At 65.4% G+C, this 115343-nt stretch carries 97 protein-coding genes and 3 tRNA genes (2 of these 100 running past the window's edge); 55 read left to right on the plus strand and 45 right to left on the minus strand.

What is annotated here, in order from left to right:
- The 5 genes from dnaX to HF690_RS08445 all read left to right on the plus strand — a co-directional run.
- Nucleotides 1-745 carry the 3' end of a DNA polymerase III subunit gamma/tau gene (gene dnaX / locus HF690_RS08425; RefSeq protein ID WP_168609124.1) on the plus strand. Its footprint begins 947 nt before the window's first position, so the window shows 745 of its 1692 coding nt (coding positions 948-1692); its start codon lies beyond the left edge, outside the window; it ends in the stop codon at nt 743-745.
- A gap of 46 nt (nt 746-791) precedes the next feature.
- Nucleotides 792-1115: a YbaB/EbfC family nucleoid-associated protein gene (locus HF690_RS08430; protein ID WP_113064659.1), complete on the plus strand. Its 324-nt coding sequence runs from the start codon at nt 792-794 to the stop codon at nt 1113-1115.
- Nucleotides 1116-1203: 88 nt separating this feature from the next.
- Nucleotides 1204-1806 (plus strand): recombination mediator RecR, encoded by a 603-nt coding sequence (gene recR, locus HF690_RS08435; protein WP_113064660.1) that lies wholly within the window; start codon nt 1204-1206, stop codon nt 1804-1806.
- Between the two features lie 5 nt (nt 1807-1811).
- On the plus strand, nt 1812-2249 hold the full coding sequence (locus HF690_RS08440; RefSeq protein WP_168609125.1) for a GNAT family N-acetyltransferase: 438 nt from the start codon (nt 1812-1814) through the stop codon (nt 2247-2249).
- Complete coding sequence (locus HF690_RS08445) at nt 2246-2593, plus strand: histidine triad nucleotide-binding protein (protein WP_113064662.1); 348 nt, start codon at nt 2246-2248, stop codon at nt 2591-2593. The genes HF690_RS08440 and HF690_RS08445 overlap by 4 nt, the downstream gene beginning before the upstream one ends.
- Nucleotides 2594-2614: 21 nt before the next feature.
- On the opposite strand, the gene HF690_RS08450 is transcribed toward HF690_RS08445, so the two are convergent.
- Entirely contained in the window at nt 2615-3703 is a 1089-nt protein-coding gene (locus HF690_RS08450; RefSeq protein WP_168609126.1) for an alkane 1-monooxygenase, read from the minus strand.
- A 146-nt stretch (nt 3704-3849) separates the two neighbouring features.
- Between HF690_RS08450 and HF690_RS08455 the strand changes: the two genes are divergently transcribed.
- A complete protein-coding gene (locus tag HF690_RS08455; RefSeq protein WP_168609127.1) occupies nt 3850-4608 on the plus strand; it encodes a Bax inhibitor-1/YccA family protein in 759 nt (252 codons plus the stop codon).
- Nucleotides 4609-4630: 22 nt separating this feature from the next.
- Here the strand turns inward: HF690_RS08455 and HF690_RS08460 are convergent, their stop codons facing one another.
- The 14 genes from HF690_RS08460 to glk all read right to left on the minus strand — a co-directional run bounded on the left by HF690_RS08460 (nt 4631) and on the right by glk (nt 30715).
- Nucleotides 4631-6250, minus strand: coding sequence for a sensor domain-containing diguanylate cyclase (locus tag HF690_RS08460; RefSeq protein ID WP_168609128.1), 1620 nt, complete (start codon nt 6248-6250; stop codon nt 4631-4633).
- 522 nt (nt 6251-6772) lie between these two features.
- A complete protein-coding gene (locus HF690_RS08465; protein ID WP_168609129.1) occupies nt 6773-9472 on the minus strand; it encodes a M16 family metallopeptidase in 2700 nt (899 codons plus the stop codon).
- A gap of 208 nt (nt 9473-9680) precedes the next feature.
- On the minus strand, nt 9681-15233 hold the full coding sequence (locus HF690_RS08470; RefSeq protein ID WP_168609130.1) for a GLUG motif-containing protein: 5553 nt from the start codon (nt 15231-15233) through the stop codon (nt 9681-9683).
- A gap of 19 nt (nt 15234-15252) precedes the next feature.
- Nucleotides 15253-16917: a ShlB/FhaC/HecB family hemolysin secretion/activation protein gene (locus HF690_RS08475; protein ID WP_168609131.1), complete on the minus strand. Its 1665-nt coding sequence runs from the start codon at nt 16915-16917 to the stop codon at nt 15253-15255.
- A 263-nt stretch (nt 16918-17180) separates the two neighbouring features.
- Entirely contained in the window at nt 17181-18281 is a 1101-nt protein-coding gene (locus tag HF690_RS08480; protein ID WP_168609132.1) for a hypothetical protein, read from the minus strand.
- Nucleotides 18282-18405: 124 nt separating this feature from the next.
- Nucleotides 18406-19443 (minus strand): UDP-N-acetylmuramate dehydrogenase, encoded by a 1038-nt coding sequence (gene murB, locus HF690_RS08485; RefSeq protein WP_168609329.1) that lies wholly within the window; start codon nt 19441-19443, stop codon nt 18406-18408.
- 35 nt (nt 19444-19478) lie between these two features.
- The gene (locus HF690_RS08490) at nt 19479-20519 is read right to left on the minus strand and encodes a quinone-dependent dihydroorotate dehydrogenase (protein ID WP_168609133.1); all 1041 of its coding nucleotides are present in this window, start codon (nt 20517-20519) and stop codon (nt 19479-19481) included.
- A 52-nt stretch (nt 20520-20571) separates the two neighbouring features.
- Entirely contained in the window at nt 20572-21336 is a 765-nt protein-coding gene (locus HF690_RS08495) for an SDR family NAD(P)-dependent oxidoreductase (protein WP_168609134.1), read from the minus strand.
- A 121-nt stretch (nt 21337-21457) separates the two neighbouring features.
- Nucleotides 21458-22990, minus strand: coding sequence for an L-piperidine-6-carboxylate dehydrogenase (gene amaB, locus HF690_RS08500; RefSeq protein WP_168609135.1), 1533 nt, complete (start codon nt 22988-22990; stop codon nt 21458-21460).
- 88 nt (nt 22991-23078) lie between these two features.
- A tRNA-Arg gene (locus HF690_RS08505) sits at nt 23079-23155 on the minus strand.
- Nucleotides 23156-23257: 102 nt separating this feature from the next.
- Nucleotides 23258-25573, minus strand: coding sequence for a beta-N-acetylhexosaminidase (locus tag HF690_RS08510; RefSeq protein WP_168609136.1), 2316 nt, complete (start codon nt 25571-25573; stop codon nt 23258-23260).
- Nucleotides 25574-25651: 78 nt separating this feature from the next.
- Nucleotides 25652-26725, minus strand: a complete 1074-nt coding sequence (locus tag HF690_RS08515; protein ID WP_168609137.1) for an acyltransferase family protein — start codon at nt 26723-26725, stop codon at nt 25652-25654.
- A 143-nt stretch (nt 26726-26868) separates the two neighbouring features.
- Nucleotides 26869-29622 (minus strand): TonB-dependent receptor, encoded by a 2754-nt coding sequence (locus tag HF690_RS08520; RefSeq protein WP_168609138.1) that lies wholly within the window; start codon nt 29620-29622, stop codon nt 26869-26871.
- Nucleotides 29623-29716: 94 nt separating this feature from the next.
- Nucleotides 29717-30715 (minus strand): glucokinase, encoded by a 999-nt coding sequence (glk, locus tag HF690_RS08525; protein ID WP_168609330.1) that lies wholly within the window; start codon nt 30713-30715, stop codon nt 29717-29719.
- A 388-nt stretch (nt 30716-31103) separates the two neighbouring features.
- Between glk and HF690_RS08530 the strand changes: the two genes are divergently transcribed.
- Together HF690_RS08530 and HF690_RS08535 are read left to right on the plus strand one after the other, a co-directional pair.
- On the plus strand, nt 31104-32411 hold the full coding sequence (locus HF690_RS08530) for a sugar MFS transporter (protein ID WP_168609139.1): 1308 nt from the start codon (nt 31104-31106) through the stop codon (nt 32409-32411).
- Nucleotides 32412-32475: 64 nt separating this feature from the next.
- Complete coding sequence (locus HF690_RS08535; protein ID WP_113064675.1) at nt 32476-33504, plus strand: LacI family DNA-binding transcriptional regulator; 1029 nt, start codon at nt 32476-32478, stop codon at nt 33502-33504.
- A gap of 370 nt (nt 33505-33874) precedes the next feature.
- On the opposite strand, the gene HF690_RS08540 is transcribed toward HF690_RS08535, so the two are convergent.
- The 4 genes from HF690_RS08540 to zwf all read right to left on the minus strand — a co-directional run bounded on the left by HF690_RS08540 (nt 33875) and on the right by zwf (nt 38679).
- Nucleotides 33875-34510 (minus strand): bifunctional 4-hydroxy-2-oxoglutarate aldolase/2-dehydro-3-deoxy-phosphogluconate aldolase, encoded by a 636-nt coding sequence (locus tag HF690_RS08540; protein ID WP_168609331.1) that lies wholly within the window; start codon nt 34508-34510, stop codon nt 33875-33877.
- Nucleotides 34511-34548: 38 nt separating this feature from the next.
- The gene (gene edd, locus HF690_RS08545; RefSeq protein ID WP_168609140.1) at nt 34549-36393 is read right to left on the minus strand and encodes a phosphogluconate dehydratase; all 1845 of its coding nucleotides are present in this window, start codon (nt 36391-36393) and stop codon (nt 34549-34551) included.
- A gap of 63 nt (nt 36394-36456) precedes the next feature.
- Nucleotides 36457-37191 (minus strand): 6-phosphogluconolactonase, encoded by a 735-nt coding sequence (pgl, locus tag HF690_RS08550; protein WP_168609141.1) that lies wholly within the window; start codon nt 37189-37191, stop codon nt 36457-36459.
- 6 nt (nt 37192-37197) lie between these two features.
- Entirely contained in the window at nt 37198-38679 is a 1482-nt protein-coding gene (gene zwf / locus HF690_RS08555; RefSeq protein WP_113064679.1) for a glucose-6-phosphate dehydrogenase, read from the minus strand.
- 133 nt (nt 38680-38812) lie between these two features.
- On the opposite strand from zwf, the gene HF690_RS08560 reads away from it, so the two are divergent.
- The 3 genes from HF690_RS08560 (at nt 38813) to nagA (ending at nt 41886) form a co-directional block, all read left to right on the plus strand.
- The gene (locus HF690_RS08560) at nt 38813-39559 is read left to right on the plus strand and encodes a GntR family transcriptional regulator (RefSeq protein ID WP_168609142.1); all 747 of its coding nucleotides are present in this window, start codon (nt 38813-38815) and stop codon (nt 39557-39559) included.
- Nucleotides 39560-39659: 100 nt separating this feature from the next.
- Nucleotides 39660-40670, plus strand: coding sequence for an SIS domain-containing protein (locus HF690_RS08565; protein WP_113065078.1), 1011 nt, complete (start codon nt 39660-39662; stop codon nt 40668-40670).
- A 73-nt stretch (nt 40671-40743) separates the two neighbouring features.
- Nucleotides 40744-41886 (plus strand): N-acetylglucosamine-6-phosphate deacetylase, encoded by a 1143-nt coding sequence (gene nagA, locus HF690_RS08570; RefSeq protein ID WP_168609143.1) that lies wholly within the window; start codon nt 40744-40746, stop codon nt 41884-41886.
- Between the two features lie 34 nt (nt 41887-41920).
- Here nagA and HF690_RS08575 read toward each other — a convergent pair whose 3' ends face one another.
- Nucleotides 41921-42481: a VOC family protein gene (locus HF690_RS08575; protein WP_168609144.1), complete on the minus strand. Its 561-nt coding sequence runs from the start codon at nt 42479-42481 to the stop codon at nt 41921-41923.
- Nucleotides 42482-42663: 182 nt separating this feature from the next.
- Here HF690_RS08575 and HF690_RS08580 point away from each other — a divergent pair, with 182 nt between their 5' ends.
- The 31 genes from HF690_RS08580 to HF690_RS08730 all read left to right on the plus strand — a co-directional run bounded on the left by HF690_RS08580 (nt 42664) and on the right by HF690_RS08730 (nt 66368).
- The gene (locus HF690_RS08580) at nt 42664-43242 is read left to right on the plus strand and encodes a GNAT family N-acetyltransferase (protein WP_168609145.1); all 579 of its coding nucleotides are present in this window, start codon (nt 42664-42666) and stop codon (nt 43240-43242) included.
- Nucleotides 43243-43253: 11 nt separating this feature from the next.
- The gene (locus HF690_RS08585) at nt 43254-44138 is read left to right on the plus strand and encodes a universal stress protein (RefSeq protein WP_168609146.1); all 885 of its coding nucleotides are present in this window, start codon (nt 43254-43256) and stop codon (nt 44136-44138) included.
- 155 nt (nt 44139-44293) lie between these two features.
- Complete coding sequence (locus HF690_RS08590) at nt 44294-44677, plus strand: hypothetical protein (RefSeq protein WP_205300818.1); 384 nt, start codon at nt 44294-44296, stop codon at nt 44675-44677.
- 82 nt (nt 44678-44759) lie between these two features.
- A complete protein-coding gene (locus HF690_RS08595) occupies nt 44760-44975 on the plus strand; it encodes a hypothetical protein (protein ID WP_168609148.1) in 216 nt (71 codons plus the stop codon).
- 10 nt (nt 44976-44985) lie between these two features.
- Nucleotides 44986-46119, plus strand: a complete 1134-nt coding sequence (locus tag HF690_RS08600) for a tetratricopeptide repeat protein (protein WP_168609149.1) — start codon at nt 44986-44988, stop codon at nt 46117-46119.
- 11 nt (nt 46120-46130) lie between these two features.
- Nucleotides 46131-46394 carry a flagellar biosynthetic protein FliQ gene (locus tag HF690_RS08605; protein WP_168609150.1) on the plus strand — a complete coding sequence of 88 codons (264 nt, stop codon included), beginning with the start codon at nt 46131-46133 and terminating at the stop codon, nt 46392-46394.
- Between the two features lie 2 nt (nt 46395-46396).
- Nucleotides 46397-47164, plus strand: a complete 768-nt coding sequence (locus HF690_RS08610; protein WP_168609151.1) for a flagellar biosynthetic protein FliR — start codon at nt 46397-46399, stop codon at nt 47162-47164.
- 2 nt (nt 47165-47166) lie between these two features.
- On the plus strand, nt 47167-48237 hold the full coding sequence (locus tag HF690_RS08615) for an EscU/YscU/HrcU family type III secretion system export apparatus switch protein (RefSeq protein WP_168609152.1): 1071 nt from the start codon (nt 47167-47169) through the stop codon (nt 48235-48237).
- Complete coding sequence (locus tag HF690_RS08620) at nt 48237-50303, plus strand: flagellar biosynthesis protein FlhA (protein ID WP_168609153.1); 2067 nt, start codon at nt 48237-48239, stop codon at nt 50301-50303. The genes HF690_RS08615 and HF690_RS08620 overlap by 1 nt, the downstream gene beginning before the upstream one ends.
- A gap of 10 nt (nt 50304-50313) precedes the next feature.
- On the plus strand, nt 50314-50991 hold the full coding sequence (locus HF690_RS08625) for a flagellar hook-basal body protein (protein ID WP_168609154.1): 678 nt from the start codon (nt 50314-50316) through the stop codon (nt 50989-50991).
- A gap of 8 nt (nt 50992-50999) precedes the next feature.
- A complete protein-coding gene (gene flgG, locus HF690_RS08630; RefSeq protein WP_168609155.1) occupies nt 51000-51767 on the plus strand; it encodes a flagellar basal-body rod protein FlgG in 768 nt (255 codons plus the stop codon).
- Complete coding sequence (gene flgA / locus HF690_RS08635; RefSeq protein WP_168609156.1) at nt 51767-52468, plus strand: flagellar basal body P-ring formation chaperone FlgA; 702 nt, start codon at nt 51767-51769, stop codon at nt 52466-52468. The genes flgG and flgA overlap by 1 nt, the downstream gene beginning before the upstream one ends.
- Nucleotides 52413-53075 carry a flagellar basal body L-ring protein FlgH gene (locus tag HF690_RS08640; protein WP_338042892.1) on the plus strand — a complete coding sequence of 221 codons (663 nt, stop codon included), beginning with the start codon at nt 52413-52415 and terminating at the stop codon, nt 53073-53075. Before flgA ends, HF690_RS08640 begins: the two co-directional genes overlap by 56 nt.
- Nucleotides 53075-54196, plus strand: a complete 1122-nt coding sequence (locus HF690_RS08645) for a flagellar basal body P-ring protein FlgI (RefSeq protein ID WP_168609158.1) — start codon at nt 53075-53077, stop codon at nt 54194-54196. Before HF690_RS08640 ends, HF690_RS08645 begins: the two co-directional genes overlap by 1 nt.
- A gap of 10 nt (nt 54197-54206) precedes the next feature.
- On the plus strand, nt 54207-54575 hold the full coding sequence (locus tag HF690_RS08650; protein ID WP_168609159.1) for a hypothetical protein: 369 nt from the start codon (nt 54207-54209) through the stop codon (nt 54573-54575).
- A 4-nt stretch (nt 54576-54579) separates the two neighbouring features.
- Nucleotides 54580-54984 carry a flagellar basal body rod protein FlgC gene (locus HF690_RS08655; protein WP_168609160.1) on the plus strand — a complete coding sequence of 135 codons (405 nt, stop codon included), beginning with the start codon at nt 54580-54582 and terminating at the stop codon, nt 54982-54984.
- Nucleotides 54984-55283, plus strand: a complete 300-nt coding sequence (fliE, locus tag HF690_RS08660; protein ID WP_168609161.1) for a flagellar hook-basal body complex protein FliE — start codon at nt 54984-54986, stop codon at nt 55281-55283. The genes HF690_RS08655 and fliE overlap by 1 nt, the downstream gene beginning before the upstream one ends.
- A 17-nt stretch (nt 55284-55300) precedes the next feature.
- Nucleotides 55301-56716: a flagellar basal-body MS-ring/collar protein FliF gene (gene fliF, locus HF690_RS08665; RefSeq protein WP_168609162.1), complete on the plus strand. Its 1416-nt coding sequence runs from the start codon at nt 55301-55303 to the stop codon at nt 56714-56716.
- Nucleotides 56713-57177 carry a hypothetical protein gene (locus HF690_RS08670; protein WP_168609163.1) on the plus strand — a complete coding sequence of 155 codons (465 nt, stop codon included), beginning with the start codon at nt 56713-56715 and terminating at the stop codon, nt 57175-57177. Before fliF ends, HF690_RS08670 begins: the two co-directional genes overlap by 4 nt.
- The gene (locus HF690_RS08675) at nt 57174-57839 is read left to right on the plus strand and encodes a FliH/SctL family protein (protein ID WP_168609164.1); all 666 of its coding nucleotides are present in this window, start codon (nt 57174-57176) and stop codon (nt 57837-57839) included. Before HF690_RS08670 ends, HF690_RS08675 begins: the two co-directional genes overlap by 4 nt.
- Entirely contained in the window at nt 57836-59164 is a 1329-nt protein-coding gene (locus HF690_RS08680) for a FliI/YscN family ATPase (protein ID WP_240151690.1), read from the plus strand. The genes HF690_RS08675 and HF690_RS08680 overlap by 4 nt, the downstream gene beginning before the upstream one ends.
- Nucleotides 59161-59613 (plus strand): hypothetical protein, encoded by a 453-nt coding sequence (locus HF690_RS08685; protein WP_168609165.1) that lies wholly within the window; start codon nt 59161-59163, stop codon nt 59611-59613. Before HF690_RS08680 ends, HF690_RS08685 begins: the two co-directional genes overlap by 4 nt.
- A gap of 3 nt (nt 59614-59616) precedes the next feature.
- The gene (locus tag HF690_RS08690) at nt 59617-60426 is read left to right on the plus strand and encodes a hypothetical protein (RefSeq protein ID WP_168609166.1); all 810 of its coding nucleotides are present in this window, start codon (nt 59617-59619) and stop codon (nt 60424-60426) included.
- Nucleotides 60427-60439: 13 nt separating this feature from the next.
- A complete protein-coding gene (locus HF690_RS08695; RefSeq protein WP_168609167.1) occupies nt 60440-60859 on the plus strand; it encodes a flagellar hook assembly protein FlgD in 420 nt (139 codons plus the stop codon).
- An 8-nt stretch (nt 60860-60867) separates the two neighbouring features.
- On the plus strand, nt 60868-62034 hold the full coding sequence (flgF, locus tag HF690_RS08700) for a flagellar basal-body rod protein FlgF (RefSeq protein WP_168609168.1): 1167 nt from the start codon (nt 60868-60870) through the stop codon (nt 62032-62034).
- A gap of 1 nt (nt 62035) precedes the next feature.
- Entirely contained in the window at nt 62036-62815 is a 780-nt protein-coding gene (locus HF690_RS08705) for a FliM/FliN family flagellar motor C-terminal domain-containing protein (RefSeq protein ID WP_168609169.1), read from the plus strand.
- On the plus strand, nt 62812-63120 hold the full coding sequence (locus HF690_RS08710) for a FliM/FliN family flagellar motor switch protein (RefSeq protein ID WP_168609170.1): 309 nt from the start codon (nt 62812-62814) through the stop codon (nt 63118-63120). Before HF690_RS08705 ends, HF690_RS08710 begins: the two co-directional genes overlap by 4 nt.
- On the plus strand, nt 63117-63479 hold the full coding sequence (locus HF690_RS08715; protein ID WP_168609171.1) for a hypothetical protein: 363 nt from the start codon (nt 63117-63119) through the stop codon (nt 63477-63479). The genes HF690_RS08710 and HF690_RS08715 overlap by 4 nt, the downstream gene beginning before the upstream one ends.
- Nucleotides 63469-64218 (plus strand): flagellar type III secretion system pore protein FliP, encoded by a 750-nt coding sequence (fliP, locus tag HF690_RS08720; RefSeq protein WP_168609172.1) that lies wholly within the window; start codon nt 63469-63471, stop codon nt 64216-64218. Before HF690_RS08715 ends, fliP begins: the two co-directional genes overlap by 11 nt.
- A 10-nt stretch (nt 64219-64228) precedes the next feature.
- Entirely contained in the window at nt 64229-64930 is a 702-nt protein-coding gene (locus tag HF690_RS08725) for a sigma-70 family RNA polymerase sigma factor (protein WP_168609173.1), read from the plus strand.
- 28 nt (nt 64931-64958) lie between these two features.
- The gene (locus tag HF690_RS08730; protein WP_168609174.1) at nt 64959-66368 is read left to right on the plus strand and encodes an integrase core domain-containing protein; all 1410 of its coding nucleotides are present in this window, start codon (nt 64959-64961) and stop codon (nt 66366-66368) included.
- Between the two features lie 262 nt (nt 66369-66630).
- On the opposite strand, the gene HF690_RS08735 is transcribed toward HF690_RS08730, so the two are convergent.
- The 3 genes from HF690_RS08735 to HF690_RS08745 form a co-directional block, all read right to left on the minus strand.
- A complete protein-coding gene (locus HF690_RS08735) occupies nt 66631-66825 on the minus strand; it encodes a hypothetical protein (RefSeq protein WP_168609175.1) in 195 nt (64 codons plus the stop codon).
- A 1-nt stretch (nt 66826) separates the two neighbouring features.
- Nucleotides 66827-81262, minus strand: a complete 14436-nt coding sequence (locus HF690_RS08740) for a putative Ig domain-containing protein (RefSeq protein WP_168609176.1) — start codon at nt 81260-81262, stop codon at nt 66827-66829.
- A gap of 172 nt (nt 81263-81434) precedes the next feature.
- On the minus strand, nt 81435-82421 hold the full coding sequence (locus tag HF690_RS08745) for a zinc-dependent alcohol dehydrogenase family protein (RefSeq protein ID WP_168609177.1): 987 nt from the start codon (nt 82419-82421) through the stop codon (nt 81435-81437).
- Between the two features lie 384 nt (nt 82422-82805).
- Between HF690_RS08745 and HF690_RS08750 the strand changes: the two genes are divergently transcribed.
- The 4 genes from HF690_RS08750 (at nt 82806) to HF690_RS08765 (ending at nt 87183) form a co-directional block, all read left to right on the plus strand.
- Nucleotides 82806-84329: a thymidine phosphorylase family protein gene (locus HF690_RS08750; protein WP_240151691.1), complete on the plus strand. Its 1524-nt coding sequence runs from the start codon at nt 82806-82808 to the stop codon at nt 84327-84329.
- Entirely contained in the window at nt 84326-85237 is a 912-nt protein-coding gene (locus HF690_RS08755; RefSeq protein ID WP_113064687.1) for a ribose-phosphate diphosphokinase, read from the plus strand. The genes HF690_RS08750 and HF690_RS08755 overlap by 4 nt, the downstream gene beginning before the upstream one ends.
- The gene (locus HF690_RS08760) at nt 85234-86640 is read left to right on the plus strand and encodes an MBL fold metallo-hydrolase (protein ID WP_113064688.1); all 1407 of its coding nucleotides are present in this window, start codon (nt 85234-85236) and stop codon (nt 86638-86640) included. The genes HF690_RS08755 and HF690_RS08760 overlap by 4 nt, the downstream gene beginning before the upstream one ends.
- A 105-nt stretch (nt 86641-86745) precedes the next feature.
- Nucleotides 86746-87183: a universal stress protein gene (locus HF690_RS08765; protein ID WP_113064689.1), complete on the plus strand. Its 438-nt coding sequence runs from the start codon at nt 86746-86748 to the stop codon at nt 87181-87183.
- Nucleotides 87184-87242: 59 nt separating this feature from the next.
- Here the strand turns inward: HF690_RS08765 and HF690_RS08770 are convergent.
- Nucleotides 87243-87318, minus strand: a tRNA-Ala gene (locus HF690_RS08770).
- Nucleotides 87319-87378: 60 nt separating this feature from the next.
- The gene (locus HF690_RS08775) at nt 87379-88503 is read right to left on the minus strand and encodes a ribonuclease D (protein ID WP_338042893.1); all 1125 of its coding nucleotides are present in this window, start codon (nt 88501-88503) and stop codon (nt 87379-87381) included.
- A gap of 165 nt (nt 88504-88668) precedes the next feature.
- On the opposite strand from HF690_RS08775, the gene HF690_RS08780 reads away from it, so the two are divergent.
- From HF690_RS08780 to HF690_RS08790, 3 genes are all read left to right on the plus strand, one after another.
- Nucleotides 88669-90630: a formylglycine-generating enzyme family protein gene (locus HF690_RS08780; RefSeq protein ID WP_113064690.1), complete on the plus strand. Its 1962-nt coding sequence runs from the start codon at nt 88669-88671 to the stop codon at nt 90628-90630.
- Between the two features lie 97 nt (nt 90631-90727).
- Nucleotides 90728-91996, plus strand: coding sequence for an MFS transporter (locus tag HF690_RS08785; RefSeq protein WP_168609180.1), 1269 nt, complete (start codon nt 90728-90730; stop codon nt 91994-91996).
- Between the two features lie 58 nt (nt 91997-92054).
- A complete protein-coding gene (locus HF690_RS08790) occupies nt 92055-92540 on the plus strand; it encodes an FKBP-type peptidyl-prolyl cis-trans isomerase (RefSeq protein ID WP_113064692.1) in 486 nt (161 codons plus the stop codon).
- A gap of 7 nt (nt 92541-92547) precedes the next feature.
- Here HF690_RS08790 and HF690_RS08795 read toward each other — a convergent pair whose 3' ends face one another.
- Complete coding sequence (locus HF690_RS08795; protein ID WP_168609181.1) at nt 92548-93378, minus strand: fructosamine kinase family protein; 831 nt, start codon at nt 93376-93378, stop codon at nt 92548-92550.
- 144 nt (nt 93379-93522) lie between these two features.
- Between HF690_RS08795 and HF690_RS08800 the strand changes: the two genes are divergently transcribed.
- Both HF690_RS08800 and HF690_RS08805 read left to right on the plus strand, forming a co-directional pair.
- Entirely contained in the window at nt 93523-94401 is an 879-nt protein-coding gene (locus HF690_RS08800) for a PP2C family protein-serine/threonine phosphatase (protein WP_168609182.1), read from the plus strand.
- Between the two features lie 262 nt (nt 94402-94663).
- Nucleotides 94664-95380, plus strand: coding sequence for a LysM peptidoglycan-binding domain-containing protein (locus HF690_RS08805; protein WP_168609183.1), 717 nt, complete (start codon nt 94664-94666; stop codon nt 95378-95380).
- Nucleotides 95381-95399: 19 nt separating this feature from the next.
- Here HF690_RS08805 and HF690_RS08810 read toward each other — a convergent pair whose 3' ends face one another.
- The 4 genes from HF690_RS08810 to HF690_RS08825 all read right to left on the minus strand — a co-directional run bounded on the left by HF690_RS08810 (nt 95400) and on the right by HF690_RS08825 (nt 98565).
- Nucleotides 95400-97109 (minus strand): protein kinase domain-containing protein, encoded by a 1710-nt coding sequence (locus tag HF690_RS08810; protein ID WP_168609184.1) that lies wholly within the window; start codon nt 97107-97109, stop codon nt 95400-95402.
- Nucleotides 97110-97113: 4 nt separating this feature from the next.
- Nucleotides 97114-97647 (minus strand): FHA domain-containing protein, encoded by a 534-nt coding sequence (locus HF690_RS08815; RefSeq protein WP_168609185.1) that lies wholly within the window; start codon nt 97645-97647, stop codon nt 97114-97116.
- Nucleotides 97648-97876: 229 nt separating this feature from the next.
- Nucleotides 97877-97963 (minus strand) — tRNA-Leu (locus tag HF690_RS08820).
- 23 nt (nt 97964-97986) lie between these two features.
- Complete coding sequence (locus tag HF690_RS08825; RefSeq protein WP_113064697.1) at nt 97987-98565, minus strand: cysteine dioxygenase family protein; 579 nt, start codon at nt 98563-98565, stop codon at nt 97987-97989.
- A gap of 120 nt (nt 98566-98685) precedes the next feature.
- On the opposite strand from HF690_RS08825, the gene HF690_RS08830 reads away from it, so the two are divergent.
- The gene (locus HF690_RS08830) at nt 98686-100230 is read left to right on the plus strand and encodes a DHA2 family efflux MFS transporter permease subunit (protein WP_168609186.1); all 1545 of its coding nucleotides are present in this window, start codon (nt 98686-98688) and stop codon (nt 100228-100230) included.
- A 156-nt stretch (nt 100231-100386) separates the two neighbouring features.
- Here the strand turns inward: HF690_RS08830 and metX are convergent, their stop codons facing one another.
- The 11 genes from metX to HF690_RS08885 form a co-directional block, all read right to left on the minus strand.
- Nucleotides 100387-101493 carry a homoserine O-acetyltransferase MetX gene (gene metX, locus HF690_RS08835; RefSeq protein ID WP_113064699.1) on the minus strand — a complete coding sequence of 369 codons (1107 nt, stop codon included), beginning with the start codon at nt 101491-101493 and terminating at the stop codon, nt 100387-100389.
- 104 nt (nt 101494-101597) lie between these two features.
- On the minus strand, nt 101598-102680 hold the full coding sequence (locus HF690_RS08840; protein ID WP_168609187.1) for a c-type cytochrome biogenesis protein CcmI/CycH: 1083 nt from the start codon (nt 102678-102680) through the stop codon (nt 101598-101600).
- Between the two features lie 43 nt (nt 102681-102723).
- The gene (locus HF690_RS08845) at nt 102724-103158 is read right to left on the minus strand and encodes a cytochrome c-type biogenesis protein (RefSeq protein WP_168609188.1); all 435 of its coding nucleotides are present in this window, start codon (nt 103156-103158) and stop codon (nt 102724-102726) included.
- Nucleotides 103155-103712, minus strand: a complete 558-nt coding sequence (locus HF690_RS08850; protein WP_113064702.1) for a DsbE family thiol:disulfide interchange protein — start codon at nt 103710-103712, stop codon at nt 103155-103157. Before HF690_RS08850 ends, HF690_RS08845 begins: the two co-directional genes overlap by 4 nt.
- Nucleotides 103709-105694, minus strand: a complete 1986-nt coding sequence (locus HF690_RS08855; RefSeq protein WP_113064703.1) for a heme lyase CcmF/NrfE family subunit — start codon at nt 105692-105694, stop codon at nt 103709-103711. Before HF690_RS08855 ends, HF690_RS08850 begins: the two co-directional genes overlap by 4 nt.
- A complete protein-coding gene (gene ccmE / locus HF690_RS08860; RefSeq protein WP_113064704.1) occupies nt 105694-106167 on the minus strand; it encodes a cytochrome c maturation protein CcmE in 474 nt (157 codons plus the stop codon). The genes HF690_RS08855 and ccmE overlap by 1 nt, the downstream gene beginning before the upstream one ends.
- Nucleotides 106164-106394, minus strand: coding sequence for a heme exporter protein CcmD (gene ccmD, locus HF690_RS08865; RefSeq protein ID WP_168609189.1), 231 nt, complete (start codon nt 106392-106394; stop codon nt 106164-106166). The genes ccmE and ccmD overlap by 4 nt, the downstream gene beginning before the upstream one ends.
- A 1-nt stretch (nt 106395) precedes the next feature.
- On the minus strand, nt 106396-107148 hold the full coding sequence (locus tag HF690_RS08870; RefSeq protein WP_113064706.1) for a heme ABC transporter permease: 753 nt from the start codon (nt 107146-107148) through the stop codon (nt 106396-106398).
- Nucleotides 107149-107196: 48 nt separating this feature from the next.
- Complete coding sequence (gene ccmB / locus HF690_RS08875; RefSeq protein WP_168609190.1) at nt 107197-107883, minus strand: heme exporter protein CcmB; 687 nt, start codon at nt 107881-107883, stop codon at nt 107197-107199.
- A complete protein-coding gene (gene ccmA, locus HF690_RS08880) occupies nt 107880-108515 on the minus strand; it encodes a cytochrome c biogenesis heme-transporting ATPase CcmA (protein ID WP_113065081.1) in 636 nt (211 codons plus the stop codon). Before ccmA ends, ccmB begins: the two co-directional genes overlap by 4 nt.
- A 144-nt stretch (nt 108516-108659) precedes the next feature.
- Nucleotides 108660-109580: a LysR family transcriptional regulator gene (locus tag HF690_RS08885; RefSeq protein ID WP_168609191.1), complete on the minus strand. Its 921-nt coding sequence runs from the start codon at nt 109578-109580 to the stop codon at nt 108660-108662.
- Nucleotides 109581-109678: 98 nt separating this feature from the next.
- Here HF690_RS08885 and HF690_RS08890 point away from each other — a divergent pair, with 98 nt between their 5' ends.
- Genes HF690_RS08890 through HF690_RS08900 form a run of 3 tightly spaced genes read left to right on the plus strand, consistent with a single transcriptional unit; the run spans nt 109679 to nt 112278 of the window.
- Entirely contained in the window at nt 109679-110077 is a 399-nt protein-coding gene (locus tag HF690_RS08890; protein WP_205300819.1) for a VOC family protein, read from the plus strand.
- Nucleotides 110078-110128: 51 nt separating this feature from the next.
- Nucleotides 110129-111262, plus strand: a complete 1134-nt coding sequence (locus HF690_RS08895) for an alkene reductase (protein ID WP_193568437.1) — start codon at nt 110129-110131, stop codon at nt 111260-111262.
- Nucleotides 111259-112278, plus strand: a complete 1020-nt coding sequence (locus tag HF690_RS08900) for a zinc-binding alcohol dehydrogenase family protein (protein WP_168609192.1) — start codon at nt 111259-111261, stop codon at nt 112276-112278. The genes HF690_RS08895 and HF690_RS08900 overlap by 4 nt, the downstream gene beginning before the upstream one ends.
- 140 nt (nt 112279-112418) lie before the next feature.
- Here HF690_RS08900 and HF690_RS08905 read toward each other — a convergent pair whose 3' ends face one another.
- From HF690_RS08905 to gluQRS, 4 genes are all read right to left on the minus strand, one after another.
- Nucleotides 112419-112796: a DUF3293 domain-containing protein gene (locus tag HF690_RS08905; protein WP_240601765.1), complete on the minus strand. Its 378-nt coding sequence runs from the start codon at nt 112794-112796 to the stop codon at nt 112419-112421.
- A 78-nt stretch (nt 112797-112874) separates the two neighbouring features.
- On the minus strand, nt 112875-114281 hold the full coding sequence (locus HF690_RS08910; protein WP_113064712.1) for an FAD-dependent oxidoreductase: 1407 nt from the start codon (nt 114279-114281) through the stop codon (nt 112875-112877).
- 76 nt (nt 114282-114357) lie between these two features.
- A complete protein-coding gene (gene phaR / locus HF690_RS08915; RefSeq protein ID WP_113064713.1) occupies nt 114358-114840 on the minus strand; it encodes a polyhydroxyalkanoate synthesis repressor PhaR in 483 nt (160 codons plus the stop codon).
- 84 nt (nt 114841-114924) lie between these two features.
- Nucleotides 114925-115343, minus strand: the final stretch of a protein-coding gene (gluQRS, locus tag HF690_RS08920) for a tRNA glutamyl-Q(34) synthetase GluQRS (protein ID WP_168609193.1). It continues 454 nt past the right edge of the window; 419 of the gene's 873 nt are visible here — the last part of the coding sequence; its start codon lies off the right edge, out of view; the stop codon is at nt 114925-114927.

Genomic DNA, 115343 nt, shown 5'->3' on the forward strand with positions numbered 1-115343 from the left:
GTTGGCGCAGCAACTCGATCCGCAGGATGTGCAGCTCTATTACCAGTTCGCGACCCAGGGCGGGCGTGAACTGAATCTGGCCCCGGATGCGCGTACGGGGTTCGAGATGGCCCTGTTGCGCATGCTGGCCTTCGGTCCGTCTTCGGAGGGAAGTGCCGGACCCGAAGCCGGTGGGGCCGGGCGTCGCGCGGCATCGGCGGCACCGCGTTCCGCGCCGTCCACGCCATCTTCCGCTCCGAGGCAAGCCTCGGTCGCACCGTCCGCTGTCCCGGCGCCTGCGCCGCAAGCGCCGCCACCGGCCGTGCGCGAACCCGCGCCGCCGCCCGTCGCCGCTGCGCCGGTCTCGCTCGGTCAGGATGGACTTCCGGACTGGGAACAGCTGATCGAACGCGCCGAGCTGCGCGGTCCGATGCGGGCGCTGGCCATCAACGCGCGCATCCGCAGTTTCGAGAACGACACGCTGGAGCTGCTGCTCGATAGCAATCATGCCGAGCTGGCAGTGGAGCCGATGACCGGGCAGATGGCCGAGCGCATCAGCGATGCGATGGGTCGCCGTGTTCGTTTGCGCTTCGTCGGCAGCGCCGAAGGCGTCGGCGACACGCCGGCGACCCGCGCCGAAGCCCAGCGTCGCGAACAGCAGAGCGCCGCCGAGCAGTCCATGCAGGACGATCCGCTGGTGCAGACCCTGAAACGCGAATTCGGCGCCCGCGTGGTGCCGCAGTCGGTGCGCCCGCTGGACGGCTGAAGGCCGCCGCTGCACCGCCCCTTACAACGAACGAGAGGTCCAGAACATGCGAGGACAGATCGGCCAGCTGATGCAGCAGGCCCAGCAGATGCAGGAAAAGATGAAGCGCGCGCAGGAAGAGATCGCGCAGATGGAGGTCACCGGCAGCGCTGGCGGTGGTCTGGTCAACGTGACCATGAGCGGCTCGCATGAAGTGCGCCGCGTGCAGATCGACCGCAAGCTGTTCGCCGACGATCCGGAGATGGCCGAGGATCTGGTCGCCGCGGCGACCAACGATGCCGTCAACAAGGTGTCCGAGCTGAGCAAGGAAAAGATGAGCGGCATGACAGCCGGCATGAATCTTCCGCCGGGCATGAAGCTGCCGTTCTGATGATTCGGATGCCGTTTGCCACCTGCTGCGCGCGGCTTGTGTCGAGCGCTGCGAGTACGGATCGTCTTCCGGCTTTCGGGAGCCGCGCATGAGTGCGAGTTCGCCTCTGCTGGCCGAATTGGTCGACGCGTTGCGCTGCCTGCCCGGCGTGGGCGGCAAGAGCGCGCAGCGCATGGCCATTCAACTGCTCGAGCGCGACCGTTCCGGCGGTCGGCGTCTGGCCTCGGCGCTGGAGCAGGCCATGGAGCACATCGGCAATTGTTCGCGCTGCCGGAATTTCAGCGAGGACGAAGTGTGCGCCGTATGCGCCAACGCGGCGCGCGATCCACACATCCTGTGCGTGGTCGAGTCGCCCAGCGATCTGGCCGCCATTGAACAGGCCACCGGCTATCGCGGGCAGTATTTCGTGCTGTTGGGCCGCCTGTCGCCGTTGGACGGTACGGGACCGGAAGAACTCGGTCTGCACACGCTGGCCGCGCGACTGGAAGAGGGCGAGATCAGCGAAATGGTCATCGCCACGAACCCCACTGTCGAAGGCGAGGCCACCGCGCACTATCTGGGCAAGCTGGCCAGCGCCGCGGGCATTCGGGCCACGCGTCTGGCGCATGGCGTGCCGTTGGGCGGCGAGCTGGAGTACGTCGACCGCAGCACGCTGGCGCATGCCTTCGGCGGCCGTCAGGCCGTGGACTGAAACTCATGGCGGCGGACGATTTCGACTGGCAGGAAGCGTCCCCGGATGTCGACGAGTATCTGGCGCTCCGCGCCGCGGCAGGACTCAGTCCTTTCACGCACACGGCTGCCGAGCGGGGACTGGCCGGGGCCTGGTGCGCGGTATGCGTGCGCCGGGAAGGGCGCCTGGTTGGCATGGGACGCGTTGTCGGCGATGGCGGCTGTTTCTTCCAGATCGTCGATATCGCGGTGCATCCTTCCTTTCAGCGCCGGGGCCTCGGCGGCGAAATCATGCGGCGCTTGACGGAAACCCTGCGTACCCGCGCGTCGGACGGCGCATTCGTTTCCCTGCTGGCCGATCCGCCGGGCGTGCGTCTGTACGAACGGTTCGGGTTCCGTGCCAGCGCACCCGCTTCGGTCGGTATGTTCCGGCGATTCACCAAGGATTCTGGAGATTTCACATGAGCAACGACACCATCTTCGGCAAGATCATCCGCCGCGAGATTCCCGCGGACATCGTCTACGAGGATGACGAGGTGCTGGGTTTCCGCGATCTCAATCCGCAGGCGCCGGTGCACGTGCTGTTCATCCCCAAACAGCCGATCGCGACGCTGGACGCGGCGCGCACGCAGGATGCCGAGCTGCTCGGCAAGGTATTGCTGGCCGCCGCGAGTTATGCGCGCGAGGAAGGGCTTTCCGAAGACGGCTATCGCACCGTGATCAACTGCAACGAGCACGGCGGACAGACGGTGTATCACCTGCATGTGCATCTGCTGGGCGGCCGCCGCATGCAGTGGCCGCCGGGCTGAGGCTGAGCGCTTCGGCTTCGGTCAGGCTTGCGCAGGCATCGCGCTGCGTGCGTTGAAGTCCCGCACGCGATGATCCATCACCCGTCGCCACAGCGGCGGCACCAGCGCCAGCACGAACATGCCGGCATAGCCGGTCGGCAGCTGCGGGCTGTCGGCATGATGTCGCAGCACCTGATAGCGCCGCCGCGCGTGCGCATGATGATCGGAATGCCGCTGCAACTGGAACAGCAGCCAGTTGGTAAGCCGCTGGCTGGCATTCCATGAATGCAGGTGCGTGACGCGTTCGTAGCGGCCCTGCGCATCGCGGACGCGGCGCAGCCCGTAGTGTTCGACGTAGTTGATCACTTCCAGCGTGGCCGACGCGATGATGCCCTGGGCAATGAAGAACAGGGCGCCCGCCCATCCGGTCCATAGCGTCGCGGCGGCGAGCATCAGCAGCCACAGTAGCGACCAGCGCAGCATCTCGTTGTGCCAGGACAGGGGCGGCAGGCCGCGCCGCTGCAGTCGTTCGACTTCCAGCCGCCAGGCTGCGCGCGGGTTGTGGATCAGCGCGCGAAGCACGAATGGATACACCGATTCGCCGAGGCGTGCGCTGGATACATCCTCGGGGGTGGCGACGCGGACATGGTGGCCACGCAGATGTTCGATCTTGAAGCCGAAATAACCCACGCTGGTCAGCGCGATGCCGCCCAGCAGGGGCTCCAGGCGACCGGCCTTGTGGATGAGTTCGTGGGCGACATTGATGGCCAGCACGCCGCCGATAGTGCCGGTCGAGAGCAGCCAGCCGAGTTGACCGATCGGACCGAGCGGAAGCGTCGTGATCTGCTTCATGCAGAAAACCAGCAGTGCCAGCCATATCGGCACGCAGAGCCAGGTCAGCACGCGGAACCAGCGTTGCGCGTCCAGACGTTGTGCCTGGGCTTCGTCGACCGGGTTGCTGCGGTCGCGGCCGAGCAGCACGTCCAGCAGCGGGACCAGACCGTAGATGACCGCCAGCGGCATCCAGGCGGCCAGATCCGGTGCCACGCCGCCACGCATCAGCCACCAGGCTTCGAGCGGCAGAGCAGCGGTGAGAAATACGGCGAGGTATCCAAGGTCACGAACGCGCATGCCGGGCACTTCCGTCCGATTCGATGGTCCAAGCCTACACCGACCGAAGGCCGCCGGCATCCTGTCGTGGAGCCGGGCAAGCGGGTACCATGTCGGCAGGATTCACGGTCGCTCAGGCGGCCTTTTTGATGCCCAGGAGCAGAGGAATGCGTACGAACAATCCGGTGTTGCGCGACAAGACTTTCCAGGGGCTGTTCGCCGACGGCGAACGCATGACCATGAACGGCACCGTGGCCAAGACGGCCTTGTTGCTGGCGCTGAGCCTGGTCTCGGCGTTCTGGACGTGGAATCGTTTCGACGCCGCGCTGGCCGGGGGTCAGGTTGAGGCCGCCGTCGCCAGCATCACACCGTTCATGTGGGGCGGTTTCCTCGTCGGCTTCGTGCTGGCCATGGTTACGGTGTTCAAGCAGTCCTGGGCCGGCGTCACCGCGCCCTTGTATGCCATCGCCGAAGGCTTTGCCCTGGGCGGCATCTCGGCCTTCTTCGAGATGAGCTATCACGGCATCGTGTTCCAGGCGGTCGGGCTGACGTTCGGCGTGCTGGCGGTGATGCTCGTGGCGTACCGTGCTGGCTGGATCCGCGTCACGGACAAATTCCGCATGGGCGTGGTCGGCGCGACCGGCGCGATCGCGCTGCTCTACCTGGTCGACATCGGTCTGCGTGCCTTTACCGGGATGCAGGGCATCGGGTTCATTCATGAATCCGGCGCGCTGGGCATCGGTTTCAGCCTTCTGGTGGTCGGACTCGCCGCACTGAACCTGGTGCTGGACTTCGACATGATCGATCAGGCGAGCACACGGGGTGCGCCGAAGTACATGGAGTGGTATGGCGCCTTCGCGCTGATGGTCACGCTGGTCTGGCTGTATCTGGAGATCCTGCGTTTGCTGTCGAAGGCGCGGCGCTAAGCGGGCAGCGATGACGTTCGATTCAGACGGACTGTTCGCTGCGCCGGGGCGGGTCGGTGTCGGTCATGTCCGGCGCCGCCCGCGACGGACGCAGCACGGGACGCCGCGCGGTTTCCACCTGACGTTCGTCGACCACGCGGTTGCGTCCGCGTGATTTGGCGGTGTACATGGCTGCGTCCGCGCGTTCGACCAGGCTCGACAGGGTGTCGTTGGGTCGCCGCGTGGCCAGCCCGATGCTGACAGTCAGCAGATTGCCCCGATGATCCAGCGGAATCTCCAGTCGGTGCAGGCGCCGACATAGCCGCTGTGCGACGAGCAGGGCATTGTTGCTGTCGGTGCCGCTGAGCAGCGCGACGAACTCTTCGCCGCCGAATCGGCCGAGCAGGTCCTGCGGGCGTAATTCGGTGGCCAGGTTGCCGGCCATGGCGATCAGCGCCTGGTCGCCCGCGCCGTGGCCGAGTTCGTCGTTGAGCGTCTTGAAATGGTCCAGGTCCATGAACAGGATGGCGTGGGTCTGTTGCGTGTCCTGCATGTGCTTCTGCGCGGCGTCGATCCAGCCGCGGCGGTTCAGCACGCCGGTCAGCGGATCCTTGTCGGCCAGTTCGCGGGCGATGTGGTGATCGCGACGCATGGTCAGCGAGCGATCGGCCAGGCCGATGGCCAGCACCAGCGCTTCGATGGCGCCGGCCGCCAGACTGGCCTCGTTGAGCCATTCGACATGAGCGAGTCCGCCGCTGACCTGGATGCTGGTCAGCGCCGTAAGCACAAGCAGAGGCAGCCAGCCGAACAGGAAGAACAGGGCCGGGCGCGAACCGCGCAGCAGCGCCACGGAACCGGCCAGCACCATCAGCCCGGAGCACAGCGCGAGCAGCGGGTTGAACAGTGCGTGCATGATCTCGCGGGTGATCGGGAGATCGAAGACCTGGAGCGTGGCCAGCATCGTCATCATGCCGGCCAGGGCCAGCAGTAGTCTGCGCAGCCACGGCGCGTGCTGGCGCAGATCGCAGAAGCGGACCATGAACAGCACCGCGCTGATCATCGCGATGGCGGTCAGCGCCGAGCCAATCGAGAGCGCGATCGGCTGGATGAAGGCCAGATGCAGCGGCTGGAACACGAAGCCGGTCTGCACCGCCTGCAGGCCGGCATAACTGCATACATAGGCGGCATACCAGGCGAAAGTGGTGTCGCCGAGCATGCTGGAAAAGCACAGCGCCACCAGTCCCATCGCCAGCATGACGGCAAGGCTCGCACTGGCCATGACGATCCACAGGGTGTCCACGCGGCGGAATTCGGCGCGTGTCGCCAGAACAAAACGCACTGGCGTGTTGAGGTTGTCCGTGTGCTCGAACTTCAACAGGATCGGCGCCGTGCTGGACCATGCTTGCGGCAGGGCGAAGGCGATCCGTCCGTGGGCCTTCAGGTCCGGATCGAGCGTGGTCGGCGAGGTCGTGCTCAGTGGTCCGTCGCGGTCATACAGCGTGACGGACCCGAAAGGCGGTGACGGTATGCTCAGCACGCGCGCACCCTGCAGACCGGGCGCGCGAGGCTGAAGCAGCACCCAGGTGCCCAGGGCGCCGCGCGGGATGGTTTCCAGGCGTTGCGTATCGAAGACGTGAAACCGGCCGCTTTCGGCTTCCCGCATCACACCTGCCGGTGTATCGCCCGGCTGGGCTGCAAGCCAAGCGCCGTGCAGAAGCGCGGGGGGATCGGATGCGTGAACGCGCTTCGTGCAGGCAATCGCCACTGCGCCGATCGCCATGAAGACAAACAGCCAGTGCAGGCGGAGCAGTGCGATGCGTGCCGGTTTCGCCATCGAAGCGTCGGCGACGGAAGAAGCTTCCGATGTTGCATCAGAAGCGGCCGCCGGCGCCTACACCCCCTGTGTAGCGTGACTCAGGGCTTTGATTGTGCCGGCTTTTCAGGTGGATGTCGCCTGTCGAAAGGTCTAGGGACTCTCCGGATCGGCCTATGCGGACGGCTCGCTTTCCAGTGCAGTCAGCTGCGTGCGATGCGTCGTGCGCAGCCAGGATTCGGCTGCACGGAAAGGTCGCTACACCCTGGCCCCCGGTCAGGGAGTGATGGGGGAAGCCTTCCGAGTTGCTCGGAGGACTTCGTCGGGACGGCAGCCGCGCACATGGCGGGCTGCCGTCGGGAACGCATCCGATCAGTGCTTCTTGGGCGCGGGTCCCAGCACCACCTGCACCAGACGGTCGGGATGCAGGTACTTGCGGAATGCTGCACGGATCTGTTCGGCATCCAGCTTCAGGTAATGTCCGGCGGCGATCATTGGCTGATTCAGCGGTTCGCCGTGGATGCTCCAGGTCGCCAGCGAACGGGCGATGCGGTTGACGCTGGACACCTGCAGCGGGATCGAGCGGATCTCGTACTGGCGGGCGTTGGTAAGCTCGTCCTCGCTGACCGGCGTGTCGCGCATGGCGGCCAGGTTCTGGTGGATCAGGCCGTCCACCTTGGACACCTTCTCCGGATCGCTGCCGTAGTACACGTAGAACATGCTGCGCGAGCGGCCGATGTCGAGTCCGGAACTGGCGCCGTAGGCGTAGCCGTGGCGCACGCGCACGTCGACCATCAGGCGCGAGGCGAAGCCGTTGCCGCCGAGCACGTCATTGCCCAGGTCCAGCGCGTAGCGGTCGGCATTGTGCAGATCCATGTCCAGGTTCTGCGCCATCAGGACGGTGTCCTGCGAGGCGTACGGGTTGTCCACGACCTCGTAGTGCGCCTTGTTCAGCGGCACCTTGTGCGGCACCACGTCCGGCTTGTTGCCGTGTGCCTTCCATGCGCCGAAGTACTTCTCGACTGCGGCCTTGGCCTGCTGTGGCGTCACGTCGCCGACCACCACGATGGTGGTCATGTCGGGACGGTAGGTGCGGGCGTAGTAGTTCTTCACGTCGCCCAGGGTCAGTTTCATGACGTTCTGCGGCGTGGCTTCGCGTAGCGATGCGTCACCGGCGGGGAACAGCGCGCGCTTGAGCGCCTGGTTCATCTTGTAGCGCGGCGACTGCATGCGTCCGGCCAGTTCTCGGGCGATGGACTGCTGCTTGATGGCGAATGCCTTGGCCGGCAAGGCGGGGTGCAGCTCGTTGTCGGCCAGCAGTTGCATGCCGCGGTCGAAGTCGGCGCTGGGGACGGCCAGCGAGAAGCTGGGTCCTGCCGAGGCGCGTGCGGCGATATCGTCCAGCGCCTTGTGGAACGCGTCGCGATCGAGCGAGCGAGTGCCGTAGTCGAACAGCGAGGCCAGCACCTGGCCGACACCCTTCTGCCCCTTGGGTGCCTGCATGTTCTCGTTCTGGTCGATGCGGCCGTAGACGGTGACGGTCTTGCTGATCTTCTCCGGCTGCACGATGAGCGTGATGCCGTTGTCCAGCTTCATCTGCGTCGGGTTCAGCGTCCAGTGTGGCATTTCCAGCTTGTTCAGCGCCTTCTCGGCCCAGCTCGGCAGCGGCACGTCCAGCTTGTCGTTGCTGGCGAAGCTCTCGGTGCCGCCGAAACCGGCGCTCTGCGGCGGACGCTTGCCGTCGGGGTTGGGCGTGAGCACGACGGTCACGCGCTGATCCGGCTTCAGGTACGCGCGCAGCACGCGGTCGACGTCGGCGACCGTGACTTTGCGGATCTGATCCTCTGCCTGCTTGGGCGAATCCAGTCCCTGCCACGCCAGGGCCTGCGACCACGCACTGGCCAGACTCACGGCGCTGTTCTTGTTGAACTCGGCGTCGGCCAGCTCGGAGCGCTTGGCTGCGGCAACCAGGTCAGCCGGGGCGCCGTGCTTGCGCAGTGCATTGAGCACGCCGTCCATGTCCTTGCGCGCCTGGTCGGCGTTGCCGCCCTTGGGCACGCTGACTTGGACCACGCCGATGCCGCCGCGGGTGAAGGTCTGCGTGCCGGCGCCGGCGTCGAGCACTTTGCCGTCCGCGGCCAGCTTGGACAGCGGGCTGCGCGCGTTGTTGAGCACATCCATCAGCACCTGTGCGGCCGCGGCATCCTTGGTCTTGAGGCCGGGCATGCGGTACATGAACTGCACCGAGCCGGTGGCGTCGGGCGTGGTCTTGGTGATGGTGCGCGGCTTGAACGGCTTCAGTACGACGGGGCGACGCTTCGGCGTGGCGCGTTCGGGAATGTCGCCGAACAGCTGCTTCACCTTGGTCAGCGTGGTCTGCGGGTCGACGTCGCCGACGATGACGAAGATGGCGTTGTTGGGCACATACCAGTGGCGGTAGAAACTGCGCAGGACTTTCGAGTCGGTCTTGTCGAAGGTCGGGCGCGATCCCAGCGCGTCCTCGGCGTAGCCGGTGCCGGCATACAGCGTGCGCTCGGCTTCCTGGAACGCCAGATAACCCGGGTCGGAGATGTCGCGCGAGACTTCCTGCTCGATCGCGCCACGCTCCAGCTGCCAGTCCTTTTCGGTCAGCAGCGCGCCGTTCATGCGCGCGGCCTCGATGTGCAGCAGCACGTTCAGATAGGCCGACGGCGCCACGAAGTAGTACTGGGTGGCGTCCATGGTGGTGAAGGCGTTGTTCTGCCCGCCCATCTTGCCGGTCATCTCGTTGAGCTGTGCGCCGGTCAGGCCCTTGCTGTCGCGGAACATCATGTGTTCCAGTGCGTGCGCGGTGCCGGGGAAGTCCTTCGGCGTCTCGTAGCCGCCCGCCAGATAGGTGATCTGGGTGGTGACCATGGGCGAGAGGGTGTCGCGCACGATGACTACGCGCAGACCGTTCTTCAGCGTGGCGCGCAGTACGTGCTCGTGCGCGGCGGCCGCGGTCGGCTTGGCCTGGGCGGGGTGGGGGGCGGCAACGAAGCCGAAACCGAGCAGAACGCAGGCCAGCATGGGCCGCAGCGAGCGGATGGGCATGAAACACTCCCTGTGAAGGACGAAAAGACGAGAGCGCGGGCGACGGCCGTTCGGCGGGCGTCCTGGACGGACGCCGTTCGGCATATCCATCGCCGCATCCGGCCATCCTACGGCGCGGCTGCGGTCCCGCCAAGTCAACCGATGGCAGGGGTGGTCCGGTAACGCTTGAGTCTGGCGAGCGTGTCTGGTCCGCTCGCCGGGTCTGTCGTCAATGCTTCATGCAGCTGCCGCTTGCAGCTTTGGCGAAAGGATCCATCGACTGATTCAGGCAGCGCCGGGCCTCGCTGGGCGTCTCCGACGACGGCTGCACGGTCAGATGCACCGTGGTGGGTTTGCCTGGCGCGTAAATGCTGTTCTGCAGCAGCGGGTTCAGGGGCAGTGCAAAGCTGTCGATACCGACGCGACCGTAGGAAGCGCTCGACGCGAACGAGATCGAGGATGCGCTGCCCGGCACGCTCGACATGAGGATCGCGCCGGTTCCCTTGGCCAGGGTGGGCAGGATGTAGTTGCCGAGCAGGGTGCCGCTGTCGGCCAGGAAATCGGTCGAAGCGAGTGTGGCCGATACGCCGATGCCGCTGCCGGGTCCGGCATCGGCATAGGTGCCGGTCGTCTGATTCACGGTCGCGCCCTGGCCGGACACGAAACCGCTGAGCAGGAAGTTCGACGCATTCAGGCGTGCACTCGTCGTGCCGTCGTATGACTTGGTCGGGTTTCCGGTGAGCGTCACGGTGAGCGGACGAGCCGTGATGTCGGCGGTAGTGACGATGCCGGTCACGGTGTAGTCGGCGGAGGAGCTGCCCGACAGAGACAAGCCCGAGATCGTGACGGACTTTCCGGTCCCGGCATTGGCGTCAGCGAAGTTCGCCGTGCCGCCGCTGGTCACCAGATTGACGGAATCGCCGGCGACGACACCGGAAAGCGAGCCGAAGCTGCCGATGGTCGCGGCGGCGGTGCCGTCGTAGACCTTGTTGTCGACGGTCAGACCGGAGAGCGTCAGCGCTTTGGGATCGATGGTCAGCGCGCCGCCGACGTACGTGATGCGGTAGCCCTGCTGGTCGGACCACAAATCCGGATTGTAGCTGCCGACATGGACCGCGCCGGCGTACGCATCGCCGAGGCCGAACAGATGACCGGAGGTGTCCGCGCCCGTCACCGAGTAGGTCGGGTTGAGCAGACCGAAGGTGCCGCCGGTGTAGGTCTGGTGCTGATCCGGAGCGGTCACCGTGAGCGGGGTGAGGAACACGTTGAGCAGCGGCATGGTGTGGCCCTCATAGATCACCCACACCGGCGACGAGCTGAAGTCGAATCCGGTGAAGCTGGCTTGCTGCAGCATCTGCGTGCTGGTCAGTCCGGTGGTGCCACTGGTGGTGGCGCCCGAATAGGCGGCACCGATACCGGCGGTAGCGCCGGAGGTGTCGGTGTCCCAGTAACTGGTGCTGACTGTGCCGGAATTCTGTCCCACCAGCGCACCGACGTCGCCGGCGCCGCTGACGCTGCCGGTGGCGTAGCTGTTGCTCGTGGTGCTGCCGATCAGCATCGAGCCGACCAGTCCACCGATGGCGGTGGAGGCGACGCCACTGTTCAGGCCGGCCACGCTGTCGGTGGCGTAGCTGTCCTTGATGGTGCCGCTGCTCTGTCCCACCAGTCCGCCGGCGCCATGCTGGGCCACGGCCACGCTGCCGCCAATGGCGTAGTCATATTCCACTGTGCCGTCACTGCGACCGACCAGAGCGCCGACCAAGCCCAAGCCGTTGATGCTGCTGTTCAGCAGACCGACATCCCGCAAGGTGCCGCTGGAGTAGCCGAACAGACCCACGTAGTAGGTGCCTGGCCGGTTGACGGTGAGGCTGGAGATGGAGTGCCCCAATCCGTCGAAAATGCCGGTGAAGTGCGTAGTGGAATCACCAATAGGCACGAAGCCCGCGCCACTGTTCCAGGTGGAAGTGCCCGAGGCGTCGATATTGTTGCCCAGCACGTAGTCGAGGCCCAGCCCGGTGCTGTTCATGTTCTGCAACTGGGTGAGGCCGGTAATCACCTTGTACTGCGCGGGCGTGGCGCTGGTGTCCGTACCCAGGATCACCGAACCGCTGTAGGTGTCGAAACTTGCGTTGCTCAGCAGGTAAGGCGTGGTCTGGTTGCCGGCGTTGGCCCACATGCTGCTGTTGAAGCCCGAGGGTAGTGCGGCAGACAACTGCGCGGTCGTCAGGCCGCCACCGCCGGTGACGGTGGCGGCGTTGTTGCCGATACCGGTGGCGAGGCCGGTGCTGGTGTCCCAGTAGCCGTTGGTGATGACCGCGCCGTTCGAATTGCTTCCGACCAGCCTGCCGAAGTGGTTGGTGCCGCTGACGCTGCCGGTGGCATAGGCGTTAGTGATCGTGGAGTCCGCTGTATTGGAACCCACCAGTCCACCGACCTCATGGGTGCCGACGACGTTGCCGGTGGCGTAGACATCGCTGATCGTGGAGCTATTGGAATTGAGTCCGACCAGCCCGCCGATCTGCCACTTGCCGGTGACGTTGCCGGTGGCATAGGCGTTGTTGATCGCGCCATTGGAGTTATAGCCGACCAGCCCGCCAATGTCCTGTTCGTAGTTGCCGGAGCCGGTGACGTTGCCGGTGGCATAGACGTTGCTGATCGAGCCATTGGTGTTCAAGCCGACCAAGCCGCCCACAAGGGAATTGCCGGTGACGCTGCTGGTCGCGTAGGCATCGGTGATGGTGCCGAGATTTGCGCCGGCCAGTGCGCCCACACAGTAGGAGCCGGTGACATTGCCACCGGTGACACCGATATTGCGCACCACGCCGCCGCTGCCCACCACGCCGAACAGGCCCACATAGCTGGCGGACGGCCGGTTGATGGTGAGGTTGCTGACGGTGAAGCCCAGGCCTTCGAACACGCCTGTGAACGCATTGGTGAAGTAGTTGTTGCCGAACGGTACGAAGCCGGCGCCGCCGTTCCAGTTTGCCGTGGCTGAGGCGTCGATGGTGTTGCCCAGCACGTAGTTGAGGCCAAGGCCGGTGCTGTTGATGTTTTGCAGCTGAGTGAGGTTGAGAATGACGTTGTAGTAGGTCGGCGTGGCGCTGGCGTCCGTGCCCAGGGTCACGTGGCCGCTCACGCTGGGCAGGCTGGCGTTGGCCAGCAGATACGGTGTGGTCTGGTTGCCGGCGTTGTCCCAGTTGCTGGAGGCGAAGCCCGAGGGCAGGGCTGCGGCCAACTGCGCGGTGGTCAGGCCACCTCCGCCCGTCGCTGTGCCAGTGAGGTACCCGTAGCCGGCATTGGTGCCCTTGCCGGTGGTGGTGGTGTCCCAGTAGCCGTTGGTGATGGTGCCGAAAAGAGCGTCTTTTCTTCCGACCAGCCCGCCGACGTCGCTGCTGCCGCTGACCTTGCCGGTAGCGTAGACATTGCTCACCGTGCTGGCATACACGTATCCCAGCAGCCCGCCGACGATGGATCCGCCGCTGACGTCGCCGGTGGCGTAGGCGTTGCTGATCGACCCATTGCTGCTGTATCCGATCAGGCCACCGATTCGGATGCCGTTGCCGCTGACGTTGCCGCTGGCGTAGACGTTGCTGATCTTGGAGCTGGATCCAAGGTTGAGTCCGATCAGGCCGCCGACTTCAGAGTCGCCAACGACGTTGCCGGTGGCATAGGCATTGCTGATCGTGCCGGTGTTCTGGCCGACCAGCCCGCCGGTGTTGGTAGTGCCGTTGACGTTGCCGGTGGCGTAAGCGTTGCTAATGGTGCCGCTGTTGACGCCGACCAGTCCGCCGGCGCTGTCGTTGGTGGACGTTGTGCTCACCGTGCCGGTGGCGTAGGCGTTGTCGATGGTTCCGCCGATGGCGTACCCGACCAGTCCGCCGGCATAACGGATGCCGGTGACGCTGCCGCCGACCATGCCGATGTTGCGGATCGAGCTGTTGCTCGTGTAGCCGAACAAGCTCGCCGCGAACGCCAGATGGGCACGGGTGGTCAGGTTGCTGATGGTGTGGCCCAGGCCATCGAACCTGCCGGTGAAGGTGGAGCCGCCGCTGCCGTCGCCGATGGGGTCGAAGCCGTAGTAGCCGCCAAAGCCATCGGGGTTCCAGTTTGCCGTGGTCGAGGCATCGATGTCGGCGCCCAGGACGTAGTTGGCGCTCATGCTGCCGCCGGTCACCCCTTGCAGGGTCATGGTGCTGGGCGTGGTGCTGGCATCGCCCGCGGTGCCCAGGCTGGTGATGATGGTGTAGCCGATCGTGCTGCCAGACGTACCCATCTTGATGGAGAAGCTGCCCGTGTTGGCCAGGTTGATCGGCGCATGGACGATGTAGTCGGATGCCACGCTGTTGATGACGCCGCTGGCCGAGCCCTGGCCGTACTCCAGCGCCAGTCCGGCGGTGCCCGAGCCGTTCATCGCGGTGTTGACGACGATGTCGCGGTAGGCGTTCAGCGTGAGTGTGTTGGCGCTCCAGGCAACCGTGTCGTTGACGAAGATGTCGCCGTTGCCGGCGGTGCCGCCGGTGGTGGACTGGATGGTGACGTTGCCGCCGCCCAGCGCGGTCGATAGCGCCGCGCCGGTCATGTCGCCGCCGGATGCGGCGATGGTGAAGTCCTGCGGGTCGATCAGCCAGTGGCCGTCGGCGCCGGATGCGGCGTGGGAGGTGACGGTGGCGTCGCCGGCGATCTTGACGTGGGTGCCGGAGGTCTCGATGAATCCGCCGTCGCCTCCATTCGGGGCGGAGGCATCCAGAGTGCCTCCGACCTGCACGGTACCGCTGTCACCGCCCAGCAGTTCGATGGTGCCGTCGTGATCGGTCACCGTCTGTGCCTGGATCTGCCCGCTGTTGTTCACCACCGTCTGCAGCAGTGCGTCCCGCGCCTTGGCGCTCAGGATCACTTTGCCGCCGTCGGCGCGGATCAGGCCGCCGTTGTGGGCCAGTGCATTCAGTGCCGCGCCGCTGACTTCGAAGTTCAGCAGGTGGTTGCCCGTTAGGGTCAGCGAGACGCGATCGCCGGCACCGAGCGCCGCAGCGCCACCCGGCGTGACGATGCTGCCGTGGTTGCTGACGTTGGCGCCGAGCAGGGCGACATAGCCGCCATCGTGGGCGCGAAGACGGCCGTCATTGCGCACGCCAGCCGTGCTGGCGCCCGTGAAGTGGTAGTTGCCCGAGAGGAAATCCTGATTGGCGATGTCCAGCGTGGACGCCACGATGCCGCCCACGTCGACGCTTGTACCGGGAGCGAAATAGATGCCATTGGGATTGACCAGGAATACCTGGCCGTTGGCGTCGAGGTGTCCGTAGATCGCGCTCGGGTCGCTGCCGAGCACGCGGTTCAGCGCGACGCTGGAGCTGCCCGGTTGATCGAAGCGGACGGTGTAGCCCGACCCGATGTCGAAGGATTGCCAGTCGATGATGGCGTTCTGGCTGGTTTGGTGGACGGTGAGGGTGTCGTTGTTCTGTGTGATTGCCGCCTGTCCGCCGACGACCTGTCCGCCGACGGGCAGCGGCGTGGCGGGTGCTGCAAGGGCCGGTTGAGTCGCGGGCGTTGTGCTCGGCGACGTGCTGCTCAGGTTCGGGAGAAGCTGTTGGGACAGCGGTGGCCGCGCCAGGGACAGCGCCGGGGCAAGCCCGAGGGCCGCCAGCAGGGCGGAGCGGAGCGGGCGGATGCGCACGCGCCGTTCGCCGCGTCGCACGATACCTCCGTGCTTGCCGCGGGCGATTTCGCTCACCGCGACCAGCATGCCGAGGGTGTGATTCCAGACCAGTCGATAGATGTGATTCATGGATCGTTGCCTCGGATGTTTACAGGTCGATGCTCACGCGGCCCCAGAACTCGCCATCGGTACGGGTGCCGTCCGGGGTGCGTGTGTTGCCCAGGCCGTGGACGTAGGTCAGGCTGGCCTGGACGCGGCGTTCGAAGCGGTAATCCAGCCCCAGGCCGGCACCGCTCAGATGCGTGGACTGCGGTGAGCCGGAGGCCGAGCCGCGACGCCAGGCCTTGCCGGACTGCAACAGAAAGCTTCCACTCAGGTGCTGTGCGCCGACATCGAGCAGGGCGTGGGCCAGTCGCACGTCGAGCAGCACGCCGGCATCGCCGCCACCGGCGCTGACCGGTGCGCTCATGACGGCATACGGCCCGCCCAGGTAGAACTGCTGGCTGCCATCGAGCGGGTGGCTGGCCAGCTGGGCTTCGATGCCCGCGTTCAGCGTCCAGTGGGCCGGCAACTTCTGACTGCGCAGCGCTTGCAACTGGGCAACCCAGAAGGCACCACCGGCTTGCGGTCCGGAGCTGTCGGTCAGGCGGGCATCGGCGTTGTCCAGAGACAGATTGCCGTGGCTGATACTCAGGCCGCCGGAGGTGTTGCCGTGGGCATCGGCGCGCACGCCGCTCAGGCTCAGGCGGGTCATGCGGATGTGCGAGTGGCCGAGAGTGGATGCGGTGGCGTTATTCTGGTCGAAACCGTTGCGAAGCAGGTCCAGTCGAACCTGCAGCAGGCGTCCGGGGCGAAGGATCAGCGGGTAGTCCAGATCCACGCCAGCCTGGTTGACGCGTCCGCGGATGCCGAGTGCGGCAAAGTCGCCGCCCAGGCGATACAGCGTGCGCGAGCCGTAGACGCCGGCGCGCAGACCGTTGCGCAGATCGGGCGAAGTGAAGTTGAAGCCCCCGGCATGCAGCAAGCCGCCAGCGGAGGTCAAAGCATTGAAGGCGAGCTGCGCGCCGTGTCCGAAGGGATTGTCCAGATTCAGGTTGACGCCGCCGCGTGCGCGACCGGTGCTGGCGTTGCCGTAGTTGTCGGCGAACAGCTGGGTATGCAGCACCGGGGTGCTGTCCAGCTTGACTTGCAGGCTGCTGGTGGCCGGCTGCGCGCCGGGCACCAGGGTGCCGGCCACACGCACGCCGGGCGTGCGGTTGAGCAGCAGCAGACCGCGGTCGAGGTTGTCGTCGGTGATGGTCTGTCCGGAACGCAGGTCGAGCGTGCGGCGCGCCTGCGGCGAGGACAGGCGGGATGCATTGTCGATGCGGATGCGATCGAAGCGTGGCTCGATCACAACCACGCGCACGACACCGTTGCGGATGCTCTGGGCTGGCACGTAGGCATGTGCCAGCGGATACCCGCGCGCGCGATACAGATCGGTGATGCGCTGTGCGGCCTGCTGCAGATCGCCAAGGGTGACGGTGCGGCCATCGAGACTGCGCACCAGCGGTTGCAGGTCAGGAGTGGCAATGAGGGTATTGCCCTGGATCTGCACCTGATGGACCGGGATCGGCGTGGCGGAAGCCGCGCTCTGCTGTGCGGGCGCGGGCAGCTCGATCACCGACTGCGGTGCAGTGGGAAGCGAAGGCGGTGGAGTGGTCTGCTTGAGCACGGTGCCCGCGGGTGGCGCGGTCTGTGCCTGGAGAGCCGTGCTCATGCTCAGGGCCAGCAGTGTGGGCACAAGCAGGCCGGTCAAACGGGTGGCGGTCATCTTCGATGGTCCCTGTTCCAGAGCGAGCGCTGGAAGGGACCGTGTTGTCAGATCCGGACACACGCATAGGCCGCCTGCACCGGACGGAACCGATGAAAGCGCATGGTGAGTCCGTTATCCACCCCTTCCTCGAAGTGAAGAGGATAGCAAAACGCATGTGCGCCGTTGCAGGCTTCTTCGCCCCGGTCGTTCGTGGTCTGCCCGCGGCGGGAAAACGCACTGACTCACGAGGCGGCGATGGAGGACTTGAATAGTGGCGAAGGTCAGCGCAGCGACAACTTCGGAAATGGCAGACCGAGCGACGCCCAGGCCCGGGCCACGGCGTCCACTGCGGCATCGCCTCTGGCGATCCAGTCCGGGTGTTGCGCGGCCTTGTCGTGGACATGTACGGGTTCAGGGGCACCGCCGTCGCTGCTCCATGCCGCACGGTAGTCACGCACCACCGTCTCCAGCTCGGATTTGCCGTACGGCACGATGCGTATTTCATTGCGGTCGCCGAGGAACAGCCCGGAACCGGCCATGCGCAGGTGGAACTGGCTCCAGCTGGTCAAGACGGCATCGATGTAGGGCATTCGGGCGATTTCCTGCGCGCTGTGGCCCAGGTGCATGAGGTCGTTGATGACCCAGTGCTCGATGGCGCTGCGCGGCGCGGCCATCGGGAACAGGCCATCCGCGGGAAGTCCGCCGCCCTTTTCGTAGATGGAGATACAGGCCGGAACCGGGTGACGCACCGTCATAATGTAGTCGGCGCGCCCCTGGCCGAGCAGCATCTTGAAGCTGCCGGCCCAGGCAACCATCTTGTGCATCTTCTTCGGGACCAGCCAGAGACCGTCCTCGCGCTTTGCGGTCCGACGCTGGTAATACAGATGCGCAATTACCAGGAATTCGGCGACCTCGAAGACCGAGTGCTGCAGATGGTAGTAGGGGCGGTCGCCGGCCCAGTCGTACCAGGTTTCACGAAGGTCCGGGAAACCGTCGTGCGCGAGCGCTTCGGAGACATGGGTGTGTTCCAGTCCGATCGTGCGCAGCAGCTCCTTGGTCAGGTAACTGCCGCCGCTGCGCGGGTAGCCGATGACGAAGGCGAATCGGGTGTCCTTGAGGTAGTCACGCACTAGCGGGTAGTTGCCCGACAGCAGGGCGATGGCGATCTGCAGCGTGTCGTTAACGGCGCGCTTGCTCAGTGGCGTCTGCAGCAGGGACTCGTCGAAATCCGGCAGTGCAGCGGGGGTGGCCAGGAAATCCTCGGTCTGGTTGGCCCAGTCGTAGGAGCCGTCGGTCCAGTCGGCGTAGCGCTCGTTCATGTCCGCCAGGATGCCGATGAAGGCGGGCGAGGGCTGGAAGCGCAGCTGGATGTCGAAGTGCATGGGCGGGTTCCGGCGGGAGAGGCGCAGCGTTGTGCATCGGTCATGACGTGTCGGGTACACATGCCGCCACGCATGCTACCCGAGCCGGCGCGTCCGCATCAGCCCAATCCCCGGGCCTGGATGGTCATGTGTCGATGGATGCGCCGATGACCTTCGGCTCGGGATGCAGCAGGATGCCGAAGCGTTCCTCCACGCCACGGCGGACCTTCTGCGCCAGCGCCCACAGCTGATCGCCGCGCGCGCGGCCATGGTTGACGAGCACCAGGGCATGCCGGTTCGAGATGCCCGCATCTTCTTCGCGCAAGCCCTTGAAACCGCAGGATTCAATCAGCCATGCGGCCGACAGCTTCACGGCGTCGTCGGCAATCGGCCACTGCGGCATGTCGGGATGGTCACGCTTGAGCGCCGCGGCGGTTTCGGTATCCACCTGCGGGTTCTTGAAGAAGCTGCCGGCGTTGCCGATGACGGCCGGGTCGGGCAGCTTGCGGGTGCGCAGATGCACCACCGCTTCGGCGACGTGGAACGGCGTGGGCGTGACGATGCCCATGCGCTTGAGCTGATCGCCGATGCCGGCGTAGTCGAGTCGCAGTTCGCGCTTGCGCGGCAGGGCGAAGCGGACGGCGGTGACGATGTAGCGGTCCGGCTCGCGTTTGAACAGCGAGTCGCGATAGGCGAAGGCGCAGGCGGTCCGGTCCAGCGATACGACCTTCCGGGTGGTGCGGTCCCAGGCTTCCACGGCTTCGATGAATTCGGCTACTTCGACGCCGTAGGCGCCGATGTTCTGGATCGGCGCGGCGCCGACCGTGCCCGGGATCAGGATCAGGTTCTCCAGCCCGGCGAAGCCCTGGCTCAGCGACCAGCGCACGAAGTCGTCCCAGCGCTCGCCGGCGGCGACCGCGATGCGCGCGACGTCGCCGTCTTCCTCCACGTGCACGCCGCGCGTGGCCATCGCCAGCACCGCGCCATGGAAGTCGTCCGCGAACAGGATGTTGCTGCCTTCGCCGAGCACCAGCAGCGGCGTCGAGGTGATGGCGGGCAGCGCCAGCACGTCGGGCAGGCGCGCGGCATCGGTCAGTTCCAGCAGCCAGTCGGCGCGCACGTCCACGCGCAGCGTGTTGCGCGATGCCAGCGAAGCGTTCTCGGTGACGCGGTAGCCGCCCATGTCGACGGCGGGGTTCATGCTATGCATGGGTGTCCTTATTCGGTGTCGGCGTGGTGCTGGCGGCGGATTTCCTCGACGCATTCGCCGAGCAGCCCCGGGCCGCGGTAGATCATGCCGGAGTAGATCTGCACCAGGGCCGCACCCGCACTGATCTTGCCAGCCGCAGCGTCGCCGTCGAGGATGCCGCCGACGCCGATCAGTGGGATGCGTTCGGGCAGCCGTGCACGCATGCCCTGAAGCACGCGGTCGGCGGCGGCCCGCAGTGGGCGACCGGACAGACCGCCCGCTTCGTCGGCATGCGGCGCGCCCTGCACACCGCTGCGATCCAGCGTGGTGTTGGTGCAGATGACGCCGTCGATGCCGCTCTTCTCGAGCACGGCGGCCATGGCGTCGAGTTCCTTGTCGTCCAGATCCGGCGCAATCTTCAGCAGCATCGGCTTGCGCGCGTCGTGCTGGCTGCCCAGCAGCTCCTGCTCTTCGCGCAGGCGGCCGATGAAGGCTTCCAGCTGGGTGTCCTGTTGCAGATCGCGCAGGCCCTTGGTGTTGGGCGAGGAGATGTTGACCGTGATGTACGACGCCAGACCGTAGGCGCGGCGCAGGCCGTGCAGGTAGTCGTTCACCGCCTGCTCGTTGGGCGTGTCGCGGTTCTTGCCGATATTGATGCCGAGTACGCCGTCGTACCGGGACTGCTCGACATTGCGCACCAGCGCGTCGATGCCGGCGTTGTTAAAGCCCATCCGGTTGATGATCGCCTCGTGTTCCGGCAGGCGGAACAGCCGCGGTTTCGGGTTACCGGCCTGGGCACGTGGCGTCACCGTGCCGACCTCGATAGAACCGAAGCCCAACGCACCCAGGGCATCGAGGTGTTCGGCATTCTTGTCCAGACCGGCGGCCAAGCCGACCGGATTGGGAAAGTCGATGCCGAATGCACGTACCGGCAGGTCTTTCGGCGGCGGCGCGATGCGGTGCGCGAAGCCGCTGCGCTGCGCCACGCCAAGCGCATACAAACCCAGGCCGTGCGCGGCTTCCGGGTTCAGCGCGAACAGCAGCGGGCGGAACAGTTCGTACGGATTCATGGTTTCGGTCCGGTCCGGGTTCGGGGCAGCTTAGCGGGTCGTCGTCACGGCTTCAGCCGTTCAGCGACTGGCCGCCGTCCACGGCGAGGATCTGGCCGGTGATCCAGGCGGCCATCGGCGAGGCCAGGAATAGGGCCGCCTGCGCGATATCTTCGGGACGGCCGTAGGCGCCGAACGGAATGCGCGCCAGCGTCGCGGCGTAGCGTTCGGGATCGTTGCGGCGCACGTCGTCCCACAGGCCGCCCGGGAACTCGATCGAGCCGGGCGCGATGGCGTTGACCCGGATGCGCTCGGGCGCCAGCGCCTTGGCTTGCGAGGTCGTGTAATGACTGACGGCCGCCTTCAGCGCCGCGTAGCACGCGCCCTTGGGGCGCGGGTTCATCGCCGCGATGGAACTGGTGTGCAGGATGCAAGGGTGTTCCGACTTGCGCAGGAAAGGCAGCGCGTGGCGCGAGGCGCGCACGGCGGCCATCAGGTCGATGCGGAAGTCGGCTTCCCAACTGGCGTCGTCGTCGTCGTCGAAGCCGTAGCCGCTGGCGTTGTTGACCAGCACGTCGATGCCGCCGAGCGTCTGCGCGGCATTCTCGATCCAGCCCTGCACGGCCTGGGCGTCGCCGAGGTCGCAGGATTCGGTATGCACCGTGCCGCCGTGGGCGCTGAGCGCGCCGTCGACCTCGGCCAGCGCCTGTTCGCCGCGCGCACAGACCGACACCGCCGCGCCCGCCTGGGCGAAGGCCAGGGCGATGCTGCGGCCGATGCCCTTGCTGCCGCCAGCTACCAGCACACGGTAGCTAGAAAAGTCGAAGGTGGTGCGCATGGGAACTCCGAAGTCCGTACTGTCCAATCCGGCATTGTAGGACGCCTGCATGGCGAAGGCATGAAAAAGGGGAGCCGGACGCGTGTCCGACTCCCCTCGATGCCGTGCATGGACAGTTCGATCAGATCTCGAACTTGATGCCCTGCGCCAGCGGCAGTTCCGACGACCAGTTGATGGTGTTGGTCTGACGGCGCATGTAGGCGCGCCATGCGTCGGAGCCGGACTCGCGGCCGCCGCCGGTTTCCTTCTCGCCGCCGAACGCGCCGCCGATCTCGGCGCCGGAGGTGCCGATGTTGACGTTGGCGATGCCGCAGTCCGAACCGGTCGCGGACAGGAAACGCTCGGCGTTGCGCATGTTCAGCGTGAAGAACGCGCTGGACAGGCCCTGCGGCACGCTGTTCTGCAGCGCGATGGCGTCGTCCAGGTCGCTGTACGGGATCACGTACAGGATCGGGGCGAAGGTCTCGGTGCGGACGATTTCGGCGTCACCGGGCAGGCCGGTGACGATGGCCGGGGTCACGAAGTTGCCGGGACGATCCAGCTTCTCGCCGCCCGTGGCGACGGTGCCGCCGGCCGTCTTGGCCGCGTCCAGTGCCTTGGTGAAGCGCTCGACCGAGCTTTCGTCGATCAGCGGACCCATCAGCGTGGCCGGGTCGGTCGGATCGCCGATCTTGCTCTCGATCTGCTTGTAGGCCTTGACCAGCTTTTCGGTGACTTCCTGGGCAATGGATTCGTGCACGATCAGGCGGCGCGTGCTGGTGCAGCGCTGACCCGCGGTGCCGACGGCGCCGAAGGCGATGGCCGGGATGGCCAGCTTCAGGTCGGCGGTCTCGTCCACGATCATGGCGTTGTTGCCGCCCAGTTCCAGCAGCGAGCGGCCCATGCGCTCGGCCACGCGCACGCCGACCTTGCGGCCGACCGCGCACGAACCGGTGAAGCTGACCAGGTCGATGCGCTTGTCGTCGACGAAGGTCTGCGCCAGCTCGTTGCTGCCGTCATTGAACAGGTAGAAGATCTCCGGGAAGCCGCCGGCCTTGAGCGCCTCGTTGCAGATCTTCATGGTGGCGATGGCGGTCAGCGGGGTCTTCGGCGACGGCTTCCAGATGCAGATGTCGCCGCAGGCAGCGGCCAGCATGGCGTTCCACGCCCACACCGCGACCGGGAAGTTGAAGGCCGAGATGATGCCGACCACGCCCAGCGGATGCCACTGCTCGTACATGCGGTGACCCGGACGCTCCGAATGCATGGTCAGGCCGTACATCATGCGGCTCTGGCCGACCGCGAAGTCGGCGATGTCGATCATCTCCTGCACTTCGCCGTCGCCCTCGGGCTTGATCTTGCCGTTCTCCAGGCTGACCAGCGAACCGAGTTCGTCCTTGTACTTGCGCAGGGCCTCGCCGCACAGGCGCACGGCTTCGCCACGCTGCGGGGCGGGTGTGGTGCGCCAGGTCTGGAAGGCTTCGCGGGCGCGCTCGACGATGGTCTCGTAGTCGGCCGCGCTGGTGCCGTGCACCTTGGCGATGACCTCGCCGGTCGAGGGGTTGGTCACCTCGATCAGACCGGCGCTGGTATCCGTCGACCACTCGCCGTTGCCCAGGTAGGTGCCTGAATTGACGTCGGAAAGGCCGAGGGCCTTCAGAATCTCGTGCGACATACGTGCTCCTGCGTCGTTGACGGCGGGGATGCCCCGCGCAAAACGAACATTCTATCAGAAGCGTGCAAACGCGCCCGGCAGGCGGACGTGGCGACCCCGGCAGGATTCGAACCTGCGACCTTTCGCTTAGGAGGCGAATGCTCTATCCAGCTGAGCTACGGGGCCCTGTGCAGATCGCGGGCATTCTAGCGGCCCGAGCGCGCAAAACGGAAACGGTGATGCAGTGAAGCGTGGCAACGGGTTCGACCGCGTCGCGCGTGCGGTCGTTCAGGGAGACAGTTTCACGTTGCCGATGGCCCACAGTCCCTGTGTCGGGTCGCCGGTGGCGATGAAACAAAGGTCGTGCGCGCCGGTCAGGGGCGGCAGTTCGGCATGCAGGGTGGTTTGCAGCTTGGTCCTGGCGGCTGCGGCCAGCGGCATGCGTGCGATGCGCGGTCCGTCGCAGGTGTCGCGGTGTACTTCGAGCGCGCCGTGAGGTGCCGCGGTCGGGCGCTTGATCACGCCGGCGGCGTCCTTCCACAGCGCGTAGTTCCACGGCAGGTTGCCGACGGTCACGGCGAGGTGGCGCATGCCGGCGGTCGGGGCCTGCTTCCAGAGCCAGCACATGTCGTTGATGTCCATCTGGTAGAACGGACGCGGGCCGTGCAGCGGGCGGTCGTCCTCGATACGCAGCACGATCTTGTGGGTGCAGGTGTCGAGTTGGTCGCTGCGGCGGGTGCGCAGGGCGGTTTCGTCGATCCGCCGGGTACGCGGCGCGGCGAGGCGGAAGCCGTCGTCGGCGAAGGTGGCGGCGCGCAGCGTAGTGGCGGCGTGCCCGGGCAGCGACAGCGGTGCGTCGTAGCGTCTCGATTGGGCCGTCGGCATGTGGCCGTCCGTGGTGTAGTGGATCGCGCCCTGGCCGGTCTGGTTGGATAGGGCGACGTCGATGGTTCCATCGCTGCCAGCAGAAAGCGCGAAGCGCGGCGCCCATGCGCTGTCGGCGTAGTCGATACCCAGCGCGCGGTAGCGGGCCAGTTGTGCCGGCATGCGGTGCAGGAAGTCGCTCCAGTCGTGGCTGTCGGCGGGTGACCAGACGACTTCGGCCAGCGCTGCCAGCCGCGGGAAAATTGCGTGCTGGTCGCGGGCGAACGTCGGCATGTACTCGGTCCACAGGTCGAGCTGCGCGCCAAGCACGTGGCGCGCCTGCGACGCGTCGATGGCGTCCGGGATCGGGTTGAAGTCGTAGATGTCCTTCAGGCTTTCGACCTGCGGGCGGCCGGCGGGTTCGTCGGGCGCGTCGCTCTGCAAGTGATCGAGGTACAGCACGGGCGAGGGCGACAACACCACGTCGTGGCCGGCGTGGGCGGCTTCGATGGCGCCCTTCACGCCGCGCCAGGACATCACCGTGGCGTCGGCGGGCACGCCGCCTTCGAGAATCTCGTCCCAGCCGATCAGGCGGCGGTGGTGCGCGTCGAGGTAGGCGCCGATCTTTCCGATCATCCAGCCCTGCAGGGCGTTCTCGTCCTTCAGGCCGAGTTTCTTCATCTGCGCCTGCACGGCGGGCGAGGCCTGCCACTGGTCCTTGGCCGCCTCGTCGCCGCCGACGTGGATGTATTTGGACGGGAACAGCGCCATCACCTCGTCGAGCACGTTCTCGAGGAATTTCAGGCTGTGCTGGTTCGGTGCGTACAGCCAGGTGTTGATGCCCCAGTTGGTGGACACCGGCGGACGCTGGCCGGTGACGCCCAGTTCCGGGTAGCTGGCGATGGCCGCCTGCGCGTGGCCGGGGATCTCGATCTCGGGAACGATGGTGACGAAGCGCTGCTGCGCGTAGCGCACGAGGTCGCGCACCTGGGCCTGGGTGTAGAAGCCGCAGTAGGGCTTGTCCGGACTGCCGGTGAGCGCGGCGTCGGGGCCGACCGCCTTGCGGCAGGCGCCGATGCGAGTCAGTTCGGGATAACGCTTGATCTGCAGGCGCCAGCCCTGGTCGTCGGTCAGGTGCCAGTGCAGCACGTCGAGCTTGTGCAGCGCCATCCAGTCGATCAGCTTCTTGATATCGGCGACGGACTGGAAATGCCGCGCCGAATCCAGCATCAGGCCGCGCCAGGCGAAGCGCGGATGGTCGATGATGAGGCCGTCGGCGAGCGTCGCGGGTCCATGTGCGCCGGGCGTCTGCGTGAGCAGTTGCCACAGCGTCACGCTGCCGTAGAAGAGGCCCTTCGGTGCGCGCGCCTGGATGTGCACGTGACCGTCGCCGATGCGCAGGCGGTACCCGGAGTCGCCGGTGACTTCGGCGTCCCGGGCCAGTTGCAGGGCGATGGCGGCGCGCGGATCGGCGCGCGCAGCCAGGCGCAGATGCAGGCCGCGCGTGTGCGCGATCCGTGCGATGAGCTGCCGCGCAATGGCGCGCGTGGCCGAGGTGTCGGGCGTCACGGCCACAGTCGCGCCGTCGGCGATGCGCACCTGGCCGTGCGCGGCGGGCTGCATCCGCGCAGGGCGCGGGATGACCGACCAGGGTGAAGCAGCGGGCGGTGCGGCAGCCGTCCGGGCGGCGCAGGACAGGAGCAGGGCGGCGAGCAGCGGCAGATGGATTCCACGCGTCATCAGTCTGGTTCTCCTGGCGCGGTGCGCCGTGCGGTTGCGGTCCGTGCGTCCGTCATCATGCGGCATGCCCCGGTCCGGTCAAAGTTTCAGGTATAGCCGGCGGCGGTCCATGGTCCACACGATCAGCCACCACAGCGCCGTGAACGCCACGGCGAACGCGAGCGAGGCCATGCGCGGTCCGGCCAGTGGCGCGATCCAGTCGGCGAAACCGTATCGGTAGATCGGCGTCTGCCAGCCCAGTGCCGGCAGCAGGATCTGCATCAGCTCGGAGCCGGCGTAGGCGGCGATCGCGTTGACGCCGAAGCGTCGTCCCCACGCCGGCCAGCCGCGCGTGTCGATGGCGAGGTGAAACCCAAGCAGGGCCAGCGTCGCCCAGCCCGCCGTCCACAGCGTGAAGGATGGCGTCCACAGATTCTTGTTGAACGGCAGCCACCACGATGCCAGCCAGCCCAGTGTCAGGCAGGCGATGGCCAGCACAAGCAGCGGACGGATGCGTCGTGCACGCAGCCAGGCACCCGCACACAAGCCGAACAGGCTGGTGGCGAAGGCGGGCAGGGTACTGAGCAAGCCTTCGGGGTCGTGGCCGCGGCCGGTCGCCGGGTCGATGCTCCACAAGTAGTGTCCGAACACGGCGCTGTCGGTGCGGCTGACGATGTTGACCCACGGCGCCAGCGATCCGCCGAGCATTAGCAGGGCGGCATAGCCGATCAGCAGTGCCGCGATGACGCACCACCAGATGCGCGGGCGCGCATACAGCGCCAGCAGCGCGGTGCCGGCGAAGCACACGCCGATGCGTTGCAGCACGCCGGGCCAGCGCATGTCGCGGTGCGGCATCAGCCATGCGGCCAGCGCGTTGATCGCCAGCCCGAGCAGCACGATGCGCAGCGCGCGCCAGAGCGCCGCGTTGCGCAGGGCCGCGGGTGCATCGCCGCGCTCCAGGCGAGGCAGGAGCGCCAGAGCCACGGACACGCCCATGACGAACAGGAAGAAGGGAAAGATCAGATCGGTCGGCGTGCAGCCGTTCCAGGCAGCGTGTTCGAGCGGTGCGAACACATGGCTCCAGTCGCCGGGATCGTTGACCAGCAGCATCGCGGCCACGGTGCAGCCGCGCAGCGCGTCGACAGAGGCCAGGCGTGGCGGTTTCGGCGGCATGACGTCACTCCCGGTCAGGCGTCCGCGATCGTGCATCGCATGGCGGGCACTGGAATGGCCGGCGGCGTGAACGGCCGCCGGCACTGAAGAAAAAAGACGGGCCCGGCATGCATGTCCGGGCCCGCGGGGGAGGTCACGATGCCTCAGAACTTGAAACGGAGGTTGAGGTAGTACTGGCGGCCGTTGACGTAGAACGCGTACGGCTGCTTCCCGTAGGCGTCGTTGACGGTGTAGTACTTCAGCTTCGGGTTGTTCAGGTTCATCGCATCCAGCGATAGCGACAGCCACTGGTTGATGGTGTACCCGAGCGAGGCCGAAAGCGTGCCTACGCCGCTCTGGTAGTAGGCGTCGGTGCGGCTGACGCCGTCATAGAACGACGAACGGTAGGTGTAGCTCAGGCGCGCATTGAAGACGTCGTTCTCGAAGTAGCCCGACACGTTGGCGGTGTTCTTCGAGGTGCCCTGCAGCGGCTTGCCGTTGCCGGTGTGGGCCGCCGCGTAGGTGTAGTTGGCGGCGAAGCCGAAGTACTTGCCGATTGGCTGCTGGTAATTGAGTTCGACGCCCTTCACGTTGCCGTCGACGTTGTGCGGCACGCTGACCAGGTAGGTGCTGTAGACATCCTGTCCGGCGGTGTTGCTCGCCAGCATGTCCTTGTACGTGCGCGACTCGGTGCCGAAGTTCACGTAGTTCTTGAGCGACATGTTGTACACGCCGGCCGACAGCAGGCCGCGCGGCGCGAAGTACCACTCCAGCGCGGCGTCGAAGTTGGTCGAGATCAACGGCTTCAGATGCGGGTTGCCGCCGCTGCCGGTGTGGGTCAGGTCGTCGAGCGAGACGAAACCGGCCAGCGCTGAATAGTCAGGACGGGTCATGGTCTGCGACACGGCGAAGCGCGCCAGCAGATTGTCGGTCATGTTGAACTTCAGGTTGGCGCTGGGCAGGAACTTGTTGTAGCTGCCCTTGTACGTGTTCCAGTAGTAGTCGCCGAACAGCGAGCCGGTGATCGGCCCGGTGACGTCCGCTTCCTGCGGGCTGGTGCTGCTGTAGCTGATGTTCTCCTTGGTGTGCACGTAGCGCACGCCGACATTGCCGCTCCAGCGGTCACCCTGGAAGTTGGCCTGCAGATAGGCCGCGCCGTCCTTCTCGTTGACCTTGTAGATGTCGTTGAAATAGAAGCGGGCGACCGGATCGCGGTTGGCGTACTTGGCGTCGAACGCGGCCAGCTGCGCCGGCGAGTAGAACCAGATGTTGTTCGGATGGATGCCGCCCAGGTCACTGCCGAAGTCGCTCGGGTAGTTGGACCACGAGGTTGGATAGTTGGCCAGATTCTGCCAATCGCCCTTCGGTCCCTGGGCGATGCTGCGCAGGTTCTCGCGGGTGTGGTCGGCATAGCGCACGCCGAAGTCCAGCGAGGACAAGGTGCCGTCGTCGAAGTACAGGGAGCCGTCGATCTGGCCCCAATTCTCCTTGTCCTTGGCGTTGATGCCGTTCTCGCCGAAGATCCAGCCAGCCGAGGGCAGGATGCCGGAAGGCGAGCTGTTGTCGCCACCGAGTGTCCAGTTGATCGGCTTGCCTAGTCCCTGCATGCCCCAGGCGGCGCCGGCGCCGGCCTGCGTGCCCAGTTCGATCACGTCCTGGGTCGGGCTGGAACCTTCGCCGTGGGTGGTGCCGACCTGGCCCTTGAAGGTCAGGTTCTCGCTGGCTTTCCAGGTGGCGTCCAGGGTCAGGTAGTTCGACTTCGAGGATGCACCGGGACGCGAGATCTGGTCGTAGACGCCGTACGGCACCGTGCTGCCGGTCGGTCCGAAGTAGGACTGCTGCAGCACGTTGTTCTTGACCACGTAGCCGTTGGCCAGTCCTGCGCCGCTGGGCACGAACTGGCTGGCCCACATCATGTAGTTGCGGTTGTAGTTGTCGGCTTTGAGCTTGGTATAGAAGCCGTTGAGGTTGAAGCTCAGGTTGTCGCTGGCCTTCCACTCGATGTCGATGCTGCCGCCCTTGCGTTGGCGCTTCTGCGTGAACAGCACGGCGCCGATCAGGTTCGGGTAGTACACGCCGGCGAGGTCGGGATGGTCCATGGCGACCTGCGAATCGGGCGCGATCTGGCTATAGCCGCCGACCACTTCCTGTCCCTGGCGTTCCAGACTGCGTTCCTCGTAGAACGCCTGCGCCATGATGCCGAAGGTGTTGTCGCTGTTCTTCCAGTTGAACAGGCCGTTGAACTGCGGCTTGGTCTTGCCCGGCAGGTCCGAATACACGCCGCCGACGGACGCCTGCACGGTGACCGGCTTGTCGAACAGCAGCGGCGTGCGGGTGATGATGTTGACCGTGCCGGCGCTGCCGCCTTCCTGCAGTTTGGCCTCGGAGCTCTTGTGCACCACGACTTCGCTGACGATTTCGGCCGGCAGCAGGCTGTAGCTGACGCTGCGGCCGACGGTCTGGGTCTGGCTCAGCACGAACCAGTCGCCGGTACCGACGGTATGACCGTTGACCAGCGTCTGGGTCATGCTCGGGTTGGTGCCGCGCAGGCTGACGCGATCATTCTCGTCGAAGCCGCCCTCGCTGGCGCTGGCCGAGCTGATGTTCACGCCGGGTAGGCGCTGCAGCGTGTCGGCGACGTTCTTCGCCGGCAGCTTGCCGATGTCCTCGGCGGTGACCACGTCGACATGGGAGACGGCATCGCGCTTCAGGTTCAGCGACTCGGCTTCCGAATCGCGGATACCGACGACCGTGACGGCCTGCAGCTCCTGGATGTGCTTCTTGGCTTTCTGCTGCGCACTCTGACTCGATGCATCGGTCTGCGCCCCCTGCGCACCGCTGTTCTGGGCCAGGGCGGGTCCGGACAGCAGCAGCGCCGTCAGGATGCTCGCCGATAGGATGGTCTTGCGCTGGTTCATGATCTCCCCTCCAAGTGGTTTTTTTGCTGCTTTGTCGGACCCCCGCGACGGCTGTCTCCGCGGCCGGTCCCAATCAAGTGGACGAACCCGGTGCTCAGCCCCCGTCCTGGTGATCGAGATACCAGCCGGCGGCACCGATGACGCCGAGCTGGCCGTGCTCCATCAAACGAATCGGCACGCGTTGCAGGAACGCGCGCATGCGGCCCTTGTCGAGAAAGCGTTCAACGAAGGTGCTGCGTGCCAGATAACTGCGGATCTGCGGCAGGATGCCGCCGGCCAGCCAGATGCCGCCGCTGGCGCCGTAGAGCATGGCGAGGTCGCCGACGAAGCTGCCGAGCAGGGCGCAGAACACGTCCAGCGTCTGCCTTGCTTCGTCATCGCTGCCTTGCAGCGCCGCCTCGGTGATCTGTTCGGGCCGTTCCAGTCTGCAGGGCATCGCGCGCAGCGTGCACAGCGCCTGATAGAGGCGCAGCAGGCCGGGGCCGGACAGCACATGTTCGTAGGAGACGTGGCGATACCGGCTTTCCATCACGCCGAGGATCCCGATCTCCAGTTCTCCGCGCGGCGCCAGAGCAATCTGGCCGGCCTCCGTGGGCAGCACCAGCGGCTGGGGCTGCATCGGAAGGATGGCGGCCGAGCCCAGTCCGGTGCCCGGCCCCACGACGACTTGCGGGCCGGTTTTTTCGGGCAGCGGCGCGTCGGTCAGGGCCAGCGTCGCCGATGGCTCGATGTACTGCGTGGCGTAGGCGACGGCTTCGAAATCGTTGATCAGCGAGAGGTCGGCGAGGCCCAGCGCATCGCGCAGTTCATTCACTGCGACTCGCCACGGCAGGTTGTCGTTGACCACGACGCCGTCGATGGCGTAGCCGGCGCAGGCGAGGGCGCCGTGCGTGATCGCCGCATCCTCATGGCGCGACAGGAAGTCGCGCAGGATGGCGTCGAGACTCTCGTGCTCGGCGCAGACGTACTTGCGGTAGTCCAGTACGGCGACACGGCCGCTTTCGCTGCCGCCGCGCACCAGGCCGATGCGTGCATGGGTGCCGCCGACGTCTGCCGCGATGAAGGCCCGGGCGGCGTTGTCCACCGCTGGCATGACCGGCTGGCTTGCAAATTGCCCCACGCGATGTCCTCCCCGTGACTCTTTGCGTGTGCCGCGTATCGCTGATGATGCGCGGAGTGGGCCGAGTGTTGCGGAATGATGACAACGTTGTCAAGCATGTGCTTCGAGAGTCATGAAGTCGGGCTTCCCGGCGGGATGATGCGAATCATTCGGTTTCGCTCAGCAGGCTGGTTTCGCTCTGGATCAGGCTCGCTTTGCCGGTCATGGCCAGTCATGAAAGGGTTTTCGTGGCATGTCGGGTTCGACGGAGTGATCCGCTCTTCGCGTTCGAAGGGCGAAAGCACTTGACGGCGCACGATGACAACGTTAATCCTGATGCGGCTAGATCGGACATTCCGATCGTGGGAGGGGAGTGCATTTCATGACGGGCAATGTCCAGGGCGGCCGCGGCAGCCATTACGCGATGTCGATGTTCATCATCGGCGTGCTGTTCTTCATCTTCGGTTTCGTCACCTGGCTCAACGGGCCGCTGACGATCTTCGTGAAGCTGGCCTTCAATCTGGACGACGTCAGCGCGTTCCTGATTCCGGTGGCGTTCTACGTGTCGTATTTCGTCTGGGCGCTGCCCGGCGCGGCGGTGCTCAAGCGCACTGGCATGAAGCGGGGCATGGCGCTCGGGCTGTTCGTGATGGCGATCGGCGCGGTGCTGTTCGGTCAGTTCATCGACTGGCGCATGTATCCGGGTGCGCTGGTGGGGTTGTTCGTGATCGGCGCGGGCCTGTCCCTGCTGCAGACCGCTTCCAATCCCTACGTCAGCATTCTCGGCCCTATCGATAGCGCGGCGCAGCGCGTGGCGATCATGGGCATCTGCAACAAGGTCGCGGGCGCGCTCGCGCCGCTGGTGTTTGGTGCGCTCGTGCTCAGTGGCATCGGTGACTTCGAAGCCAAGGTGAAGGCCGCGCCGACGCCGCAGGATGCCGCACGGATGCTTGATGCGTTCGTGTCGCGCGTGTACTGGCCGTACATGGTGATGGCCGCGATCATGGCCGTGCTGGCGATCTGGGTGGTGCGTTCGTCGCTACCGGAGATCAAGCCATCCGGCGACAACCGCGAGGACGCGGCGCATGCCGGCCGCAGCATCTTCAGCTTCCCGCATCTGTGGTTGGGCGTGCTGTGCCTGTTCATTTACGTCGGCATGGAGGTGATGGCCGGCGACGCCATTGGCATCTACGGACAGGCGCTGGGGCTGCCGCTGGATGCGGTCAAGCACTTCACCTCGTTCACCATGCTGGCGATGCTGGTCGGCTACGTGGCCGGACTGGTGCTGATCCCGCGCTTCATCTCGCAGCAGAGCTATCTGGCCGTGTCGGCGGTGCTGGGCGTGCTGTTCGCCTTCGGCGCCTATGCGACGCAGGGCTATGCGTCGGTGGCTTTCGTCGCCGCGCTGGGCTTCGCCAACGCGATGATGTGGCCGGCGATCTTCCCGCTGGCGATCAAGCGGCTGGGCAGCCACACCGAGTTCGGTTCGGCGCTGCTCATCATGGGCATCATGGGCGGCGCGCTGATTCCGCAGGTCTTCGTGCATCTGAAGGAGCACATCGACTTCCAGTTGGCATTCCTGCTGGTGATGGTGCCGGGCTACTTGTACATCCTGTTCTACGGCCTGCGCGGGCATCGCGTCGGCCAGCAGGAGACGGCCCCCGTGTTGGCCGCGGACACCATGCAGTAAACTGCGTCTGGCACTGTTCCGACGTCGGGAGCAGTGTCCCGATCACCATCGATAAGGAGTCCGGGTGCCAGCCACCATCAAAGACGTTGCCGAGCGCGCCGGGGTCTCGCTGAAGACGGTTTCGCGCGTGATCAACCACGAAGCGTCGGTCCAGGACGACACGCGGGCGCGCGTTCAAAAGGCCATCGAGGAGCTGAACTATCAGCCGGACCTGTCCGCGCGCAGCCTTCGCGGTGCGCGCAACTTCGCGTTGGGGCTGGTCTACGACAACCCGAATCCGTACTACATCATCGCGGTGCAGAACGGCGCGTTGTCGGTGTGTCGCGAGATGGGTTTCGGCCTGCAGATTCATCCCTGCGACTCCACCGCGCCGAAGCTGGCGCAGGAACTGACGGATTTGGCGCATCGCTCGCGCCTGGCGGGGCTGGTGCTGGCGCCGCCGATGTCGGAAGACCCGAAACTGATTCGCCATCTGGCCAAGGCTGGGGTGCACTTCGTGCGCATTCTGTCGGCCGCCGAAGATCCGGACGATGGCTATCCGTGCGTGTTCATCGACGACCGCGATGCGGCCTACGACATTACCGAACATCTGATCCAGCTCGGGCACACCCGCATCGGCTTCCTCTGGGGTGGCGAGGAGCATCGTTCCAGTCCGGAGCGCTACAAGGGCTACGCCGATGCGCTGAAGGACTACGGCATCGAGCAGGACAGAAAGCTGGTCGTGAAGGGCGACTATTCCTTCGACGACGGTTTCCGCGGCGCGCGCAAGCTGCTGGCGCTGAAGGAGCCGCCGACGGCGATCTTCGGTTCCAACGACGAGATCGCGGCCGGTGTGCTGGCGGCGGCGAAGTCGGCGGGCATGGACGTGCCCTACGATCTGTCGATTGCGGGCTTCGAGGACAGTCCGTTTTCCAAGCAGTCCTGGCCGGCGCTGACCACGGCGCGGCAGGCCACCGACGAGATCGCGCAGCACGCCACGCGTCTGTTGATCGCGCAGTTGCAGAAGAACGGCCGCTTCGAGGTGCACAACGAGGGCTTCAGCCCCGAGCTGGTAGTGCGCGGTTCCACCGCGCCGCCGCGGCCGCGCAAATAAGTCGGTAGCCAGGCCGATCGGTGCGTTCCGGCGCGCATGTCCCTTGCGTCTCTGCCGACACGCTGCCTACCTCCGTCATCCCGGCGCAAGCCGGGACCCAGTGACTTCCCCGGGGAGCAGCAGGCGCTGGATTCCTGCTTGCGCAGGAATGATGGTCGTGTGGTTTTTCCGAGTCTTGGGGCGTCTGTCGAGAGGCGTTGGTCGCGCGCATCCGGTGTGCCCATCGCCGCGCTGACGCCGATCTTTCATACGGGTGCGTCATCCCGGCGGAAGTTGGGACCCAGTGACTTTCCCGGCGAGCATCAAGGCGTTGGATTCCTGTTTGCACAGGCAGTGTGACGATGCGGCTGTTGGCGGTTTCGCACGTTGTCTAGTGCAGTGTGGCTGCATCCCGCGCCAGCTGCTCGATGGCGTTCCAGTCGCCGGCGGCGACGAGGTCGCGTGGGGTCAGCCAGGAGCCGCCGACGCAGATCACGTTGGACAGCGACAGGTAGTCGCGGGCGTTCTTCGTGCTGACGCCGCCGGTGGGGCAGAAGCGGATGCCCGGCAGCGGGCCGCCGAGCGAGCGCAGCATCGCCGTGCCGCCGGCGGCTTCGGCGGGGAAGAATTTCTGCAGTGTGTAGCCGCGTTCGAGAAGAATCATCGCCTCGCTGGCGCTGGCGGCGCCGGGGAGCAGGGGGACGGACTGCTCCTCGGCGGCATCGAGCAACGCGGGTGTGCTGCCGGGCGAGACGATGAAAGTGGCGCCGGCTTGGACGGCGTTGTCCAGGTCAGCGGGATTCAGGATGGTGCCGGCGCCGACGTGCGCGCCTTCGACTTCGGCGGCGATGGCGCGGATGGCGTCGAGCGCCGCCGGCGTGCGCAGTGTGACTTCGATGGCCGGTGCGCCGCCGGCGACCAGTGCGCGCGCCAGCGGCACGGCCTGGGCGGCGTCCTCGATCACCACTACTGGCACCACGGGGCCGAGGGTGAGGGTGGCTTCGAGCTGGGCGATGCGGTTGTTCATGGTCATGGCGTCGTGTCGTGTCGAAATCGGAATGGGCATCAGGCGTCGGCGGCGTGATGCGCATCGGGCGCGCCGAACACGCCGGCGCCGGCGTCGGCCGAGCCGACGGCGTTGCGCATTAGTGCGAACAGCTCGCGGCCGAGGCCGCTGTGGCTGGCCGACAGGTCGGCATGCGCGAAGTCGCGCGCGTTCCACTCGTCGGCGTCGACCAGCGCGTCGAGCGTGCCGGCGTCGGCGTCGAGGCGAATCATGTCGCCGTCGCGTACCTTGCCCAGCGGGCCGGCGTCGACCGCTTCCGGGCTGACATGGATGGCGGCCGGAATCTTGCCCGACGCGCCGGACATGCGACCGTCCGTGACCAGCGCCACGCGGTGACCGCGGCCCTGCAGCACGCCCAGCGTCGGCGTCAGCTTGTGCAGTTCCGGCATGCCGATGGCGCGCGGACCCTGGAAGCGGACCACGGCGACGAAGTCGCGGTCCAGCTCGCCGCGCTCGAAGGCGGCGCGCACGTCGTTCTGGTCGTGGAAGATCACTGCCGGCGCCTCGATCACGTGGCGGTCCTCGGGCACCGAGGACACCTTGATGACCGAGCGTCCGAGATTGCCCTGCAGCACACGCAGACCGCCGTCGGCCTGGAACGGCTCGCTGGCCGGACGCAGGATGTTGGTGTTGCCGCTCTGGCCCGGATCGACCCAGGTCAGCTGGCCGTCGGCGTCGAGCTGCGGCATCTTGCGGTAGGCCTGCATGCCGCCGCCCCAGACGGTGGTGACGTCCTCGTGCAGCAGGCCGGCGTCGAGCAGCGAGCCGATCAGGAATGGCATGCCGCCGGCGCTGTGGAAGTGATTCACGTCGGCGTAGCCGTTCGGGTACACGCGCGCCAGCAGCGGCGTGACGCGCGAGATGGCGTCGAAGTCTTCCAGTGTCAACGTGATGCCGGCGGCCGCGGCGATGGCGACCAGGTGCAGCAGGTGGTTGGTCGAACCGCCCGTCGCGTTGAGGCCGATGATGCCGTTGACGATGCTGCGCTCGTCGATGACGCGGCCGGCGGGCGTGTAGTCCTCGCCCAGCGCGCTGATGGCAACGGCGCGCTGCACGGTGGCGGCGGTCAGCGCATCGCGCAGCGGCGTGTCCGGATTGACGAAGCTGGAGCCGGGCAGGTGCAGGCCCATCATCTCCATCAGCATCTGGTTGGAATTGGCGGTGCCGTAGAAGGTGCAGGTGCCGGGCGAATGGTAGGACTTCGCCTCGGCCTCCAGTAGCTGCTCGCGCGTGGCTTTGCCCTCGGCGAACTGCTGGCGGACCTTGGATTTCTCCTCGTTGGGCAGGCCGCTGGGCATCGGGCCGGACGGCACGAAGATCGCCGGCAAGTGGCCGAAGCTCAATGCGGCGATCAGCAGGCCGGGCACGATCTTGTCGCAGATGCCCAGGTACAGGCCGGCGTCGAACATGTCGTGCGAAAGCGCCACCGCGGCGGAGAGCGCGATCACGTCGCGCGAGAACAGGCTCAACTCCATGCCGGCCTGGCCCTGGGTGATGCCGTCGCACATGGCCGGCACGCCGCCGGCGACCTGTGCGGTGGCGCCGGCTTCGCGCGCCAAGCGGCGGATCAGTTCGGGATAGCGCTCGTACGGCTGATGCGCCGACAGCATGTCGTTGTAGGCGGTAACGATGCCGATGTTGGGCGAGGCGTCGCCGCGCAGCGCGTCCTTGTCCTGCGTGCCGCAGGCGGCGAAACCGTGGGCGAGATTGCCGCAGGAAAGGTGGCGGCGTTTCGGGCCGTTGTCGCGCGCGGCGTCGATACGTGCCAGGTAGGCGGCGCGGCCGGGACGGCTGCGTTCGGCGATGCGTTCAGTGACTTCTTGAAGAACGGGATGCAGGTTCATGGCGTGTCTCATTTCATGCGTGTCGCGCAGCGTCGGCGGTGCGGCGCGCGGTTCGGTATCGGGTCAGGGGCACCAGTAGGTCTGCAGGTCGGGCGCGTGCTGCAGCACAGCGCCGATCGGCAGCTCCGCGTCATCCATGGCCTGTTCCAGCACGCGGCGCTTGGCGTCGCCCTCGATCAGCAGGTAGAGGGCGCGCGCCTGGACCAGGACGGGAAGGCTCAGAGTGATGCGCGGTTCGTCCGCGCCGGGTGCACGCATGGGCAGTACCCGCGCGGAGCCGTTCGGGTCCAGCGCCTGGCGCAGGTGATCGCCTTCGGGGAAGAAGGAGGCGGTATGGCCGTCCTCGCCCATGCCGAGCACGACCACGTCCAGCGGCAGGTCCAGCGCGTCGAGGCGAGCCGCCACGCGCGGCAGGCCGTTCTCCGGCGTCGGTGCGTGTGCATACAGCGGCAAGAACTGCGCCTGGGCCGCCGGTCCGTGCAGCAGGTGCTTGCGCAGCAGGCCGGCATTGGAGCGCGGATGTTCCGGCGGCACCCAGCGTTCGTCGACCAGGGTCACGACGACCTTGCTCCAATCCAGCGCGCAGCGCGCGAGCTGCTCCATGAAGCGTTTCGGCGTGCTGCCGCCAGATAGCGCCATGCCGGCTTGGCCGCGCGCGTCGATGGCGACGCGCAGGTCACGCGCCACGGTTTCGGCCAGCGCCTGGGCCAGCTGTTCGGCATGCTCGCTGGTGTGCCACGACAGGGCAGCGCTCCCCTCAGGGGGCGTGGCATCCGGTGTCGGCGAGTGTGTGTTCATCGCGGTCTACTGTCCGTCTCCGTCGTGCCAGGTGCGTCCGTCGCGCTCGATCAGGGCGACCGATGCGCTCGGTCCCCAGGTGCCGGCGGCGTACGGACGCGGCGAATTGTTGCTGTTTTCCCAGGCCGCCAGGATCGGGTCGATCCAGCGCCATGCGGCCTCGACCTCGTCGCGGCGCATGAACAGGGTCAGATTGCCGCGTACCACGTCCAACAGCAGGCGCTCATACGCGTCCGGCTGCTGCACGCCGAAGGCCTCGGCGAAGCTCATGTCCAGCGGCACTGCCTGCAGGCGCAGGCCGCCGGGGCCGGGGTACTTGGCCATCAGCCACAGCTTCACGCCTTCGTCCGGCTGCAGGCGCAGCACCAGCTTGTTGGCGCGGATCGCGCCGCTGCCGGCTTCGAAGATGGAGTAGGGGATGTCGCGGAAATGGATGACAATCTCCGACACGCGGTCGGGCATGCGCTTGCCCGTGCGCAGGTAGAACGGCACGCCGGCCCAGCGCCAGTTGCAGACCTGGGCCTTCAGCGCGACGAAGGTCTCGGTGTCGGAGGATGGCTGGCCCAGGTCCTCGAGGTAGCCCGGCGCCGAGCCGCCGTTGGCTGCGCCGGCGCGGTACTGGCCGCGGACGGTGGTCTGGGCGGCGTTCTCCGCATTGATCGGTTTCAGCGTGTGCAGGACCTTGAGCTTCTCGTCGCGCACCGCATCCGAATCCAGCGAGGCGGGCGGCTCCATGGCTACCATGCACAGCAGCTGCAGCAAGTGGTTCTGCACCATGTCGCGCAGTGCGCCGGCGGTGTCGTAGTACGGGCCGCGCTGCTCGACGCCGACGGTCTCGGCCACGGTGATCTGCACATGGTCGATGTGCGCGGCATTCCACAGCGGCTCGAACAAGACATTGGCGAAGCGCAGCGCCAGCAGGTTCTGCACCGTTTCCTTGCCCAGGTAGTGGTCGATGCGGAAGATCTGGTTCTCCGCGAACACGGCGCCGACGGCATCGTTGATCTCGGTCGCGCTGGCGAGATCGTGGCCGATCGGCTTCTCGATGACCACGCGTGCGCCATCGCCGTTCAGGCCGTGCTGGCGCAGGCGTTCGCAGATGTCGACGAAGATGCGCGGACTGGTGGACAGGTAGAACACCCGCACGTGGTCGTCGATGCGGGTCAGCTCGCGTGCGAAGTCGTCCCAGCCGTCGTCGCTGGTGGCGTCCAGCGGGTGGTAGCTGACCAGTTCCAGGAAGTCGTCGATCTTCGCGCCGAGGGCGTCGTCGCCGCCGACCGCTTTCTCCAGCGCCTCGCGCACGCGGTCGCGATATTCGCCGTCGGCCTGGTCCTCGCGGGCCACGCCGAGGATGCGACTCTGCAGGGGAATCTGCTCGTCGGCAAAGCGGCGGAACAGGGCGGGCAGCAGCTTGCGCATGGCCAGATCGCCGGTTCCACCGAAGATCACCAGGTCGAAGGCCGCAACGGGCTTGGCATGGGTGCTCACGAAGTCGCCTCGTGGGAAGAATGCATGCGATTAGCATACCACTACAAAACCACTTTGGCGCAAGTTACGGATTGGTTACGGTTACATGCTGTACCAGTTGCTTGATTGGTATTGCACTGGTATTTTGGTTGGCATGGAAAGCGCTCTGCTCGATGAATACCGGCGTCAGGCCGAGGACACGCACGCCCCGGCGTATCTGCGCCTGCGCCGTGCGATCCGCACCAGTGTCGAACGCGGTGCGCTCGGCCCCGGCCACGCGTTGCCGAGCGAGCGTGAATTGGCACGTCACTTGGAACTGTCCCGTGTCACCGTGCGCAAGGCGTTGGCCGGACTGGTCGAGGATGGTGTGCTGACTCAGCGCCACGGCGCGGGCACGTTCGTCGCCGAGCGCATCGTCAAGCCGCTGTCGAAACTGACCAGCTTCACCGGCGATCTTCGCGCGCGCGGGTTGAATCCGCGTTCGGTGTTCATGGAGCGCGAGGTCGGCGAGGTCACGCCGGAAGAGGCCATGGCGCTCAATCTCTCGCCGGGCGCGCTGGTGGTGCGGCTGTACCGCCTGCGCTACGGCTCGGACGAACCGCTGGCGGTGGAGCGTAGCGCCATTCCGCACGACATCGTCAACGATCCCGAGATGATCGAGGACTCGCTCTACGAAGTGCTCGAGAAACTCGGCTGCCGTCCGGTGCGCGCGCTGCAGCGCCTGCGCGCGGTGAATTTCAACGCCGAACAGGCGCGTCTGCTGGATGTGCCCGAAGGCAGCGCCGGTCTGGCGCTGGAACGACGCACCTTCATTGCCGACGGCCGCCTGGTCGAGTACACGCGCTCCTGGTACCGCGGCGATGCCTACGACTTCGTCGCCGAACTGCAGGGTGAATCATGAATCCGTCGACGCCCGCCTGCGTCGCCGCGCGCATCTGCGCGCCCGAATCGAGGACATCGATGCCGTGAACGAGCAAGCCGCGAATCCGCAACAGACTTTGATGCACCAGGAAGCCGCCGAGGCGCCGCGCGTGATCGAGCGCCAGCTGGCCGAGAATGACGCCGTGGTGCGCGAACTGGCGACGCGCCTACGCGCTGCGCCGCCGCGCTTCATCGTGACCTGTGCGCGGGGCAGCTCCGATCATGCAGCAACCTTCGCCAAGTACGCGTTCGAGACGCGGCTCGGTCTGGTTACCGCGTCGGCCTCGCCCTCGGTCGAGTCGGTATACGCTGCACCGCAGCAGCTTCGCGATGCGCTGTTCGTGGCCATCTCGCAATCGGGCAAGAGCCCGGACCTGCTGCGCAACGCCGAGGCGGCGCGTTCGGCCGGCGCGCACGTGGTCGCGCTGGTCAACGTCGAGGACTCGCCGTTGGCGGAGATCGCCGACACGGTGATTCCGCTGCGCGCCGGTCCCGAACGCAGCGTCGCCGCGACCAAGAGCTATCTGGGCACGCTATCCGCGATCCTCCACATCACCGCGCACTGGAGCGCCAACGCGGCCCTGCACGATGCACTGACTGCGCTGCCCGATGCCATGGGCAGGGCGTTCCGGCAGGACTGGTCGCCGCTGGTCGAAGGACTGCGCGATGCCCGCAATCTGTTCGTGCTCGGGCGCGGCTACGGCTACGGCGCGGCGCAGGAATCGGCCTTGAAGTTCAAGGAGACCTGCTGCCTGCATGCCGAGGCCTTCAGCACTGCCGAGGTCAAGCACGGTCCGATGGCGCTGGTCGGCGCCGATTTCCCGATGCTCATGCTGGCGCAGGACGACGGCACGCTACGCGGCGCGCTGGACGTGGCGCGTGAATTCCGCGAGCGCGGCGCGCGGGTCTGGACCGCCGCGCCGGGCGACCGCCACGACGATGCCTTGCCGATCGTGCCCGCCGCCGATCCGCTGTGCGCGCCGCTGCTGGCGGTGCAGAGCTTCTATCGCGCGGCCAATGCGTTGTCCATGGCGCGCGGGTACGACCCGGACGTGCCGCCGTACCTCAACAAGGTCACCGAAACCGTCTGATCGGTCGGCGCATCCCCGGCGCCGGCCCGCATCCGTCCCTCCCCACACCGTTCCAGTTCGAGATCCACGCCTCATGACCACCGCCTTCATCAACGGACGCATCCTTACCAATCACGGCCTGCAGAGCGGTTGTGCCGTGCTGGTCGAGGACGATCGCATCGCCGGCCTGGCGTTGCCATCCGACCCCCGCGTACGCGCCGCCGAACGTCACGATCTGGAAGGACGCTATCTGCTGCCGGGCTTCATCGATTGCCAAGTCAACGGCGGCGGCGGCGTGCTGTTCAACGAAGCGCCCACGGTCGAGGGCATCCGCGCCATCGGCGAGGCGCACCAGCGTTTCGGTACCACCGGCTTTCTGCCGACCCTGATCAGCGACGACGTCGACGTGATGCGCAAGGCCATCGCCGCCGTCGACGAGGCCATCGAAACGGGTGTTCCGGGCGTGCTCGGCATCCACATCGAGGGTCCGTACCTGGCGCCCGCGCGCAAGGGCGTGCACGACGCCGACAAGTTCCGCATTCCCGACGAAGAGGAATTGGCGCTGGTCAGCTCGCTCAAGCGGGGCGTGACCGTGCTGACCCTGGCCCCGGACCAAGTGCCAGTCGAGAAGATCCGTCGCCTGGTCGAGGCCGGCGTGATCGTCGCCGGCGGCCACACGGCTGCCGACTACGCGACCACGCGCGCGGCGCTCGACAACGGCGTGCGCGGATTCACCCACCTGTTCAACGCCATGACGCCGTTCACCAGCCGCGAGCCCGGCGTGGTCGGCGCGGCGCTGGAAGACCCGGACAGCTGGTGCGGCCTGATCGTCGACGGTCACCATGTGCATCCGGCCAGCCTGCGCGTGGCCATCGCTGCCAAGGCTGCCGGCAAGATGTTCCTGGTCACCGATGCCATGCCGCCGGTCGGCGCGCACGATCCGCACTTCGTGCTCAACGGCGAGACCATCACCGCCGAGGACGGCATCTGCCGCACCGCCGACGGCGTGCTGGCCGGTTCTGCGCTGGACATGGCCAGCGCCATCCGCAATTGCGTGCAGCAGCTCGACCTGCCGGTCGCCGAAGCGGCCCGGATGGCCGCCACGTACCCCGCCGATTTCCTCGGCTTCGAACGCACCCACGGCCATATCAGCGCTGGCTACCGTGCCGACTTCGCCGTGCTCGACGAGCATTTTTCCCTGCAGGAAACCTGGATCGGCGGTCGACGCCTTATCTGACGGGCGGATGTCCGCACGATGCCGGTCGCGCCGGTCATCGGCGCGAAGAGCGGCCCCGTCCGGGCAGTTTGCGCATGGCTTTCTTTTCCGGTGACTGGTTCCACTCCGGATGCTGCTCTGCAGCTTCCGCTAACGCCCGTCGCCAGGCCAGGTACTGCGAGGGAGACGGCAACAGCGGTGTGTGTGCGAGCTCCCAGTGGATGCCGTTGATCGGGTCGTCGAAGAACACCGCGTAGTAGCCGGGCGAGTAGATCGGGTAGGCCTGTGGCGCGTCCGTCACGGGTATCGCGTTCGGCAGCAGGAAGTCGCGATGAAAGGCATCTACTTCGCTTCGGCGTTTGGCCCATAGTGCGATGTGGTGGATGCCGACAGCGCGTTCGGCATGCTCCAGTCGATGCCCCGATTCCGCCGGCTGCACGCCAATGTAGCTGTGCGGGAACGGGAATCGCGCCATGTAGTAGGTCGAGCGGTAACCGAGGTCGAGCGTCCAGAAACTGCGGTAGCCGAGCCAGCCGAACATCCGGTCGTAGAAGCGGACCGAATTCTCATAATCGAGTACCGAGAATTCGACGTGATGTATACCGCGCCATCGCATGGCTGCCGCCTCCTATACATGTCGATCAAATGTTCATCCTGACTCGAATCATCGTATGCGACGCCGATATGCGCATGGATTGATCTTGGTCAAGATCTGCCCCCTTCTGCCAGCGTAGGCTGATTCCGTTACTCGCATTAGACGGTTCGCCGCGTTCCGAGGCGATCCAGGAGGCATGCAACATGTCCGACTTGAAAACTGGGCCAACGCCCGATCATGGCAAGACGCCGTTTCCGCCCGCGTTGTTGAGCGGTGATCACTGGATCGAGGAACTTCATGACGGCCATCATGTGCTGATCCGTCCGATTCGCGCCGAAGACCGCGAGCGCGAGCGCGTCTTTATCGAACGGCTTTCACCAGCGGCCAAGCACTATCGCTTTCTTGGTGAGATGCGCACGCCGGACGAGCGTCTGCTGGATCTGATGCTCAACGTCGACTACACGAACACGATGGCCTTCATCGCCCTGGTGCACGACGACGGTGAGTTGCGCGAAGTCGGCGTCAGCCGTTATGCCGCATCCGGCGATTCGCGCCATTGCGAGTGCGCGGTGACCGTGGCCGAGGACTGGCAGCATCGAGGGCTCGGCGTGGCGTTGATGCGCCATCTCATCGACATGGCGCGCCGCAACGGATTCAAACAGATGTTTTCCGTGGATGCTGCCGACAACGAGCCGATGCGCGAGTTGGCCGAATTCCTCGGGTTCCGCCGCAGCACGGACCCGGATGACGCTACGCAAGTCATCTACACGCGGGATCTCTGAAGGCCGACGGAATGCATCGTGCACAGTCGCAGGCGCGGGTCGAAGCGTGTCGGGAGCCGTCTCCGGATGGCGTCGTCGGGAGCGATATCCTCGCGGTGGTCACGACGACCGCGCCGTGGAGTGCGGCCGCCGAGGTGGCCGTCGCACTGGCGGCGCGTACCGGCGGCGAACTGACCGGCTGCCGTATCGATCCGGAGTGGCGCGAGCTTGATGCTGCGGAGTCCATGTCGATACCGGTGCTGGGTTCGGGCGCGTGGGACGACGATGCGCAGCGTCGCGATGATCGCGCTTTTGCGGAGTTCGCCCGTGAACGCGGTGTGGATGACGCGGCTTGGTGCACGGCACAGGCCGGTATCGCGCAGACGTTGCGGCAGCTCGGCGCGTGGCATGACCTGGCCGTGCTGGAGCGTGACATGGTCACGCCTGAACGCGTGCCCGACGTACTCGGTGAAGCCATGCTGGGATGCGGGGTGCCGTGCCTGTTGCTGCCGGATGGCAGGCGGCTTCCATCATGGCCGTTCGCGCGGGTGGTGATCGGCTGGAACGGCAGCATGGAAGCCATCCGCGCACTGCATGCAGCCCGCGGACTGTTGATGGCGGCCGATGCCGTGCATGTGCTGGATGGTGCGGTGGTCGAGGACGAAGTCGGTCGCGGACTGCCTCGTTTCGATCCGTGTCGCTATCTCGCGCGGCATGGCATCACGGCGTCCCGCAGTCGTGTATCGACCGACGTGGGTTCGGCGGGAGAGGTCCTGCTGGACGCTTCCGTGCGGCTGCATGCCGACCTGCTGGTGATGGGAGCCTACGGGCGTTCTCATCTACGTGAGCGGGTGGTGGGTGGAGCCTCGCGCTACGTGCTGGAGCATGCCGAAATTCCGCTGCTGATGCGGCACTGAGCAAGGCATGACACCGAACGGTTGCTCGAATTGTTATGCATCGAGCCGTATGCAAGGTGAGCGTGAACCATGAGCCCCACGGCGGTGGGATGTGTTCGCGATATTGCATGTTGTACGGTAAGGTCCGTGCCCAGAGCAGTACGGAGGAATGCTTGTTGAATTCGAATCGAATTCCGCCTGCGGCGTCGGCCGCGGAGCTTCTTCGTGATCTCGGCGTGGCCCGCTCCGGGCCATCGACTGCGCGGAAGTCGGGGGCCGAGAGCAAAGCCGGTGAGGGCGCTTCGAACAGCGAGGCTATGCGTGATCTGCGTGGACGGATCGCGCGGTCCGTCGAGGGTGTCGACTTGGACGATGCTGCGTCGGTCGCACGTGCTCGTCAGGCCGCGATTCGGGAGATTCTTCTCTGGGAGTTCGGAGACCGACTCTCGGAAGATCCCGAGTTCGGCGCGCTTCAGGATGCGGTGGAGGCTGCGATGCAATCCGGCCGAATCGGCACGGAGCGATTCCTGGATATGGTTCGGGCGCTCCGGAAGAATTGATTGCAAGAAATTGTTTTAATTATATATTTTATCCTTCTTATACCGTGAAAATGGCGCGTTTCCCGATCGCGCGAAGTGCGTGATGATTGGCACCAAAGCGGAAATCTTCATCCTGAAGAATTCTGTTGACATTTATCCTGAGTTCATTTTAGGCTCGATCAAGTCGGGGTGGCGCATACCAAAAAAACAGCGCCGCGTTTCGATGAAGTCGGCTGATACCAGCCAGAACATTCTCAGGGGGCAGTACCTAAAGCGATCTGATTCGAGCCAAATGGCTCGATGGATGGGTTTGGGCTGAAAGGGAAGTCATGAGTCGTGTCGAGCGATTGAAGTCTTTTTACGAGCACGATCCGCAAAACTCCGCGTTGATCTGTGATCTGCTCGATGCATACATGCAAGACGGCGTGTTGCAGGAATGCATTCGATTCCTGGCCGATCTGCCGGACCATGTGCGATCCCAGCCGGGTGTCCGTTTTCGCGAAGCGCGCGTGGCGATGCTTCGCGGAGAGCTTGAGGACGCGGCCTCTCTTTTGCAGTCGCTGCTTGATTCCGGGACCGATGCCTGGGCCATTCGCCACGATCTGGCGCTGGTGCAGTCGCACATGGGGGATCCCGAGGCGGCTTTGCAGACCCTGTCTCCACTCCTTTCCGACTCCCGGACCGACTCGAGCGTGCGTTTGCTCGAAGCGCGGTTGCGATACAGCAAGGGCGAACTCGATACGGCGCTCGAGGTCACTGAGAACGTGCTACGCGCATCCCCCGACGAGGCGGATGCGCAGGGGCTGCGCGCTTTGCTGCTTTTCGATATGGGCGAGATTTCGACTGCGCGCGAAGCGGCCGAACGGTGCCTTTCGACGCACCCGGGACAGTCCGATGCGATGCTGGTTGCGGGAACAGTTGCGCTGTGGGATCAGCGTCTGGACGTGGCCGAAACTGCCTTGAGCGAGGTGGCGCGCAATCCGGCTTTTGCCGGTCGCGCACTGTCCGGCCTCGGTCAGTTGCACATGGTGCAGGGAGAGCTGCCCAGGGCGATCGAGACCCTGGAGCTTGCTGTACAGAGGATGCCCGGTCATATCGGAACCTGGCATGCCCTGGCGTGGTGCCAGTTGCTTTCCGGTGACGTCGGCGGTGCGCAGCGAAGCATCGAAAAGGCTTTCGAGCTGGATCGTTCGTTCGGTGAGACGCATGGTGGCTTCGCTATCGTGCATGCGCTTCATGGACGCACCGAGGAGGCCGAGGCGGCGATCCGTCGAGCGCAGCGCCTCGATCCGAACGGACGGAACTTCCTCTACGCCAAGGCGCTTCTGCTGAGGGCCGAAGGCCGCAACCAGGAAGCGGTGCTCATTGTTGCCGGCGTGCTTGAGAGTGTGCCGAGTATGCAGGGCCAGGATCCTGCCGCGGTGCTCGACCGACTCGCCGCCCGCATGGAGCGGCGAGACTAGGAAGGCACGGCATGGACGCTGATCTCGCAATGCACCTGCTCGCGGAAACGCTGCTGACCGCAGCCAAGGTTTCTGCCCCCATCCTGCTGAGCACGCTGGCTGTAGGACTCATTATCTCCATTCTGCAGGTCGTCACGCAGATTCAGGAGATGACCCTGACCTTCATCCCCAAGCTCATCACGGTGGTGGTGGTCTTCCTGTTCGCCGGCGCATGGATGATCGACATCGTAGTCGGTTTCGCCCGGCACCTGATCGATATCGCGGCAGGGATCTAGGCATGGATGACATGACCCCGACCCTCGCTCGTTTCCTTCTGGCCGGTTCGCGTTTCGCGCCGTTGCTGCTGGTAAAAGCCGCATCGCCGCTGGCGTGGGTTCCGTTGTATGTGCGTCTGACGCTGCTGCTGATCGCATCGCTTTTCGCCGTGGGCATCGTCGTGCCCGTGCAGGCGGGAATTCCTGGGCTGGATCAGCCGGTCGCTCTGCTTGTCGTTCTGCTCGGCGAATTCGTCTTCGGTTTCGGTCTCGCGCTGGCGGTGATTCTTCCCGCTGCAGCCGTCGGGTTTTCGGCTCGCGTGATCGATGTGCAGTCGGGCGTGTCCGCCATGACGATCCTGAATCCCTCGAATCCGTCGGCGGAGGCCATGGCCGGCACGGCGATGCAGTGGGTGGTCACGCTGATCTTCTTCGCGCTGGGCTTCCACCTGCTGCTTCTGAATGGCTTCTATGCCTCGATGAAGCTGGTTCCGTTGGGCGCCGCCGGCATGTCGGTGACGCCCACGCTATTTCTGTCCCTGCTGGGGCGGCAGTTCCTGCTGGGGCTTTCGGTGTCGGCGCCGGTGATTCTCGGTTTGTTCGCGGTGGATGCGGCCGTCGCCTTCGTCAGTCGTTCCATGCCGCAGGCCAACATCTACTTTTTGGCGCTGCCTCTGAAAGTGGCCGCGGCATTCCTGTTGCTGGCCATCGTTCTGAAATTCGCTCCGCAATGGATCGGGCGGATGTTCGGTGATGCGTTCACCACGCTTGGCCTGGATGCGAGGCCGTAGTCATGGCAGAGCAGGAGCAGGATCGTACCGAAGAGCCGACGCCGTACCGGTTGCAGGAGGCGAGAAAGAAAGGGCAGGTGCCGCGCAGCACCGACCTTGGCAGTGCCATCGTGATGGTGGCGTTCTGCTTTGCGTTCAGCGCGGCGGCCGGCAACGTGGCACTGGCGTTGAGCCAGGCTCTGCGCCGATCCATTCTACTGGCGGGCAACTCCCCGGAGCTCGGAAAGGCGCTCGTGCATTGGGTGGGCGCTGCATTCGATCCCGCATGGCAGGCCCTGACGCCAGTGCTCCTGGCGGTGCTGGTGGCGGCGGTGGCAGGGAATGTGTTGCAGACCGGTGGCGTGTTCACCACGCATCCCATCAAGCCTGATTTCACGCGCCTGAATCCCGCGCAGGCCATGAAGCGCCTGTTCGGTCTGAAGACACTCTGGGAGCTGGGCAAGCTGGTCGTGAAGACCGCGCTGCTGTGTGCGCTTGCGTGGTATGCGCTGCATCGGCTGGGTGTGGTGGTCAGTGCCAATGCATTGGTCAGTCCGATGGAGCTGCCCCGTTCGCTTCATCGCGTATTCGTGAGCGTCTCGATCTGGATCGTCGGCATCTTGCTGGCGGTGGCCTGCGCCGATCTGTTGTTCTCGCGCAAGGAGTTCGTGCGCAAGTTGCGCATGAGTCGCCGTGACATCAAGGACGAGATCAAGAAGCGAGAGGGTGATCCGTCCGTCAAGTCCAAGCGGCGCAAGCTGGTTTCCGAGTTGCTCAAGCGTTCGCGCTCGATACAGCGCGTGGCCGATGCCGACGTGGTGATGACCAACCCCACGCATCTCGCCGTGGCGTTGCGCTATCGCCCCAAGACCATGCTTGCTCCCGTGGTGCTCGCCAAGGGAACGGACCGTGCCGCGGCCCGCATGCGCGAGTACGCCGCCCGACACCGGGTGCCGGTGCTGCAGTCGCCGAAACTGGCTCGCGCGCTGTTCAAGCAGTGCGGGATCGATCAGCCGGTGCCGGCCAGCCTCTTCACGCAACTTGCGCCCGTCTACCGATGGTTGATGGCGCGAGACAGGAGCCGATTCCTCTGATGAAGAATCTTTTCGAACAATTGCTGGGAAGCAAGCGCGACCTCGCTTTGGTGCTGGCGATGATCGGAATTCTGATCATCCTGTTCATGCCCATTCCGCCTGGGTTGCTCGACTTTCTGCTGATCCTGAATCTGAGTGCCGCCCTGCTGGTGCTCCTGATCACCTTCTTCACCGAAACGCCGTTACGTTTTTCCACGTTCCCGTCGCTGTTGCTCATCACGACATTGTTCCGGCTGGCGCTGAACATCTCGGCGACGCGTCTGATTCTCGGCCATGGCGAGGCCGGTCGCGTGATCCATGCGATCGGCTCATTCGTGGTAGGCGGCAATTACGTGATCGGCCTCGTCGTCTTCCTGATTCTCGTGGTGGTCCAGTATGTGGTGGTCACCAACGGCGCCCAGCGCGTGGCCGAAGTGGCGGCGCGATTCACGCTCGACAGCATGCCCGGCAAGCAGATGAGCATCGACGCCGACATGAATATGGGGCTGATCGACGAATACGAGGCGCGCGACCGACGCGCCAAGATCGAACGCGAGGCCAGCTTCTACGGTGCGATGGACGGCGCGACCAAGTTCGTCAAGGGCGACGCCATCGCCGGCATCGTCATCATCCTGATCGACATCGTCGGCGGTCTTGCCATCGGTATGGCGCAACACGGCATGACCTGGGCCGACGCCGCGCATCGTTACACGTTGCTCACCGTTGGCGACGGCATCGTCACGCAGATTCCGGCGCTGGTCATCGCCGTTGCGACCGGCATCATCATCACGCGCGCGGCGACGGATGCGCAGCTGGGTACGGAAGTCGTGCGTCAGGTGCTGTCCAATTCCCGCACGCTGTTCATCGTTGCGCTCGCACTGCTGGCCTTGCTGGTACTGCCCGGTCTGCCGGCCCTTCCGGTGGCCCTGGTGCTGGCAGGTGTGCTCGCACTCGCGATTTTCACGGTGCGCGAAAAGCGTGCGGAAGTCTCCGAACAGATCCTTCCCGAACAACCTGCCGGAGCGGAAAGCGAGGAAGACATCTATGCGTTGCTCCGCATCAATCCGGTAGAACTGCACCTCAATGCCGCGCTGATGCGTGGGTTGGAGGAGCGGTCGGTCGAGCTGTCCGAACAGATCGCCAATTTCCGCAAGAAGTTCGCGCTCGACTGGGGCTTCGTTCTTCCCAAGGTAGTGATTCGCCAGGATCACCCCGTGGGGACCGACAGCTACGAGATTCACGTGCAGGGCGCCCGTACCGGGCGAGGGCAGCTGCAGCTCGATGCGCTGCTTGCCATCAGCCCGGGCGGCAAGCGGGCGAAGCTGGAAGGCGAAGCGACGAAGGATCCGGCCTACGGTTTGCCGGCGGTGTGGATTAGTCCGGAGCAGCGGCAGTTTGCCCGTGGTGCGGGATACACGCTGGTGGACCCGGAAACGGTGCTGCTGACCCATCTGGGCGAGGTGTGCAAACGCCAGATGCCGGAATTGCTCACGCGGGCGGAAACCGAGCGTCTGATCCAGCCGGTGCGGGAAAAGATGGGCACGCTGCTGGACGAACTGGTGCCGGCGGTCATGTCGTACAGCGACATCCAGAAGGTGTTCCAGGAGTTGCTACGCGAGCACGTGAGCATCCGCAACGTCGGGACCATTCTCGAAGTGCTGGCCGATGCCGGGAAGACGATCAAGCAGCCCGACGGTCTGGTCGAGCGCGTGCGCGAGCGGCTCGGGCCGGAAATCTGCCAGAAGCTCTGCGACAACCAGGGCGTGTTGCACGTCCTGACGCTGGATCCGGCGCTCGAGCGCTCGATCATCAGCACGGCGCGCACGTCCGAAGGCCATGCGCTGCTGCTGAACGACGCCAAGCAACTGGATGCGCTGCTCTCGAACATCGCCAAGCAGGCGGACGCGATGATGGCGCAGAACCTGTTCCCGGTTCTGCTGTGCCAGAGCGTGATTCGTCGTCAGGTCCGCAAGCTTCTGCAGCGTGCGCTGCCGCACGTGGCGATTGTGGGCATCAACGAAGTTTCATCAACGATCTCGGTGCGTTCGTTCAGCGTGGTAGCTGCGAACGTTGCCGAGGCGGCTTGAAGGAGAAGTCATGGACAGCACGCTTTCCGGCATCACCAGAGCCCTCTCGCGTGACGTGGAGGCGCTGGATGTAGTCAGCCAGAACATATCCAACATGCGCACGCCGGGTTATCGCGCCGAGCACATCACGCAGGATTTCGCGCAGCGGGTGGCCCAGGCGCGCCTGCAGCTCGATCTCTCCGATGGCGCGATCGAACAGACCGGGCGTCAGCTCGATGTGGCGCTGCAGGGAAACGGCTTCTTCATGGTCGATGCGGGGGGGCAGAGCCTGCTTTCCCGCGACGGTCAGTTGCAGGTCGATGCGAACGGCATCCTGACCGATGCAGCGGGTCATCCGGTGCTCGGCGAGTCGGGACCGATTCAGACGGATGGAAACCCGATCTCGATTCGTAGCAACGGCGAAATCGTTCAGGCCGGTCATGTCATCGACCGCATCCGCATGGTCGGGATCGGCCAGCCGGAGCGACTGCAGGGGGTCGGCAACGGACTCTATGCCTACGACGGCGAGATCGTCGACTGGAACGGCATGATCCACGCCGGCGCGCTGGAGGCCGCCAACGTCAAACCGGGCGAGGAAATGATCCGACTGATGCAGGTGACGCGCCACGCGCAGACCCTGCAGCACGCCGCGCAGGCATACGACCAGGTTCTTCAGACCGGCATCAGCCAACTCGGAAAACAGGGGTAGGACTCATCATGATCGATGCTCTTTACATTGCCGCCTCGGGTTTGCAGGGCGAACAGACTCAGATCGACACGATCTCGAACAACATGGCCAACATGCAGACGCCGGGATTCAAGCGTTCCCGGGTCAGCTTCCAGAACATCGCGGCGATCACGCCGCAGGAAGTCGCGGCCGGTCAGCAGGCGCTGTCCGCGGGAGAGGGCACGGAGACGCTGCCCGTGCACGCGGACTTCACCGACGGCACGTTGAAGCAGACTTCCAACCCGCTCGATCTCGCCGTGCAGGGGAAGGGCTTCTTCGAGGTCACGACCGAGGCGGGCGATCGCCTGTACACCCGTGACGGCCAGTTTCACGTCGACGCCCAGGGCTACCTGGTCACGGCGGGAGGCAACCGGCTCTCCAGCGATCTGCAGATTCCGCCGGATGCGAAAGACGTCAAGATCGACACGAACGGGCGCGTGATGGCGACGCTCGGTACCGATACCGAACCGACCGAGCTGGGCCAGATCGAACTGGCCGTGTTCCCCAGTGATTCGGGCTTGCAGCCGGTTGGCAACAACGCGTTCATGCCCACCGCCGATTCCGGTGAGCCGAGCATCGGGCGTCCCAACCAGTCCGGTTTCGGGACGGTGCACCAGGGCATGGTGGAGCAGGCCAATGTCGACATGGTTCACGAGATGACGTCGCTGGTGCTGGCGCAGCGTGCATATCAGCTCAACGCACGTGTGCTCCAGGCTGCGGATCAGATCCTGGACACGATCAACAACCTGCGCCGCTGATGCTGACGAACCTCCTGGCCATGCTGATGCTCGCGACCTCGGTCCATGCCTCTGCCCCGAACGGTGCGCATTACCAGACCGTGCCGACGGCGCGCCTGGTGCGCAGCGCGCGTGCCGTGCTGCCGGCGAAGCCGGTATCGACGCATGCCTCCGTGATCGGTGCGCCGAAGGCTCTGCGCGTTCCGCGCGGCAAGGTCTCGCTGCGTGCAGTCCGGCCTTCCGGGCATTGGCCGCGCGCGCGTGTGGCGGTGCCGGTGCGGGTTCTTGTCGATGGCGTCGCACGCGGGCAGGCGACGATCTGGTTCGCAGTCCGTGCACCGGCTTCGGGATGGGTCTTCCGAGGCGACATGCCCGCGGACGCCAAGGTGGACGCATCGGATGTGGTCACCGGCGATTTCGATCGTGCACGCATCCACAGCGTTCCGGTGCAGAACATGAGCCGCCTTTCGGATATGCGCCTGAAACACGCCGTGATGGCGGGCATGCCGGTCGTTCAGGGCGATTTCGAAGCCGTGCCGATGGTCGACGCACAGTCCCGCGTGGAGGTCCATCTGGCCATGGGCAACATCCGTATGGAAGTGAAGGGGCAGGCGCTGGCCTCCGGTGGACACGGAGACGTGATCCCGGTGCTGGTGCACGGCGCCAGTGCGCCGGTGCGCGCAAGAGTGCAATCGCAAGGAGTGGTCCAAGTTGTTCAATGAATCCAAAACATCTGTCCGGATCGGGCTCTGTCTGTTCCTGCTCGTTTCGTCGGGCGCATGGGCGCAGCAGCGCGCCAGCACGGATACGCCGCCGGGTTCACTGATCCAGCCGGATTCGTATCGCAGTCTGGTGGCGGACCGTCGCGCACATGAAGTCGGTGACATGCTGACCGTGCTGATTGTCGAGACGGCCCGGGCCAGCGCCAGCGCGAATACCAACGCGGCGAGTGGCGTTCGGCTCGACGGTCAATTACAGGCGCATCGTCTGACGCACGATTACGGTCTCGGACTCTCCGGTTCAGATGCAGGGCAGGGGCAGACCACGCGCGCGGGTGTGCTGCAGGCGCAGCTCGCCGTTCGCGTGACGGCGGTCGAGCCGGGCGGAATTCTGCATGTGCGCGGAGAACAGACCGTCGTGATCAACGGCGAGAAGCAGCGCATCGCCCTGACCGGGCTGGTGCGCGAAGCAGACATCCTTGCGACGAACGAATTGCCCTCCGACCGCATCAGTGACGCGAAGATCGAGTTCACGGGACACGGCGATGTCTCCGCGTCGCAGCGGCAGAGTTTCATCTACCGGTTCATGAAATGGCTGAGGTTGCTGTGATGCGTCGATGCACAATTCTTCTTGCGCTACTGCTGGTCGGCGCAGCGAATGCCGCGCTCGGCGCGAGCGGGCCGGTGCGATTGAAGGCGATCGCACGCATCGAGGGCGCGCGAGACAATGCGCTGACCGGATACGGCATCGTCATCGGCCTGGCCGGTTCCGGCGATTCCCGGAAGAACCTGGTCACCAGCCAGTCCGTGGCCAACGCCCTGAGTCACTATGGAATCAAGATCAGTCCGCAGGACCTTTCCACGCGTAACGTCGCCGCGGTGATGGTCACGGCCACGCTTCCCGCGTTCGCCGAGTCCGGGCAGAAGATCGACGTCGAGGTGTCTTCTCTCGGCGACGCCAGAAGCTTGAGTGGGGGCATGTTGTTGTTGACTTCACTCAACGGCCCGGACGGCAAACTCTATGCCTTGGCGCAGGGTCCGGTTTCCGTCGGTGGTTATCTGGTGCGTTCGTTCGGGAGCCGGGACCAGCAGAATCATCCGACCGTCGGCCGCGTGCCCGATGGCGCCACCATCGAGCGCGCGGCACCGCTGGGACTTTACGGCGACGGTCAATCGCTCGATGTCGTGCTGTATCAGCCGGACTTCGTGACGGCAGAGCGTGTCGCCAATTCGATCAATGCGCATGTCTCCGGTGTGCGCGCCGAAGCGATTCACGCGGGAAAGATCGAGGTGCATCTGGATCATCCGCGCAAGAACGTCGTCGGACTCATCGCGTCCATCGAGACTGTGCCGGTCACGCCGGATTCGGTCGCGCGCGTGGTCGTCAACGAACGCACCGGCACGGTGGTTTCCGGCGGTGACGTCAGTATCGGCGCGGTGACGGTCTCGCAGGGCGATCTTCGCATCGTCGTGCAGACGCACTACCAGGTTTCGCAGCCGGATGGAGCCTACATTCGCCCGTCGGGTGCGATCGGTACGGCCGTGGTGCCCGACACGCACATTCATGTCGGACAGCCGGAGGCGCGTGAAGTCTCGATTCCGGGAGGCGCGACGGTGGCGGATCTGATTTCCGCATTGCGCGCCGTGCATCTATCCACCAGGGACGTCATCACCGTGCTGCAGTCGATCAAGGCGGCTGGCGCGCTGCATGGCGAACTCGTTATCCAGTAAGGAGGGGCATATGGACATCACTACCGAAGCGGTTCGTGTCGGACTCGGCATGGCGCAGGCGCAGGCCTGGGCCGCGAGCGCCAACATCGCGGGCGTCGACGTGCCCGGCGCGAAGGTATACCGGACGGATTTTTCTGAGGCGCTCAATGCGCTCGATGCCGCATCGCGGGATGTAGCCGGTGCGGGGAAGGCCCTCTCCGGCATGAGCTACGAACGGATCACGGATGGTATCGAGAAGGATCCGTCCCGCAGCGCGGATCAGGTCCGACTGGACGATCAGGTGGCGCAACTGAATATCGCCAACACCACGTATCGAACGTTGATCAACGGCCTTTCAAGGCACTACGCGTTGATGCAACTGGCCATCAAGGGGGAGTGATTGCATGAGTATGGATGCGTTGTACGCCGTCAGCCGGTTCGGTCTCAATTACGAACGGCTTCGATTGCAGGCGGCCACCCAGAACATCGCGATGTCCGACGTGCCGATGCGTCCGGGGACTTCCGCGCACGCGATGCAGGTCAATCTGGCCCCGGACTTTTCTCGGGTGCTGGATACGGGAGACGCCTCCCGGATGTCGCTGCATGCGCAGGACGTCGCGCTGAAGAAAGTCCACGACCCGTCCAATCCGATGGCGGACGCGGACGGCATGGTGGCGTATCCGAAGATCGACCTTGTCGCGCAGATGGGCACCTTGCTCTCTGCCAGTCGCGCCTATGAAGCCAATGTTCGCGCCTTCAACGTCCTGCACGACATGACGCTGACCGCACTCAACCTGGGAGAACGCTGATGATGATCGATGCCGTGAACGCCGTCGGCGGTGCCGGGGCACTGAGCGTGGAACGGACCACTTCGGCGGCCAGCCCAGAGGTCGGATTCGACAAGATGCTGGGCGACGGACTGCACAGCTTGAACACGAAGATCAATGCCTCCGACGAGGTGCTGCGCGCCATGGCTGCCGGCAAGGACATCCCCGTGCACGAAGCAATGATGGTCATGGAACAGGCGCAGATGAGTCTGCAGTTCGCCGTGCAGGTGCGTAATCGGCTGGTGAGCGCCTATCAGCAGATCATGCAGATGCAGATCTGATTTCGAGTATTCAGAACATGGCACAGTTTTTTCAGAATCTTTCGACACGCGCGCGCATCGGTTTCGCTGCGTTGGTCCTCGTCATTCTCGTGGCCGCGGGCGTTGCGATCTGGTGGACGATGCAGTCGACGTATTCCGTGCTGGCGCAGGATCTTCGTCCTGCCGATGCGACGGAAATCAGCAGCGCGCTGTCGAAGTGGGGTATTCCCTATCGTTTCGAGAATGACGGCAAGAATCTGCTGATCCCCTCGGATCAGGTCTATCAGACGCGCATCAAGCTCGCCGAGCAGGATATCCCGCATGGTGGCGCTTCCGGCTTCGAACTGTTCAAGGACTCCGACTACGGCGTAACCGAGTTTGCGCAACGGGTGAACTATCAACGCGCGCTCCAGGGCGAGCTGGAGCGCACGATCGATTCGATGCGGGAGATCCAGTATTCGCGCGTCCACCTGACGATTCATCATGCGGGGCTGTTCGATACCGGCAAGGAGGCCTCGAAGGCGGCCGTGACCCTGGTGCTGCGTCCTGGCCAGAGCATTCATCAGCGTCAGGTCCGCGGCATCCAGCGCCTGGTGGCCTCGGCCGTGGAGAGTCTGAAGCCGACGGCCGTGACCATTCTCGATCAGAGCGGTGCGGTGCTTTCCCGTTCCGGCGACGGCGTGCAGGGCGTGGGCGACTTCGGGGACCGGATGGCCCAGCAGACGCGTATCGAGAACGAGCTGAAGGCGCAGGCGACTTCCTTGATCGAGCGCGCGCTCGGGACCAGGAAGTTCACGGTGTCCGTGGCCGTTCGATTGAATTACGACAAAGTCCATACCGTTCGCGATCGGCTGCTTGCCAATGGCAAGAGCGGTCGGGGACTGCTGGTGAGCGAGAAGAGCGATACCCGCCCGGGCGGAAGCGAGGTCAGCGGCAAGTCGCATCGCGACATTCATAGCCGTGAAGTCACCTATGCCCATGGCAAGGAGAGTCAGGATGTCGTGCAGGCGCCCGGGCGCATCGAGAACATCTCGGTTGGCATCGTGATTCCCGGGGGGCTCGACAACAAGCAGGTCGTGGCGCTGGATCGCGTTGTCTCGGCCGGCCTCGGCATGGATGCGGCGCGAGGGGACCATATCGACATCGCCAGCGTGCATCCCGTGAGTGCGACCATGCCGGCGCATGCCGCATCGGCAACGTCGTCGAATCGGTTCGCGGTTTCGGCCCATGCTCCGGTCATGAAGTCCCAGAGGCACGTACGCGCCGGGGTCTGGTCCGCAGTTCGCGATTGGCGCGCATGGGGTATGTACGCCGCATTGGCGGTGGTGCTGGTCCTGCTGATCATGGTGATCTTCCTGGCGCGGCGCAGCCGCGGCAAGAAGCGGATGTCGCCGGAAGAGCGCGATCGCGTGCTCGACCAGATCCGGCAGTGGTGCAGGGAGCCGGTGGCATGAATCCGCTCGAGGCACGCAAGGCCGCTCTCGCGCTGGCCGCCATGCACCGGTCGGACCGGGCCTGGATCCTGCGCCGCCTGCCTGCGGACGAAGCAGCCCAGCTGCGCAGCATGAGCCGCAAGCTGCGGTCCATGGGTGAAGTCACGCCCGAGCTGGTCTCTTGTGTGCAGGAGGAGCTGGACGACGGAAGCGTGTACGCCGTGCCGCCGCCGCCGCAGGAACTCCTTCTCGCCCTGCGCGATCTTTCTCCGTACTGGGCCGCCACGGCTTTGCGCGCCTGCGCGCCCGATCATCTGGACATGTATGCAGCCAACTGCACGCCGGAACGGGCGGCTTCGGTGCGCGCGTGTTTCGAGTGCTTGCCCGATCGTTTGCCGAAAGGCTATGCCCACGCGGTTGCCGAGCGGATGCATGCGCGGACTTCCGCCAACGATGCGGTCCGGGAGGGAAGCGAGTCATGATCCGCAAGGTGGCGGCATCCCGGGTCGAATTCGGCGAGGCTCCGCGCGAGCTCGCGCGTGACGGCGGGCCACGCGTCGTGCCGACCGAGCCCCTGCAGCCGGTTGAGTATGATGCGGCCGAGACCGAGGCGTATCGCGCGGCCTATCTGGAAGGGTTCGACGCCGGCTATGCCGATGGCGACAAGGAGGCGCGCGGCAAGCTCGAGGCGGCCGAGCAGGCATGTCGCGAGGAGCAGGCTGCGCTCGAAGAAGTCAGAACGCAGTGGCGCGAGGCCTTGAGCAATTCTTCGGCACAATTCGAAGCGGCGCATGAATCGGTGTTCGCCGATGCCGAGGCGCTCGCCGTGGAAATCGCCTTCACGGCGTTGTGTCGCATCCTGGGCAACATGCAGAAAAAGCGCGCGGTCGTGGAGCGCATGTGCCGCAAGCTGATTGCGGAGCGCAATCTGTCGTCGCCGCGCGTGTGCGTCTCTCGCGAGGATTTTCCGGAATTGCCCGAAGCCGACGACGGCATCGAATGGGAAATTGACTCGACGCTGGGGCCGGGGGAGTGCGTCGTGCGCACGGCCAAGGGCGATGTCGAGGCCAGTCTGCAAAGCCAGCTTGCCTCGATCATGCAGGCGCTGCTTGCGACATTGAAGCCGAGAGGCGTTGGCGCATGATGCTTTCCCGGGCCAGCGTGGATGCCATTGCGAATGCCGAGCTTTGTGCATTCCGTGGCGAACTGGTCGCGAGTGCCGGCAGCGTGCTCGAGGCGCGCGGACCGGATGTATCCATCGGCGAACTGTGCCTCATCCGTGACGAGCACGGCGGGCGCGACATTGAGGCGGAAGTGGTCGGATTCCGTGAGGGTCGCGTACTGCTCATGTCCTACGGCGATACGCATGGACTGTCGGCGGGTGCACGCATTGTCGCCATGGGCGGGCGTCGCGACGTGCCGGTCGGCGAAGCCATGCTCGGTCGTGTGCTCGATGCCTTCGGCAAGCCCCTCGATGAAGGCCCGCCGTTGCATTACGAAACCCGCAACCCGGTTTTCCGCGAACCGCTCAATCCGATGCACCGGGAGCCGATCAGCGAGGTGCTGGAAACGCGCGTGCGCGCTATCGACGGGTTGCTGGCAATGGGGCTGGGGCAGCGCGTGGGCGTGTTCGCAGGCAGCGGCGTGGGCAAGAGCACGTTGCTGGGCATGCTCGCCACCCAGGCGCAGACCGATATTTCGGTGATCGCCCTGATCGGCGAGCGTGGCCGTGAAGTAGGCGATTTCGTGACGCAGGTTCTCGGCGAGGAGGGGCTGCGCCGCGCGGTGGTGATTGCCGCGACAGCAGATCAGCCGCCGCTGGTGCGCGTGCACGCCGTGCATGCGGCGCACGCGGTGGCCGAATATTTCCGCGACAAGGGCAAGAACGTCATGCTCATCCTCGACTCGATGACGCGCTACGCCATGGCGCAGCGAGAGATCGGGCTGGCCGCCGGTGAACCGCCGACGTCCCGGGGATATCCGCCTTCAGTCTTCAACCGCTTGCCGGCGATCGTCGAACGATGTGGGAACGTGCGCGAGAAGGGATCGATCTCGGCGATTTACAGCGTTCTAGTCGAGGGCGACGACATGAACGAGCCGGTGGCCGATCACATGCGCGCCATTCTCGACGGCCACATCGTGCTGTCTCGGCAGTGGGCGGATCGCGGCCGTCTTCCGGCCATCGACCCGCTGCGCAGCGTGAGCCGCTTGATGAACCAGCTTGTCGACCGGTCCGCACGGGAAGTGGCGCGAAAGACGCGCCTGCTTCTTTCGAAGTTCGAGGAGGCCCGGGACCTGATCGCCATGGGCGCCTACAAGGAAGGGCATGACGCGGAACTGGATCATGCGGTGAAGATCTCGCCCGCGCTGGAACGTTTTCTTTCCCAGGAGCCGGGGGACAGCACGCCGCGCGATGAGGCCATGCAGCAACTCGCGGATCTCGTGTTGAATGAGGAGTCGGCCGCATGAGCATGCGACGAATACGGACTTTCCGGGCCATGCAGCGCGTGGCGCGCGTGCAGGAGGCCGAAGCCATGCTCGAACTGGCGCTCGCCGTGAGCGAGGAACACGCACAGGAAGAGGTGGTCGATGCCGCCACGGAGCGCGTGAACGTGGCGCAGAAGGTCGCCGGAGAGATCATTCGCGAATCCTCGACGCAGATCGGGCGCCTGGTGCTGATGCGCGAACTGTGCGACCGGCTCGGTGAGCGTGTCGATCACGAGTCCGCATCGCTGAGTCTTCTGCGTGAGGTCAGCGCGGATCGCGCCCAGAAACGTTCGTCCCTGCATCACTACCGCAGCCGGGTCGAGGAAGCCGGGGAGGCCGCGGCCATGGAGGATCATGCGTCCAAGGCGCGTTCCCAGGCCGAGACTGCGATCCAGGGCTGGATCTTGAATCGTTATCTCGGAGGGCTGTGATCGATGCATGCCTCGATCATGAAGCACGCTTTGGAACTCTCCCGCGATCACGGCGGCGAACAGCGTGCGAACACGCATCCCGTGCGCGACCGGGAGGATACGCAGGATTTTCGCGATCATCTGCAGGCCCGGCACGGGCAGGCAGACGCGAGCCGCGGGGAGCGGATGCACGAGTCACCGTCATCCTCCACGCCGGAAGCGAACATGATCACCGCGCACGATGTGCTGGCGCGGGAGTTTGCCGGCACTGCTTCGGTTCCCTTGCGCGATATGCGCAGCGGTCCGTCTCTGCCCGGTGCGGCGCGCGTGTACCTGCAGCACTGGTATGCGAATGGCTATCTGTCGGTGATCCCGGTGGCGGAGCGGCCCGCGGCCGCGGTACAGCCGCCGGCGGCGAAACCGCAGCAGGTGTCATCTGTCTTCATGCAACCGCGTTCCGGTGCGGTCCGCTTCGCCATGTCCGATTCGGCCCCGCCGGTTTCGGCAAGCGAAATCTCGTTCACCGGCATGGCGGTATCGCTGCAGCGACAGGACGGTCTGGAGCAGGGCGAGGAGGGGCGTGTCGTGCGCAGTGTCGTACGGGATTTCTCCGCAGTCGTTTCATGGCCGGAGCGGATGCTCTGGCACTCGCGCTCCCGCGACGGTGGATGGACGCTCTGGGTCCGTGACTACCGTCTGCAGGATACGGAGCGCAACACCTTCGTCGCGCAGTACCGGTCGCTCTCCGAGCAACTCGGTGCCACGCCCGAGCGGGTGATGGTCAATGGCAGGCAGGCATGGTCCCGATCGGGATCTGGGTCGTTATCACAATAAGGAGGGGGCGCTTATGTCCGTGGACGCAATCGGCGGGATTCTTGGCAACCAGGATACCTCGGTCGGAAAAAATTCGAACATCAACGAACAGGATTTCATCAAGCTGTTCGTCAATCAGCTGCAGTACCAGGATCCGATGCAGCCGATGGACAACAGTCAGTTCCTCACCCAGCTGGCGCAGTTCGTCGGCATCCAGCAGCAGCAGGAAACGGTGCAGGGACTGAACAATCTGCTTTCGCTGAGTGCGAATGGGCAGGCCGTCGGACTGCTCAACCAGAACGTCGCGTTCACCGGCAACAGCGGTACGTCGACGATCGGTGCGGTCAGCGCCATCCAGTTCAGCAGCAGCGGCGTCACGCTGTCCGTCACCACGTCGGGCGGCAACGTCGTGACCGGCGTCAAGCCGTCGCAGATCACGCAAATCACGCCCTGAGGTTCGTCATGCCTTCATTTCAAGCGCTCTACAACAGCCTGTCGGGATTGTTCGCCTTCTCCAAGAGTCTCGACACCATCAGCAACAACGTCGCCAACCTCAATACGCCGGGGTTCCAGGGCAGCGAGTCCTTCTACGAGAACGTGATGGACGAGGACGGGGTCCGGGTCGACGGAAGCGGCATCAACACCGCCCAGGGACAGATGCAGCAGACCGGAAACGCCACCGATGTGGCGATCAAGGGTACGGGCCTTTTCGTGCTGCGCGACACCAGCACGGGCGAGATGTACTACACCCGCGCCGGCCAGTTCACGTTCAACAGTGACGGTTACCTGGTCGACACCGTGCAGGGCTATCGCGTGCAGGGACTGGACGCCGACGGAAAGCTGGTCGACATCAACATCAGCAACATGAAATCGCTTCCGGCGGAGGCGACCAGCCTGGTCAAAGTCAGCGGCAACCTGCTGGCGCAGGACTCCACCGCCAGCATCTCCAGCATCAAAATCTACGATGCCGAGGGCACGGCGCACACCTACACCGCGCAGCTGACCAAAAACAACGGCACCGCGACAGGTAGCTGGCAGGTGTCGGTGCTCGATGGTTCCGGCACCAGCGTCGGGAGCGGTGAAATTCGTTTCGACGGCACGGGTGCCATCCAGAGCGGTTACAACACGGTCGATCTCAGCCTGACGCTCGCCGGGCAGTCCCAAGATGTGACCTTGAGCTTCGGTGCGCCGGGGACGACCAACGGCACCACGCAGTTTTCGGGCTTGCCCAGCAGCCTGACGGCCACGCCCGATGACGGTCATGGCGTGATCGGCGTGTCCAGCCTGAGCTTCGACGAAAGCGGTGTGCTCAATTTCACCTACACCGATCAGGAGAAGAAGACGGGGCCGCAGCTGGCGCTGGCCACGTTCGACGACAACACCTCGCTGCAGCGCCTGAACGGTCGTCTGTATCAGTCGCCGCCGAATCAGGATCCGCATATCGGCGCAGCCAACAAGGGGCTGTTCGGCACGATCTCGGGCAGCACGCTGGAAATGTCCAACGTGGATCTGTCGCAGGAGCTGGGCGACATGATCGTGATCCAGCGCGGCTACCAGGCAAGCTCGCGCGTGATGACGGTGTCCGACCAGATGCTGCAGCAGCTCTACAACGCCACGCGTGGTGGTTGATATGCGTCGTTTCGGTTGGATTGGCGAAACCCGTCGGCAGCGCCTCGCCGAGGCCGTGCAGGATCGCATCAGGCAATGGATGCAGCGCTGGGGCGCCGCGCAGGACATCGATGCGCCCGTGATCACCATGCTCGAAGAGGCGCCGGACACAGAAGGCCGGGAGCGATTCATCGCACGCCACGAGTCGGCCTGCGCACACACTGTATGGGATCGCGCGACCTGGAGGCGACTGGCCTGTCTGTGGATGGATGTGCCTGCCGATGCGGCCGGCGAGCCGTTTGCGCGGGAGCTTTCGCGCAAGGCCGTCGAGGATCTTGCCTCGTGCATCTTCGGTCGTGATGCGCACGCGCCGGATGCCTTCGAAGAGGCATCCGGTGAAGACAGTGCGGAAGCAGATGCCCCGGCATGGGGCGGCGTCTGGATGCGCGTGGCGTTCGAGCGCCAGGTTCTGGACATGCACCTCAATCGGGCCGCAGTGGACACGCTGGTGCCAGTGCTTGCCGCGAATGCGCGGGAATGGCCGCTGGTGCCGAGAAACGCCTGTCTCGACGCGACCGGATTGCCGTTGCAGATCGTGCTTCCCGTCGGCGAGGCCGCGCTGCGTGAAGTCGTGGATCTGTCGGTGGGCGATGTCCTGCTGACCGAGCGCAAGCTCGATGCGGCTGTGGATGTGAGGATCGATGGTGGCGAAGCCGTCGGAAAGGCCCGGCTGGGCGCACGGCAGGGCCGTTTTGCCGTGGTTTTGGGAGAAGACAAGGCCGAGGGCCTGGAGAAGCAATGAACATGACACGAGTCGAATCCATTCAATTCGAGGAGCTGGACGAGACCAGCGCGACCGGCGAAAAGCCGATGGTCAAACGCGACGTCGATGCGCTCGGCCATGTCGCCGTGCAGCTGGACGTCGTCGTCGGCAACGCCGTGTCGACCATCGGCGAGTTGTTCCAGATGGCGGAAGGGCAGGTGCTCAAGCTGGATCGCGGGCTGGACGAACTGCTGGAACTGCGCTTGAACGGCAAGACGTTTGCACGTGGACAACTGGTGGCGTCCGGCGATCACTTCGGCATCAAGATCGTGGAGCTTGCGTGAAATTGGCGATGTTGAACCGCATCGCGGCGTCCGCGCCTGCACCGGCCATCCCGTACCGCACCGATGCGGTGGGCTTTTCGGGCACGTTGACGACTGCGCTGACGGTCACGGTCGTGTTGCTCGCGCTGATCTTCCTGGCGCTTCTGTGGGCGCGGAAGAAGGGCTGGCTGCAGCGCTGGACGCGCACGCCGCTGCGGACCGAGAGCGAGGATCTCCGGGTCGCGGCGCGTCTGCGTCTCAGCCCGGCGACGCATGCCTACGTGCTTCGACACGGCGAACGCGAATACCTGGTCGTGGAATCCTCGCAGCGCGTGCAGGTGATGGAACACGGCGAAGGGGAGGCCGGTCATGCGGATTGATCGCCGCCTCTTCCTGCTGATCCTGGGGATCGTGCTTCTCTGCTGCGTCTGCCCGGTCGCGTTGGCGGATCCGTTGCAGGACGCGCTGACGCGCGCGGCCGGCGACGACTATTCGTCCATCCTGCGCTCGTTCCTTCTGCTGACGGCGCTGTCCTTCCTGCCCATGGCCCTGATCAGCGTGACTTCGTTCACGCGCATTGCCGTGGTGCTGTCGCTGGTGCGGCGTTCGCTCGGTCTGCAGCAGACGCCGCCCAATGCCGTGCTCATCGCGCTGGCCCTGTTCCTGACCCTGTTCACTATGATGCCGGTGTTCTCCGTGGCCAAGACGACGGCGCTGGATCCGTACCTGGCCCACAAGCTGCCGGCAGCGGCCGCGGTGAAGGAGGGCTTCAAGCCGTTCAAGACCTTCATGATCCGGCAGACGCGCGAGGCCGACCTGCTGGCGGTGGTGAAGATGGCAGGCAAGTCGCCGCCGCGCACCATGGACGACGTGACCGCGCTGGAACTGGTGCCGGCCTTCATGCTCAGCGAGCTGCGCACCGCCTTCCAGATCGGTTTCGTGATCTTTCTGCCGTTCCTGCTGATCGATCTGGTCGTCGCCGCGATCCTGATGGCGCTGGGCATGATCATGGTGCCGCCGGCCACGATCAGTCTGCCCCTGAAGATTCTGCTGTTCCTGCTCATCAACGGCTGGACGTTGATCGCGCAGGCACTTCTGGCGGGTTATCACGTGCATTGACGGGGGGCGATTGGAGCAGGAAGAGCGCCAGTTGTGGGAGCAATGGATCGCCGACCGCGATATCGAAGCGCGCAATGCGCTGGTCGTCTACCATGCGGACTGGTCGCGGCTCGTCGCCCGTGACGTGCTGGTTCGCGTGCGTGTCGCCCAGGCCGACTGGGCCGATTTCGTGCAGAACGCGACGATCGGCCTGATCGAGGCCGTCGAGCGCTTCGATCCCGGCATGGGTGTCTCGTTCCGAAGTTATGCCCGGCATCGTGTGCGGGGCGCGGTCTTCGACGGACTCAAGGATTTGCGCAGTGCGGCGTATAGGCCGTATCAGCCGAAAAGCGCTCAGGTCCTCGGCGATCGAGTGCAGTCGCTGACCGAGGGCGAAACGGAAGACGATCCGGTCGACGCCTTCGTCCGACTCACCATCTCGTTGGGCATCGGAGTGCTGCTGAACTCCGATTCGATTCCGCAGGAAGCCGAAGGCACCCCGTACACGCACGCTGAGCGCAGCCAGATGCGATCGATGGCCAGCGATGCGATTGCCCGTCTTCCCGTCCGGCAACGTGACATCGTGCGTTTGCACTATTTCCAGCACATGCCGTTCGTCGACATCGCGGAGATGTACGGCGTCAGCAAAGGCCGCATCTCGCAACTGCATCGACAAGCGCTCGATCGATTGCGGGACGCTTTGCGGGTGAAGCGGGAGGCGTTGGCCTGCTAAGTGAGGCAGGGCGTTTCCGGCGGCTGGTGTGCTGATCGATACCGCTGTCGGCGATATCGGTGACGTAGTACTCGTAGGCGGTGACGTTGCCAGCCTTGTCGTAGCCGGCGTTGCGATAGATGGTCTCGTCGGTCAGGGAGAACGAACTGCCGTTGCCATCGGCACTGCTCCAGGTGGTCTGGTTGACGGCGTAGTCGGCTCTCACCAGTTCGTTGCGCAGGTCGTAGTACGACTGCTGGAGTCAAGGTTTGCCGAGGGTGTCGGTATCCGTGCTCAGCGTGGTGCGGGTGATGGCGTTGCCCGCGGCGTCGTAGCCCAGCTTGTAGGACTCGGCTTCGCGCTTGAGCAGGATGTGCCCGTTGGACAGCTTGCCGTCGCTGATGACTACGCGGTTGTCGGCGTCATAGGTGAACCAGTAGGACTGGATGTTGGCGGTGGTGCCGCGTTGGCTTGCAGCCCCGATGACGACGCCGCTCTAAACCGGCGGCTTCATCTGGCCGATACGTATGTCTTTCTTTCAGGAAAGCGCATGCTCTTGCTGCTGGTGTCATTGCTGGTCGTGCGGTTGTGCTGCGCACGTGTACGCGAGGGGATTCGAAGCCGGCGTCGATGCCGCGCATCTCGCGCGGTTGGACGCGTCGTCCACCGCGATGCCGAATGCACCGTGCGCACACGCGTCAAGCCAATCTGGGTGCGTGAGGAGATCATCACGCTGGCGGCACGTTCGAGGCTGAGCTGTCGCAAGTTGGCGGATGTGTTCAATCGTCGGCATCGGGATCGAGGCATGCGCGTCAGCAAGACCTTCGTCGCCGATCTGCTCAAGCGCCATACGACGCAGATTGCGCGATCACGGCGTTGCCTCAAGCAGCGCCGTTACCAGCCAGGACCGCGCAATCGTGTCTGGGGACTGGATGGCACCGGCAAGACGGATGGTACGGGAGCAGGGCACTTTCTTCTGGGTTTGATCGATCACGGTACACGGAGGTGTCTGGTGCTCGATGCGTTGCTGGACAAGAAGGCGACGACAATTCTGCGACAGCTGCGCATGGCGATCCGGCGTTATGGGAAGCCCAAGGCCATCCGCACCGACAACGAGGCGATCTTCCTTAGCCGCGACTTCACGTCGGCGCTGCGTGCGCTGGGCATCCGGCATCAAACCATCGAACCGCATTGCCCTTGGCAGAACGGACGCATCGAGCGTTTCTTCGGCACGCTCAAGGAAAAGCTCGACTGCTGGGTTGTCGCCGACGTAGGTGCACTACGTGTTTCCCTGGCGGCCTTCCGTTTCTGGTACAAGCACGTGCGCACGCATCAGCACCTGGGCGGATGCACGCCATCGGAAGCCTGGGAGGGCATCGATGTACAACGGCCACCCCGCAAATTGCTGTGGTTCGAGGGGTGGGGCGGACTGTTGCAGGGCGAATACCTGCAACGCTGAGCCGGATTATCCCGCCAAAATCACTGTCCGCAACGCGGACCGGATGCGGCTGCGCGTGTTGTCAAAAAATGACCGATCGAGGCGTCCACGCTCCCGTTTTGGAGGGCGGCGCAGACGGATTTCACGGCTTCGAGCTCGCTCGACGCGTTGCCTGATCGAAAAAATGGCTTCTTGGGTTGCCTGCAACGGCTATCCGGACAGCGGACAGCACACCGTGTTTGGAACATAAAAGAACGGCTCCGATTAGGAGCCGTCTATTTTCCTACATATCGAAACCAAACCTTTCTAGTTCGTCGCGCATTTTCACTGAAAAATCGATTATTTGCTGCTTAGTGAATTTGGAGTATGTTGGCAAAGAGCTTTCTGGGATATTTTGCAGCAACGCAGCACCGCATGCGATGACATACCTAAGCTCATCCACGGTAAGCGTTACTTGCACAGCCTTTACTTCGGACACTTCAATATCTCCCATTCTGCACTGGATCAAACGCCGGCACGTTTACATTACGTGGAACTTGAGTGTTCAGGTAATTGTCCCAACCCACCCCGTATTCTGGCCTGAACGCCGTAGCTTCACCTCGTTGCCCACGTATGACGATCGTTTGTGTGGATTCGTCAAGATAATACACCGTCCCATCAGACGCATATCTCGTCTGCGTGGCCGGGTTCCCCACTATGTCTTCAACGAAGTTCGCATACTGCTGTCGTGTAGAGATACCTAGATCTGCAAACTCTCCACCTTGAACCACGTGCTTATCAAATGCGTGCCCGCTGGCAACCTCATCGCCGATGAGTCGGGAGTTCAGCTGAGATCCGGTAGCTGCATTTGCTTGCCCGCCTGAAGTTAGCGGCCCCGCACCTGCCGTGTCTGGAACCTCCAACCACCAATTTTCTGGCTGATTGTACAGTTGGAGGCTACTAACTTCACTACTCAATGCGGATCGTGACGAAGACAGGCTGAGGCTTACGGCATCCTCCGAAAGAAGGGCGCTCTCCCTGCCGAGCGTGAGGTTGAAGCTCGTCGGCCACTCGGAGAAGAGAGATCGTCCTGACAACGCGGCATCTTCAAGGAGCGACTCCGAACCGCCACTCATCACCGTCGTGATTGCAACGGCCGCCGAGTTCAGTCGACCGTCGTAGATCTCATTGCCCATCTTGACGTCTCCGGTAACCGGATTGACGCCTTGTTCGATGCCTCCGTAGTTTGAGCTTGTGTACCAGTCTGCAGCCAGGTCTCCGTAGCCGACTAAAACATGCTTGGCGATTTCGTCCAGAAGGTAGTTCTGCGGCGCCATTACCAGGTTTACTGGTTGGGAATCTTCGGCAATGGCCTTGTTGAGATCGTCGTACATCACCATGCCGTTGGTAAGCGGGGTCCCCCGCACTTCCTGGCGTGGTCTATTCAGCACGTCAAGGCTGCCTAGCGTGCATTGCTCGCCCAGTAGATGAGTGTCTAAGAGAGCAGGCTGGTAGCTGTACGGGTTTTTACGGATAACGAACGACTGGTCGAGCATGCGTTCGACGGTTGGATCGATCGAGACGCTCGTAGGCGAGGCCGGCGGGACATCGAGCGCAGTTGCCGTGACGTTAATAGCGGACAATTCCGTTGCTGTTGCAGGGCTTGGCTCCTTGGGCAGAAGGGAGCCTTCCTGTCCGGCACCGGCCTGACTGGTGTCGACGTAGGACAGCAACGGACCTCCATAGGCGGCTTCCCGCATCCGGGCAAGCTGATCACTACGCTGGCCGAGTTTGATGGATTCAGAGATAGCAGCGTTGCCTAGCGCATTGCCAAAGGCATCTTCTCCGATGGAGTTCCAGCTTTCGACACGATGATCGCCCAGCGCCGAAGTCAATTCGTGTTGCAGGCCACCGGAGGCGTATCCACCCAGAACGTTGGCTGTGAAGTCATGCGAACCATCGCCGATATGCTGCTGCAGCTTGTTCTTGAGACCTACTTGGGCCACCACACCGGAACTGATTGACGAGCTGATCAAACCGGCCCAGCTGAACTGCGTGGGTTGGTGGGCAACGTAGTTTCCGGCTACGCCCGCGGCATAGCCGCCCGCACCGAAGACATAGTTGCCAGCTGGCTTGAATTCGTACTTGCCGGCAAGCGCGTTTGCGTGAGCGACATCTCCAAAGGTATCCGAATGGGCAAGTCCGAATCCGATACCTGCCGTGACTGCGCTGGTTACTCCGCCACTCAGGGCTTCTTTCCACGAGAAGCCCTGGTGGACACCCGTGGCGTCACCCGCGACTTGACCGGCAATATTGCCGGCGACTCCTCCCACGAATGCCGCGCCAACCGTGGCACCGATACCGAGGCTGCTGGTCCCGGCCAGCACAGAGGCGCCCAAGGCCCAGGTGGAGCTTGCTGCTGCTGCGGTGCTTGCACCGGCTGCTCCGACGGCGGCTCCTGCCGTCGCGCCTGTACCTGCAGCAACGGAGCTGAATGCCTCGGCAGCCAGTCCCGCTGTGTAAATGCTGACGACAACGATTACGGCGATGACGATGATCGTCGCCAACGTGCTGCAGTGATGACTCGGCGGCGGCGGCGGCACGTGCGGCAGCGAGGGGGTGGTGCTGCCTTCGATGCGCTGTGCGTTGTAGGGGCGGAAGGTGCTGGCGTCGTTGCTGTGGGTGGTGATTTCGGGGATGACCAGGTTCTGCCCGGCGACGAGGTCGTCGTTGGAGGACAGGGCGTTGGCCTGGGCGATGACGTACCACAGGCTGGTGTTGCCGTATTCGGCCTGGGCGATGCTCTGCAGCGAGTCGCCCAGTTCGACGACGTAGCCGCTGGTGCCGGCGTTGGTGTTGCTGAAGGCGGTCAGGCCGTCGAGGACGTCGATGTTGCCGGCCTCGTCGATGGCGCCGACCTGCTTGCCCTGGACGTAGGTGTAGTGGTTGCGCGATGCGCCGCCGCTGTCGGCGAAGGTAGTGCCGACCTGGCTGTCGTCGCGTCGACGCAGGATCTGTCCGTTGGCGTCGTAGGCGAATACGCGGGCGCTGGTCTGGCTGCTGCCGTCGCTGAGGTGGATGGTGTCGGTCAGGGCCACGCGCTCGCCGAAGTCATCGTAGTAGCTGGTGTCGGTGGCGGGCAGGTAGTTGCTGTTGGTGCTGGTGCCGTCGGTCTTCTTCTCCAGGTAGGTGTCTTTCTTGATGTAGGAGACGGTGTAGCGGCTGGTGCGCTGATCAAGGCCACCGTTGGAGATGTCGGTGACGTAGTACTCGTAGGCGGTGACGTTGCCGGCCTTGTCGTAGCCGGAGTTGCCGCTGGCGTCGCGGTAGGTGGTCTCGTCGATCAGGGAGAACGAACCGCCGTTGCCATCGGCGCTGTTCCAGGTGGTCTGGTCGACAGCGGGCAGCGGGTCGGTGGGGGCGCCGGTGGAGGAGCTTCCGTCCCAGCCGGCGGGGTGGCCGAAGTTCTGCTCCTGATACAGGCGGCCATCGTGATCGTAATGATCGACGGTGGCGGTGGAAACGTCGCCGCCGACATCGATGGGGCCGGGGTAGCCGTCGGGGTCGTACTTGGCGTAGTACTGGAAGCCCGGGTCGATCAGGGTGCCGAGCTTGAAGTAGTGCACCACGGCCAGCTGGTGGCCGGCGATGTCGTAGGTGCGGGTTTCCTCCAGTCCCGTGGCGGCGCCGCCGGTGGTCTGGTCGATGGCGTAGTCGGCTCTCACCAGTTCATTGCGCAGATCGTAGTACGACTGCTGGATCAGGGTGTCGCCGAGGGTATCGGTATCGGTGCTCAGCGTGGTGCGGGTGATGGCATTGCCCGCGGCGTCGTAGGCCAGCTTGTAGGACTCGGCTTCGCGCTTGATCAGGATCTGCCCGTTGGACAGCTTGCCGTCGCTGATGACCACGCGGTTGTCGGCATCGTAGGTGAACCAGTAGGACTGGATGTTGGCGGTTGTGGTGGTGCCGCCGGATGTGCCGCCCGACGTGCCGCCGGATGTACCTCCAGATGTACCTCCGCCGCCGCCGTCACTGGTGTCCGGCGGTATGCGAATCAATTGCGTGGAGACGCCCCCGCCACCCGCGGACTGTCCTGAGCCCTGGGGGCTGCTGGCTGTGGTGGCATATGGGAACAGTTTCGGGTTGCGCAGCGCATTGGCATGGGCTGCGAAAGTGGCCGACACAGAATGTCCGAGACTGTCGGTCGCCGTTACGGTAACGGTTTCGTCCTGTTGGATGATGTCCAGTGTGGCCGTGAACGTGCGAGTGCTGGCATTGAAACTGAGCCAGCCGCTGGCGTTGGATGAGTAGGTCAGCGAATAGCCTTCCGGACTGCTGAAGGTTCCCGAGGGGATGGTGTAGGTGTAGCTGTCTGTTCCGAAAGTGACCGTGGATGGGATGCCGCCGTTGTAGACAGGTGGCGCAGCGGCTGTGACCGTGATGCTGAATGTGCCGCTGATCGTACTTCCATGGCCATCGTTGGCCTTGTAAGTCACTGTGCGGGTTCCGGTGCTGGTCGGTGTGCCGCTGATGGTGCGAGTGGATGCATTGAAGCTCAGTCCCGACGGCAGATTGGACACGCTGTAACTCAGCGAGTCGCCGTTCGCATCCGTGGCTGACGGAATGTGGAAGGAACTGATGGTTTTGGCTTGCTGGAAGGTCTTGTTGGTGACGCTTCCGGACCAGGTTGGCGCTACATTGTTGATAGTCAAACTAAACGTTGCGGACCCCGTGTGGCCCAGCGCATCTGTGGCGATGACCTTGATCGTGTAGGTGCCAGACTTCACTGTACCAATGCTCAGGGAACTTCCGCTCCAGGTCACCCCACTCGGTAGCCCTGAGCCACTGTAGGTCAGACCTGCACCGTACGGGTCGCTGAAGGTGTTGCTCTGCACGATGGTGATCGAGCCGCTGCCCGGGTTCTTGGCCGAGGGGTTGGCGATCGCATTGATCACGGACGGTGGGGCGACGGTGTTGTCGAGATTGAACTGCGCCGATGCCGTACCACCTTGGCCGTTGGTAGCGATGACCTTCAAGGCATAGCTGGTGTCGCGAGTGGTGTACTCCCCGGGTATCTCCGTGGTGCCGTAGTTCAGTGTGGTCGGCACGCCCGAAATCGTGCCGTTGGTGGCGTTGATGGACAGCCCGACGCGACTGATGTCTACCCACGCAGCGGGTGTGTCGCTGGTGACGTAGTCTTCGAGTTTGGGGTTGAAGTGCGTATCCGTGTGTTCGGGGACATACACTTCCGCGGTGTAGGTGAGCGGTCCGCCGTCGGGTTCGGTGAAGGCGCCGCTGGCCGGGATGCTGATCGAGCTGCCGCCGATCTCGCCGGTCTGGGTGGTGTAGGTGCCGTTGTAGACCGGTGGCGGCTGGATGTATTGCTGAATGGTGAGCGAGAACGAGGCGCTCGCCGATTGCCCCTGGGGATTGGTGGCCGTGATGGTGGGCGTGTAGGTGTTGCCGACCGCATCAGAAGGCACGGTGCCGCTGAAGGTCCGCGTGGAGGCGTTGAAGCTCATCCAGGTGGGCAGATTGGATGCGCTGTAGGTGAGGGTGGTGCCGTCCGATTCGGTGAAGGCATTGGACGGAATGGTGTAGCTGAAGGGGCGGCCGTTGAAGCCGGTCTGATTGCTGACTGTGCCGCTGTGGTACTGGGGCGGCGTGGCCGCGACGGTCAGTGTGGCGGTGTTGTAGCCGACGGCACCGTTCGACGCGGTGGCGACCACGCGGACCTGATGGTCGCCCAGACTGCCGACGGGAGGCGTGCCGCTGAAGGTGCGGGTGCTGGTGTTGAAGCTCAGCCAGCCCAGTCCGTCGGACAGGGCTTTCCACTGCCCATTGCCCGAGTCGTAGTACTGCGCGCTGTAGGTGATCGAAGCGCCGTTCGCATCGGAAGCGGTGGAGGAGCTGAAACTGAGCGCGGTGCCGATTTTTCCGGTGGGCGGCGACAGGCTTTCGCCGAAGGTCGGCGCCACCTTGGGCACGGTTACCGTGAAGGTGATCGCGGAGCTGGAATTGCCATTCACGTCCGTCGCGACGACCTTGATGGTCCAGGAGCCATCCGAACTCGCGGTGCCGGTCAGCGTGCCGTTCGCTGCATTGAAATGGATCCAGGAGGGCAGCGGCGAGCCGTTCTGCTGGGTGACGGCATAGGTCAGGCCGAAACCCAGCGGATCGGTGAAGTGGTCGTTGAGCGATACGGAGAGATTCGAGCCTGGCTGCACGGTCTGCGTGCCGATGCTCGAACCGGTCGGGTCGCCCGTGGCGGTGGATACGGCCGTATCGCCAGAGGGGTAGGCGCTCTGCACGAACACCGCACGTCGATTGCCGACGGCGTCGTAGTTGTAGACCTCGCGCATGAGTCCGGTGCCGCTGTCCGGATTTTCGTTGGTCACGACCGAGATGCGATTGTGGCTGTCGTATTCGGTGAATGTCGCATTGTGCAGGGTCTGACCCGCAGCATCGGCAGTTTGCGTGATCGAGGCGGTCTGGTTGCCGCTGCTGTCGTACTGGTAGCTGGTGGTCGAAGTCTGCGCGGAAGTGGTCTTGGTGACTTGTTTGAGCTGACCGTCGGCGTAGTAGCTGTACTGGATCGTGCTGCCGCCGCTGGCGTCGTTGACCGAGGTGAGGTAGCCGGGGTCGCCGGACTGCCCGGGTGTCCAGCTGCTGCTGACGCTCGTCAGCAGTCCGGTGTAGTCGTTATAGGTGTAGTTGTAGGTGGCCCCGCTGAGGTCGGTGTGCGTCTGCACGCGCCCGAAGTAGTCGTAGGTCCACGACATCGTCTCGTTGTTGGCGTTGGTCTCGGAGAGCTTGTTGCCGTTGACGTCGTAGGTATAGGTCTCGGCCACCCCGTTGGTGCGCTGGATCGGCGTCTGGCTCTTGAGGACGCGTCCCTGGCTGTCGTAGGTGTAGTAGCTGGTCGTGCTCAGCGTGTCGCTGACCTTGACGGTGACCTGGCGGCGGTTGCCGTCCTGGTCGAGTGTGTAGGTCTGCCGGGCCTGCTGGATACGCTTGGACGAATCGCCGGTATCGTTGATGAAATCGCCTTCGGCGGTGACCTGGTCGACCTTGTTGTAGGTCTTGTAGGTGATGTGGACGACCGAGCCCTGTCCTGTGACAGTTTGCACCGAGGGCGTCTGCACGGCCAGCGCGCGGCCCAGTCCATCGTAGGCCGTGTAGGTGGTCGCGTTGGTGGCGTCGGTGACTCGGGTCTGCTGTCCGGCCGCATCGTAGACATAGTTCGTGCTGTGGCCGTTCTCGTCGGTCACGCGCATCAGGCGGCCGTTGACGTCGTAGTACCACTGCTTGACCGGATTTTCCTTGGTGCGCACGCCACCGGCCGAAACCACGAGGACGTTGGGCTCGACTTCCTTGATCAGGTGATTCTGACTGTCGTAGCTGTAGGTGGTCGTGGCGATGCCTGATTCGTAGTCATTGACGGTCGTCAGCACATTGCCCCAACGATCGTACGTGTGGGTGACGTGCGAACTGCTCTCGCCGGTCGACGCGTTCGTGTTGGGATGGATCTCCTCGATGCGGCGACCGTCGAGATCGAGCTTCCAGGTGTTCCAGACGGAGTGATGCTGACTGTCGACCCACCAGGCTTCGGATAGCTGTGCGCCGTCGAGCGCACGTGTGTAGGAACGCGAAGCGCCGGTTTTGGCGTCGATGCCGATGACCAGATAGCCGGCATGGTCGTAGGTGTACTGCGCCTCGAGATTGCTGCCGTCCGCATTGGGAACCACGTCGCCCTTGGCGGTGACTTCGCCGAAGGCGTTGTAGTGCACGTATTCCGCGCTGTCGTTCTGGTTCGCGGCCTGATTCGAGCGATGCGTGACGGTACCGGTGCGCTGGTTGTCGGCGTCGTAGGTCGAGGTGGTGGTGACCGTGATGCTCGTGGTGCCGGTGCCGGTGGCGGCGTTCTCGGTCAGGGTGTACCAGCTCTTGGTCCGGTTGCCGATCGCATCGTAGGCGCTGTAGCGCGACACCCCGGTGGCGTCGACCTCGATGACCTGACGACCAAGGTTGTCGTAGTGGTCGTGCGTGGTCTCGGTCGTGGTGCCGTCGGTACGCGCAGTGGTGACCGCATTGCCCAGGGCGTCGTACTGGACCGTGGTGACCGGCGCGACGTTGGTGTACAGCGATGCGCTGGAGAGGTTCAGGGAGCTGTTGTTCTTGAGCTGGGTCTGCCAGTCCGAAACCAGCACCTTGCGCGTCGGCTCGGTGACCTGGATCACCCGGCCCAGTCCGTCGTAGATCGTGCTGGTGACGCGTGCCGTGATGCCGTCGCCGACGGTCATCGACGTGACGCGGCTCTCGCCGTTGTACTCGAAGGTGGTGACCAGGCTGTCGCTGCCGTTGCCGACGGCGCCGTTGACGTAGGCGTAGTGGCCGGTCTGGGTCTGGACGTGCTTGCGGCCGAGCAGGTCGTAGGTGGTCGTGGTGGTGCGGTCGTAGCCGATCTGCGCATCGCCGGCGCCGGGCAGGCCGGGTGCGGTGGCGGTGCTGATGCCGGAGGTGGAGATGGCGCGGGCATACTCGGTAGTCGTGCTGACCTGACCGGCGGCGTTGTAAGCCCAGGCGGTCACGTAGCCCATCGGGTCCACGCTGAGGGTCTTCTGATCGAGCGCGTTGTAGTAGTTGTAGGTCGTGGCCCAGACCGGCTCGGCATAGTTCGCATCACCCGGAGAGCCATAGGCGTCCTGGATCAGCACGGCGGTCTTGGTCAGGTTGCCGTAGGCGTCATAGGTGTACGTCGTGGTGGGCTGAGCATGGCTTGCGGTGAGGAAATGCGGTCCCGTGGCGAAGCTGTAGTCGATGGCGTCCAGCTGCACCTGCGTCTTGCGGTTGAGCTGATCGTAGGTCGTGGTGACGTGACGATCCTTGCTCGCATCGACAGGCGGATGCCCTTGCATCAGGCTGTCGGTCAGCGTCTGTCCTTCGGTCCATCCGCCGATGGCACCCTTGTCCAGTGCGGTGGCGTAGCGGGTGACCTGGGTCGTGTTGCCGAAGGCATCGTAGGCGTAGGCGGTGACGTAGCCGTTGCCGTCGATGTCGTAGGTCAGCTGGCCGTCAGTGTCGTAGACCTTGTATTCGTAGTGCCCGTTGGCGTCCTTGTTGACGGTGGCCTCGCCGAAGGCGTTGTAGGTCACGGTGGCCGTGGTGCTGCCGGTGCCGCTGGTGGCGTGGAAGGTGCCGGCCGTGTCGACGTAGCCGGCGTCGGGGTAGGTGGTCTGGACCTGATGGCCGGCGGCGTCGTAGGCGTAGCGGATCGTGCGCGCCTGGGCGGTGCCGTAAGCGTCGGTACGGCTGGTCACGTTGCCGTTGCCGTCGTAGGTCAGCACCGTGGTCAGGGATTCGTGACTGGTGCTGGTCGCGTTGCCGCTGGTGTAGACGGTGACGTCGACCGGCGGGCTGATCTGCTGGATCTGACGCCCGGCCGTGTCGTAGACGTAGGTCCAGGTATGACCGTCGCGATCGGTACTGGCGGTCTTCAGGCCGGTGGCGTCATAGACGTAGGTGGCATTGACGCCGAGGGCGTCGCTGGTGGTATGGATGCGTCCGGCGTTGTCGTAGTCGGTGCTGGACACCCGCGTGCTACCGGCATCGTTGGCCGCCGCGACCGCGGTGCCCACGTCGGCCTCGCTCAGGCTCGCCGGTTCGGCGATGGCGTGGAGGTAGGTCAGTGTGTCCGTGACCTGGCCGTCGGCGTCGTAGCGCTGCTCGACCACGTCGTTGGCCGCATTGATGGTGTAGCGCAGCTGACCCGCTTGATCGTACACGTAGCGGGTCCGCTGGCTGCTCGCGCTCTGCAGCTGCTGCGCGACACCGCTGGTGCTGAGCTGGTCGGCCAGACTCTGATTGGGGTCCAGCGTCAATGTGGTGCCGTACTTCAGTGAGGCCACCACGCGGCCGGCGGCATCGTACTGCTGCTCGGATACCACGCCGACCAACTGGCCGTTGACCTCGACCTGACGCACGCTAAAGCGCGCTTCACCGGCCGCATCGTACAGGGTCAGGCTGGCTTCGGCGGTGGCGTCGGTGTTGCCCGCCGTGCTGAGGGCGCCCGCCATGCTGCTGTAGGCCTGACCGCTGGCCAGGGACTGCTGCAGGGTGCTGTCGATGCTGAGGGCGTTGGCGTAGGCCAGTGTCTCGCCGACCTGGCCGTTGGCGTCGTAACGGTATTCGGTTACCCAGCCCTGCTGACCATCCACGGTGTAGCGCAGTCGGCCGTTGTCATCGTAGACCTTGTAGGTGAGGCGGTCATCGCTGTCGGCGGTGGCGTCGGCGGCCACGGCGGCGACGCTGGGCGCGGTGCCCAGGGCACTGAGCTGACTCGCGGTCAGTTGCGTGGCGTAGGCGCGCTCACTGATCAGACGACCGTCGACGTCGTAACTGCGCTGCACCAGCGCGCCAGTGGGATCGATGCTGTATTCGAGCTGGTTGGCCTCGTTGTAGACCCGGCGCGTGGTGTGGCCGTCGGCGTCGGTGGTGGCGACCAGGTTGTCGTCGGCGTCGTAGACGTAGCTCGTGGTCAGGCTCAGATTGCCCGGATCGACGATGGTCTGGATGCGCCGTCCCAGATCGTCGTAGACGTACTGGGTGGTGCGCGCCGCAGCAGTGCCGGCGCCCTCGGTCACGGACAGCTGGTGACCGGCGCCGTCCCAGGTGTAGGTGGTGGTCAGCTGCAGATGGCTCTGGCCGTCGCCGTTGTCGGCATCGACCACCTGGCTGACGAGGTGACCATCGGCGTCGTAACTGTAGGTGGTCAGCACGTTGTTCGGGTCGGTCACGCTCAGCGTGCGGCCGACGCCGTCGTAGGTGTAGGTGGTGACCTCGTCCAGACCGTTCGGGTCGACGGTGCGGGTCAGCACGTGGCCATCGGCATCGTAGGTATAGGCGACCACGTGGCCGGTGGCGTCGGTGGTCTGCTGCAGGTTGCCCACGGCATCGTAGGAGTACTGCAACGTGTGGCCCAGCGCATCGGTGCGGGTCAGCACGCGACCATCGCCGTCGTAGGTGTAGGTGGTCTGATCGCCGGCGTTGTCAGTAACCGACAGCACGTCGCCGTAGGCGTCCTTGTGCGTGCTCGTGGTCACGCCCTCGGGCGTGGTGACGGTGACGGTGTGAGTGGTCAGGTCGTACGCATACTGGGTGATCTGACCGCGGGCGTCGGTCTGGGACACCACGCGGCCGAAGGCGTCGTAGCTAGCCTGGGTCTGGCGCAATTGGCCGTCGACGGTCTGGGTGGTGCTGATTTGCCGACCGAGCTGGTCGTACGTGTAGGTGGTGACCGTGCCGCGGCCATCGGTCATCGACGTCACGTTACCGAAGGCGTCGTAGGTCCATGACTTCGCGCGATCCAGACCGCCCGCATCGTCCACCTCGGCGACGCGCTGGCCCATCGCGTCGTAGGTGTAGGTCGTGGTCGTGCTGTTGGACGCGGACAGGGCCTGACCGGGCTCGCTGCGCTGCTGCTGCACCTGGGTCACCTCGCCGAAGGCATCGTAGGTGTAGGCCGTCAGGTAGCCGCGGGCATCGGTGGTCGAGGCGACCTGGCCGTCCAGGGTGTAGGTGGTCGTGGTGGCCGCATCGTGGCTGGCATCGGCGATGGCCAGCGCACGGGTGTCCAGGGTGCTCAGCGTGGTGGTGGTGTCGACCGGATCGGTGGACAGGTCCAGCAGCGCGGCATAGCGCGTGGTGCCGGTGGCCTGGCCGAAGGCGTTGTAGGTGACGTGGATGACCTCACCGCGCTGATTGGCGGTGCCGTTCACGGCCAGGCCGCGCACGGTGTAGGTCAGGCGACCGTCGGCATCGTAGTAGTACCAGGTGGTGTTGCCGTCCGCGTCCGTGGCCGAGGTCTTCTCGCCGTCGGCGTTGTAGGTGTAGGTCGTGGTGATGTCGGCGGCGTCGGTCCGCGTCAGGACATCGCCGAAGGCGTCGTGGTCGAGCGTAGTGGTGTGCACCTGACCGCTGTTCGGAGGCGTCACTGTGACGACATGCATCTGCCCGGCGGCGTTGTAGTCGTAGTGCGTGAGCGTGCCGTCCGCATCGGTATGGTCAGTGAGGCGGCCGTCGGCATCATAACTGTCGAGCTGTTGTTGCGAAGCGGAGCCGTTGACCAGGTTGAGCAGATCAGCAGTCGTTTCCTGGCCGGTCAACGCAGAGAGCTGAGCGGCGCTGAGTGCCTGTTTGTAACGTGTCGATGTGCGGTTGTGCAGTGTTTCATCGCGCTCCCAGACGGTGAGGTCGCCGGCGGCATCGACTTGTGCGACCCGCTGGCCACGCGTGTCGTAATAGTTGCGCGTGATCTGGTCGCTGGCGGTGTTGCTGACGTCGCCCAGCAAGGCCGAAAGTGTCGGCGTATCGCCCAGGGCGGAGAGCTGATTCGCGTCCAATGGCACGGCATAGGACGTCGTGCGCACTACGTGACCCTGAGCATCGTAGGTGACGGTGCCCACGGCACCATTGGCGTCGAGTGTAGCGACCACGCGGCCGGCGAGATCGTAGAACGTGTGTGTGGTGCGATCGTCACCCCCAGGGCTCAGGTCACTCTGCAGCGTGGACCAGTCTGGTGCAGCGCGCAGGGCGTCCAATTGTGCGCTGGTCAATGCGGCGGCGTAGCTCGTGGTGCGGACCCGGTTACCCACGCCATCATGGCCATAGGTGGTGATGTTGCCTTGCGGGTCCACATCGGCCATGTGTTGACCGGCTGCGTCATACAGGCTGAGTACGATGCGATCGTCTGTCGATGCATTGGGCGCGATGGTGTCGATATCGGCCGGCATCGAGGCGCTCAGTGCGCCATTGTCGAGCCAGGTGGTCGTGTCTACGCGTGTGGCATAGGAAATGGTTTCGACCACGTGACCATCGGCGTCGCGTACGTGACGCGTGACGGCGCCGGTGGCGTCGACCGTGCCGCTGATCTGGCCGGCCGCGTCGTAGAAGGTGTAGCTCACTTCACCGCCCGGAGCCTGTACGGCGCGCAGGCGGCCTTCGGCGTCGTACAGATAGTGCGTGGTGCGGGTAGCTTCACCGCTGACCGATTGGGTCACCGTGACCAGTTCGCCGGCACTGTCGTATATGCGCGTGGTCACCAGACCGTTGGCCTGCGTGACCTGGATCGCGCCCAGGTCGTCCTGGTACAGATAGTTGGTCGTGGCGCCGGTGGCATCGGTGCTGGCTTGTAACCGGCCCAGCCCGTCATAGCTGTAGGACACCGTATCCAGCGTGGTGCGGTCGGCGCCACGCTCGGTGATCTGCTGGCACAGCAGCCCGCGCGCATCGTAGACGTAGCCGGTGATCGCGGTGCCGGAACTCTGCACGCCGTTTCCGCTGGCATCGACTTGGTCCCAGGTCGTCTGCTGAGTCAGCCGCCCGGCGACGTCGTAGCTGTAATCCATCCGCGTGGTGCGGGTCAGGTCCTGGTTGGCCGCCCAGGTGGTCATCGTCGCCAGATCAGGTGCGGTGACACTGTCCAGGCCGCTGAGATCGTAGGCCGCTGCGGCGAAGCTGCGCGTCATCTTCACCTGACCGACGCCATTGCCTTCGCCGGTGGCGTAGTACTGGGTTTCCTGCACGTCGCCGTCGGCATCGATCACAAACCGCAGGCGGTCCTGGTCGTCGTAGGCGTAACGCGTGGTGGCCGGATCGCCGGGCTGACCGTTGCCGGCGGCGTCGGTGCCGTCCGGGTCCGGGGTGCGGTAGACGGTCTGGGTCAGCAGCTGATCGTCGGCGTTGTAGGTGCGGGTGACGGTGTTGCCGTCGGCATCGCGCTCGAGCACGCGGTTGCCGTGCGCGTCGTAGCCGTAGATGGTGGTGTGGCCCAGGGCATCGGTGATTGAGGCCACGCGCCCATCGGTGGTGTAGGTGTAGCTGGTGACCTGGCGCTGACCGTTGACTGCCGGCGTAGTCACCGAGGTCAGGTTGCCGTCGGCGTCGTAGGCGTAGGTCCATGCCTGGCCGCTGGCATCGGTGACGTCGGTGGTGCGCGCGGTCAGGTCGTAGCTGAAGCTCAGGGTCTGCGCATCGGCGCCGCTGCCGGTGGTCACGGTGGCGATGCGGTAGGCGCCCTGAGTGTCCTGGGCGTAGGTGTAGCTGACGGTCACGCCATCGCTGCGGGTCAGCGAGGCCACGCGCAGACTGTCGCCATCGTAGGTGTAGGTGGTGGTGAATGCGCTGCTGTCGCCGGTGTCGTCCGGCGTCAGATCCGTCGTCACCGAGGTCAGGCGGTTCAGGCTGTCGTAGCCGTAGGTGACGCGGCTGCGCGTCACGGCCGTGCCGCCGCCGGGCGGGATTTCCAGCGTCGACAGGGTCTGCACGCGACCCTGGGCATCGTAGCCCAGCTCCAGCGCCTCGCCGTCGCTGCCGGTGATCGCGGTCAGCTGGCTGCCGTTGTAGCTGAGCGTGTAGCTGGCACCGGTCGTGAGATCGGTCAGGGCGGTCAGCGTGCCCGTGGAGTCATAGGTTTCCTGTTTGAGGGTGCCGCCAGCGGTGTAGGTCCAGTTGGTGCTGTCCCAGGCCAGGGTGTCCTCGGCGCCGGTGTCGTCGGTGCCCACGTACAGGCCGCGCGTGGCGTCGTAGGTGAAGACTTCTTCCTCGCCGTCGCCACCGTCGCGCGTGACCGTGCTGCCGGCCGTGTTCACCGTGCCGGTGACGTTGCCGACGCGACGCTCCAGACCGAGCATCCAGGCGGCCGATCCGAGGTCGCCGGTGGTGCCGAGGCTGTTGTAGGTGCGCGTGAGGCTGGCGGCCAGGCCCTGCATGACCAGGCTTTCATCCTGATTCTGCAGGATCAGGTTGCCGGTTGCGACGTTGACGTAGCCGCGCCCGCCGTTGGTGCCGGCCATGGCATTTCCGCCGGCTGCCTGGCCCCATTGTGACAGCGAGGTGCCCAGCAGGCCCAGACCATTCCCTGAAACGACGGCAACCATGTTGTTCCCCTTTCTTATGTGTAAGACATGTACGAGTAGGCTGCAGCGTCCTGTTCTGCAGCGTTCAGGTCTTATCGGGGGAAGGAGAAAAAAGTTTAGGGGGCGAGGTGGTTGTTGCGTTCGCTACGCGTTCGGGGCGTGGCGTGCCAGTGTGGTGTCCATGGCGAGTCGGTCACGCATTCACCAGCACGGCGGCACCATGAAAGCGGCCGTGACGGAGGTCATCGAGTGCGCGGTTGGCTTCGGTCATCGGATAGCGGGTGACGTGCGTGCGGATTTCGGCTTCGGCGGCCATGGCCAGGAATTCCACGCCATCTTCGCGCGTGAGGTTGGCGACGGAGACCAGTTCGCGCTCTTCCCACAGCAGGTCGTAGGAAAACGCCGGAATCTCGCTCATGTGGATGCCGGCGCAGACCACGCGTCCGCCCTTGTGCACGGCCTTCAGGGCGGCAGGAATCAGGGCGCCGATCGGCGCGTAGATCAACGCCGCATCGAGCGGCTCGGGCGGCGTTTCGTCCGAGCCGCCGGCCCAGACCGCACCCAGGCGATTGGCGAATGCCTGCGTGTCCGTATCGCCTGGACGGGTGAACGCGAAGACCGAACGGCCTTGCCAGACCGCCACCTGGGCGATGATGTGTGCTGCGGCGCCGAAACCGTACAGTCCGATGCGGCGCGCGTCGCCGGCGATCTTCAGCGAACGCCAGCCGATCAATCCTGCGCATAGCAGCGGTGCCTGCGCGGCGGCGTCGCCGTGCTCGCACATGGGCAGAGCGAAGCGCGCGTCGGCAAGGACATGCGTGGCGAAGCCGCCGTTCCGGGTATACCCGGTGAACTGCGGGTGGTCGCAGAGGTTCTCGCGTCCAGACCGGCAATAGGGACACGCGCCGCAGGTGTGGCCGAGCCACGGCACGCCGACACGGTCGCCCGGCGCGAGCGCTTCGACGTTCGCACCCACGGCCTCGACGCGACCGACGATCTCGTGGCCGGGAACGATCGGCAGGCGTGGGTTCGGCAGTTCGCCGTCCACGACATGCAGATCGGTGCGGCATACGCCGCAGGCGTGGATGCGAACGCGGACTTCGTCCGGGCCGGGATCGGGCGTGGGTTGCTCGGTCCAGGTCAGCGGTTCGCCGATACGGTGCAGGATCATGGCGTGCATGGGTATCACCTCCGCGTCATGCCGTTGTCGATACCGACATGCGCTTCGTCCCGTGCGTCCTTGTTGTGAGCAAAAGCCACGGACAAGCTGGGCATGGCGTCGGTCCGTCACGGGGTCAGGATATCGCCACAGCGGGTTCGCGCCATAGGGGCCCGAGCCATGCGTATCGGCGATATGCTTGCTGCGCACTCGTCGATATCCCCGTGAACGCTCTAGAATCGATTCTCATTGTGCAGACCTCGAGGTGAAGGCCGCCATGCAAGCCGAAATTTCGATGCCAGGAAACGCGGAGCGTGTGCATGCTCACGCGTCGGACAGGCGGACGTGCGGTTTCTCCGTTTCGTGCGGGGGCGGTGCATGAGTGCGACCGGGGAGGCTTCGGACATGTCTCGCGAGAAGGGCGTCTCGCCGGGTCTGAAGGCACGCCGTCTCGGCATCGATACGCATCATGAGCCGGTGGTGGTGTTGCGCGCCGACGCGCCGGTGTGTCGAGCCGAGGGCTTCGAGGCCCACGCCCGCATCGAGGTCGTGGGACGACACGGGAGCATCATCGCCACACTGAATGTGCTGACGACTGGTGAACTGCTCGCCGTCGATGAAGTGGGACTGTCCGAGTCGGCCTGGTTGCGGTTGAAGCCGGAGGCGGGCGAGTGCCTGCGCTTCCGTCACCCCGCACCGACCGAGGCCATGAGCCACATTCGCGCCAAGATCGATGGCGGCGAACTCAGCGAGCGGCAGTGCGACGCGATTGTCCGCGATGTCGTGGCTGGCCGCCTGAGCAACGTGGAAATCGCCGCGTTCCTGGTCGCGTGTGCGGATGGTCGCATGCATGCGCGCGAGGTCACCGGTCTGACCCGCGCCATGGTGAACACGGGCAATCGGTTGTCCTGGCCACAGCAGCAGGTCGTCGACAAGCACTGCATCGGCGGACTGCCGGGCAATCGCACCACGCCGATCGTGGTGCCCGTGGCGACTGCGCTGGGTCTGGTGATGCCCAAGACCAGCTCGCGCGCGATCACGTCGCCGGCCGGCACGGCCGATACGCTGGAGACACTGACCCGTGTCGATCTGAGTCTGGAGGACATCCGTCGCGTGGTCGAAGCCGAAGGCGGCTGCATGGTCTGGGGCGGGGCCGTGTCGCTCAGTCCGGCGGACGACTTGCTGATCCGGGTCGAACGCATGCTTGATCTGGACAGCGAGGGACAGCTGGTGGCGTCGGTGCTGTCGAAGAAGGCGGCGGCCGGTTCCACGCACGTGCTCATCGACATTCCGGTCGGGCCCACTGCAAAGGTTCGCAGCCAGGCGGAGGCGGAATCGCTGCTCGCGTCGCTGCAGGCCACGGCCACAGACATCGGCCTGACGCTGCGCGGCCTGCTCAGCGACGGAAGCCAGCCGATCGGACGCGGCATCGGTCCGGCGCTTGAGGCCCATGATGTGCTCGCAGTGCTTGAAAACCGTCCCGACGCGCCTGCCGACTTGCGTCGCAAGGCTCTGGAAGTGGCCGCCGGGGTGATCGAGCTGGGCGGGCTGGCGCAGGGCGCGGATGCGCTGGCGATGGCGGAGCGGACCTTGTCCGATGGTCTTGCCTGGCGCAAGTTCCAGGCGATCTGTGAGGCGCAGGGCGGTCTGCGTGAACCCGGGCGTGCGCCGTTCACGCGCGTGATTCCGGCGTTGCATGCCGGCACGGTTTCGCGCATCGACAATCGCCTGCTGGCGCAGGTGGCCCGATTGGCCGGCGCGCCTCAGGCCGGCACCGCCGGGGTCTATCTGGAGGCACATGTGGGCGTCGCGGTGGAACGCGGGCAGCCGCTGTTCACGGTGCATGCGGAGTCGCGTGGCGAACTCGAATACGCCATGGATTTCGTCGACCGTCATCCATCCATCGTGCATGTCGAGGTGCGCGCATGATCGTGTTTCACGCCATGCCCGGAAACGGGACCATGGCCGCGCATCTGGCGAGGGAGTTCGGCGGCGAGGCGCGGATCGCCGATGTCGACGTGCATGCGTTCCCTGATGGCGAGAGCCTGGTTCGCGTGGAACCGCCTGACGCGGAGACCGACGCGGTGCTGGTCTGCACGCTGGATCATCCCGACACGGTCACTGTGCCCTTGCTGATGGCTGCCGCGACGCTGCGTGAACTCGGCGCGCGGCGCGTTGTGCTGGTCGCGCCGTATCTGGCCTACATGCGTCAGGACAAGCGTTTCGCGCCGGGGCAGGCGGTTTCGGCGCGCATCTACGCGGCCTGGCTGTCGACACATTTCGACGACCTGGTGACGGTCGACCCGCATCTGCACAGGATTGCGCGATTGGACGAGGTCTACACGTTGCGCAGCCGCGTGGTGCATGCCGCGCCGGTGCTGGCCGCATGGATCCGGGAACAGATCGACGATCCCTGGATCGTGGGACCGGACGGCGAGAGCGCGCAATGGGCCCGGGATGTCGCCGCCCGCATCGGTGCGCCGGTGACGGTGCTGGAGAAGACCCGCTTCGGCGATACCGATGTGGCCGTCACTGCGCCGGAAGCGCACGCGCATCGGCATCGCACCCCGGTTCTGCTGGACGACATCATTTCCAGCGGACGCACGCTCGCAGCCGTGGTCGAGCATCTGCACGCCCAAGGCATGCGCGATGCCGTGTGCGTCGCGGTGCACGGTCTGATGGCCGGTGACGCGCGCGAGTTGCTGCGGAAAGCGGGCGTCGCGCGCGTGGTGTGCACCAACACAGTCGGCGATGCGCGTGATGCCATCGACGTCAGTGCCGCGATTGCCGACGGCCTGCGCGACCTGCTGTTCAACATGGAGGAGGGCAACACATGATTCGTCTCAGCAGCCACGGGGCCGCCAAACAGGTGACCGGGTCGTGCCATCTGATCGAGTCCGATCGTGCGCGGGTACTGGTCGATTGCGGCATGTTCCAGGGCGGTCGCGAACTGGAGGAAGAAAACGCCGAACCGTTCGCGTTCGACGCTTCGCAAATCGATGCGGTGGTGCTCACGCATGCGCACCTGGACCACTGCGGGCGGCTCCCGTTGCTGCGCAAGCGCGGATTTCGCGGTCGGGTGTATGCAACCGATGCCACGCGTGATCTGACGCGGTTGCTGCTCATGGATTCGGCGGGGCTGCAGGAAGAGGACACCCGGCGCGCGCGGCGTCGCGCCTCGCGCAGCGGAGAGAAGGTGTCCGAGCCGTTGTACGGCCTCGCCGACGCCCTGCGCACCATGGATCTTTTTGCGCGTCCGGTGGCCTACGGCGAAACGCGCGAGGTGGCGCCGGGCATGCGCGCGACCTTCGTCGATGCCGGACACATCCTCGGTTCGTCCTCGGTGCAACTGGAGATCGAGGAAGAGGGCAAGCGCGTGCGGGTGCTGTTCTCGGGCGACATCGGCAACCCCGGGCGACCGCTCCTGAACGATCCGGCCCCGCCTCCGGAGCCGCCCGACTATGTGGTCATGGAGACCACGTACGGCGACCGCGATCATCGCCCCTGGCAAGCGTCGGTGGATGAGCTGGTCGAGGCGGTGTCCTCGGCCTATCAGCGCGGTGGCAATGTGCTGATTCCGACTTTCGCGCTGGAGCGTTCGCAGGAGATTCTCTATGTCCTGTTCCACGCCATCGAAGAGGGTCGCCTGCCACGCCGGCTCCCGGTGTTCCTGGATTCGCCGATGGCGATCTCGGCAACGCAGATCTTCATGGAGCATCCCGAGGCGCTGCGCACGGAGTTCGCAGAGGAGCTTTCCCGGATCGATCCGCTGGATCTGGGTGGCTTGCACATGACGCGAGAAACCGCCGAGTCGATGGCCATCAACCGCATCCGCGGCGGCGCCGTCATCATGGCTGGTTCGGGCATGTGCACCGGCGGCCGCATCCGGCATCACATCCGGCACAACATCTGGAACGAGAACAGCAGCATGATCTTCGTCGGCTATGCGGCCTCGGGCACGCTGGCGCGTCGGATCATCGACGGTGCCGGCCGCATTCGCTTGTTCGGCGACGATATCGTGGTGCGGGCGAAAATCCACACGATCAATGGGTTTTCCGCGCATGCCGGTCAGAGCGCGCTGCTCGACTGGCTGCAGCGCTGCGGCAAGCCGAAGAATGTGTTCCTGGTGCACGGCGACTATGATCGTGGCATGCAGGCGTTCGCTGCGCAGCTCGACCGGATCGGCCAGCCCTGGCACATGTCGGGCATGGGTGAGCCGATCCTGCTGGATGCTTCCTGACGCGTGCCGCGGCGCACGTCAGGAGCTAAGGCTGGGTTGACCGACGTCAACGCATGCCGGTATGCGACAGCGGATACTGTCTCCATTCCGAAAGAGGACACTGACATGTACAAGCACATCCTGCTTCCCACGGACGGTTCGGACCTCTCCCTACGCGCGGTGGACGCCGGCATCCAACTGGCGGCGAAGTTGGGCGCGAAGGTCTACGGCCTGCATGTGGCGATGCCGTATCCGGCGATGAGCTACATGACCGAGATCATCACCATCAGCGAGGCGACCTACAGCGAGGAAGCTGCCGAGCGCGCCGAACGCTATCTGGCCGAGATCAAGAGTCGTGCCGATACCGCCGGTGTGACCTGCGAAACCCACTACACCTTCGACGAGCACCCGGCCAAGGTCATCATCGATACCGCCGAGAGCAAGGGCTGCGACCTGATCGTGCTCGCCTCACACGGCCGCCGAGGCTTCGACCGCCTGCTGCTGGGCAGCGAAACGCAACGTGTGCTGGTCGGTTGCGAGCTTCCAGTGCTGGTCTACCGCTGATCCGTTTCAGCACAACGAAAAAGGCCGCCCTTGCAGGCGGCCTTTTTCGTCGAATCGATTGGTGGAGCGGAGGAGGATCGAACTCCCGACCTTCGCATTGCGAACGCGACGCTCTCCCAGCTGAGCTACCGCCCCACGTGAGCGGCGCATTCTAGCAGCGTGCGGAGGCGTCGCCAATAGGGGGCGTGAAGATATTTATTGGTCGGGCAGGCGGGCCATCAGGCGGTCGTGCAGCAGATCCGTGCGCCAGCCAGTCAGGGCGCGGGGCCAGTTGCGGGTGGCGATCAGTTCTTCCAGCACCTTGCGCGGCGCGAGCAGCCCGGGCGGAAGGTCGATCGATTCGGCCAGGGCATGCACGTCGTGTTTCATCTCCGCGAGGACGCGCTTGCCGGCGCCGTCGAGCGGCGCGGGGATGGCATCGGTGGCCTCGATCTCGTCGTCGGTGACCGGACGACGCAGCAGTTCCAGCAGTTCGGTGCGCTGCGGCGCGCGCAGGGCACGCTGTCCCTGGGTGAGGGCGGCGATGGCTGCGTCGCTGTCCGGACGTTCGTCGACCAGAGCCATGATCTGTGCGTCCTGAAGCAGCCAGGGCCTCGGCTTGTCGAGTGTGCGCGCCGTGTTCTCGCGCCACAGCAGCACGCGGCGCAGCAGGGCCTGCTTGTCCGGCGACCAGAAGGCGCCGCCGCGCAGGGCGCGTTGCGGCTGTGGATCGATGCCGCGATCGGAGGCGCGTTGCTTGAGCTGTTGGCAGTCGTGCTCGAACCAGTCGAGGCGATCCCGTGCTTCGAGTTCGCGCTGCAGGTGCTCGTGGATGGCATGCAGATAGACCACGTCGAGCGTGGCATAGCGGCGCTGCGAGGCCGTCAGCGGACGCTGCATCCAGTCCGAGCGCGTCTCGCCCTTGTCCAATTGCACGCCGGTTACGTGTTCGACCAGGGCGCGATAGCTCATGCCCAGGCCGAGGCCGCAGAAGGCGGCGGCGAGCTGGGTGTCGAACAGGCGCGCGGGGCCGCCAGGAAGCAGCGGCGCCATGACGTCGAGGTCCTCGCTGGGGCTGTGCATGATCCACAGTGGCGCAGCCGCGCGGTCCATGTTCGCCAGTGCGTCGCCGATCTCGAAGGCGAGGGGATCGATCAGGGCGCGGCGTCCGTCGTGTCCGAACTGGATCAGCGCCAGTTGAGCGTAGTAGGTGTTGCGGCGCATGAACTCCGTGTCCACGGCCAGCAGACCGTCGACGCTGGCGAGCCACGCATCGAGCTGTCCGCGGGTATCAATCCATTCGGCCTCGGCCGCAGCCGTGGAGGAGGTGTTCTGGTTCACGATGAAAGCTTCCGCAGCGCGTTGCGCGGAGGATCGTTGCCCTCGCGCACGGGTTTGCTTAGGGTGGTCCGACACGATAGCAGGCCGCCCGGTGCTTGGCATGTTCCACGGACCGGGTACCATGCGCGCAACGGTCCTCCCATCGTCCGGCCAGCGAGAGCCTCCATGCCCAACAGCAAGTCCGAACGTCGTCAGCGCGCCATGGGCGGCGCGATCGGCGTGAGCCTGCTCGGACTGGCCATGCTGTATCACTTTTTTCCCGCCTTGCTGCATGTGCCGGCCGAGGCCGACCGTCCGCAGCGGGCGGCGCGTCCGGGTGGCCCGATGGCACCGCCGCTGGGGTTCGACCGTCGTCCGCAGGGCACGCAGAGCGCGTCGGTGCGCATCAATGAACTCGATGCGGGACCGCCGCTCTCGCTGGCGCCGCGCGCCGTCATTGCCGCCCGGTTGCGTCCGGCGCCTGCATCTTCGGCCGCGGCCCAGACCGAGACGCCTGCGCTCACCGATCTGCTGACGCGTGCCGCGGATGCGCTCGGCAAGGGCAATCTGAGCGGCGATTCGGACAGCGCGATGAGCCTGTACATGCAGGCATTGAAGTTGCGTCCCGACAGCAACCGTGCGCGTGAGGGCCTGGCGCACGTGCAGCAGCGCCTGATTGCCGAGATCGAGGACGATCTGTCCAGCGGTGATGCCGATGCCGCGCAGACCACGCTGCAGGTGCTGCAGCAACTGCCGAACGCGGGGGCGGAAAGCCAGCGTCTGCAGCGCAGCCTGCAGACGCTGCGCCAGGTGCGCCCGCTGCTGGCGCATGCGGCCGACCTGATGGGGCAGGGCCACGACATGCTGCCGGCCGACGACAACGCGTTGGCTGTCTATCGCCAGGTACTGGGCATCGATCCGGGCAACCATGTGGCCCGGCAGGGCCTGCAGCGCATTCAGCGCAAGCTGCTGGACCAGGCGTTGGGCGCCGTGGCGCAGGACGATTTCGACGGCGCCGACGCGGCCCTGGCACAGGCCGCGAAGATCGATCCCAATGCCACCGCGTTGCAGGATACGCGGGGCCGCATCGAGGGCATCCGCCGGCAGCGCGCGGAAAGCCGGCTGCAGCAGGCGGGCACTGCGCTCGATGGCGGCGATCTGGCGCTGGCGCAGAAGCTGCGCGATCAGGCGTTGCAGATCAGCCCGGACGTGCCCGGCGTCAATGCCTTCGATCAGCGTCTGCACAACGCGCGCATCTACGCGAACTACCGGCCGGGCCAGACCTTCCGCGATGCCTACGTGGACATCAGCGGGCATGCGCCGACCATGGTGGTGATTCCGACCGGCAGCTTCATGATGGGATCGCCGGACAGCGAGTCGGGACACGAACCCAACGAGTCGCCGCTGCACAAGGTCGACATCAAGCACGGTCTGGCGGTGTCGCGCACAGAGATCAGTGTTGCCCAGTTCCGCGAGTTCGTGCGTGAAAGCGGCTACGTACCGGATTCGGTGCGCCTGCACGGTTCCAACATCTACGACGGTCGGCGCGGCACGATGCGCGATGACAGTGATGCGACCTGGCAGGATGACTACGCGGGGCGTCCCGCGCGCGGCGATCACCCGGTGGTGAACGTGTCCTGGCGCGACGCCACCGCGTATGCCGCCTGGCTGTCCAAGCGCACTGGCAAGACCTATCGCCTGCTCAGCGAGGCCGAATACGAGTACGTCATGCGCGGCGGCACGACCACGCCGTACTGGTGGGGCAGTGGGTCGCCCACGCGCGAGGTCGAGAATCTTCCGGGCAGTCGCGATCGATCGCCGCTACGGCGAAGCTGGACGCATGCCTTCCGAGGCTACCGAGACGGCTACTGGGGCGACGCGCCTGTCGGACATTTCGCACCCAATCCGTTCGGTCTGTACGACATCGACGGAAATGTTTCCGAATGGGTGCAGGATTGCTGGCACGACAACTACACGCGCGCGCCGCGTGACGGCAGCGCCTGGGTCAATCCGGGGTGCAGCCTGCGCATGGTGCGTGGCGCATCCTGGGGAAGTTCGCCGGAACAGGCGCGTTCGGCCTTCCGCGTTGCGGCCGAGCCGACCACGCGCAGCGGTCGTGTCGGTTTCCGCGTAGCGCGCGAGTTGTAGCCGCAAAAACTCGCACCTCCCATCGTCGTCCTGACGCGGCATGAGGCCGTGCTAGGCTCTGCGGATTGTCCTCAGGCTGTTGCGACTCGGGGGTCCCATGGCATTCGCCACTTTGCGCTCGCTCAATACCGAGCAGCGTCACGCTGTTCTGGCCAGCTTCCTCGGATGGACGCTGGATGCCTTCGATTTCTTCCTGCTGGTGTTCGTGCTGGACGATGTGGCGCGCAGCTTCGGTTCAGACGTCGAGGCGGTCTCCTTCGGCATCCTGCTGACGCTCGCGGCACGCCCCATTGGTGCGCTGCTCTTCGGCCGCCTGGCCGATCGTTTCGGTCGACGGCCGGTGCTGATGGTCGACGTGGCGCTGTTTTCGGCGCTGGAGTTTATCTGCGCCTTCGCGCCTTCTCTGACGGTATTGCTGGTGCTGCGTTTCCTGTTCGGCATCGCGATGGGCGGCGAGTGGGGCATCGGCGCGGCGCTCGCCATGGAGAGCATTCCGGCGAAGGCGCGCGGCGCGGTGTCGGGACTGCTGCAGAGCGGCTACCCGTTCGGCTACTTTCTCGGCGCGTTGGCGTACTGGATCGTCACCGACGTGCTCGGCTTCAGCTGGCGAGGCATGTTCGTGGCCGGCGCGTTACCTGCGCTGCTGGTGCTGTATCTGCGCATGAAGGTGCCCGAGTCGCCGGCGTGGAAGGCCAACGAGCAGCAGCAGCGCCGGCAGAATGTGTTCGAGGCCATGCGTGGCCATTGGGGCCTGTTCGTGTTCATGATGGTGCTGATGGGCGCCTTCAACATGTTCAGCCACGGATCGCAGGACATGTATCCGACGTTCCTCAAGCAGCAGCTGCATCTGGGCGCGGGAGCGGTGACGGTGCTGACCATGCTGCTCAACGCCGGGGCCATCGTCGGCGGACTCTCGTTCGGTGCGTGGTCGGAACACATCGGCCGGCGTCGCGCGATCATCATCGCTGCGCTGCTGGCGATCCCGGTGGTGCCGCTGTGGATGTTCGGGGATCAGATCGCCACCTGGATGGGCTGGACGGCGCCGATCGCCTCGCTGGCGCTGCTCGGCGCGGGGGCATTCCTGATTCAGGTGATGGTGCAGGGCGCCTGGGGCATAGTGCCGACGCATCTGAACGAGCTGGCACCGGGCACGGTACGCGGCACGCTGCCGGGGTTTGCCTACCAGTTGGGCAATCTGCTGGCTGCGGCCACGGCGACGGCGCAGGCGGCGCTCGCGACGCGCCTGCAGGGCGACTATGCGTCGGTCATGGCGGTGTGGCTGGTAGTGGTGGCCTTGGCACTGGCGGCGCTGGCGTGGCTCGGCCCCGAGGCGCGCGGACAGCGATTCGATACACACGAAGCATGACGGCGGCGCGCTTCGCGGCTATGATCCGACGCTTTCCCGACGGGTTGGATCGCAGCACATGAAAGCCGGCAAAGACAAGGTGGTGTCCTTCCACTACACGCTGACCGTGGATGGCGCGGAAGCGGAAACCTCGCGCGCCCAGGAGGCGCCCCTGCAGGCCCTGCTCGGCCGTGGGCAGCTGATTCCCGGCATGGAGCGCGCCATCGAAGGGCGCGAGGCGGGCGAAACCTTTGCCGTCGACATCGCGCCGGAGGACGGATACGGCGAGCGTCGCGAGGATCTCACCCAACGGCTGTCGAAGAAGTACTTCCACCAGGCCGCGCGGCTCAAGCCCGGTATGACCACGGTGCTCAGCCTGAAGGAAGGCGGTCAGCGCGCGGTGACGGTGAAGAAGGTCGGCATGAGCACCATCGACGTGGATCTGAACCATCCGATGGCCGGCAAGGCGCTGCATTTCGACATCGAGATCGTCGAGGTGCGCGAAGCCAGCGAGGAAGAGCTGGCGCACGGTCACGCGCACGGCCCGGGCGGCCACGAGCACTGAGCGCCGTTCAAACGGTACCGACGTAGCGTCGCAGGACCGAACGCACCGCGCCCAGATACCCGCGCCCGAACAGGTTCAGGTGATTGAGCAGGTGGTAGAGGTTGTACAGCGGCGCGCGTTCGCGCCAGTCGCGCGCCAGTGGCGCGCGCTCGGCATAGTGTTCGAAGAAACGGGGGCCGGGGTCGCCGAACAGGGTCAGCATGGCCAGGTCGGCCTCGGCCCAGCCGTAATATGCGGCGCCGGCATCGATCAATGCCGGTTCGCCGTTGCGGCAGCAGTGCAGGTTGCCGCTCCACAGGTCGCCGTGCAGCAGTACCGGCGCTTGTTCAGGTACCCATTCGGTCAGTCGTTGGCATAGGTGTTCGATACGCGTCAGGTCCGCGTTGTCGATCAGGCCGGCATCGTGCGCGCGCTGCGCCTGCGGCTGCAGACGGCGCTGGGCGAAGAAGCGATGGCCGTCGGTATCCGGCGTGTTGTCCTGCCATCCGTCGCCGCACCATCCCTCGTGCTCCAGGCCGAAATGCGGCCCCTGTGCCGCGTGCTGGCGCGCGAGGCCGTGGGCGGCGCGAATCTGGAAGTCCTTCGCGGGCATGCCGTTGCCGAGATCCTCGATCAGCATCGCGTGAGGCTGTTCGGCATAGATTCCCGGTACGCGCATGCCACCGGCCTCGTGCAGCAGGCGCAGCCCATTCGCCTCGGCCTGCAACAGCGAGGCGGGGCGATCCGGTCGGTGCTTCAGCCAGGCCGACCGGCCATCGCGCATGCGCACGCGATGCAGTCCGTGGTCGGTGGGGACCGCGCCGTCGATGCATGTCGCGATGGACGAAGGGATGCTCATGACGGGTATCAGTCAACGGCAGATGACGGCGGCATGCAAGTTACGCGGTGGAAGCGGTCGAGGGACGGATATTCACGAGTGTGACCACGGTCTCTGGGTCCGTCGCCGACCGCACCGGTATACTGAGATGCGCGAATACGGTGCATGCTCGCCGCGATCGCACAGGGGGAATGCCGGATCGTGGACAAGCACATCGACTTCCAGTCCTCGCCGCGCGTGGCCGCAGGCCGCGCGCAGGGCGGTCGTACGAGTCAGCAGGATGCCTTCGTCTGCCTGCATGATGCCGCCGAGGACACCCTGCTGCTGGTGCTGGCCGACGGCATGGGCGGCGATGGCGCGGGAGAATTGGCGGCCGACGGCGTGGTCACGACCGCGCGTCGCCTGTGGAACCAGAAGGCGTGGCTGCAACAACCGGCCGCACTATTCCTGGAGCATCTGTGCATGGAAGCGCACGAGGAACTTCATCGCCGCCGGCTCGGTCTGAGCCAGGGCGAACCGCATTCGACCGTGGTGGCGTTGCTGCTTCGCGACGATCGCGCCAGTTGGGTGCATGTCGGCGACAGTCGCCTGTATCTGTTCCAGGGGGCACGCTGCCTAGCGCGGACGCGCGACCACAGTCTGGCCGAATGGCGTGTGCAGCGCGGTGAGCTGCTTCCGGAGGACGTCGCGAGCCACCCCGATCAGCACAAGCTGCTGCGCGGTCTGGGTGGCGACGAGCCGCCCGAGGTCGATCACGGCGGCGCCATGCTGCATGCGGGGCAGTCTTTCGCGCTGTGCAGCGACGGCGTCTGGGAAAACCTTACTGCGCAGGAGCTCGGGCGTCTGGTGACCCGCGACGATCAGTCGGAAGCGCTGCGCGAGGCGCTGACGTTGGCGGTCGAGCGAGGCGGTCGCGAAGGCGACAACGCGGCCCTGATTCTGGTGCGCGCGATGGATGCAGGACGTCTGCATCGCGCCGCAGTCAGTTTCTGGCTGCATGTTTCGGATCTTTTGAAAGGCCGTCGCCGCGATGCGGCGGCCTGATGCCATGAAAGGCATGGAGCACGTGGGACGTATGACATCGAGATCGAGGTTTCAGGGGCGATGCCGTCGCGTGGCGCGCGTTGCGCCGGCATGGATCGCATGCGCATGGCTGCTGGGAGGCTGTGCGCAACTGCAGACGTTCAAGCGCAACGTCCTCGGTATTCACAAGCCCGAGGTCACGACCACGACGAGGCCCGCGGCGGCCAGACCACCGGTTGCGGTGCGGCATCCGGAATCGGTCGTGCCACTGAAGACGATCATCATGAAACAGCTTCAGGTTGGGCACTACGCAAAAGGGCGCAAGCAACTGCGGCGGTATCTGGAAGTGCATCCCGATGATCGCTATGCGCGCGATCTGTGGCGGCAGCTGACCGTGAATCCGAACAAGCTCCTGGGCGCGCACTCACGCATGCATGTGGTGCAGCCGGGCGAGTCCTACGGCACGCTGGCGGCGAAATACCTGGGCTCGGCGACGCGCTTCCTGGCGCTGGCCCGCTACAACCACGCTGACAATCCGTCGGTCCTGCAGCTCGGGCAGAAAGTCCGCGTGCCGGCCGACAGTCCGGCCAAGGTGCGCGCGACGATGGCCGCCGCGCCGGTCGAGAATCCCGAGCCGGCTTCTTCGAATGCCGCCGCCGCACCGGACGATGCCAGCGGGCCGGTCGACCGCGCAGAGCAACTGCAGTCGCAGAGCCTTGCGCTGCTCCACGAGGGGCACAAAAAGCAAGCGCTGGATAGGTTGGGGCAGGCGCTCGACCTGGATCCGAAGCTGAAGCCTTCCGGCCATGACGCAAGCACGCTGCGCAAGCAGCTGCTGACGTCCTACCACCAGCGCGCGATCGTGCTGTACCGCGATCAGAAACTGGATCCGGCGATTGCGCTGTGGAACCGGGTGCTGGCTATCGACCCGAACTACGAGCCGGCAATCGTCTACCGCGCCCGTGCGCGAGAATTGAAGAGTCGCCTGAAACAGCTCTGAGCGAGAACACGGGAAACGTTCAGGTTTCCGCGTTCTCGGGCGTTTCCTCGGGAACGGGGAGGATCTGCGTAGTCTGCACCGCGCGTTCGGCAGTGCGCCGTGGAGCATGCCGGTCGGAGGCACGCAAGCGTGCGTGCAGTGACTGGTTCATGAGATTGAAGGCCGTGAACAGGCGTCCCAGTTCGTCTCGGCGAACTAGCCGGATGCGGTATTTGAAGTCGCCGCGCGCGACGCGGAGCATGGCTTCGCTGAGCAGGTCCAGCAGAATCAGCGGACGACGGAACAGCCAGTAGGCGGCTCCGATCACGGCGATCAGCGTCACACCGAGCACGATCGCGATGACCCACAACGTTGTGTGCTGGGCGGCGACCAGCGGTGCGCTGCTGACGCCCAGACGCAGGTGACCCACGACCTTGTCCTGATAGCGGATCGGCGTGGCGAACAGCAGCATGGCGTCGCGTTCGCCGTGGACATGGCTGTGGTAACTGTCGACTTCGTCCTCGCGCGACAGGTAATCGTCGGCATTCAGCGCGGGCAGGGGTTTGCCGACCTCGCTGCGAATCGTGCTCGCGATGGTCTGGCCGTCGCGCCCGGCGATGGCGATGTAGTGGATCTGGCGGTTGCGGGCGATGTCCTCGACCAAGGCGCGTGTCGCGGCGCGGTCGCCCAGGAGGAGATTCTCCGCCGATTCGTGCGCGATCATACGGCCGAGCGAACTGCCGTAGTCCAGTCCCAGTCCGGTCACGGCGGTTCGCTGCTTGCCGTAGATCGCGGCCAGTCCGACCAGCAGCACCAGGGTGAGGGTGACGCCCAGCATGCTGGCCCAGCGCACCCGCAGCGAGATGATGCGACCGGTCAGGGGGTTTTCCTGCAGTCGTGTGTACTCGCGCTGCGCCAGCTTCAGATCGTCGATGAGTTCGCGGGCGCTCTGGTAGCGCGCATCCGGTGCCTGAGCCAGCAGGGTGCGCACGATGCCGATCAGAATCGAGGGCGTGGACGGATCGCGCGGCTCGATGGACGGCTGCGGGTTGCGTTTGCGCTCCTTGATCAGGCGCTGCACGTCGCCGGTTTCCTGCCACGGCAGCTTGCCGGTGACCAGCCAGAACAGCACCACGCCCAGCGAAAACAGGTCGCTCCGCGCATCCGCGCGATGGCCTTCCAGTCGTTCCAGCGCCATGAAGGACGGCGTGCCGCCGATGACGCGCCGCTGTTCGCCGCCTTCGGCGTCGCGCGGCACGCCGCGGCGTTCGGCGATGCCGAAGTCGCTGAGCTTGGCGTGCTTCCAGCCCTCCATGAACATGATGTTCTCGGGCTTGATGTCGTGATGGACGATGCCTTCGCCATGCGCATAGTCCAGCGCGTCGGCGATCTGCACGGCCATGTTCATGATGACCGGAAGCGACGGCGGTCCCTCTTTTTCCACGCGTGTGGAAAGCGCGTCGCCGGTCAAGCGCTCCATGGCGATGTAGGGGCGGCCGTCATCGGTCTCGCCGGTATCGAAGATCGTGACCAGGTGCGGGTGGTTCAGATGGCCCGCCGCGCGTGCCTCGACCTGAAAGCGCCGCCGGTAGCCTGCGTCGGCGGCGACCTCGCGATGCAGGCACTTGATGGCCACCCTGCGTTCGATATCGGGGTCGAAGCCCGCATACACGACCGCCGAGGCACCTTCGCCGAGGATGCCCTCGATGCGGTAGCGGCCGACCTGTGCGGGCAGGGCTTCGTCGATCATCGAATCAGTGGGCGTACAGCCACCAGGCCAGGGCGGCGAGCCCCGCGACCACCAGTACGCCGGCGACGATGCGCAGCGTGCGCAGGCCGCCGAGCGGGCCGTTCTCGCGCGTGCGGAACACGAACTCCACCTGGCCGAAGCGGATGCGGTCGCCGTGCTTGAGCACAGCGTCGTGGACGCGTTGATCGTTGACGAAGGTGCCGTTGGTCGACAGCGTGTTCATGATCACGTAGTGCCCGTTCTGATTCATGATCCAGGCATGCGAGGACGACACGCTGAGGTCGTCGATGACGATGTCGCTTTCTTCGTGCCGGCCGATGGTCTGGCGGCCCGCCCGCAGCGAGAAGCGCTTGCCCTCCATGCTGTCGCTCGCGCCTTGCAGCACGGGACGGTTGGCGCTGGCGCGGTCCAGTGCATCGTAGTGCGGGCCGCTGGCGGTATGGCGGCGCAGTTCCTCGGCGGAGAACAGCTGCGTGCCCTGCGGACCGGACGTGCGAGCGTGAGCGCCGCGTCGAGACGGGTCGGCGTGATTGTTCATGTGGCATCCCCCTGGACAGGTTGACCAATATACCTGTCTTGCACCGCCTTTCGCTGTGCCGCAATGCTGAATCGTCCAGCTTGGGACCTCGTGCACATTTGCTCGATGAGGCCGGCATGCTCGCATTCATGTGCGGACCGAGGAGCGTGAGGATTTCCATGGTCGAAAACGACAAAACCCGCCGGGAGGCGGGTTTTGTCGCGAATCGACGGGTTCGTCGTTCGAAATTTGGTGCCGAAGGTGGGACTCGAACCCACACTCTGTTTCCAGAAACGGATTTTGAATCCGTCGCGTCTACCAGTTCCGCCACTTCGGCGCGGTCGGCGAGTATGCCGCAAATCAGTGCAGTTGGTCGAGTGACAATGCGCGATCGCCGCGTTCGTACCATTGACCTTCGAGCGGCGCGAATACCGCGCACTGGGTCATCGGACCGGAATAGATGTGCAGACTCACCGCGACATCGTCTGCACTGGGATTGCGGATGGTGTGATATTCGTGCGGTGGAATCAGGCTTCCGGCGGAGCCGGGGCCGGCCTGGATCGCGCCGACGGAGTTGAAACGGTAGCGGCGTTCCTCGTGCTCCAGCAGTTCGTACTGGGTGATCTCCAGCGCGCCGCGCCAGACGCCTTCGACGCACCACATGCCGCTATGATCGTGGATCGGAGTGCCCTGGCCGGGGCCCCAGGTCATCGCGGTGACGCAGTAGCCATGTTGCTCGCTGCGGTACAGCTCCCGCCGTGCGTAGTGCTCGGGATGCGCCTCGAACACGCAGGCAGGAAGTTCGACTTCCTGTTCGCGGATCAGGCGGCACAGCGTGTTGCGCAGTGCATCGGTGATTTCGGTCGTGGAAGCGTGGCTCACTGCATGGTCGAGTGCATCGACCAGGGTGCGGCAGCCGGGGAATTCGAGAGCGAGCATACGCGGAGTCATTGCTGGAAACGGTCGATCCATTCTAGCAGTGCTGCGCGTAGCGAACAGTCGAGCGCGGGCAGATGTTCGCACTCAGGGATGCTACCCTGTGTCGCTTGACTACCTGTCATGACAGTTATTGTGGCCGAATCGCATTACCAACCGCCCAATCAGGTGCTGACGACGCTGGGTCTCTCCCTGGCCACGTTCATGCGTGTCCTGGACACGACCATCGCCAACGTATCGCTGCCGACTATCGCCGGCAATCTGGGCGTGAGCTACAACCAGAGCACCTGGGTCATCACCTCGTTCACGGTATGCATGGCGATCTCGCTGCCGCTGACGGGATTCCTGGCGCGGCGCTTCGGCGAGGTGAAGCTGTTCGTGTGGTGCACGCTGCTGTTCTCGATCACCTCGATGCTGTGCGGTTTGTCCGAGAGCATGGGCATGCTGCTGGTGTTCCGCGCCATCCAGGGCGCGGTGGCCGGGCCGATGTACCCGATCACACAGAGCCTGCTGATCGCGGTGTATCCGCCGGAAAAGCGCGGCATGGCGCTGGCGCTGATGGGCATGGTGACGGTGGTCGCACCGATCGTCGGCCCCACGCTCGGCGGCTGGATCACCGACACCTATTCGTGGCCGTGGATCTTCTTCATCAACGTGCCCATCGGCATCTTCGCCAGTGTGGTGATCGGCGCGCAGCTGGCTGGCAAGAAGGAAGTCACCGAGCGTCCGCGTGTGGACTACATCGGTCTGATCGCGCTGATCATCGGTGTCGGTTCGCTGCAGATCGTGCTGGACAAGGGCAACGATGCGGATTGGTTCAATTCGCCGTTCATCGTGATCATGACCATCGTCTCGGTCGTCGCGTTGATCGTGTTCGTGATCTGGGAGCTGACCGACCGCGAACCCATCGTCGATCTGCGCCTGTTCCGCCATCGCAACTTCGCGGCGGGTACGGTGCTGCTGATCCTGTCGTATTCGACTTTCTTTGCCATGGGCTTGCTGTTGCCGCTGTGGCTGCAGCGCACGCTGCATTACACGGCGAGCTGGGCAGGTCTGGCCGGCGCGTCCATCGGCATCATGCCGGTGCTGCTCACGTTCTTCGTCGGCAAGTACGCGCCGAGGACCGATCTGCGACTGGTCGCCGCGGCGGCTTTCGTCGTGCTGGGGCTGACCTGCTTCGCGCAGTCGCAGTTCTACGTCGGCGTCGACTTCATGCACGTGGCCCTGGTGCGCGGCTTCCAGGGGCTCGGCGTGGCGCTGTTCTTCATGCCGGTGTTGACGATCCTGCTGTCCGACCTCAAGCCCAACGAGATCGCTTCCGGTTCCGGGCTTTCCACGTTCCTGCGCACGCTGGGCGGCAGCTTCGCGGCGTCGATCACGACTTTCGTCTGGGACCGACGCGCCGTGGTTCACCACGCGCAGCTGGCCTCGCACATCACGCCCTACAATCCGACGGCGCGCGCCGCGCTGGAGGAAATGGGCAAAGGCGGACACGACACGCGGGCGGCGTTGATCCTGAACAGCGAAATCACGCGGCAGGGATTCCAGATGGCCTTCAACGACATCATGCACGTGCTGGGCTGGGTGTTCATCGCGTTGATCGCGGTGTTGTGGCTGACCAAGCCGCCGTTCCAGGCCAAGTCGAGCGCGGCCGCGGCCGAGGATTGAGCAGGGAACGGCGGCGCTGCCCGTGGAAGAGGGCGGCCGCGGAATGCGATTCCACTGTTCCGGGGCCGTGCATGGATGGACGGTAAGCGTTGCGCGGAGCCGCGTCCGGCGCTTGAGTGGCCTGCCGTGGCGCTCGATGTCGCGTCAGGAGCCGGGTCAGCGTGGTAGACGATCGAGGAAGCCGCCGATGGCGGGACCGTAGTGCTCGATGTCGACCAGGAACGCATCGTGTCCCTGCGGCGAATCCAGCGCCACGAACTCGACGTCGGCTCCGGCATCTTCGAGGCCCTTGGCGATCTGTTCCTGCTGCTCCAGCGGGAACAGGATGTCCGTCGTGACACCGATGACCAGTGCGCGTTCGATGCAGATGCGCTTGAGACCCTCGTGCACGCTGCCGTCGCCGTATTCGGCTACGTCGAACCAGTCGCTGGCGCGCGAGAGGTACAGGTAGCAATTGGGGTCGAAATGGCGCACGAACTTGCGCGAGTGGGCTTGCAGATAGGACTCGACCTGGAACTCGAAGCCGAACGGATTGCCGGGGCGCTCCTCGGGATCCAGCCGGATACGTGCGAACCGGCCGTTCCACTCCATGGCCGAACGATAAGTGATGACGCCGAGCTTGCGCGCGATGCTCATGCCACGTTCGGGGTAGTCCTCGTCCGAATAGCGGCCTTCGTTCCAGTTGCGATCCAGCCGGATCGCCTCGCGCTGCAGCGAGCGGATGGCGATGGCGAAGGGTTGCGCCTGCGGTGCGGTGTCGACACTGATATGCGTGCTCACTGTGCCCGGATGCTGCAGCATGTAACCCAGTGCCGCCATGCCGCCCATCGAGCAGCCGATCAGGCAGGCCAGCCGTGTGATGCCCAGACTCTCGATCACGCAGTGCGCGGCGTTGGCGACGTCTTCCAGCGTCAGTTCGGGAAAATCCAGGCGGTACGGTTCGCCATTGTCCGGGTTGATCGAGGCCGGGCCGGTCGAGCCCTTGTCGCTGCCCAGCGAGTTCACGCAGACGACGAACCAGCGGTTCGTGTCGATGGGCTTGCCCGGGCCGATCATTGCTTCCCACCAGCCATCCGAGGGGTCGTCCTCGTTCGACGCGGCGTGCGCGCTGGGCGATAGACCGGTGAGGATCAGGATGGCATTGCCCGCATCGTCATCGAGCGTGCCCCAGGTTTCGTAGGCCACATGCGCGTCATGCAGTTCGCCACCCCGCTTCATGGCGAAGGGCGAGGGCAGGTCGTGATAGCGGCGAGCATCGGCCATGCGAAATCCGGTTCGGCGGCAAAGCGGGCACTGTATATCGAGAGGCTGGGGAACCCAAAGCACCGTGGATGAAGCGCGCCGAACGGGGCTTGTCCCGCTCGGCTTCAGTGCACGTGGTCGATGGTCACGTCGACGGGGGCCGCTGCATGGGTCGAGATCGGTCCCGCGCTGCCCTCGAGATCGCCGGCGGTGGCCGTCGGCTGACCGCTGTGCGAGATGCGAGCGGTCACCGTCACCTCGGGCACGCTGGACAGGCGCATGGCCGGAGTCATGCCCATGCCATCGGTGAGCATCACCGTGGTCGGCAGTGCGGAAGCCTTCAGGCGAATGACGGCCAGCGGCATCGGCGGGCCACGCTGTGCTTTGGCGAAGACATACAGGGTGTCGCCGGGCTTCACATGATCACGAAGCTTCGGGTCCAGGCGCACGCGCACGGCAATGTGCGCGCCTTCGTCCGCCTTCGCAGCAGCGGCAGCGCTTGTCGACGATGCCGGAGACGAGAGCAGCGCCATGGCCTGTTTCTGCGTCTTGCCGGCGGCGCGCGCATTGGCCATCGCGATCTGCTCCTTCACCGCCTGCGCCACTTTGGAGCCGGGTTGCAACAATGCCTGCAGCCGTCGCCAGGTCAGCACGGCGTCGGCGAAATGGCCATGCTGGTAGTCGCTGATACCCAGCAGCCACAGCCCGCGCTGATTGCGCGGGTCGGCCTTGACCGCCCGTTGCAGTAGCGAACGGGCCTGCCCCTCGATGCGATGATCCGCGCGCGCCATCGCGTCGACCTCGACCCAGGCGATCATGATGTCGGCATTGTCGGGAGCCAGCTTGAGCGCCTTGCCGTAGGCATCGCGCGCCAGCGCCGGACGCTCGGTGCCGGCGTAGGTGCGGCCGAGCATCAGCCAGCCCTGCAGGTTGTCCGGGTGCTGTTTGAGTTCCGCGCGCAGCTTGGCGACGGCCTGGTCCAGCGTCATTTGTGGCTGCAGGGCGCTCTTGTTCAGCGCAGCCGGCGTGCCGACGTGCAGGTACAGGCCCAGTGCGGCCAGCGGCAGGGCAAACAGCACCAGCAGCGAGAGAACCAGCGCGTGACGCGGCTGCCCGCTGCGGCGGCCGCGACGCAGCATCGGCACCACGACCAGCGCCAGCGCGAGCAGGACCATCAGGGTGGCGACAAGGATGAATTCGGTCTTCACGAAGTCGGCTCCTGGCGACGGTCGGTGGAAAAACGGAAAGGCATCACCAGTCCTCGTCGTCGATGGGCGGCGGAGTCGCAGGGGCGGAGCGCGCACGCTTGCGCACGGTGAACAGCACGCCGGCGGCGCCGAGCAGCACAATCAGACCCGGACCGAACCACAGCAGCCAGGTGGACGGTTTCAGCGGTGGGTCGTACAGCACGTAGTCCGAGTAGCGGTCGACCAGATACTGCTTGATTTCGTCGTCGCTGCGGCCGTTCTGCATCTGCTTGTAGATGATGTGGCGCATCTGCTGCGCCAGTTCGGCCTGCGAGTCGAGCAGGCTCTCGTTCTGGCAGACCAGGCAGCGCAGTTCCCGTGTCAGGTGCTGAAAACGCAGCTCTTGCGCGCGGTCCTTGAACTTCAGCGGGTCGATGGCGTGCGCGGCGAAGGTCACGCACAGGCCCAGCAGCAGGAGCAGAACGTGCCGGCGTTTCATGGCGACTCCTGTTTTGGTGCGGCGTGCTTCAGCGCCTGGATCTTCGGTTCGAGCACGTCGGCGATGACCTGCGGCGTCAGCGGGCCGATGCGCTTGTAGCGGATGATGCCGTCGGCGTCGATGAGGAAAGTCTCCGGCGCGCCGTAGACGCCGAAGTCGATGGCGGTAGCGCCACTGCGGTCGGTGACGACCATGCTGTACGGATTGCCGTGCTGCGCTAGCCATGCCTTGGCGGCGTCCGGATCGTCCTTGTAGTTGTAGCCGATCACCGGAACGCCGAGCTGGCGCGCTTCCTGCATCAGCACCGGATGTTCCTCGCCGCAGGCGATGCACCAGCTGGCGAAGACGTTGACCAGGTAAGGCTGCCCAAGCATTTCTGCCTTGCTCACGCGCGTGGACGGATCGTCCAGCAGCGGCAGGCTGAAGGCAGGCGCGGGCTTGCCGATCAGCGGTGAGGGCACTTCGCGCTGGTCGTGGCGTGTGTTCCACCACAGGCCGAAACCGAACAACACGGCCAGCAGTGCGAAACCGATCAGGGGCAGCGCGCGGTTCATGCCTGCGAGGCCTCCGCCTGCGGGTCCGCATTGACACTCGGCGCCGGGCGATCCGACGAGGCTTCGCGCCGCAGGCGGAAGCGTCGATCCGCGGCGGCGAGGAAACCGCCGAGCATCATCAGGATGCCGCCGCCCCATAGCCAGCGCACGAAGGGCTTCACGTAGATGCGCATGGCCCAGGCGCCGTTGTCCAGCGGTTCGCCGAGGGCGACGTACAGATCGCGCATCGGGCCGGCGTCGACGGCGGACTCGGTCTGCACCTGGCCGCGCTCGTAGGTGCGCTTCTGCGGGTGCAGCACGGTCAGCGGCTGGCCGTTCTTCAGCACCTGCACGGCGCCCTGGTCGGCTTTCCAGTTCGGGCCGGTGGTGTGTGTGACACCCTGGAAGCGGAAGCCGTAGGCGCCGATGGTCTCCGTCTGGCCGGGCGCCATGCGGATGTCGTGCTCGACGCTCAGCGCGGTGGTCAGCAGGACGCCGGCGAGAAACACGCCGACGCCGAAGTGCGCCACCAGCATGCCCAGCATCTCCGCCGGATAACGGCGTCCGCGCGGCGCTTCGCGCCAGCGCTTGCGGGCGAAGGCCAGCACGCCGTAGAACACGTAGATCGAAGCCAGCCCGCCGAGGATCGCGCGCCACGACGGCACGCCGCTCATGCGCGCGATGAACAGCACGCTGGCCAGCACGACCGCCGCGATCGCGGCCTGCAGCCCGATGCGCAGCAGCAGCCGGCCTTCGGCGCGGCCCCAGCGCGCGAACGGTCCCAGCGGCAGCAGCAGAATCGCCGGCGCCATCAGCAGAATGAACAGCGAACCGAAGTAGGGCGGACCGACCGAGATGCGGCCCCAATTGAAGGCGTCGCCGATCAGCGGGAACAGCGTGCCCAGCAGCACCATGGCGGCGGCGCTGGTCAGCAGCAGGTTGACGATCAGCAGCAGCGTTTCGCGCGACAGCGGCGCGAACGGCTTGCCGCCGGCCACCTTCGGCGCGCGCAGCGCATACAGCAGCAGCGAGCCGCCGATGACGATGCACAGGTAGATCAGGATGAACACGCCACGTTTGGGATCGGCGGCGAACGAATGCACGCTGGTCAGCACGCCCGAGCGCACCAGAAAGGTGCCCAGCAGCGACAGCGAGAAGGCGAAGATCGACAGCAGCACCGTCCACGCTGGCAGCGAGCCGCGCTTCTCGGTGATGGCCTGCGAATGAATCAGCGCCGTGCCGACCAGCCACGGCATGAACGAGGCATTCTCCACCGGGTCCCAGAACCACCAGCCGCCCCAGCCCAGTTCGGCATACGCCCACCAGCTGCCGGCGACGATGCCCAGCGTCAGGAAGCCCCAGGCGACGTTGGTCCACGGCCGCGCCCAGCGCACCCACTGCTTGTCCAGGCCGCCGCCGAGCAGCGCTGCGATGGAGAACGCGAACGCCACCGAGAAGCCCACGTAGCCCATGTACAGCACGGGCGGATGGAAGGTCATGCCGGGGTCTTGCAGCACCGGATTGAGATCGGCGCCATCCATCGGCGGCGGCAGCAGGCGCGTGAACGGGTTGGAGGTCAGCAGGATGAACAGCAGGAAGCCGACGCTGAGCAGACCCAGCACGCCCAGGACGCGTGCGTGGAAGACTTCGGGAAGCCGCGTGCCGAAGAGTGCCAGCGCCAGCGTCCACAGATTCAGAATCAGCATCCACAGCAGCATGGAGCCTTCATGTGCGCCCCAGACCGCGGCGAAGCGGTAGTACCACGGCAGCGCCAGGTTGGAATTGCTGGCGACGTAGGCGACGGAGAAATCGTAGGTCAGGAAGGCGTAGGCGAGCACGCCGAAGGCCAGCGCCACGAACACCGCCTGGCCGATGGCGGCCGGGCGCGCCACGGCCATCATCGCCGGACTGTCGCGCCAGGCGCCGATCAGCGGCAGCACGCCCTGCAGGGTAGCCAGAAGCAGCGCCAGGACCAGCGCGAATTGTCCGAGTTCGGGCAGCATCAGGAGCCTCCCTTCGGATGCGCCATGTGCTTGGGATCGGCGCGTCCCGCCGCCTGCGCCTTGCGGATGGCGTCGGCTACTTCCTTGGGCATGTAGGTCTCGTCGTGTTTGGCCAGCACCTCGGTGCCGACGAAATGGTGGCCGTCCATGTGTCCGGTGACGATCACGCTCTGTCCCTCGCGGAACAGGTCGGGAAGAATCCCGGTGTAGACCACCGGCATGTCGTGGAACCGGTCGGTGACGGTGAATTGCACCTTCAGCGAGTGGCCGTCGCGCACAACGGAATGTTCCTTGACCACGCCGCCCAGGCGGAACTGGTGGTGCGGAGGCGCCTTGCCGGCATCGATCTCCGTCGGCGAGTACAGATAGTTCATGTTCTGCTGCAGGGCGAACACGGTCAGGCTGATCGCCACCGCGGCGGCCGCGATCACGAGCAGGACGATGATGAGTCGGCGTTTGCGCTTGGGATTCATGAGTCGAGTGGCGTCATGGTCGGACCGGAATCGTCCGACGGGGAGCGTTGTGCGGCCTTGCGAGCCTCGCGCGCCTTTTGACGCTGCATGCGCGCATGCAGTTCCCGCAGCACGCGGCGACGGCGCAGATTGGGCGCGAAGAAGTCGATCAGCAGCACGACGAAGAACACGGCATAGGCCGGCCAAACGTACGCGGCGTAGCCGCCCATGTGCAGGAAGGCTTCCATGTCAGCGGCCCTCCCGCTCGGCCAGGGCGCGCACCCACTGCTTGCCGCTTTCCAGCGACAGCAGATCGGTGCGCACGCGACCGCACAGGCTGGCAGCCCAGTAGAACTTGCTCGCTAGCATCATCACCAGCAGCGGCCACAGCATGTCGGCTTCCATCTTGGACGGGCCGAATAGGCGTACCGTGGTGCCCTGGTGCAGGGTGTGCCACCACTGCACGGAGTAGTGCACGATCGGCAGATTGATGACGCCGACCAGCACCAGGAAAGCGGCCGCGCGCGCGCCCTGACGGCGATCCTCGAAGGCGTGGTACAGCCCGATCACGCCCAGGTACAGGAACAGCAGCACCAGCTCGGAGGTCAGGCGCGCGTCCCAGGTCCACCAGGTGCCCCAGGTCGGGTAGCCCCAGATCGAGCCGGTGACCAGAGTGATGAAGGTGAACGCCGCGCCGATCGGCGCCGACTGCATGGCCACCGATTCGGCCAGTTTCAGTCGCCAGACCACGGCAATGAAGCCGGCCACGGCCATCACGCCGTAGATGAACAGGCTCATCTCCGCGCTGGGCACGTGGATGTAGATGATCCGGAAGGCGTCGCCCTGCTGGTAGTCGGCCGGTGCGGTGACCAGACCGCCATACAGGCCCACGGCGGTCAGGATCAAGGCCAGCGCGATGCACCACGGCCGCAGCACGGACGCGAACCGGTAGAAGGTCGGCGGCGAACTGAGCTGATGCATCCACAGCGGAATCCATTTCATGTCAGCGCACCTTCGCGACGTCGTCCATGGTGGAAGGAGGGGGTGAAATCATGCATCGATGGCGATTCTCAGGGCGGCGGCGCAGGCCAGCGGCGCCAGGATCAGCATCAGTGCCAGCGCGGCGCCCAACCAGGCGATCGGCGCAATCCACGGGAGTCCCTCTTGGGCCGCGGACACGGCGCCGGCAGCGAAGATGACCACCGGCACGCAGAGCGGCAGCAGCATCAGCGCCAGCAGCATACCAGAGCGTCGGGTACCCGCCGTCAGCGCCACCAGCACCGAGCCGAGCAGGCTCAGCAGTGGCGTCGCCACCAGCAGGGCGAGGACCAGCACCGCGTTGGCGTGCGCGGGCAGATGCAACATCGAGGCCAGGATCGGCGCGATCACGATCAGCGGCAGCGCCGTCGACACCCAGTGCGCGAGGATCTTCATGCCCAGCAGCAGCGCCAGTGGCTGCGGCGCCAGCATCAGCTGCTCCAGCGAGCCGTCCTCCAGGTCCGGCCGGAACAGGGCGTCGAAGGCCAGCAGCATCGCCAGCAGCACCGTGACCAGCACCACGCCGCCGGCCACGCGTGCCAGCAGGTCGTCGTTCGGACCGAGCGCGAAGGGGAACAGTGTGGTGACGATCAGCGCGTAGAGCACCGGCAGGGCGATGTCGCCTCGACGGCGCCAGGCCAGCAGCAGGTCGCGGCGCAACACAGCGACGCAGGCGGCACGCAACGAACCGGGCATCATGCGCTCAGCCTCAATCGGCGCGGTTCGCCGTGCAGGAACGTGACCGCGCCGTGGCTGGTGACCATGGCCGCGCCGCCTTCGGCGACATGGCGCTCGATCAGGCGGTTGACCAGGGCGATGCCTTCGCGGTCGAGGTTGGCGAACGGCTCGTCCAGCAGCCAGATGTCGGCGGGCACGAGCAGCAGTCGCGCCAGCGCCGAACGTTTCTTCTGTCCGGCCGAAAGCTGGCGCACGGGTTCGTGTTCGTAGCCCTGCAGGCCGACGGTGTGTAGCGCCTGCTGCGGCGTGATCGCTTCGCGGCAGCCGTAGAGGCCGATGGCGATGCGCAGGTTTTCCAGCGGCGAGAGATCGGCCTTCAGCCCGAGGTGGTGGGCGAGAAACAGCAGGCGACCGCGCGCCAGGTCGCGATCCAGCGGCGCGCCATCCAGGTACAGCGTGCCCTCGTCGGCGTGCAGCAGGCCGACGACGACGCGCATCAGCGTGGTCTTGCCGCTGCCGTTGTCGCCCTCGACCAGCACCACTTCGCCCGCGCGAAGCGCGAAGTCGAGCGGGCCGAACACCGGCTCGTCCTGACGCAGAAACGTCAGATCCCGTGCCGCGAGCAGGGCGGATGGCGAGTTCTCTGCTGTCATGGCGATCCCGCAGTCAATCGCGCGATTGTCCCAGCGGGCGCGGTGCCTGTCCATGCGACGGCTGGCCGCGTTGTCGAAAAGCTTTTCCGAAGCGCTGCACAGACTGCTGGCGGATGGCCCGTTCCGATGTTCTGGTCCCGGACATCATGGGAGGGTCCGCTCGGGTGGTCCGATGGCGGCGCAGCGTTCCTCCAGGAAGGCACGCAGCCGATGCACCGCCGGGCTGAGCAGTCGGCGGTCCGGACTCACCAGGTGCAGTGGGGCAAGGTCTCCACGCCAGGTCGGGCACAGGACCACCAGCCGTTTCGCAGCCACGTCGGCGGACACATCCAGCCAGGACTTGTACGCGATGCCGAGACCGTCCAGCGCCCAGCCGCGCACCACGTTGCCGTCGTCACTGACTCGATCGCCGTGGATGCCGACGTTGCAGACGCGACCGTCCGGCGCGGTGAAGCGCCAGTGCGTCCGCAATTCGTCGCTGAGCAGGAAGCGCAGACAGTTGTGCTCGCTCAGTTCCGCAGGCGACTTCGGCGTGCCGGTCCGAGCCAGGTAGTCGGGCGATGCGCACAGCACACGCCGGTTGTCCGGCGCCAGCGGCAGCGCGATCAGGGACGAGTCGGGGGGCTCGCCGTAGCGCAGCGCGACATCCACGGGCTGGCGGTACACGTCCGCGAGGCGGTCCGACAGCTGCAGTCGCAACTGCAGCCGCGGATGCTGCTGAAGAAAGGTATCCAGCCATGGACGCAGGCGCTGGCGGCCGAAATCCGAAGGCGCGGAAATGCGCAGTTCGCCGCGCAGCTCGGCACGGTCGCCGCGCAGTGCTTCGCGCCCCTCGTCGAGACTGCGCAGCGCCTCGCGCGCATGCTGCAGAAAGCGCTCGCCTTCGAGCGTCAGTCGCAGGCTGCGTGTGGAACGCACGAACAGCTGCGCTTCGAGTTCGGCTTCCAGTCGCTTCAGCGCCGCGCTGGCAACGGCCGGACTGGTGTCCAGCGCGCGGGCAGCGGCGGAGAGGCTGCCCAGCTCGGCGGTGCTGAGGAAGAGGCGGAGGTCGGCGAGCGCTTTCATATTCAAAAAAATATTGAAACTGAAACTCTGTATGCGCTGTTTTTCATGCCTGTGCAAGTTTTCATACTGAGCGCCCCTGCTCGCCGACACCGTTTCCCATGTTTGCCGAAATGCCTTCCACGCCCCCTTGGCGCTTCGATCACGTCCAGCTTTTCGCCGGCGCCGAAAGTCCGCTCGATCGCTTGTTCATCGAAGTGATGAGCTTGCGGGAAGGCGCCCGCCCGCCGTTCCCGTTTTCGGGGCAGTGGCTGTACGCGGGCAATCAGGCCGTGATGCACGTGATCGCGGACCGGCATGCGGGCAAGGCCGTGCGTTTCGGACACATCGCGTTCCGCACCGAGCTTGCCGCCGAGGCCGTGGTCGAACGACTGAACCGAGCCGGGTTTGTCCACGACGTTTCGATCGTGCCCGCATCCGGCGATGCGCAGTTGTTCGTGTCGCTGCCGGGAGGCTTGGTCGTCGAGCTGGATGCACCGGTCCGGTCCAGATCAGCCTGAGTTTTCGTTCGCTTCCACTTCCTTATCCATTCCCGATGACGAGGAATCATCATGTCCGATTCGCCCCTGTTTGAACCCTTTTCGCTCGGAAGCGTGTCGATGCCGAACCGCATCGTCATGGCGCCGATGACGCGCGCGCGCAGTACGCAACCCGGCGATGTGCCCAACGCACTGAACGCGACGTACTACGCGCAGCGCGCCAGCGCGGGACTGATCGTCAGCGAGGCCACGCAGATCTCGCCGCAAGGCAAGGGCTATTCGTTCACGCCGGGCATTCACAGCCCGGCTCAGGTGGACGGTTGGCGCGGTGTCACGGATGCCGTGCATGCCGCAGGCGGACGCATGTTTCTGCAGCTGTGGCATGTGGGTCGGATGTCGCATCCTGATTTCCACGACGGCGCGCTGCCGGTCGCACCGTCGGCGGTGCCGTTCGAAGGGAGCATCTGGAAGGTCGATCCGGCGACCGGCGAAGGCGGCATGGTGGCGTGCCCCGTTCCGCGCGCGCTGACTCGCGAGGAGATCGCATCCATCGTAAACGACTTTGCCGCCGGCGCGCGCCGCGCTATCGAGGCGGGCTTCGACGGGGTGGAGATCCACGGCGCCAACGGTTACCTGATCGACCAGTTCCTGCGCACGTCCTCGAATCGACGGGAGGATGAGTATGGCGGTTCGCGAAGCGGTCGTCTGCGTTTCCTGCGCGAGGTCGTCGACGCGGTGGTCGATGCGGTCGACGCATCGCGCGTCGGCATCCGCCTTGCCCCGTTCCTGACGGCGCGCGGCATGGCCTGTCCGGACATCCTGCCGACGCTGCTGGAGGCGGCCGATCATCTGCAGGCGCGCGGACTGGCTTATCTGCATCTGGTCGAGGCCGACTGGGACGACGCGCCGCAGTTCACGGAGGCGTTCCGGAAGGCGATCCGCGCCCGTTTCGGCGGCGCGATCATCGTTGCTGGAAAGTACGACCGCGCCCGCGCCGAAGCGATTCTTCGCAGCGGGTATGCCGACCTGGTGGCGTTCGGGCGTCCGTTCGTCGCCAATCCCGACCTCCCGCGGCGCCTGGCCGAAGGACTTCCTTTGGCGGATTTCGATCCGGGCTCGCTGTTTGGCGGCGATGCCCGTGGATACACCGATTACCCATTCCTGCAAAGGGCCGGCACAGAGCAGGCCGAGGAGATTTCAGCATGAAAGCCATTGGTTACCGTCAACCGCTTCCGATCGATCACGCGGACGCCCTGATCGATCTGGAGCTTCCCGCGCCCGAGCCGGGGGCTCGCGACCTGTTGGTCGAGGTGCATGCCGTGTCGGTCAATCCGGTCGACGTCAAAGTACGCGCCAAGAGCGCGCCCGGCGAAGGGCAGGACGCCAGGGTCCTGGGCTGGGATGTGGCCGGCGTGGTGCGCGAGACCGGGGCCGACGTGTCCCTGTTCAAGCAGGGTGACAAGGTCTGGTACGCGGGTTCGATCGCGCGTCCCGGTGGCAACAGCGAGCTGCATGCCGTCGATGAACGCATCGTCGGCCGGATGCCGAAAACGCTGGGTTTTGCCGAGGCGGCCGCGCTTCCGCTGACGGCGATCACCGCCTGGGAGCTGCTGTTCGATCGCCTTGGCGTGGCGCGCGACGGCGGCGAAGGACAGTCGTTGCTGATCGTGGGCGCGGCCGGCGGTGTCGGTTCGATCCTGGTGCAGCTGGCGCGCACGCTGACGCGGCTGCGCGTGATCGGTACGGCCTCGCGCGCACAGACGCGCCAGTGGGTGGCCGAACTGGGCGCCCATGACGTGATCGATCATGGACGTCCGCTGTCCGAGGAGCTGGCACGCATCGGTGTCGCGAGCGTCGGTCGGATCGCGAGTCTCACGCACACCGATGCGCACTATCCGGAGCTGGTGAAGGCGCTGGCGCCGCAGGGCCAGCTCGCGTTGATCGACGACCCGGAACATCTCGATGCCATGCCGCTCAAGACCAAGTCGGCATCGTTGCATTGGGAAATGATGTTCGCCCGGTCGCTTTTCGAAACGCCGGACATGATCGAACAGCACCATCTGCTGAACGCGGTATCCGAACTGATCGAAAGCGGTCAGCTGCGCACCACGCTCGGCGAACACTTCGGCGAGATCAACGCCCGGAATCTGCGCCGTGCGCACGCATTGATTGAGCGCGGCAGGGCAGTGGGCAAGATCGTGCTGGAAGGGTTCGGCGGTTAGGTCGGAGCGGTCGAATGCGCCGTTCGCGGTGCATCGCAGGATGATTGCCCGCGAGTGCCATGCATGTCAGGGCCGATCATCGATCGCGGGAAGGCATGATGTGAGACGAACGCGACGCGAGAGCGTGTCGTGTTCTTCTCTCAGGGCCGCTCGTCGACGGTGTGCTGAACCCATTGCGCCCAATGCAGTTCAGCACACGCCGCGCCGCGACCGCGCACGATGGCGAGTTGATTGAAACGCTGCATCAGGGAGTCGAGAAGGGCGAAGTCTGCACCGATCACGAACAAACTCGGTTCGCGCCAGCTGCCGAGTGCGCCACAGGCGGCGCGGAGTGTGGCGTCGGGCGCCTCTTTGCGCAGCGCATCGCGCAACTGGCGCATGGCCCGGCGATTACTCTCGCGCGGCCGAGTCCGGCCGTGCGGGTTGCACGCTGTCACGAAGCCCCATGCCGTGTCTGGCTCTGGCAGCATGTTCAACAGCGCCTGTGGCAGGGGGTTGTCGACTCGGATCACGGCCACGCCACCCTCCCCGAGACGCACGCGATAACTCGTACGCCGGAAGATTTCATTCAAGGGGTGGGAGGACGGCATGGTCTCTCAGCCACGCAGCGCCGGAAGCGGCGGCAGGGTGGCGCGCAGGGTACGCTCGGCGGCATCGAGATCGAGGCCGTCGAGAGACGTGCGCGCGCCCAGCAATTGATCCAGCAGCGCGCGCTGGGCGCGGCCGCGCTCGAACGCGTAGGCGTAAGGCAGGTGGGTGAACGTGACCATGCGGTAGCGCGGCATGAAGTGCGTCGGCGCGCGCGCGGCGAGCTGCTGGCCCAGCGCGCGTTGCAGCAGGTAGTGCGGGTCGGCGACCGAGTCGCGCATCTCGATGTAGTTTTCCAGCGCCATCGCGGCGATGGCGTCGGTGTCGGGCTTGCGCTGAGCCTGGAAAGCGGCGAACACCGCTTCGACATCGGCATCTTCCGCATCGGCGAGCATCGGCGCCAATGCGGCCGCATCCTCGAATCCGGCGTTCATGCCCTGACCGTGGAACGGCACGATGGCGTGCGAGGCGTCGCCGATCAGCAGCGCCTTGCCGCCCAGATGCCAGCGGTCCAGATACAGTGTGCCCAGCGTGCCGACTGGATTGGCGTCGAAGTCCGCGCGCAGCGCCGGAATCAGCGGCAGTGCGTCGGGGAACTGTTCACGGAACAGGGCTTCGGCTGCGTCGGCGTCGGTCACCGTGGCGAAACTGGGCGCGGCGCCCTCGTTGGGCAGGAACAGCGTGACGGTGAAGCTGCCTTCGTCGTTGGGCAGGGCGATGCACATGTAGCCGCCGCGCGGCCAGATGTGCAGGGCGTGGGGTTCGATCGCGAATCGACCTTCCGCATCGATGGCTTCGGGACGCTGCCCATCGGGGAATTGTGCCGGCGGCGGGATTTCCAGTTCCTTGTAGCCGTGACCGAGCATGTCGGTGCGCTCGCCGAGCGCTTCCACCCGTGACATCGCTGCGCGTACCGCCGAACCGGCGCCGTCCGCGCCGATGGTGATGGGGGCACCGATACGGCGGTGCGTGCCGTCGGTATGCCGCAGCTCGAGTTCGCCGAGCGCGAAGTCCGCGTCGACCAATGCCTGATCGAAATGCAGCTCGGCTCCGGCGCGTTCGGCTGCATCCAGCAGCAGCATGTTCAGTCCGCCACGCGACACCGACCAGATCACCTCGCTGTCATCCACGCCGTAACGTTGCAGGTTGGTGTGTCCATCGTGGTCATGGATCATGCGTCCACGCATCATGACCGCCTGCTTCATGACCGCGACTTCCAGGCCCGCCGCGCGCAGGGCATTGAGGCCGCGTTCGGCCAGTGCGAGGTTGATCGAGCGCCCACCGAGGAACCCCGCCTGGCGCGGGTCGGGACGCTTCTCGATCAAACGTATTTCGCGGCCACTTCGGCTGAGCAGCGTTGCCAGCAGCGCGCCGACCAAACCGGCGCCGACAATGGTGATCGGGGAGCGATGCATGCGCGAATTCCGTGCGGGTCAGTCCGTGACTGTCGGCAAGCGGCGCGCGTTTTGCAATCCCCGTGCGCGTCGCGGTTCAGCGCGAGCGTTGGGAAGTGGGCTTGGCGGCGTCCGGCGCGGCCGCTTCGCGCAGGCCGTCCTGCATCAATCGGCACAGCTCGATGTTGCGATCGATCAGATCCTGAAGCGTCGCGCCGGATGCTTCGTCGAGCGCCGAGTCCAGTTGCGCGCGAAACTGCTGCTGCTGGTCGATGAAGATCTGCAGGCTGCGTTCCAGATACGGTCCCATGAACCCCTGCAGGTCGTCGCCGTAGAAGCCGATGATGCGGGTCAGCAGCGGCGTGGACAGCATCGGCTGTCCGTGTTCCTCGTGTTCGGCGATGATCTGCAGCAGGACGGAGCGGGTCAGGTCCTTGCCGGACTTGGCGTCGCGAACCTCGAACGATTCGCCGTCCAGAACCAACTGGCGCACCTCTTCCAGCGTGATGTAGCTGGAGATTTCGGTGTCGTAGAGACGCCGGTTGGGGTACTTCTTGATGGTGCGCGTGGTCTCGGCCATGCGGCGAAGCTAACAGAACATATTGCGCTGCACCAGTCGCTACGGTTTGCTGCGCGAATGCCATGCAGAAGCTGTTTCTGCGCTTCAGGATGTCCCGGGCCAGGGAGCGCTGTGGCGGTGCGGGATGCGTCGTGGGTCGAAGGCTGCGAGCGCGTTCTGTAACAGCGTTCGGAGGTCGCCACCGGATGGTTCGGGCTGACCGAGAAAAGTCAGCGCGTGGCGCAGGGTCGGGAGCGGGTCGGTGCGGTCGAGCGGCAGGTCGCGCGTGCTCTTGGAGAGTTTTCCGGCGTCCTCGCGCAGAGCCAGCGGCAGATGCAGGTAGCTCGGAGTCGGCAGGTCGAGTTGCTGCTGCAGGAAGATCTGGCGCGGCGTCGAGTCGAGCAGATCGCATCCGCGCACGACCTCGGTGACGCCCTGGTGTGCATCGTCCACCACGCACGCCAGATGATAGGACCAGCAGCCGTCGGCGCGGCGCAGCACGAAGTCACCCACGCTCTCGCGCA

It is taken from the genome of Oleiagrimonas citrea (assembly GCF_012395255.1).
GTDB lineage: Bacteria > Pseudomonadota > Gammaproteobacteria > Xanthomonadales > Rhodanobacteraceae > Oleiagrimonas > Oleiagrimonas citrea.

Bases quoted from the DNA above. Each gene is read 5' to 3' on its own strand.
- HF690_RS08520 (WP_168609138.1), bottom strand. From the start codon at position 29,622: ATGAACCAGCGCAAGACCATCCTATCGGCGAGCATCCTGACGGCGCTG.
- HF690_RS08510 (WP_168609136.1), bottom strand. From the start codon at position 25,573: ATGACGCGTGGAATCCATCTGCCGCTGCTCGCCGCCCTGCTCCTGTCC.
- HF690_RS08845 (WP_168609188.1), bottom strand. From the start codon at position 103,158: ATGAAACGCCGGCACGTTCTGCTCCTGCTGCTGGGCCTGTGCGTGACC.
- HF690_RS08495 (WP_168609134.1), bottom strand. From the start codon at position 21,336: ATGCGCACCACCTTCGACTTTTCTAGCTACCGTGTGCTGGTAGCTGGC.
- amaB (WP_168609135.1), bottom strand. From the start codon at position 22,990: ATGTCGCACGAGATTCTGAAGGCCCTCGGCCTTTCCGACGTCAATTCA.
- HF690_RS08575 (WP_168609144.1), bottom strand. From the start codon at position 42,481: ATGCGATGGCGCGGTATACATCACGTCGAATTCTCGGTACTCGATTAT.
- ccmA (WP_113065081.1), bottom strand. From the start codon at position 108,515: ATGACAGCAGAGAACTCGCCATCCGCCCTGCTCGCGGCACGGGATCTG.
- HF690_RS08740 (WP_168609176.1), bottom strand. From the start codon at position 81,262: ATGGTTGCCGTCGTTTCAGGGAATGGTCTGGGCCTGCTGGGCACCTCG.
- HF690_RS08900 (WP_168609192.1), top strand. From the start codon at position 111,259: ATGAAAGCCATTGGTTACCGTCAACCGCTTCCGATCGATCACGCGGAC.
- HF690_RS08565 (WP_113065078.1), top strand. From the start codon at position 39,660: ATGCACCAGGAAGCCGCCGAGGCGCCGCGCGTGATCGAGCGCCAGCTG.
- HF690_RS08430 (WP_113064659.1), top strand. From the start codon at position 792: ATGCGAGGACAGATCGGCCAGCTGATGCAGCAGGCCCAGCAGATGCAG.
- HF690_RS08825 (WP_113064697.1), bottom strand. From the start codon at position 98,565: ATGCTCGCTCTCGAATTCCCCGGCTGCCGCACCCTGGTCGATGCACTC.
- pgl (WP_168609141.1), bottom strand. From the start codon at position 37,191: ATGAACACACACTCGCCGACACCGGATGCCACGCCCCCTGAGGGGAGC.
- HF690_RS08895 (WP_193568437.1), top strand. From the start codon at position 110,129: ATGTCCGATTCGCCCCTGTTTGAACCCTTTTCGCTCGGAAGCGTGTCG.
- HF690_RS08760 (WP_113064688.1), top strand. From the start codon at position 85,234: ATGATTCGTCTCAGCAGCCACGGGGCCGCCAAACAGGTGACCGGGTCG.
- HF690_RS08480 (WP_168609132.1), bottom strand. From the start codon at position 18,281: ATGCACTTCGACATCCAGCTGCGCTTCCAGCCCTCGCCCGCCTTCATC.
- HF690_RS08440 (WP_168609125.1), top strand. From the start codon at position 1,812: ATGGCGGCGGACGATTTCGACTGGCAGGAAGCGTCCCCGGATGTCGAC.
- HF690_RS08605 (WP_168609150.1), top strand. From the start codon at position 46,131: ATGGACGCTGATCTCGCAATGCACCTGCTCGCGGAAACGCTGCTGACC.
- HF690_RS08685 (WP_168609165.1), top strand. From the start codon at position 59,161: ATGAGCATGCGACGAATACGGACTTTCCGGGCCATGCAGCGCGTGGCG.
- fliE (WP_168609161.1), top strand. From the start codon at position 54,984: ATGATGATCGATGCCGTGAACGCCGTCGGCGGTGCCGGGGCACTGAGC.
- HF690_RS08785 (WP_168609180.1), top strand. From the start codon at position 90,728: ATGGCATTCGCCACTTTGCGCTCGCTCAATACCGAGCAGCGTCACGCT.
- HF690_RS08870 (WP_113064706.1), bottom strand. From the start codon at position 107,148: ATGAAATGGATTCCGCTGTGGATGCATCAGCTCAGTTCGCCGCCGACC.
- ccmE (WP_113064704.1), bottom strand. From the start codon at position 106,167: ATGAATCCCAAGCGCAAACGCCGACTCATCATCGTCCTGCTCGTGATC.
- ccmB (WP_168609190.1), bottom strand. From the start codon at position 107,883: ATGATGCCCGGTTCGTTGCGTGCCGCCTGCGTCGCTGTGTTGCGCCGC.
- HF690_RS08615 (WP_168609152.1), top strand. From the start codon at position 47,167: ATGGCAGAGCAGGAGCAGGATCGTACCGAAGAGCCGACGCCGTACCGG.
- HF690_RS08800 (WP_168609182.1), top strand. From the start codon at position 93,523: ATGCTCGCCGCGATCGCACAGGGGGAATGCCGGATCGTGGACAAGCAC.
- HF690_RS08600 (WP_168609149.1), top strand. From the start codon at position 44,986: ATGAGTCGTGTCGAGCGATTGAAGTCTTTTTACGAGCACGATCCGCAA.
- HF690_RS08475 (WP_168609131.1), bottom strand. From the start codon at position 16,917: ATGACCGCCACCCGTTTGACCGGCCTGCTTGTGCCCACACTGCTGGCC.
- HF690_RS08790 (WP_113064692.1), top strand. From the start codon at position 92,055: ATGAAAGCCGGCAAAGACAAGGTGGTGTCCTTCCACTACACGCTGACC.
- ccmD (WP_168609189.1), bottom strand. From the start codon at position 106,394: ATGGAAGCCTTCCTGCACATGGGCGGCTACGCCGCGTACGTTTGGCCG.
- HF690_RS08530 (WP_168609139.1), top strand. From the start codon at position 31,104: ATGACGGGCAATGTCCAGGGCGGCCGCGGCAGCCATTACGCGATGTCG.
- HF690_RS08705 (WP_168609169.1), top strand. From the start codon at position 62,036: ATGCGTCGTTTCGGTTGGATTGGCGAAACCCGTCGGCAGCGCCTCGCC.
- HF690_RS08670 (WP_168609163.1), top strand. From the start codon at position 56,713: ATGAATCCGCTCGAGGCACGCAAGGCCGCTCTCGCGCTGGCCGCCATG.
- HF690_RS08585 (WP_168609146.1), top strand. From the start codon at position 43,254: ATGCATCGTGCACAGTCGCAGGCGCGGGTCGAAGCGTGTCGGGAGCCG.
- HF690_RS08620 (WP_168609153.1), top strand. From the start codon at position 48,237: ATGAAGAATCTTTTCGAACAATTGCTGGGAAGCAAGCGCGACCTCGCT.
- HF690_RS08890 (WP_205300819.1), top strand. From the start codon at position 109,679: ATGTTTGCCGAAATGCCTTCCACGCCCCCTTGGCGCTTCGATCACGTC.
- HF690_RS08695 (WP_168609167.1), top strand. From the start codon at position 60,440: ATGTCCGTGGACGCAATCGGCGGGATTCTTGGCAACCAGGATACCTCG.
- HF690_RS08460 (WP_168609128.1), bottom strand. From the start codon at position 6,250: ATGCGGGAAGCCGAAAGCGGCCGGTTTCACGTCTTCGATACGCAACGC.
- HF690_RS08850 (WP_113064702.1), bottom strand. From the start codon at position 103,712: ATGAACCGCGCGCTGCCCCTGATCGGTTTCGCACTGCTGGCCGTGTTG.
- flgF (WP_168609168.1), top strand. From the start codon at position 60,868: ATGCCTTCATTTCAAGCGCTCTACAACAGCCTGTCGGGATTGTTCGCC.
- flgA (WP_168609156.1), top strand. From the start codon at position 51,767: ATGCTGACGAACCTCCTGGCCATGCTGATGCTCGCGACCTCGGTCCAT.
- HF690_RS08650 (WP_168609159.1), top strand. From the start codon at position 54,207: ATGGACATCACTACCGAAGCGGTTCGTGTCGGACTCGGCATGGCGCAG.
- HF690_RS08645 (WP_168609158.1), top strand. From the start codon at position 53,075: ATGCGTCGATGCACAATTCTTCTTGCGCTACTGCTGGTCGGCGCAGCG.
- HF690_RS08675 (WP_168609164.1), top strand. From the start codon at position 57,174: ATGATCCGCAAGGTGGCGGCATCCCGGGTCGAATTCGGCGAGGCTCCG.
- HF690_RS08470 (WP_168609130.1), bottom strand. From the start codon at position 15,233: ATGAATCACATCTATCGACTGGTCTGGAATCACACCCTCGGCATGCTG.
- HF690_RS08625 (WP_168609154.1), top strand. From the start codon at position 50,314: ATGGACAGCACGCTTTCCGGCATCACCAGAGCCCTCTCGCGTGACGTG.
- HF690_RS08450 (WP_168609126.1), bottom strand. From the start codon at position 3,703: ATGCGCGTTCGTGACCTTGGATACCTCGCCGTATTTCTCACCGCTGCT.
- HF690_RS08765 (WP_113064689.1), top strand. From the start codon at position 86,746: ATGTACAAGCACATCCTGCTTCCCACGGACGGTTCGGACCTCTCCCTA.
- edd (WP_168609140.1), bottom strand. From the start codon at position 36,393: ATGAACCTGCATCCCGTTCTTCAAGAAGTCACTGAACGCATCGCCGAA.
- glk (WP_168609330.1), bottom strand. From the start codon at position 30,715: ATGCCAGCGGTGGACAACGCCGCCCGGGCCTTCATCGCGGCAGACGTC.
- metX (WP_113064699.1), bottom strand. From the start codon at position 101,493: ATGGCCGATGCTCGCCGCTATCACGACCTGCCCTCGCCCTTCGCCATG.
- HF690_RS08560 (WP_168609142.1), top strand. From the start codon at position 38,813: ATGGAAAGCGCTCTGCTCGATGAATACCGGCGTCAGGCCGAGGACACG.
- recR (WP_113064660.1), top strand. From the start codon at position 1,204: ATGAGTGCGAGTTCGCCTCTGCTGGCCGAATTGGTCGACGCGTTGCGC.
- flgG (WP_168609155.1), top strand. From the start codon at position 51,000: ATGATCGATGCTCTTTACATTGCCGCCTCGGGTTTGCAGGGCGAACAG.
- fliP (WP_168609172.1), top strand. From the start codon at position 63,469: ATGCGGATTGATCGCCGCCTCTTCCTGCTGATCCTGGGGATCGTGCTT.
- HF690_RS08515 (WP_168609137.1), bottom strand. From the start codon at position 26,725: ATGCCGCCGAAACCGCCACGCCTGGCCTCTGTCGACGCGCTGCGCGGC.
- HF690_RS08795 (WP_168609181.1), bottom strand. From the start codon at position 93,378: ATGAGCATCCCTTCGTCCATCGCGACATGCATCGACGGCGCGGTCCCC.
- HF690_RS08445 (WP_113064662.1), top strand. From the start codon at position 2,246: ATGAGCAACGACACCATCTTCGGCAAGATCATCCGCCGCGAGATTCCC.
- HF690_RS08745 (WP_168609177.1), bottom strand. From the start codon at position 82,421: ATGCACGCCATGATCCTGCACCGTATCGGCGAACCGCTGACCTGGACC.
- HF690_RS08680 (WP_240151690.1), top strand. From the start codon at position 57,836: ATGATGCTTTCCCGGGCCAGCGTGGATGCCATTGCGAATGCCGAGCTT.
- HF690_RS08540 (WP_168609331.1), bottom strand. From the start codon at position 34,510: ATGAACAACCGCATCGCCCAGCTCGAAGCCACCCTCACCCTCGGCCCC.
- HF690_RS08490 (WP_168609133.1), bottom strand. From the start codon at position 20,519: ATGAATCCGTACGAACTGTTCCGCCCGCTGCTGTTCGCGCTGAACCCG.
- HF690_RS08455 (WP_168609127.1), top strand. From the start codon at position 3,850: ATGCGTACGAACAATCCGGTGTTGCGCGACAAGACTTTCCAGGGGCTG.
- HF690_RS08755 (WP_113064687.1), top strand. From the start codon at position 84,326: ATGATCGTGTTTCACGCCATGCCCGGAAACGGGACCATGGCCGCGCAT.
- HF690_RS08595 (WP_168609148.1), top strand. From the start codon at position 44,760: ATGATTGGCACCAAAGCGGAAATCTTCATCCTGAAGAATTCTGTTGAC.
- HF690_RS08810 (WP_168609184.1), bottom strand. From the start codon at position 97,109: ATGATCGACGAAGCCCTGCCCGCACAGGTCGGCCGCTACCGCATCGAG.
- fliF (WP_168609162.1), top strand. From the start codon at position 55,301: ATGGCACAGTTTTTTCAGAATCTTTCGACACGCGCGCGCATCGGTTTC.
- murB (WP_168609329.1), bottom strand. From the start codon at position 19,443: ATGGGCGGCTACCGCGTCACCGAGAACGCTTCGCTGGCATCGCGCAAC.
- nagA (WP_168609143.1), top strand. From the start codon at position 40,744: ATGACCACCGCCTTCATCAACGGACGCATCCTTACCAATCACGGCCTG.
- phaR (WP_113064713.1), bottom strand. From the start codon at position 114,840: ATGGCCGAGACCACGCGCACCATCAAGAAGTACCCCAACCGGCGTCTC.
- HF690_RS08830 (WP_168609186.1), top strand. From the start codon at position 98,686: ATGACAGTTATTGTGGCCGAATCGCATTACCAACCGCCCAATCAGGTG.
- HF690_RS08910 (WP_113064712.1), bottom strand. From the start codon at position 114,281: ATGCATCGCTCCCCGATCACCATTGTCGGCGCCGGTTTGGTCGGCGCG.
- HF690_RS08815 (WP_168609185.1), bottom strand. From the start codon at position 97,647: ATGAACAATCACGCCGACCCGTCTCGACGCGGCGCTCACGCTCGCACG.
- HF690_RS08750 (WP_240151691.1), top strand. From the start codon at position 82,806: ATGTCTCGCGAGAAGGGCGTCTCGCCGGGTCTGAAGGCACGCCGTCTC.
- HF690_RS08690 (WP_168609166.1), top strand. From the start codon at position 59,617: ATGCATGCCTCGATCATGAAGCACGCTTTGGAACTCTCCCGCGATCAC.
- HF690_RS08710 (WP_168609170.1), top strand. From the start codon at position 62,812: ATGAACATGACACGAGTCGAATCCATTCAATTCGAGGAGCTGGACGAG.
- HF690_RS08465 (WP_168609129.1), bottom strand. From the start codon at position 9,472: ATGCCCATCCGCTCGCTGCGGCCCATGCTGGCCTGCGTTCTGCTCGGT.
- HF690_RS08805 (WP_168609183.1), top strand. From the start codon at position 94,664: ATGAAACAGCTTCAGGTTGGGCACTACGCAAAAGGGCGCAAGCAACTG.
- HF690_RS08885 (WP_168609191.1), bottom strand. From the start codon at position 109,580: ATGAAAGCGCTCGCCGACCTCCGCCTCTTCCTCAGCACCGCCGAGCTG.
- HF690_RS08855 (WP_113064703.1), bottom strand. From the start codon at position 105,694: ATGCTGCCCGAACTCGGACAATTCGCGCTGGTCCTGGCGCTGCTTCTG.
- HF690_RS08580 (WP_168609145.1), top strand. From the start codon at position 42,664: ATGTCCGACTTGAAAACTGGGCCAACGCCCGATCATGGCAAGACGCCG.
- HF690_RS08655 (WP_168609160.1), top strand. From the start codon at position 54,580: ATGAGTATGGATGCGTTGTACGCCGTCAGCCGGTTCGGTCTCAATTAC.
- HF690_RS08610 (WP_168609151.1), top strand. From the start codon at position 46,397: ATGGATGACATGACCCCGACCCTCGCTCGTTTCCTTCTGGCCGGTTCG.
- HF690_RS08780 (WP_113064690.1), top strand. From the start codon at position 88,669: ATGCCCAACAGCAAGTCCGAACGTCGTCAGCGCGCCATGGGCGGCGCG.